Here is a 115,343-nt window from a genome sequence, read left to right as displayed (position 1 = left end):
TAGATGGTTCTTCAAATATCGATGTAAACGTTTCCGTTGGTACAATTTTCTCAATTTACCATCGTATTACACCAATCGGGCAATCGGTTACTGAGGCTGATTTCCTACAGCCAGGTCATCGTCAAGTTGCTGCAGGTTATGTCGTTTACGGTTCTTCTACAATGCTGGTTTATACGACCGGTTGTGGCGTTCATGCATTCACCTATGACCCATCATTAGGTGTTTTCTGCCTTTCTCACGAAAAAGTAATGTATCCGGCAGAAGGCAAAATGTACTCGATTAACGAAGGTAACTACATCAAGTTCCCAATGGGCGTTAAAAAGTATATTAAATACTGCCAGGAACAAGATGAAGCGACAGGTCGTCCTTATACCACACGCTATATTGGCTCTTTAGTGGCTGATTTCCATCGTAACTTACTCAAAGGTGGAATTTATATCTACCCGAGTACCGCAAGCCATCCTAATGGAAAACTGCGTTTACTGTATGAGTGCAACCCAATTGCATTCTTAGCTGAACAAGCACATGGTAAAGCAAGTGACGGCGTGAATCGTATCCTGGACATAATCCCTACTGAATTACACCAACGTGCACCTTTCTTTGTCGGTACGAAGTCGATGGTTGAAAAAGCAGAATCATTTATGCGTGAATTTCCAGATTCTGAGTAATATCTCTTAGCACTCGATATATGAATATCAAGGCGGGCTCACCCCGCCTTCTTTATTCACTTTTTTCAATGAATTCGTCCCTCTTTACAGCTATAATATTTGCCACATTATCTACTCTAGGGAATTCAAGTTGTATAACGGCCATAAACTAAGCCCGTACAAATGCAATTTGAGCAATAATAGATAGATTGGTTTATAACATTAAAGGATACTTTTCATGGGCCTGAACAATGTACCGGCAGGTAAAGATCTGCCTGATGATATCTACGTTATCATTGAAATCCCTGCTAACGCAGATCCAATCAAATATGAAGTGGATAAAGAATCTGGCGCTCTATTTGTAGACCGCTTTATGTCTACTGCGATGTTCTATCCATGCAACTATGGTTACATCAACAACACGCTGTCATTAGATGGCGATCCTGTCGATGTATTAGTACCAACACCTTACCCATTACAACCAGGTTCAGTGATCCGTTGCCGTCCAGTTGGCGTGCTGAAAATGACGGATGAATCAGGTGAAGATGCGAAACTAGTTGCTGTTCCACACACAAAACTGAGCAAAGAATACGATCACATCAAAGATGTGAACGACCTGCCAGAATTACTGCGTGCACAAATCACTCACTTCTTTGAACACTATAAAGATCTTGAAAAAGGTAAGTGGGTAAAAGTTGACGGATGGGATGATATCAATGCTGCTAAAGCAGAGATCATCGCTTCTTTCGAACGCGCTGCAAAAAAATAGTTTATTCTCTTTAAGAAAATCAAAGTTCTGGCCAAGGTCAGAACTTTTTTTTTGTTCTTTCTATTTTTAGGCTACCGTTTTTTCGACTCAAAACTTAAAAAAACGCCGGCACATCCGCCAGCGTTCTATAACTTTCATCACTTCTATGATTTTAATTAACGGACTATAACTCTTATTGGCCCGCTTCTTCATCTCGCTTGAGCCAATCACCGCTCTTAATGTGGCGCAAACCATCAACAGAGTACCTATACAGATAAATCCAAGCATTACCGTATGGCGTCGGAATTAACTCTCTGACGTAGTCCTGTGAGTTTTTTTTCAGCTCATCTAACTCAGTTAAAATAGACGGATTGATACGATAAACTTCACATTCAATCGAACCATTTCCTTTAACGACCGCAGGATAATACCCTAGATCATAGAGCTCATAGCCTTCTAGTGTATGCTCTCCTAACAGTTGAGCATAGGTCATCCAGTGATGATTTCCCTGCTGGCGCCTTAAACTACCATAAACAATCACTCGCATAATTTAAAACTCAAATTGATAAAGGAGATCCAAGGCCTGGTTTACACCAGACACCGCTTCCAAATAAAGTTTTGGCATTAAACGATAGCGCAGAGTCAATGTTGCCAATGAGTCAAATATCCCAACGCCGTATTTGACTTGTAAGTCATTGGTAATTTTGCCACTCACCACAACTTGGGAACCGTCTCCCACACCTTGCGTATCAACAGCCAAATCAGATACACCAAATGTTTCACCAATTTTACCCACTAACTGCCCGCTCTGTGCAACACCAAGGCCAATTAGCATAGATGTCATTTGGGAGCCATTTGCATCACCGCTATCCAAACCTTCCCCTCTTAACAAATAGGATAGTGCTTCTTGCTGTGATTTAGTGGGTTCTGAAAATATCTCTACTTTCGGTTTGTCTGCAAGCCCTGTGACTCTAACACCCGCAACGACATCATCTGCCGTATTATCTGGATTACGAATCGCTTCCAGATTTAAAAATGGCTGATCAGCGGGGCCTGAGAACTGAATTAAACCTTTACGTACGAGCAAATCTTGCCCATAGGCACGGAAACGACCTGTAGGAATATCGATTTGTCCGTTTAGGCTAAGTCCCTGTTTACTCTGCGTAACTTTTAATAAACCTGTTAATCGGGCTTTTAACCCAAATGCATCCAACCTAACGTCATTACCAATTTTAATATCCAAATTTGTTTGGATAGGAATCGAAGGTGCTTTTTCCTCAATTGGCTGCAAGTTACTATCAAGCATAACGACATCAGAGGAGGCACTAACCGCTGACTCAGGCAGTTCTTGCACTGTAATACGAGCCCATGGGATTGTCACGCTCCCATTTAAAACCAGTAACGTAGGTGATGCTTCAAAAACTAAATCAGGTTGCACATCAATTTTAATCATCGGTGGCAAGGAAACACGTAAATTGTTACCTCGAGCCATGATTTTTGCACGCCACGCATCTACGTTACGCCAATCCGCCTCACCATCGATATTCAGATAACCTTCTGGCGTATTGATTTGCCCACTCATCACCGAACTTGCCCCATTAAACGTCACACCTAAACGACCACTTTTAATGTCAAATGGGATCATGGCTGATTTAATTTCTAAGTTTGATAAAGATAAATTACCATTCATCAATGGGTTATTAGCAGATCCCCCTAAACGCAAGTTCGCATTCAAGCTACCGTTCGCGACTTCTTTATGCCCTAACATGGGCTTGATTAAATCCAATGTAATTGAATTTATTTCAATGTTGCCTGCTAGCAAACGGCGCTTTTCTAAATCAGAAATTTGAACGTTGCCTTTAAGCTGCCCGTTATTCGCTATCTTAAATAACCAATTAAGGTCAGCTTTACCATTTTTCAAGGCCGCGCTTAGTGTGAGAGTTTGAAATTCAAATGGTAACCGTGTGCCATCCACGAATTGTGTAGCTTTAATACCATCACCTTGAAGATCAAGTTTCACTTGCGGTAGACTGCCACCTTCTTTCCAAACCGCATTTGCTTTACCACTAAAGACGCCATTTACCCGCGTATCTTTTGGCATAAATGGTTTAATCATCGCTAAATCAAAGCGTTCTAATACAATATCGGCACTACCACTCTTACCAGCTTTGATAGGCTTAGGTACACACAAACGTGCATTTGGGTTTACCCAGCAATGTGTTCCAATCACCACTTCCTGTGTTTGATTCGTATAATTTAGCGACATGGCTTTATTTAATCGCCATTCGCCCACGACAGTATCAAACAAGGTATTGTTAAGATTACCTTTCCAAATCTCAGTGTTTCTATCAAAACTGCCCGCTAGGGCAAGTTGCCCTGAAACTGGCTCACCTTTCATATTTAATTTTAAGGTATGTTGTTTCTCGCTGCCTTTCGCATCTAAGGTCAAGTTACTGATAACGATATCTGCTTGCCTTAACTGACGCAATACAACAGATAACTCCCCCTTAATTTGCTCGCCCGTCGCAACATCCCCTTTGATAACCACATTCTCGATTGATAGGCTGTCTTGCCACCTTACATTACGTCCCGTGATATTGGCGACGGCTTGAGGCGTTTGTAAATTACCGCGTAATTTAATATCACCGGCAATTACCCCCCCTAATCCTGGCAATAGGCCATTTAGTGCGGGCGCATTAATTTTTGCATCTAAATTCCATTTATCCGCCAGCGATCCTTTAATATCAACGTTATTTTTACCTAACGCTAAATTGAAATTAGGAATATCCCATTGGCCTGCGGCATTACCTTTAGCTTGTCCACGTGCTTTTAAGAGATTATTTTTAACATTACCGTCGAGGGCAATTTCAGGGATTTCAAGCTGCCAACTACCACCATATAAACTGCCGCGAGTCGCCACTTTACCATCGACTTTTGCCGGCCATTCAGGCCATTGTTTAGCTGTATTAATTCCCGATAATGTCAATACTGCATTCCAGCTAATAGCTTTGCTCCAATCCGCAACGCCTGTAATATCAGCATTCCCTTGTAATGCAGCTAAACGCAAACGCGTTAAATTGATTTGTTCTTCATTACCTTTGGCATCTAACATTAAGGTTGATGGTGGTAAATCTTGCCCTGTAATTGCAGAGCGTAGAGATAAATCGTAAGCTGATGGGCGGCCATTTAGGCGTAAACGTGTTCCATCAAGCTGATATTGCGATTCTCCGACTAGCGGCCAAGTCAACTTATCACTTTCGAGCGTGAGCAATATTGGGAAATCAGCCTGACTCAAATCTGTTTCTGCCTCTAATGTGGCATTAATCGGACCGTTTAAATTCAGTGCTAATTTGAGCTCATCTAACAAGCTACCTTTTAGCGATAAATCAACTTTCTGCCCATTGAGATCCTCTAAACGGCTTTCCCCCACCACAGAAATAGATACTGGCCACTTATCTTTTAATGTTGCAGTTCCTGATAAAGCTAAATTACCTTCAGGCGCATCTACTTCAAGCTGTTTTAATAATACATTTTGCCCATCATTTGATAGGCTCAAATAAAGGCGATTAATAGTAAGGTCAGTACTGCCTTTCAATTGAAAATTAGAGGCGTTAATACCTTCAACATTGAGATCTACTGGTAAAATTATCTCAGGTAATTGCGCTAGCAATGGCTTAGCAAATAAGGCTTTTAGTTCATCACCTATCGATTCCTGTTCATTGATAGGTATTTCTGTAACCGGTGCCTCAGCTTGTTCTTTCGCCGCCTCTTCCATTACCGGTAAATTAATTGCTAAATCAATAATATCGGTTGGAATAATAGTCATGGCCTTTTTCTGCCACGTTATCCCTGTCGAGAATTTCGCTAAATCAATCGTCATGCCATCCACATTGACATGAGTTGAAACCAACGATAACTGATTCAAGCGAATAGTCAGTGGTGCATTTAAGGCTGTTAATGGCTCCGATGGCGGTGTTTCTTCTGAAGGAGGGAATGCGGTTGTATCGATATTAACGGTAACATTATCAGTAGAAAGTGTATCGATGCATACTTCACGGCGAGTTAAACAACCTAAACGTAAGGCCAAATGAAGTTTTTGCGCATTAACATCAACACCAGGCATTTGATATTGCACACCCGATAACGTTAAATTACTAATATCCCCTTCAATTGATTGGATCTTTAGTTCAGGCACCCAACGTGTGGCCGAATTTAAGGCAAAATGTAAACCTGATTGTGTTCCCAATACCCAGCTTAGAGCAGCAATAATAAGAACTAGAATTAATAAAATGGAAATACTGATCCATTTAAACCACTTCATCCATTTCATAGTTCTGTCCCCAAACCGATGTAAAACTGAATTTTGTTATTATCAGGATCGCCAATCGGTGTTGCGAGGTCAAATTTGATAGGTCCAACAGGAGATACCCAACGCAGTCCGATACCGGCACCCGTTTTAAAATCACTGGTTTTAATATCATTCACGGCTTCACCGGAATCAATAAAGGTCGCCCCCCACCAATTACCCGTAAAATTGTATTGATATTCCATCGAACCGACAGCTAATTTAGAAGCGCCCGTCAATTTACCCTTGCTATCTTCAGGTGAGATTTTTTGATAACCATAACCGCGAACACTACCATCACCACCCGCAAAGAAACGTAGGTCTGGTGGTACTTTGTCAAAAGCATTGGTTTCTATCCACCCTAAATTACCACGCAAGATAAAGCGGTGGCCTTCCCATGGTGTTCTGATCCACACATGCTTAGTTTGTAATACAAGAAAATCAATATCTGAACCCCAAATTTTATTTGAGTAATCAATTGAATAACGTTGGCTATCACCCCATGTTGGCATGACGCCACCACGCTGGCGAATACGGCTCACATTGGCGCCAGGATAAAGCAACATGGTAGTATTTGTGATATCTGCTTGGGTAAAGCTACTGAGCATCCAACGCATATTCACGCCATATTGCCAACCCGTTGAATAGTCCCAGTTACGTGAAACGTTTAATGTCGTGGTATTCGATTGAGTATCGTTTAAATCGGTACGTTTAAACCCGCCTTGAACGGCATAGTATTGTTCGAGTGGATTCGCTTTTAACGGAATTTTATAGCTTGCATCAATAAGTTGCTCTGGCTGAGACAAGCTAATACTGGAAGATAAACTTTGCCCGCGAGAGTTAACCCACGGCTTATTCCACGTTGTTTTTACACGAGGCCCCACATCAGTACCATAACCGCCCCCGAGCTCAATGAAGTTTTGTGCCCGAGGCGTCATCACACCGTCCATCGGTAATTCGTCTGTATTCTCTTCTCTCGCTTTAGCAATATTGGGTGTCACAATCGCAGAATTAAACCAACCAGTTTCAGCCAACCTACGGTTAAATTCAGCCAATTGCTCAGAAGTGTAATATTCACCCGGTTTAAATGGAGAAAGGTTATTTAGATAGTCTTCACGGATTTGTGAACCTTGATAAGAGATTGATCCAAAACGATAGCGTTTACCACTATTAAAATCAAAATCCCAATAGGCCGCATGATTTTCAAGAGAAATACCTAGCTGGCTTTTCTCCATGACGGCATCAAAATAACCTTTACGAACAGCAAGACTACTAAACTTACCTTTAAAATCCTCATACTCGCCATCATTCTGGATAGTACCGTCCTTAGGCGTATTACTTTTGATCATCTTTTCATAATCTGAATCTGTCTTCGCCACACCTTCTAATTCCACTTTCACGCCTTGAACTAAAATAGGTTCTCCTGGCGTAACTTTTGCTGTCAATATTGAACGCGCGGGCGGTGTTTTTTCCTGATAACTAAATTCAACCGTAGGTTCATAATAGCCAAGAGGCTTTAAACCTTCTTTAATAGCTTTTTCTACCCTTGCACGAAAACGTCCATTTGGTACGACTTCATCTTGTGAAATATTAGAAAGTTGCACTCGTACATTTTGATTTAGTTGGCCTTCAAGTCCTTCAATATTAAGACGAAGATTCGCAGCGTACACCACAGGCACAGCCACAGTTAAACACAGAAAACAGATGATAGGGTATTTCGACACGCCTACTCCTAAGGTGATTGATAGATTGACTAAAGGCTTCAGATTAATTTATTTTGAGTAAAATTGATCATAGACACAAGTTTTTATCCCATTTTTTAACTTATTTGTGCGCTCACAATATTTATCTCAACGCAAATGTATAGGAATTATTATGTCTTCTAATAAATTTCACGCAGTTAATAACTCGCAAGCTCTACCGGGTAGACAAGTTGCTATAGCGCCCTCACCATACCATGCGGTGAACCATCATTCGATTGAGATTATTCCTAAGAATGCGGAAACTGCGTACTTTGCTATGGGCTGTTTTTGGGGAGTAGAGCGCTTATTTTGGCAGCAAACAGGCGTTTACTCTACATCTACAGGCTATTGCGGTGGGATCACGCCAAATCCAACCTATGAAGAAGTATGTTCTGGACTCACTGGACACGCGGAAGCCGTACGTATTGTATTTGATCCACAAGTCATTAGTTACGCTCAGCTATTAACTTTATTTTGGGAAAATCACGATCCCGCTCAAGGTATGCGCCAAGGTGGTGATATTGGTACGCAATATCGCTCAGCGATTTATACTGTATCGGATGAACAATCTGCATTAGCAGAAAAAACGCTACAGGATTATCAACAAGCAATGATTAAACAGAATGATAATCGCCCAATTACCACTGAAATTGCGCCCCTTGATATATTTTATTTTGCTGAAGATTATCATCAGCAATATTTATACAAAAACCCAAATGGTTACTGCGCATTAGGTGGGATCGGTGTTTGTTTACCACAATAGCTATTCCTTTGATTTTATTTTCAATAAATGAATTTCTATTAATATTCTAAATAATTCAAATTGTAGCTAGTCGACAAATGAAAGCGTCTTGGGGAGCATACATAAGTATGTAACCTAAGCGATTGAATGTAGCCAACAACGCTACAGCTTGAATTGGAATTTAAATATTCTAAATAATTCAAATTGTAGCTAGGCGGCAAATGAAAGCGTCTTGGGGAGCATACATAAGCATGTGACCTAAGCGATTAAATGTAGCCAACAACGCTACAGCTTGAATTGGAATTTAAATATTCTAAATAATTCAAATTGTAGCTAGGCGGCAAATGAAAGTGTCTTGGGGAGCATACATAAGTATGTGACCTAAGCGATTAAATGTAGCCAACAACGCTACAGCTTGAATTATGACGAATATATAGCCAGACAATTTAACCTAATGCTATACTGGCGCGACTACTCATATACTTCGCGCATATTGCGCTACAATATATTTACGTACTTAATATATTTATATATTCGAAACGATACCTTCAGGGCTTTGTTGAATGCAATAAATTCCTGAAGGTGTGTCTGGATAACTTATGCTTAACAGTTTGCTGTTTGTTCTTTTATTATGTGCAATAAGCGCATTTTTTTCTTTGTCAGAAATATCTCTGGCCGCCTCTCGCCGCATTAAACTCAAACTTATGGCTGATGAAGGCAATATTAATGCCGCTCGAGTCCTAAAGTTACAAGAAATGCCGGGAATGTTTTTTACTGTTGTTCAAATTGGTCTCAATGCCGTGGCTATCTTAGCTGGTATTGTCGGGGAATCCGCATTTTCCCCCGCATTACAAGGGTTCTTTATTCAGTTTTTATCTCCTGCATTGGCACAACAAATCGGTTCCATTCTCTCTTTTGCCATTGTGACAAGTTTATTTATTTTAGTTGCTGATTTAATTCCTAAACGTATTGGCATGGTAAAACCTGAAGCGATCGCTATGCGTATTGTTAATCCGATGCGCTTTTGCCTGCTGCTACTGAGCCCATTAGTCTGGTTTTTTAATGGATTAGCAAACCTGATCCTCAAATTATTTAAATTACCTATCGCTCGTAATGAAGATATTACTTCTGATGATATTTTTGCGGTGGTTGAAGCGGGTGCTGTGGCTGGTGTTTTACGTAAACAAGAGCATGAATTAATTGAGAATGTATTTGAACTTGAATCACGGACCGTTCCATCTGCGATGACGCCACGTGAAAGTATTATTTACTTTGATAAACATGAATCAGAAGACAGCATTAAACATAAAATTTCGACACAGCCCCATTCAAAATTCCTTGTCTGCTCAGATGATATTGACCATGTCATTGGTTATGTCGATTCAAAAGAATTACTTAATCGCGTTCTAAATGGTCAAAGCCTAGGCTTGCAAGATGGTGTACATATTAGAAGTGCCCTGATGATCCCTGATACACTTTCACTATCGGATACATTAGAAGCATTTAAAGCCAATGCCGTCGATTTTGCCGTTATTCTAAATGAATATGCACTCGTGATGGGTATCATTACTATTAATGATGTGATGATCACTTTAATGGGCGATTTAATTGGGCCAAACCCGGGGCAAGAAGAACAGATTATTGCTAGAGATGAAAATTCTTGGCTAGTCGAAGGTGGAACACCTATCGAAGATGTGCAAAGAACATTAGATATTGATGATTTCCCTGACTTTAGCAATTACGAAACAATTGCGGGTTTCATGATGTATCGACTCAGAAAGATGCCTAAACGCACTGACTATGTGAAATATGCAGGTTACAAGTTTGAAGTCGTTGATATTGATAATTACAAAATCGACCAGCTATTAGTGACACGTATTACAAATGCTCCAGCACCTGTCATTGTTCAACCTGGAAAAAACAGTACAGAAACGGCTAACACCAAAAAGCAAACCAAAGATAGCGATAATAAACCAGCCTGATAGCAAAGCCATTTCTTTCAATGCGCCACTTTTGTGGCGCTATTATTAATCAAACTAACTATTTTGTTACTTTAGCTATTTGACTAATAATTCAACTATTAATCTAATCCTAACGCCCTATCCAAGCTCTGTGCGCAGTAAAAGCACCTGCTTGTTAACTTCACTCATGACATTATAGTGGCGCTTATCACTAACCTTGGGTGGTAAAATCTTCCCATAATTAAACTCAAAAGCTCCGAAATCCTTTATATAGAGTCTGCCACTGAAGAGGGTTTTGACATAAAGAGCAATCTTAAATGGGTTGTAGCGGTTAAAAATTTTCATTAGAACTTTTCTCCCCTATGTTCTTTTGCGGTCGTTCTCTTACGGTATCCGTTAATTCATACTGCTACTAATCATAGACCAGTAATTCAGCTTTTGGTTCTAAAATTGCAATTTTATTCAATTCGCTGACAGAAAATGACACTATAAAATATCTAAAAATACCCCGACAAACCTTGTGTTTATGCTGAATTTTAAAAAAATGTTAATTTCCCTCTTGCAGCTCATCCGATGAGCTATGCTATAAGTATGAGTACAAAAAGCATGATTTTTATTCACAAAAATCAACAATCAAAACGATAACTAAAGGTACCCCTATGATAAGAAAATTTTTACTTTTGATCTGTTTGTTTGGGCTATCCTCGGCGGTATTAGCAAGTAATATACTGACAAATCAATCAGTTCCTTCAGTTTCTGTCACCGATAAAGGTGAGCTAATATTAAATAATGAAGATAAACTAGATTACCAACCGTGGAAAAGCCAACAACTCATCGGGAAAGTTCTTACTATTCAACACATTGCAGGTCGCTCATCTGCGAAAGAGCTTAATAACCCATTAATTGAAGCAATTAAACAAGCCAAACTGCCTCATGATACCTATCAAACAACCACTATCATCAATACTGATGATGCTATCTTTGGCACCGGTGTGTTTGTTAAAAATAGCGTTGAGGACAGTAAAAAAGAGTTCCCTTACTCACAATTTATTGTTGATAGCGATGGTGTGGTAAAAAGTGCATGGGAGTTATCACCTGAGAATTCGGCGATTATCATCTTGAATAAACAAGGAAAAGTATTATTTTTCAAAGAAGGCGCTCTCAGCCAACAAGAAGTTGATAAAGTACTTGGATTATTAGTCTCTGAACTTGCTAAATAGGCAATAATTAACATCACAAGAGCATACCCTATTATTTTTAGCCGATGACTTCTTTAGGTTTAAGTTTACCTCAAGGAAGTCATCTCAATTTTTACAGTCAGTTATGCTAAAATACCCTTATATTAAATATGCATAATTATTTCTATTTTGTTAATAATCAAGCAAAGTAATAATATCAATGTGATTGTATTTAACATCACCCCCAGTATATTTTCACGCAAAAGCCTCCCGCTTCAACATTTGAAAATAACAGCCGCATGTGATGTAGCTGTGCAATACGTTTTGCAATCGACAATCCTAAACCGCTACCCGTTTTTTCTTGTCCCGGTGGTCGATAGAATCGCTCTCCAAGCCGACTGAGCACCTCTGGTGGGACTGTATCGCCATCATTTTTAATCTCAAGATGGTCACGAAAAAGTATCAACTCAATTTTGCCTTTTTCTTTACCATAACGAATTGCGTTATGGAGTAAATTTCTTAATAAAACAGACAATAAAAGTTGCTGACCTTGAAATACGGGGGGTTCCTTAATAATGACTGTTTCAAATGTTACTTGGTTAGCGCGTGCTTCTGCCGCTATGTCGCTAACTGACGACTCAATCAGATTTATCCATGATAATTGCGCAACATCTTCCAACTGAGTCGATGATTCCAATCGTGACAGCATCAATAATTGGTCGACTAACCGACTTGCTCTATCAATCCCTTCCGATAAATTAGCTACCGCATGTTCTCGAATAGCGCGATCATTTCCGGCAATTTGCACAACTTCAGCCTGAACTTTAAGCGCGGCAAGTGGACTACGTAACTCATGGGCTGCATCAGAAGTGAATTGACGTTCACGTACAAACATGTGATTAATGCGTTCAAATAAACCATTGAGTGCATCTAATATGGGCTTTGCTTCACTGGGGATCTTTGGCACTTTAATTGCGGTTAATTCATCAGGTTTACGGTCAACTAACTGAGTTGCAACATCACGCAATGGCTTTAATGCACGAGTCAATAGCCCTAAAAATAAAACCAACATGATAGGCAATGCCACTAACCAAGGAATAAACTGAGCAATCATGATATCTGCTGCCATTTCTTGCCGATATTCCCATTCTTGTCCTACCACAATGATATATTGATCATCGAGTGATTTTAACCAGACAAAACGCCACGGATCTTTACTGTCTTTAATGAAACCTTCAGTGAATCCTTCTCGCTTAAATTGAAATGGTATTTTTTTACCATTATCATCATCATTGAGTACCATTTCGCCGCTTGGTGTAAAAATAGCAAATGCTAAGGCATCATCATCCTGATCGCCTCGATTTTTACGCAATAATTTTTTAGTTTTCACGAGTGAAGGCTGGCTAAGTTCAAGATCTGAGGGTAATACAGATAACCGCTTGGCAAAAACCATTTGCTGAGTATCAAATAATTCATTAATCGTTTTATAGGTTTGATACCATGCGAGAGAGCTCGCAATTCCCCAAGTCATTAAAGCCAGTAAAAGTAGCGTTAAGGTTAATTTTAGTCTCAAACTAAATGTTTTCATTGCTCATCACCTAATCGATAACCAACGCCATGAATAGTTCGAATAAATTTATTACCTAACTTGCGTCTTAAATGGTGTATATGCACTTCAACCGCATTGCTGGAAACTTCTTCGTCCCAGTTATAAAGTTTTTCTTCGATCAGTGCCCGCGAAAGTACTTTATTAGGGTTATGTAAAAAAAGTGATAACAATGCGAACTCTTTAGCCTTAAGTTGAATGGATTCACCCTTCATCGTGACGGTCATTGCAACGGGATCCAGCTCAACATCACCGTGAGTCAGTTTAGGAGAAAGCTGGCCACTACGGCGTCGATTTAGCGCTTGTAAGCGTGCAGCAACCTCAACTAAAGCAAAAGGTTTGCAAAGATAATCATCAGCGCCTTGCTGCAACCCTTGGACACGCTGATCCAACGCATCTCTAGCCGTTAAGATTAAAACGGGTTCATCACGACCTTCTTTTCGCCAATACTTTAAAATATCCATACCATCTATTGCGGGAAGTGAGAGATCAAGTACAACCGCATCATAAGGAGCATCAAATAAAGCTACCTGTCCTTGTTTTCCATCCATAAACCAATCAACGGTAAAACCTAACTGCGTTAACCCCACCTTTAAACCATCCCCAATTAACCTGTCATCTTCGACCAAAAGAATTCGCATTTTTTCCTCCATCTCGGAATATTGGTATATTTATATTATAATATTAAGGATGACTAGCTATTATTAGCCAAATTAAAAATATATTTTTTTAATTTGAGTTCTTAAGATCCTGTTAAGATTTACCTGCTTTAATACACTCCATAAAGCAAGTTTACGTTATTAACGGAGATAATACTGATGAAAAAATTACCTTTAATTGCCTTAATCGCTGCACTCGCTGCTGCCCCTGTTCTTGCTGCTACTAGTAATGCGAATAATGTTGCTAATGGTGGATTTAATGGTCCTGGCACGGTGACAAGTACACCGAATCAATCAACTCAAACGGGTGGATTCTCAGGACCAAACAATAGCGAAACTACTGTCGCTAAAGCACTGGATATGTCAGATGACAGCTGGGTTATTTTACGTGGTAATATTATTAAACAGTTAGATAATAAACATTATGAATTCACTGATGGTACTGGCTCCATTACACTAGAAATCAGTCCAAAACGCTGGAACGGAGTGAATGTCACCCCGACAGATAAAATTGAAGTTCGCGGTAAAATCGATAAAGATTGGAATTCAAGAGAAGTTGAAGTTAAACAAATTCAGATAATTAAGTAAATGATTAAAATCTAGTTATCTTTAACTATAGCAAGGTGGCGATATAAATAGTCACCTTGCCTTAATCATACCGCCTATAAGATCTCACCTCTCACCTATTCCCCCTTTCTAACAACAGTGCTAGATTATTTATTATTAATAGGTCAGTTAAGGTAGCAAGATGTCTATAAAGCAGCCTCAAATCCGTAATATCACTGAAAAATTACTTTCTGATAACTGGTATATTCTCAAAAAATTCACTTATGAACTTCAGCGAAGTGATGGAAGTTGGCAAAAACAAGAACGTGAAGTTTATGATAGAGGCAATGGCGCTGTCATACTGCTATACAATAAAATAAAAAATAGCATTATTCTTATTCGCCAATTTAGGATGCCAATGTACCTCAATGGCTACCCTCATTTATTAATCGAAGCTCCCGCAGGGTTGCTTGATAACGCTTCTCCAGAAGAAAGAATTATCGCTGAAGCGGAAGAAGAAACTGGTTTTAAAATCAATAAAATCGAAAAAATTTTTGAAGCCTTTATGAGCCCCGGATCGGTAACTGAAAAACTCTATTTTTATATTGCTGAATACAATGATATTGATCGTCAAAGTTGTGGCGGTGGGCTCGCAGAAGAAGGTGAAGATATTGAAGTTTTAGAATGGCCTTTTCCCAAAGCTTTAGAGGCGATTAAAAATGGTGAAATTGTCGATGGCAAGACCATTATGTTAATACAACATTTAGCGCTCAACACAATTTTAAAAAAATAAATTATCTGCGCTTCATTAAAAGACAATTTCATTATATTTAACTTATTTCCCTTCTCAATAATGAAAAGGGAAATTGCCGACATATTTTATTATCACTTGTATATTCGCAACAATCCATTAAAGACGGTCTTTATTGGACTATTAATTTATCCATATAATTAACACAGTTAAAAAAAACCACAACTAACTGATATTAATCATTTAAATGAAAATTTAAATTTAAAATTCAACTATTTTTATCACGCATGTAAAAAAAACTAAAATATAGATTATTTTCATTGCGATACAGAGAAATAAAATCAATAATGCTTTTAAGCTAGTCTTGAAAATATCTTACATTTTTAATTTCTAACCAAAACATCAATATAGTCTTTTTATGAATTGCTTTTTATTTATAATCTATGAATGCTGATTTAGTGTTAATTATTAAGCAATATTATTCTTAATTGAGGAGCTAAATAAGATGATACGTTGTATTCGTATGTGGACAGGTGAAGATGGTAATTCCTTATTTGAAGAAGGTAGTCTAGAACTCAATAAAGTCGCAAATGCAGAGGGAGATAGCCAAACTCCAAATATCGCTGCTAGCGCGCTCTCTTTTCGTGAAACTGTATCCGGTGGATCATTTGACTGGCACAAAGATCCCGTCCCTCGTTATGTCATCACCCTTACAGGTACTTTAGAATTTGAAACCAAAGATGGTTCCACCTTTATTATAAAGCCAGGTGATATTTTACTGGCGCAAGATAATACAGGTACAGGACATAAATGGCGGCTCATTGGTGATGAACCATGGCGTCGTGCTTATGTTATGTATCAAGAAGGGACAGACTTGTGTTTCACACCTGCTAAGTAATAGGAATTTTTCATGACAAAACCTATCTCAGAAAATGTTGATATCGCCCTCGTTGGCGCGGGTATTATGAGCGCCACACTCGGCACTTTTCTTAAAGAATTAGAACCTTCATTAAATATCGCCGTATTTGAAAGACTGAATGACTGTGCGCAAGAAAGTTCTCACCCGTGGAATAATGCGGGAACAGGTCACGCGGCTAACTGCGAAATGAATTATACGCCACCGAATCCCGATGGTACTGTTGATATCAGTAAAGCTCTTGAAGTTAATACTGAATTCGATCTATCTCGCCAATTATGGTCATACCTTGTCTCTAAAGGAAAAATCAAAAACCCGCGCGATTTTATACACCCCTGCCCACACATGAGTTTTGTTTGGGGTGAAGATAACGTGAAATTTTTACAACAGCGTTATCGTCAAATGTCAGCGCACCATTGCTACCACAACATGGAATACAGTGACGACCCTAAACAAATAAATGAATGGGCGCCACTTATTATGGAAGGGCGTGATCCAGAAGAAAAAATTGCGGTCACTCGTGTCACCACTGGCGCAGATGTTGACTATGGCGCACTCACCCACTTATTGATGGCTCAACTTAGTGAACAAGAAGGTTTTGCACTGCATTACAAACAAGAAGTCATCGATATAAAGCAAACCGCAGATGGTAGATGGAGAGTTGAAGTCAAAAACTTGCTCACCCATGAAAAATCAGTGACTTCTGCAAAATTTGTGTTTGTTGGAGCCGGTGGTCGCGCCATTGAACTGCTACAAAAATCAGGTATCCCAGAAGGAAAAGGGTACGGAGGCTTCCCAGTTAGCGGGATTTGGCTACGCTGCGATAATGAAGAAATTGCAGCTCGCCATCATGCTAAAGTCTATGGTAAAGCGGATAAAGGCTCACCACCAATGTCTGTCCCACACTTAGATACTCGTATCATTGATGGAAAGCGTTCTCTACTCTTTGGCCCTTATGCTGGATTTTCCAGTAAATTCCTCAAACATGGCTCCTACTTGGATTTATTCGAGTCAGTAAGACCGAATAATATCGAACCGATGTTAGCAGTTGCCAAGGATAACTGGCCGCTAGCCGAATATTTAGTCGGTCAAGTATTACAAACATCAGCACATCAGTTCGCCATGCTCAAACAATTCTACCCAGAAGCACAGCATGAAGATTGGAAAGAAGTTGTCGCAGGTCAGCGTGTGCAAATCATCAAACCTGATCACGATAAGAAAGGTGTTTTAGAGTTTGGTACGGAGCTAATTACCAGTGCAGATAAGTCATTTACTGTATTAATGGGCGCATCGCCAGGTGCCTCTACTGCGGCATTTATTTCACTGAATATATTAAAAGAATGTTTTAAAAATGAATTAGATACCAATGGATGGGAAGCTCGCTTAAAAGAGATTATTCCAACTTATGGAATCGATTTAAAACAGGATGCGAAAGCTTGTTTGGATATCCGAACAGCAACCGCAAAAGTGCTTCAATTAGATAATTAATCTTTGTTAATAGGTTGGGTAGCTACTTACCCAACCTAAAAATCAGTTAATTAAAATAATATCACGCGAAAACCCGGATTTAAAAAAGACTCACGAGGTGTATAATCGAGTGTTTTTCCAGTCCAATCAATGACTTTAGCACCCGCACCAATTGCTACTGCATGTCCTGCGGCCGTATCCCAGATATTGGTTGGCCCAAAACGTGGATAAAGCTGAGCTTTACCCTCTGCGACTAAACAAAACTTAAGTGATGAGCCAATTTCTACCGTCGTATGCTCACCCATTTGAGTCAAATAGTCCATCAACTCACTATCTTGATGAGAACGACTGATCACTATTACGGGTGGTTTGGCATCATAGACATGAATAGGTAGCTTCTTTCCACCTTCTTCTTTCCATGCTTGATCATCTTGCGCATAGTACAGCAGCTCTTTAGCTGGCGCATAAACAACTCCCATCACAGGTACACCATTTTCTATCAAAGCAATGTTTACCGTAAAATCACCATTACGGTTAATAAACTCTTTTGTTCCATCGAGAGGATCAATCAGCCAATAGCGCTGCCAATTTTGTCTTACTGACCATTCAGGTGGATCTTCTTCAGACAATTGAGGAATATCCGGCGCGATACGTGCTAAACCTGCCTCAATAATTTTATGAGCTGCAATATCCGCATCTGTCACAGGAGAATCATCACTTTTACGCTCAACCTGTAGCGGTTCAGGTGCATTGTAGATTTTCATAATGGCATTGCCGGCATCGATCGCCAATTCACAAATTTGTTTTAGCATTTTATCCACCTCTTTCTCTCATTCTGTCTATCAAGACTAGCAGCCCAACCAATCAAGTGCACGAAATTTAGACTATAAAAAAATCCCTCACCATTGGTTAAAATGATGAAGGATTTTATAAAAATAGCTAAAGTTGAAGATTACTCGCTGAAAATTACAGGATTTCCAACAGCTCTACTTCAAAAACAAGCGTACTAAATGGTGGAATTGATGCACCAGCACCACGCTCACCGTAAGCAAGCTCATGAGGGATATACAGCTCCCATTTAGAACCCACTGGCATCAGTGTCAATGCTTCAATCCAACCAGGGATAACACCACTGACAGGGAACTCAGCAGGTTCTCCACGTTGAACAGAGCTATCAAATACAGTGCCATTCACTAAACGACCCGTATAATGAACACGAACGCGATCAGTACGTGCAGGAATTGCACCGTCACCTTGGTTAATCACAGAAAATTGTAAACCAGATTCAGTGGTTGATACACCTTCACGCTTTTGGTTTTCATCAAGGAATTGTTGACCTTCTGTTGCCATCGCTTCTTGACGAGAAACACGAATTGCATCAGCACGTTCGTGGATTTCACGCAATGCATTATGCAATACGTCAACTGGAACTGATGGCATATTGCCTTCTAAAGCATCCGTTAAACCTGCCAAAATCGCATTTGGGACTAAACCTTCAAGTCCTGATTCCAATAATTGCTGCCCAACTTGTAGACCAATACCGTAGCTCGCTTGAGCTTCTACTGAATCAAAATTTTGGTTTGCCATGAAAATACCTGTATGTTTTTGAGAAAAAACCAAGAATAACAGCCCCTAACCTATGGGTAAACCTAAACTATAGCTATAAAGAATAAAACTCTCTATTTATGTCAGAATTTTGTATCACGGACTCAGTGTTCTCTGAAAAATAGTGTTAGGTTATTAAATTGCTAAAAAAGGGTGCTAGTATGCGTATAAATACTCTATATTTTGCTGATTAGCAGGCTATTTCCTCAATAATAAGGGAGGAGTGATGTTTAAACTTTCAACATTCCATCGCTATGGTATTGCGATTTTGGCGCTGATTATTATCGTTGCCCTATTTTGGCCCGCGGATGATAAATCAATCGTTCAAAATCAACCTATTGTGATCCCACCGCCGACAACACCTGAAGTTGTCCCCGAGCCAATTCCTGAACCAGTAGCGACGCCACAAACTCAAGAGCCAGAGTCGCCAACAGGTAACCAAGGTGTGTTGCCCCTTGAACCAGAAGTGATACCTGACCCCATAGAGCCGCCTGTAACAGAGCAGCCTACGGTAACACAACAGCCATCAACAACACAGCCAACTAGGCCAACAGAGCCTCAATCGACTCGACCAACGACAAATGAATGGCAAAATTATCGAGTACAAAAAGGCAAAACGCTTGCCCAACTGTTTCGTGATAACCGTTTACAAGCGAATGATGCTTTTGTCATGGCACGGGTTGAAGGCGCTGAAAAACCCTTAAGTAATTTACAACAAGGTCAAAAGATCCGATTGAAGGCTAATGCAAAAGGTGAGGTTCAATTATTAGAAATCACCACACCGGATGGAAAAACGTATAGTTTTGCCAGACTCAGTGATGGTAGCTACTACCGGACACCATAGTCGTCTTTGCAGGTGGCGATAACTGATACTCCATTGTCAGTTGTAAGCCATCTGCTACCTAATAGATATTAACGACCTACGCGGTTAATACATCGTTTATTGATTATATTTCATGCTGAATGAGTCATGATATCGACGAATAAAATTATCAGTAGATAAGAAGTAAGGTAGAAATAGAATTGAGGAAGGTGTGAATTTAAATGCAAAAAACACCGGACAGGCCGGTGTTTTTCATAGCACTACTGATCACTCAATAGTACCTACCATCGTAACTAATTACTCAGAAACGATGATAACGTTAAGCTCAGCGAAAACATCACTGTGTAACTGGAAGTGAACTACGTGGTCACCAGTTGTACGCAGAACGCCATTTGGCAGGCGAACTTCGCTTTTCGCGATAGCAACGCCAGCTGCAGTAACTGCATCAGCGATATCACGAGTACCGATTGAACCAAATAATTTACCTTCGTCACCAGCTTTAGAAGCTAGAGTAACAGAACCCAGCGCAGTAACTGCTGCTGCACGAGCCTGTGCTGCTGCGAGAACGTCAGCTAATTTAGCTTCCAATTCAGCGCGGCGAGCTTCGAAGAATTCGATGTTTTTCTTAGTCGCAGGAACAGCTTTACCCTGTGGTACTAAGAAGTTACGAGCATAGCCCGATTTAACGTTAACCTGATCACCCAGGCTACCTAGGTTAGCTACTTTATCAAGCAGAATAACTTGCATTACCTTATCCTCTTAAAGTCGTTAATGGACAGTACCAATTACTGATGACGATCAGTGTATGGTAACAGAGACAGGTAGCGAGCGCGCTTGATAGCACGAGCGAGCTGACGCTGATATTTTGCACGAGTACCGGTGATACGGCTTGGTACAATTTTACCACTTTCAGTGATGTAGTTTTTCAGCGTTGCGATATCTTTATAGTCTATCTCTTGAACGCCTTCCGCTGTGAAACGGCAGAACTTGCGACGACGGAAATAACGTGCCATATGGCTAGTCTCCAGAATCTATCAATTCAATCTGCTCGGCATGGAGAACTAATTTACTGATTCCATTACGACCCTGATGGGTACTAATGAAACCGGTAACGGTAATCCAACTGCCGACCGTTATACTCTGAGTATGGGATTGCAAGGCTTGTCCACTGACAATTATGGGCATTCTGCACCATGCTTGCCTAGACATTCCGGCTTCCAGTTGTTGTGAACGATGTTCTAAAACAAACTGGCAGTGAGGAATGCCCGATGGACTCACTTTTCGAATCAATGCTTTACAGACTGTGCCTGTTAGCACCAAACGATTAGTGGTCACCTGTCAATTACTCTTCAGAATCCCCAGCTTCTTCAGTTTCTTCATCCTGATAATCATCAGATTGGTCACGGCCGCGACGTTCGTCTTTAGCTTTAACCATAGAAGAAGCTTCTGTCACCGCGTGTTTAACGCGCATAACCATGCTGCGGATAACGGCATCGTTGAAGCGGAAGTTAGTTTCCAGCTCATCAATCGCTTCCTGTGGAGCTTCTACGTTCAGAAGAACATAGTGTGCTTTGTGCAGTTTATTGATTGGATAAGCCAGTTGACGGCGGCCCCAGTCTTCCAGACGGTGAATTTGACCTTGCGCGTTAGTGATTGTAGCACTGTAACGCTCGATCATGCCCGGAACCTGTTCGCTTTGGTCAGGATGGACCATAAAAACGATTTCGTAATGACGCATGAGTAGTTGCTCCTTACGGATTATTAGCCTCCTGTCAGGGTTAACCGCGGCCCGCGGAGGCAAGGAACTTATTGAGTGCGGCTAAAAAATTGACGCGTAACTATACCCATCCCTGAAGAAAAACTCAAGGGATGGAAGCTAAATTAAACTAATATTTTAATATTCGCTTATTTAGCTAAGTTATATTGATAACTTATTTTGCCAAACGCTGACGAACAGCTTCAAACAAACACACACCTGTTGCAACAGAGACGTTCAGTGATGAGACTGAACCTGCCATTGGAATGCTAATAAGCTCATCGCAGTGCTCACGAGTCAGGCGGCGCATACCTTCACCTTCTGCACCCATTACAAGCGCAAGAGGGCCATCCAGTTTGCTCTGATATAGATTATGATCAGCTTCACCCGCTGTACCGACAATCCAAACATTATATTCTTGCAGCAAACGTAATGTCCTCGCCAGATTTGTGACACGAATAAGTGGAACGTTTTCAGCTGCACCACTTGCCACTTTTTTAGCTGTCGCATTCAATTGAGCTGACTTATCTTTCGGAACGATAACAGCATGAACGCCCGCAGCATCGGCACTACGTAAGCAAGCACCAAGATTATGTGGATCAGTCACGCCATCAAGGATCAGTAAAAAAGGAGACTCGATTTTTTCGAGTAAATCGGGTAAATCCCCCTCTTGATACTGTTTACCCGGCAGGACATTGGCAATAATACCTTGATGTACTCCACCTTCAGTCTGAGAATCCATCCACTGTTTATTTGCCACTTGCACAACAATACCTAGCGCTTCAACTTCACGAGCCACAGATAGCAAACGACGATCTTCACGACCTTTTAAAATAAACACTTCTTTAATGCGCTGAGGAGAACTCTCAAGCAAGGCTTTCACTGCGTGAACGCCATAAATAATTTCGCTCATAAATATCTTTTGTGTTGAGGGAGTTAAAGGTGGCCTCGGCCACCTTACTTAATGAACAAACCGGTCAAAACTCAATTATCCGCTTTTTTGGAGGATTTTTTCGCGACACGTTTTGCTTGTAATTTTGCACTAATTTTTTTGGTTTTATCCGACGGTTTTTTACTTTTAGCCTGATCTTTCACTTCAGATTTTTGGTCACTACCTTTACCTTTTTTCTCTGAACGACGAAAAGCAGCGTCTGGCTCGAAGTTTTTCTCTTTACTTGCCGCCCCTTTTCTACGAGGAGGACGCGTCGCACCTTTCACTTCTTTTTTAGCTCTATCTCGACCCGTTTTACCCGGATTTTTTGCTTTACGCGTTGTCGAAATTAATGCGAAATCAATTGTGCGTTCTTCCATATGAACAGCTTCGACACGGATCTCAACTTCATCACCTAATCGATAAGTTGTGCTCGATGATTCACCAATCAAGCGCTGCCCAACAGCATCATAGCGATAATAATCGTTATCAAGCGTTGAAATATGCACCAGCCCATCGATAAATAGGTCGTTTAAACGGACAAAGAAACCAAAGCCTGTCACACTCGTGATAAGCCCAGTGAATACCTCACCAACATGATCTTGCATAAAATCACATTTCAGCCAATCAGCTACATCACGAGTGGCTTCATCGGCACGACGTTCAGTCAGTGAACAATGTTCACCCAACTGCAACATGCTTTCCATGTCATAGTGCCAACCGCCAGTTTCCGTCCAATGTTTACCTGAGTTGCCATGCTCTTTTTCTAACAGGTATTTAATACCACGATGCAATGATAAGTCAGGATAACGACGAATTGGTGATGTAAAATGACCATATGATTTCAGTGCTAGTCCAAAGTGACCGCGATTTTCTGGATCATAAATAGCCTGTTTCATAGAGCGCAAAATCATCGTTTGCAATAATTCGTGATCAGGACGTTCTGCAACATCTTTCATCACCTGCGCATAATCTTTCGGCTCAGGTTTCATTCCACCCGGTAAAGTCAGTCCTAATTCACTAAAGACGGAGCGCAAGTTCATCACGCTTTCTTCTTTTGGACGATCATGCACGCGGTATAGCGCCGGTTCTTCGTTTTTCTCAACATATCGTGCAGCAGCAATATTCGCTAAAATCATGCACTCTTCAATCAATTTGTGCGCATCGTTTCTTTCAACAGGCTCAATACGTTCAATACGGCGCTCTGCATTAAAGATAAACTTAGCTTCTTCTGATTCAAAAGAAATTGCCCCGCGTTCAATACGCGCACTATCTAATGTTTTATACAATTGATGCAAATGCTCAATATGTGGCACTAATGCTTTATAGTGCTCACGTAACTCTTCATCGCCCTGTAAGATTTTCCACACTTTAGTGTAAGTCAATCGAGCATGAGAGCTCATCACCGCTTCATAAAATTTATACGATGACAAACGACCCGACTCTGAAACGGTCATTTCACAAACCATACAGAGACGATCAACCCCTGGGTTCAATGAACATAGGCCATTTGACAATACTTCCGGCAACATAGGTACAACTTGTGACGGAAAATAAACCGAGTTACCACGACTACGCGCTTCCGTATCTAATGCAGTTTGCGGACGCACATAATAACTCACATCCGCGATAGCAACCCATAAACGCCAGCCGCCACCTTTTTTCGGTTCACAATAAACCGCATCATCAAAGTCACGCGCGTCTTCGCCATCAATAGTTACTAATGGCAATTTACGTAAATCAACTCGACCTTTTTTAGCAGATTCAGGTACATTTTCATTCAAATCAGCAACTTGTTTTTCTACCTGTGCTGGCCATGAATGTGGAATTTCGTGGGTGCGTAATGCGATTTCAACCGCAATACCCGTTCCCATGGCTTCACCCAGAATTTCAATGATGTTGCCGACCGCTTGAGAGCGACGTTGTGGCCTTGTGACTAACTCGACAACAACAACATTACCCATTCTTGCGCCACAATTTTGCTCTTTAGGGATCAAAATATCAAAGCTAAGACGGCTGTCATCAGGGACAACAAAGCCCATACCGGCTTCGATAAAATAGCGACCAACAATTTGATTATTTCTTGGTTCAAGCACTCGAACTACACGGACTTCGGTACGACCTTTACGGTCTTGTCCATGAGGTTGAGCCAAAATAACATCGCCGTGCAACGCACGTTTCATCTCTTCTTGAGATAAATAGTAATCTTCTTTTTTACCTTCTACGCGTAAAAAGCCATATCCGTCTCGGTGGCCAATAACTTTACCTTTCAGTAAATCTAAGCGTTCAGGTAATGCATAGCATTTACGACGTGTAAAAACTAATTGTCCATCGCGTTCCATCGCTCTTAAACGACGACGTAAAGCTTCTAACTCATCTTCAGTCGATAAGTTTAATATTTCAGCGATTTCTTCGCGACTAGCTGGTGTACTACGTTTAGAGAGAAGATCGAGAATAAATTCTCGGCTAGGAATCGGGGATTCATATTTTTCTGCTTCTCTTTCCTGGAAAGGATCTTGTGACATCGTTACCTCCGTGTCATCAGAATTCATAACTACTGCGATATTAATCAAGCAGTAATTGATAGAGCGGACTGTTATCTTTCACCATATCCGCCAGCGTATATTGATCAAGTTCTTGTAAAAACTGTTGTATTGCCTGCTGAAGTACGCTTTTTAAACGACACGCAGGCGTAATATGACAAAACTCGCCACTACAATTAACAAGGGTTAGGGGTTCAAGTGCTCTGACGACATCCCCTATACGAATTGATTCTGCTGGCTGGCCAAGAGTGATGCCGCCATTTTTGCCACGAGTGGCTTTAATATAACCGAGATGACTGAGTTGATTAATAATTTTAACCATATGGTTACGAGAGACACCATATACATCAGTGACTTGTGTAATGCTAGTCATTTTTCCTTCAGGGAGCGATGCAAGATAAATAAGCGCTCGTAACCCATAATCTGTAAAACTAGTAAGCTGCACAATCACCTCAAAATTTTTGGCTGTTTACTTTCAGGTCGCCGATTTATCGACTCTCATCAAAATAATTTATTTAAAAGCGCAAACAACCTATTTAAAATATCCAACTCTCAACGATATCTTAAAGTTAGATATAACCTGAGCTCGATATTACAAGGTTGACATCAAAAAGATGTCAACAATAACAATACTACACAACCGCATAAGCATACATAACATATTATAAGCTAAATCATTCAAGTTGCTGTGACTTGAAGTATAACGGTATTGACAGTTTAGCTTATTACCAAGGGCAAATATGTATCCAATTACACAGAACATTCACTTTTATTCGTCATTATGTTGAATTTCTGATGTTTTATCAAAGGGGATTTATAACGGAGGAAGGGAAATTAAGATGATGACAATGAAATAAAAAAACAGCGCCCATTAAGAGCGCTGTCAGTTTTATTACTCAACATCAAACGGGTCACGCAGGATCATCGTTTCAGAACGATCTGGACCTGTTGAGATAATATCAACTGGAATACCGGTTAAATCTTCAACACGCTTAATGAAGTTAAGAGCAGCTTGTGGTAACAGAGCTCTTTCTTTCACGCCAAACGTAGTTTCATTCCAACCTGGCATTGATTCGTAAACTGGCTCCAAACCAACCCACTCATCAGCTGCTAATGGCGTAGTTTCTAACACTTTGCCATCTGGACGACGGTAACCCACACAGATTTTAACTTCGTCTAAACCATCTAAAACATCAAGTTTAGTCATGCAGAAGCCTGATAGTGAGTTAATTTGTACCGCGCGATTAATTGCAACGATATCTAACCAACCAGTACGACGCTTACGGCCTGTTGTAGCACCAAACTCTTGACCTTTTTCACGTAGGAATTCACCTATCTCATCGAAAAGCTCAGTTGGGAATGGACCAGCACCAACACGAGTAGAGTAAGCTTTAATAATACCTAATACATAGTTTACATAACGTGGGCCTAAGCCTGAACCTGTTGCAACGCCACCCGCGGTAGTGTTTGAAGAGGTCACATATGGATATGTACCGTGGTCAATATCCAGTAAAGTGCCTTGTGCACCTTCGAACATGACAAATTCATTTTTCAGATGTGCTTTATACAGCAGATCAGAAACATCAACGACCATACCAGTTAGAATATCGGCAACTGCCATAATATCGTCGAGTGTTTTTTGATAATCAACCGCTGGCTCTTTGTAGTAATTAACCAGTTGGAAATTATGATATTCAACAATTTCTTTCAGTTTTTCAGCAAATGTTGCTTTATCGAATAAATCACCAACGCGCAGACCGCGACGAGCAACTTTATCTTCATAAGCAGGACCGATACCACGACCTGTTGTGCCGATAGCTTTAGCGCCACGCGCTTTTTCACGCGCATTATCTAATGCAACATGATAAGGCAGGATCAGTGGGCAGGCTTCAGAAATATGTAAGCGTTCACGAACAGGAACACCGCGGTCTTCCAATTCTTTCATCTCTTTCATCAGTGCATCAGGCGCAAGAACGACACCATTAGCAATAATACTGATGACGTTTTCACGAAGAATACCGGATGGAATTAAGTGGAGAACGGTTTTTTCACCGTTTACAACAAGAGTATGGCCAGCATTATGGCCGCCCTGATAGCGAACTACGTATTTAGCACGCTCTGTCAGCAAGTCAACTATCTTGCCCTTTCCTTCGTCACCCCATTGGGTGCCCAGTACGACAACGTTCTTACCCATTTCGAAATTCACTCGGTTGCTTAAAAATGAATTCTACCATCAAAAATAAACTGTTCCAGTGATAATTTAAGCATTGCAAAAATTTTTTTCTGGAAAGCAAGTAAAATGGTATTTATTTCTGCCGTAAACTCAAAATGCGTATTTACATACTGAGCCGCTAAAATTTTCCCTGAAAAATCTTAGACTTAAAACGACAGGCGAAAAAAAGCCCACCGAAGCGGGCTTTTCTTTAATAGCTTAACAGTTATTTTAGTCCGTTGCACGCAACTTAATCTGTTTACTTTTTAGTACAAAGATTATTCACTCGCCGCACGTAACTTAGTTGGCGCTTTCATAAAGCGGAAGAAGTCTGTGTCCGGACTTAGGACCATAATGTCTTCACCACTTTTGAAGCTTTGCTCATAAGCACGTAGGCTACGAATAAAGGCATAAAACTCTGGATCTTGATTAAATGCATCAGCAAACAGTTTAGTTGCCATTGCATCACCTTCACCTCGGTAAGTCAGCGCAGTACGCTCAGATTTAGCCAGAGTTTCCGTCACGGTCTTATCAGCTACCGCACGAATTTTCGTTGCTTCTTCCTGACCTTGTGAACGATGCTGACGAGCAACTGCTTCACGCTCTGCACGCATACGTGCATAAATTGCTTCAGAAACTTCATTAGGCAGTTCAATACGTTTAATACGTACGTCAACAACTTCAATACCTAATGCAGCCATACTATTCGCGTTAACAACCAGCGGCTTTAAGTTAGTTTCTTGTTCAACACGTGCAGCCGCAGAAGCAATAGCAGCATCTGCATCTTTCGTTGCTTCGTCTGTCGCTGTTCCTTTATTCAGTGCATCACGAACATCTACAGTTAAACGACCACGTGAATCTGTAATAATGTCTTTGACACTCAAACGACCAAACTCAGAACGTAAACGGTCACTAAATTTACGTTTTAACAGTGTCTCTGCTTGGAATGGATTACCGCCGCCCGTCGCCACATAGTAACGACTGAAGTCAGTCACACGCCATTTCAAGTATGAATCCACCATTAAGTCTTTGTTTTCACTTGTTAAATAACGGTCAGCTTGAATTTCTAGTGTCTGAATACGCGCATCTAACATTTTCACAGTTTCAAGGAAAGGTACTTTGAAATGTAAACCCGGCTCATAAATGATCGGTTTGTTTTCAGAATCACGTAGAACCTTACCAAAACGTAACACAATGCCACGATCCGTTTGAGGAACAATAAAAATAGATGCGTATGCGACTGCCAAAATGGCAATAACGATAAAAATAAATGATTTACGCATGATTATTGTCTCCCTACTCTAGCCGCACCGCCACGAATATCGCTGCTTGATTGCGTTGATACCGCACTATTCGATGATGAGCTATTATTGCTTTGGGTTTCCATTCTTGCGGACGAAGCTCCTTTAGCAGCTGAAGCTTTGCTTTCACGCAGTAATTGATCAAGAGGCAGAACTAACATGCTGTTGCTCTTATCATTAGCAATAACTTTACGTGTGTTACTTAAAACACGCTCCATCGTATCGATGTATAGACGCTCACGCGTAATTTCTGGTGCAGCACGATATTCAGGTAGCATTTTAGCAAAGCTTGCCACCTCACCCTCTGCTTTAAAGACCACACTGGCTTTATAAGCTTCGGCTTCTTCAATCATTTTTTGTGCATTACCTTTTGCAAGTGGCAGAACTTCATTTCGGTAAGCATGCGCTTCACGAATTGTTTTTTGTTCTTCTTCTCTTGCTGAAATCACATCATCAAATGCCGCTTTAACATCTTCAGGTGGACGCGCTGCTTGGAAGTTGACGTCAAGCAATGTGATACCCATTTTATATGGTGCAATTGTTGACTCTAATTCTTTTTGCGTCTCGTCACGAATAAATGCACGATTTGCTGTTAGCACTTGTTCCATTTCGGATTGACCGATAACACCACGTACAGCACTGTCTAGCGCTTGACGTAAACTATTATCTGGATTGGTCACGCTAAACAGATATTCCGCAGGATCAGTGACACGATATTGCACGTTCATTTCAACGCGAATAACGTTTTCATCTGATGTTAGCATCATACCGTTTGTAGCTTGTTCACGAACAGTTTCTACGTTAACAGGCTCAACTCTATCAATAAAAGTTGGTTTCCAGTTCAAACCAGGTCCAACAACACCACTATATTCACCAAAACGTAAAACTACGCCACGGTCACTTTCTTTAATGGTATAGAAACCCGATCCTGCCCATACAACGACGATAACAGCAATTGCCAACATACCCAGTCGACCGCTGATACGTAATGGCTGTTTATTTTCGCCATCACCACCGCCGCCGCTACCTTTGTTGCCGCCAAGTTTGCTACCTAGATTACGAAAGAAATCGTCGAGATCAAAAGCCCCACGTTTCCGACCGCCTTTATTCCCGCCAGAGTTGCCGCCTTTATTGCCGCTTCCCCACGGATCGCGGTCTTGTCCGTCATTACCGGGCTGATTCCACGCCATGTTTTAGCTCCATTCTTATGATTGATTTTCAGGGCTAAGAGCGATACTCATTATAATTTAAGCTGCCTCAGGCATTTTTCATTATTTTGGGTATATTAGGCTCTTAATATCAATTCCATTGCCTAGTTTTGCTAATTTAAATTTAATTCAATTTAAATAACATAACTAGGTAACTGCTGCTCTTGCTTACATAAACGTCGCCAATCCACCATTGGCATACGCACCTCAAGGCCAATTGAGCCGTCTTCCTCCAGCCATTCACGTTCAATAGATTGAAGGTGATAAAAACGACTACGCAAACGACCTTCGTTTGGTGGTAAACGCAATTCAAAATGTGCGATTTCACCTGAAAGGCGTTCCGTTAATGCTTGTAGCAGCAAGGGGATACCTTCACCTGTTTGTGCTGAAACCCAAACACGAACTGGCTTGTTATCCTCGTTTCTGTCAATACGCGGGACAAAATCTTCCAGCATATCAACTTTGTTCATGACTAATAGTACAGGGATTTCATCCGCTTCGATTTCTTCCAACACACTTTCAACCGCCCGGATATTTTCATCTAAGCGATTATCGACTGCATCGATAACGTGTAGCAATAGTGTTGCTTCACGAGTTTCTTGCAATGTTGCTTTGAAAGCAGCGACTAAATCGTGCGGTAATTGGCGAATAAAACCCACAGTATCTGCAAGTACGACGACACCCACATCTTCTACATTAATACGACGAAGTGTTGGATCGAGTGTTGCAAATAGTTGGTCTGCAGCATAAACATCAGAAGCGGTCATCCGGTTAAATAAACTTGATTTACCGGCGTTGGTATAACCAACAAGAGAAATAGTCGGAATATCCGCTTTATTTCTCGCCTGACGCCCTTGTTCACGCTGTCGTTCTACTCGGCTAAGGCGAGACAAGATTTGTTTAATCTTATCTTTCAGTAACCGACGGTCTGTCTCAAGTTGGGTTTCGCCTGGACCACGTAAGCCTATCCCCCCTTTTTGACGTTCAAGGTGCGTCCATCCTCTCACTAAGCGAGTGGATAAATGCCGTAATTGAGCTAACTCAACTTGAAGTTTACCTTCGTGTGTACGCGCTCGTTGAGCAAAAATATCTAAAATCACCCCTGTACGGTCAATAACCCTACATTGGCAAATCCTTTCGAGATTACGTTCTTGAGCAGGGCTTAGCGTATGATTAAACAACACCACATCCGCACCGCTTGCTTCAACCGCTTCGGCGATTTCTTCGGCTTTGCCTTCACCCACAAAAAACTTAGCATGGGGAGCCTTACGACTGCCTGTGACTATTTGTACTGGTTTTACTCCCGCAGAAGTCACTAGTGACTCAAATTCTGCCAGATTTTCAGTGTCTTTTTCTTGAGCAAAAAAGACATGTACTAATACAGCTAGTTCACCGCCTTCATACCTATCAAACAAGATATAACCTCTTAGGCTAAACAATAATTGCAAAGGAAAAACACAGGTATAGTCTCCCTACCTATGTTTTCCTTATATTTTAGCGTGCAAACTTACTCAGTAACTTCGCCATCCTGCGCTGCAGGAGTACCACCTGAATGGTAATTGCTATTGCCTGCGCCACCAGCAGTAGGAGTGCCACTATGGTGAGAAACAGGACGAGCAGGGACAACGGTAGAGATAGCATGTTTATAAACCATCTGACTAACCGTATTTTTCAGTAAAATGACAAATTGATCAAAAGATTCAATTTGTCCCTGCAATTTGATGCCATTAACGAGATAAATAGATACCGGAACCCTTTCACGACGTAATGCGTTCAGGAACGGATCTTGCAAAGATTGCCCCTTAGCCATTCTATGTTTTCCTTATTTTGTTGTTTTTAAATGAGAACCTTACGATTCCAAAAATTAACTACTCAAAAATTGCGCTTAACGTTCTAATTGTACACACAAACAATAGCCCTATGCACGTATATACTCGTCATGCTTCAAGTTGCTTAAGTGTTAGACTTCTCAGCGCTCCTAGTCATAGCCTTTGTTCTGTTTCTAGAAGAAGCTTCACTTACCGCCTACACACAACACGAATTATCTACGCTAATACCTGCATAACCGCTTTAAGCGCATGCTGGGATTGTTCACTATCTAACCTGTGAATGTTCTCCCAACCTCTCAACCAGGTAATTTGGCGTTTTGCCAATTGGCGTGTTGCACAAATTCCCCGATAAACCATTTCATCATAATCTATTTCGCCATCGAGATATGACCACATTTGCCGATATCCGACACAACGGATCGAAGGTAAATCGGCATGGAGATCACCTCGATTATAAAGAGCACGAACTTCCTCTTCGAAACCAGCGTCTAACATCAAATGATAACGCTGCTCAATACGCTCATGTAAAATTTTACGATCTTGGGGCGCAATAGCAAACTGAAACACATTATAAGGTAATTCTTCACCCGCTGTTTGTGTCATTTCAGTCAAAGTTTGTCCCGAAATGAGATATACCTCTAAAGCCCGGGATAATCTTTGCGGATCATTAGGATGAATCCTAGCCGCAGCCACAGGATCTACCTCAGCTAAACGGCGATGCACTTCGGACCATCCTTGTTCGCGTGCTATATTTTCAATTTCTTCACGTATAGCCTGATCAGCAGAAGGCAATGGAGAAAGGCCTTCAAGCAATGCTTTAAAATAAAGCATTGTACCGCCCACCAATAATGGAATATTACCTCTCGCCGTAATTTCTCCCATTACATTCAATGCATCACGCCGAAAATCAGCGGCGGAATAAGGCAATGATGGGTCAAGAATATCAATCAAATGATGTGGCGCTTGACTAAGTTCATCTTGATTTGGCTTTGCCGTACCGATATCCATGCCACGATAAATTAATGCCGAATCGACACTAATAACCTCGACAGGCAATCTCTGACAAAGCTCAATCGCTAAAGCTGTTTTACCTGAAGCCGTAGGGCCCATCAGGAATATTGCATCAGGCCTTTTTTGAGTTACTAAATCACTCATTTGTTAGTGTCGCTACCACGGATTGTAAATTAATTAATTGTAATAATGTTGATGGTGGATTTTGAACCCACTGCGGACAAATCCGCTCAACATCTGCGAGTAACTGAACAGCCTGCGCTAAATTCCAACTTTCTTCGGTTTTTGTCTGCGAAATCGCTTTAGCTAACCATTGTGCGATATCTTCGTGCGTTACACTTTCTTTTGTAGACAAAAAAATAATTAAATCAGAAAAAAGCTGTGATAAATTTTGTGTTCTTAATGGTAACGATACCGTATGAATTGTTACTTTTCCATGAAATATCGTGGCTTCGATACCAAATAGTGTCAATTGTTCCTTGTATCGCTGTAAAATCTCAATTTCATCACGATTAAGTGACAATTTTAAGGGTATTAACAGTGGTTGAGGTTTTAATGCCTCACCATTAGGCGACAACTGAGATAATCTCAACAAGAAATTAGCTTCAGTTAAGGATAACAGCATTAGGCCCAATGAAGACTCAATTAATGCAAAGTTTTTTGCGTAAATTGTCAAGACTTTACCAAATTGGTAGTTATCCGCATTTTTTGCAACCTGTTCAGAAGCAACTGCAATACCAGCGAGAGGTTGTCGTGCTGGAAACAGAGGCTTTTTATCCTCTTTTGCCACTGGGATTGACATCAAACTTTGATAAAGTTGCCCTGCTTTACGGTCATAAGTGGGTGTTATATTCCCTACACTCATTTTTTCTTGCGCATAATTCGATTGTTTGGCCTGAGAAACGGCCGGAGTGGCATCAGAAGTGGCGCAAGATTCTGTCACATCAGTATAGGCAACTTTAGGCTCTTTAGCTGATATATCATGACGCGTATTTTGATGAGAAACCTTTGGCTGCGTAACTTTATGCGTTGATGAAAAATAATTATCACCAGCAGAAGAACGATTTGCTATTTCCGTCGATGCAGATTCAATACCGGGGAGTTCATCAACCGCTAATGTGCTCATCAATGCCGTACGAACCGCTTGATAAATAAAGTCATGAATTAATCTTGCCTGATGAAAACGCACCTCATGCTTTGCTGGATGTACGTTAACATCAACTTGTTTCGGATCGATAGTTAAATATAGTACATAGGCAGGTTGTTGATTCTCATCTAAATGGCCTTCATAAGCTTGGCGGATCGCGTGATTAATTAACCTATCTCGCATCATTCGCCCATTCACATAACAATACTGAATTTCACTAACTGGTGTGCTCGATGGCGAAACCACCCAACCTTTAATTCCTAAGTCGCTATGTTCCCATGAAAGTGCAAGCGCCCCTTGCATAAAGCCAGTACCACAAATTGTTGCTAAGCGTTTTTCTTGTTGTTTATCATCATTAGCCGCACGATATTGCTTAACCAACTTTCCATTATGACTAAGGTTAATGGCAACATCTGGGCGTGATAACGCAATACGGCGAACAATTTCGTCAATATGGCCAAATTCTGTTTTTTCTGTACGCATAAACTTGCGCCGAGCTGGCGTATTGTAGAATAAATCTAACACTTCTACCGTTGTGCCATTAGGATGAGCCGCTGGTTTTACAGAGACTTGCATATCACGGCCTTCCGCATAGGATTGCCATGCTTCGGTTTGTTCCGCAGGTTTTGAGGTCAAGGTCAGCCGTGAAACCGAACTAATACTCGCCAGTGCTTCACCACGAAATCCCATACTCATAATGGCTTCAAGATCATCTAATGTGGCAATTTTACTCGTTGCATGACGCGCTAGAGCAAGTATTAACTCATCTTTACTAATACCGCAGCCATTGTCCCGGATACGAATAAGCTTCTCTCCACCACGCTCAATATCGATATCAATACGTGTCGCCTTAGCATCAAGGCTATTTTCAACTAGCTCTTTAACGACAGATGCAGGCCTTTCGACCACTTCACCTGCCGCAATTTGATTCGCTAATTGAGGGGAGAGAATATGAATTGCCATTGCTCAAACCTCTTACTTAGGCGCTGCTTGTATCGGATTAGCTAAAAAATATTGGCGTAATCCTTGATGAATAGCCTCAGCGACTTTTTCTTGATAATCATTTGATTTAAGTAGCTGCTCTTCTGCGGCATTACTAATAAATCCAGTTTCGACTAAGATCGATGGAATATCCGGTGAACGTAATACCCCAAGACTTGCATGTTCTGGCGTTTTCTTATGAATATTACCCACTTTTCTGAGTTGCTGGATAACTTGAACCGCAACGTCATAGCCGACTCGTTGTGAATGACCAAACTGCAAATCTAAAACGGCTTGACTCAAATATGGGTCAGCACCACTAAGCGCATCCCCTGCACCACCTAATAATTCAGATTGTTTTTCACGTTGTTCAAGCCAGCTACCCAACTCACTGTTCGCTCGACGGTTTGATAATACCCAAACCGAAGCACCGCGAGCGCTGCTATTGGGTGCTGAGTCCGCATGAATGGATACCAACATGTTGGCATTCTTTTTACGAGCAACATCAGAGCGACCACTGACAGAAATAAAATAATCACTGTCTCGTGTCATTACAGGTGTAAACATCGGATCTGCGGCTAGTTTTTGATACAACTTACGCGAAACACTTAGCGTAACGTCTTTTTCCTTATAACCATTTTTACCAATTGCACCGGGGTCTTTCCCCCCATGCCCTGCATCAATAGCGATAACTACTTGTTTCGAGCCTTTAGGCATCGTTTTATTTTTAACCGCAGCAGGCGCAGGCTCCATCGCCGGCGTATTCATTTTAAGTGGCTTATCTTGCAAAACTGGTAGGTTATTATTCACAGATTGGCGAGGTACAGCAGTATTATTAAAGACAGTCGATGAGTTAGCTTTCCCCGTCGAAACGGTCAACTCCAATTGATACTGACCTGAAACTTGTTTCAGCACAGCTTTAGTTTTTGCCGCTTGTGATAATTCTAAAACAATACGTTTATGTTGGCTATCGGCGGGTTGGCTAGCACGCACTAACTTAACCAAATCACCTGATGGTAACGTCAAAGGCAATCCAACAATTTCTCCACCTTGTTTAACATCAATGACAAGACGCTCAGGTGAATGCAAAGGAAAATATGAGTAATCAGGCTTACCATCAATAAATGTTAGCGTCACAAGAGACTGTGAAGGGCTATTGTTTACTTGAATATTTGATAATGCGGCGGCCTGTGCTTGTGATGTAAACCCCCACAAAATGGATACCATAAACAGTAGCAGAAAAGAAAAAAGACTTTTCTTTGTTATTCTAATCATAAATGCATTCAACATGAGCGATAAATTCCTTAGAGTACCTGCAATGCTTCTAACAACGACTCCCCATATACTGAAAGAGCGACAAAGTGAGCCTGACGCCCCTCACCTTGATATGTCAGATGGAGCTCAAGATCTGCTTGAGGTAAAAAACCTTTACCTTGCTGTGGCCATTCAACCAGACAGATCGAATTTTCAGAAAAATAGTCGCGAATTCCCATAAATTCAAGTTCTTCAGGATCCGCTAAACGATATAGATCAAAGTGAAATACTTGTCTATCGGCTAATTCATAAGGCTCAACTAATGTATAAGTTGGACTTTTTACATGTCCTTCATGGCCTAGTGCCTGTAAGAAACCACGACTAAATGTTGTTTTCCCCGCGCCAAGATCCCCATAAAGGTTAATGATCGTAGCTTGGTGGCAAGCCTTCGCAACAGCGCGTCCCAACGCAACAGTTTGCTCTTCATTCGCCAATTGTAGAGTGCGTTCTTTCATCGATGTCATAGCCAACTTATTTTGAATATAGATATTACAGTCTATAATAACCTATACCTGTGTATTTTTCTTAATTTACATTGTGCTAATCATGAGATCAGAAATATCCTATAATTGATCCTAACTTCTTTAGGCATTTTAGTTTCATTCATTTTGCTAAACATCATGAAAATGATAGAGTGCCAACCGCATCCACCCTGACCTTGATAAAATTTGATGGCAAAACTCCTCGATCTCAACACGTTAGTTCAAAATATTAAACAATGGGGAATCGAAGCAGGCTTCCAGCAAGTGGGTATCTGCGATACCGATTTATCCCTTGAAGAACCCAAACTGCAAGCATGGCTAGATAAACAATATCATGGGGATATGGAATGGATGAAGCGCCATGGTATGATGCGAGCTCGGCCTCATGAGCTACATCCAGGAACTTTACGCGTAATCAGCGTCCGTATGAATTACCTTCCTGCAAAAGCCGCTTTCGCCAGTACTCTCAATAATCCAGATCTGGGTTATGTCAGCCGTTATGCTCTCGGTCGAGATTATCATAAGCTATTAAAAAAACGCTTAAAAATACTAGCGGATAAGATTTTAGCCTATTGTCTTGAATTCGATTATCCAGATGCGTTGAACTTTCGCCCTTTTGTTGACTCTGCACCTATTTTAGAACGTCCTCTGGCCGTTAAGGCCGGTTTAGGCTGGACAGGTAAACATTCTTTAGTTTTAAATCAAGAAGCCGGATCTTGGTTTTTCTTAGGAGAATTGTTGGTCAATCTCCCCTTACCCGTTGATCAACCCGTTGAAGAACAATGTGGCCGCTGCGTTGCCTGCATGACAACTTGTCCAACAGGTGCAATTGTCGAGCCTTATACCATTGATGCTAGGCGCTGTATTTCATACCTAACTATTGAGCTCGATACTGCTATTCCTGAAGAATTCCGCTCATTGATGGGTAATCGAATCTATGGCTGTGATGACTGCCAACTGATTTGCCCATGGAATCGTTTTTCTCAATTAACAGATGAAGAAGATTTTAGTCCAAGGCAAGCATTACATACACCTGAGCTACTTGATCTTTTTTCTTGGAATGAAGAGAAATTTTTACGGGTCACGGAAGGTTCAGCCATACGTCGTATCGGTTACATAAAATGGCTAAGAAATATTAGTGTCGCGTTAGGTAATGCCGCCTATCAAGATCGTATCGTATTAGCATTACAAGAAAAACTAGGTATCAATGAAATGTTGGATGAGCACTTTCATTGGGCCATTTTACAACAGCTTAATCGTCGGGAAGAGAATCAAGTTACTATTCAGACTTCACAACAAAAACGACTTGTACGCGTTATTACCAAAGGTTTACCGAGAGATGCTTAAAAAAAATGCGGCTATATATCTCAATTCAGAATTTGTCAAATAAGTGTGAATAAAATAAAAATTGCTTAGTAGACAATAGGTAAAGAATTTACAAGCTATGCTTAGCACATTTTGAATAAATAAATTAATATATTTAAATCAACTTGTTACATAATCCTCAATGCTGATATCTTCAAGACAATACTTAAATTGTTAACATTCAAACCTGTGGATAACTCTGTGTAATAACTTATTTCAAATAGCGATAACGACAACCTTAATATCATTGTCCTGTGGATAACTATTCGATAATAAAAAACTAATGATAAGGCTGATTTTAGGTTAACAAATCATACTAATGATGTAAAAAAATCAGGTTGTAAAGAAAATTTAACTGAATCGATGAAAAAATCACTTTTTATGCGATGTTCAAACTCATATAAGCAAAACGTGAGTTTGTCTTGATAGCCCTATTGCTAAGGGGTGGCTATTCTATGGTGACGAGTTAATGAATGCAAGTAAAAACCCCCAACAAGATCTAAAAAAGATCCCAATATGGATATTGATCCTTATTTTCAGTGAATTAAGAGATCAAAAAATTGCATATTATAGAATTAATTACAGTTTGAATGATCTTACTGACTAAGTCATAAGGAATGAGATAAAAGCATATAAATAAGAAGAATAAGGACACTGATTGGAATTTTAAAAATAAGAGTTTCAATATACTAAATTGAATTTTTGGAGCGGGAAACGAGACTCGAACTCGCGACCCCGACCTTGGCAAGGTCGTGCTCTACCAACTGAGCTATTCCCGCATTTGGTGGGTACTATTTACAACAAGACTAAAACACTAAGAAGTTTGGAGCGGGAAACGAGACTCGAACTCGCGACCCCGACCTTGGCAAGGTCGTGCTCTACCAACTGAGCTATTCCCGCATACCGAAAATAGTGTTCTAGCTAAAACTTAACTCAAAAACAACCACAAAAATTTGGAGCGGGAAACGAGACTCGAACTCGCGACCCCGACCTTGGCAAGGTCGTGCTCTACCAACTGAGCTATTCCCGCAAACAATTTTTTGTTTTATCGCCCCAACAAAGTAATAAAAACTTCATTGGTACGGGGTGCGCATTATACGAAATATTAAGATACTAGCAAGCCCCACAGCGCAAATTTTTCATTTTTTTGTTTGTTTGCTGACAAATTAAACATAATGATGATTTTATCATCGCTGATTGTAATCTTTTGATTTCAATCAATTAACATTGTTTACTTTTATGAACTCAATAAAAATTAGGGCCTAAAAATACACTTAAAGTAAATAATCGCTATTTTTCTTGAACCCAATCTTCAATTCTTAACCCCTCAACACGTTCAAACTCTCGAGTATTATTAGTCACAACAATAAGTCCTTTACTCCTTGCATGAGCTGCAATGTGTAAATCATTTTCCCCAATTCTTTTCCCTTGTTTCTCGAGGCTTGCTCTTATGTCACCATAATGGAAAGCAGTCAGCTCATCGTAAGGCAAGACCGTCAATCTAGAAACAAAATCATTAACAGTGGCAAGATTCTTCGTTGGATTCATGCTTTTCTCTGCCCCAAAAACTAATTCTGCAAGTGTAATAGCTGAAATAGCTAATTGACTAGCATGCTGATTAAATTTAGGGAGCAGTGACAAAGGACGACGTTTTATTGTAAAAGTAATGATGTTTGTATCAAGTAAATACTTAATCATCAAAAGATTCTCTGTGAGTTGGAACCTGCTCAACCCGTGATGATAAAAAATCATCAGTTATATCGGATTCAAATAAAAAGAAACTATCCCAAGTATTTTGAACTGGAGTAATAATTCGCTCTTTGCCTTTAGCTCTCACAATGACCTCTTTCACATCGTCAGGAAAGCGTAATTCCGCAGGCAAGCGAACATTTTGAGTACGATTATTCATAAAAACTTTACTATGTTGAATCATCATATCCCTCTTAAACCAATGCTATATAGCATCTATTTCATTGTTTCAATATCATACAAATAGATTGATTTTGCATCATACTAATAACCAAGTTTATCCAAACAAAATTGGCTACCCGACGGCAGCCAATATTATTGTCATTCTGTGATTTGATGATGACTTAATACCCTAATAACTAGACATTTTAAGTGAAAAACAGACCACTTATTTGATGAAGGTCTCACGGTAATAAGCCAACTCCGCAACCGACTCACGAATATCATCCAGCGCTTGATGCGTATTCTTTTTGGAAAATCCCGCTAAGATTTCGGGCTTCCAGCGACGTGCTAGCTCTTTCAATGTACTGACATCAAGGTATCGATAGTGGAAATAACTTTCTAACTCCGGCATGTAGTTGAACAGGAAACGACGATCTTGCCCTACACTGTTACCACAAATCGGTGATGCACCTTTAGGTACCCATTTTTCGAGAAATTCAATCGTCGCCAGTTCTGCTTCACGGTCGTGGATAATACTCTTACGAACACGCTCAACTAAGCCGCTCCCCGTATGGGTATTCACGTTCCATTCATCCATTAAAGCTAGCTGTTCATCGGTTTGATGAACAGCAATCACAGGGCCTTCAGCTAAGATATTAAGTTGGCTATCGGTGACTATAGTGGCAATTTCAATAATACGATCGCGGATAGGATCAAGGCCGGTCATTTCTAAATCGATCCAAATTAAATTATTCTCATTCTTTTGCATGATATACCCTAACTGCATTCTATGAAGTTAAGGTATGATACCACCGTTCACACTTCGAGTTACAGATGTGTTGCCTTCTCGTTATTCACCGAATTTTAGCGGGCAACCTATTAATATGTGCTGAATTACAAGTGTGTTACCTTAGTTTAAGGCGCCAGATTTAATTTAACGCGTCAAATTATTTACCCGATATATTCAAATCAGCGAACCACAGCCAAGAGTACAAGAGAGGTCAGGTGGCTAAACAAAAACTTTCGAAAGGCCAGCAACGCCGCGTTCAAGAAAATCATCAAAAAAGACTCAGAAAACCAAAAACGATTGAAATTGATGATAACCAACTCGGTGAAGCTCAAGAAGGCTTAGTGATTAGCCGTTTTGGGCAACATGCGGACATCGAAGCCAGTGATGGCACAATTCAACGCTGTAACTTGCGTAGAACTATTTCATCGCTAGTGACTGGTGATAAAGTCGTTTGGCGCCCAGCGCTAAACACACAAAGTGATATTAAAGTTAATGGTGTTGTGGAAGCTGTTCACGAGCGGCATTCTGTACTAACTCGCCCTGATTATTATGATGGTTTGAAACCTATTGCAGCAAATATTGACCATATTGTCGTTGTTTCGGCGATTTTACCTGAACTTTCACTAAACATTATCGACCGTTATCTTGTCGCCTGTGAAACCACCGGTATCAAAGCCATTATTGTGCTCAATAAAATAGACTTGTTAGATGAAGAGAATCGCGGATGGGTGAGTGATCTCATGACGATTTATAGCGATATTGGCTATCAAGTTATCGAGGTATCCAGTCACACCAATGAAGGAATGGAAGTACTTACTAACGCCTTAGAAGGCAAAGTTTCAGTATTTGTGGGTCAATCCGGGGTAGGTAAATCCAGTTTACTCAATACATTGTTGCCTCATAATGAAACCATACTCGTCAATGATGTTTCCGGCAATTCAGGGCTGGGGCAGCATACAACAACCGCCTCGAGACTGTATCACTTCCCACAAGGTGGCGATGTAATTGACTCACCCGGCGTACGTGAATTCGGTCTTTGGCACCTAACAACGGAACAAGTGACCAAAGGATTTGTCGAATTTAAAGACTATCTGGGTGGCTGTAAATTCCGTGACTGTAAACATTTAGATGACCCAGGCTGCTTATTACGCCAAGCCACCGATGAAGGCAAAATTGCTGAATCACGCTTTGAGAACTACCATCGCATATTAGAAAGTATGGAACAGGTTAAGCCACGTGGCAATTTCACGGGTAAAGAGAAATAACCCAAGTCAGCCTTACTTTAAGTTAGTGTGCACTTACATTCATTTATCAATTGATAAATAAAAAAACACTCTAAATCATCTGAGTGATTAAAATAAACAGCTCTTAATAGTTTGAATTATAAATAAGTAAGCAAATGTCCTAAATAATTCGAAGTATGACGGACATGATGTATGTGACTCAGGGAGCTGAGCATAGCCAACACCCCTATAATTTGAAGTATGACGGACATGAAAAAAGTAAAGATTCTTCAGGTTATTGAAACAAACTACATCAAAGGTACAATAGCCGCTTTTCGCTAACTTGCCTTTAAAAATCAGAGGTTAACGTGCTAGATAATATTAAAATCCGTTTGCAATATATACTTCCTAAACAAGGACTTACTAAATTCGCAGGCTGGTTTGCTGATAAAAATGCCGGTTTTGTTACTCAGTGGGCAATCAAACTGTTTGCTAAAGCCTATAAAGTTAACATGAACGAAGCACAAAAAAGTGAGTTAACCGCTTATGCCACTTTTAATGATTTTTTTGTACGCGCTTTAAGAGATGATGCTCGTCCTATTGTGGCGCTAGACAATCAACTCGCACAGCCTGCTGATGGTGCTGTTAGCCAATTAGGTCCAATTAATGATGACCTAATTTTTCAAGCAAAAGGCCATAATTACACTATTGAAGCTTTACTAGCAGGTCAGTATCAATTAGCGGAAAAATTCCGTGGTGGCGACTTTATCACAACTTATCTTTCACCGAGTGACTATCACCGCGTACATATGCCTTGTGATGGTTTATTAACAGAGATGATTTATGTGCCTGGGGATTTATTTTCAGTTAACCCATTAACTGCCGCCAATGTTCCTAACTTATTTGCCCGTAACGAACGCCTCATCTGTGTGTTTGAAACACCAATAGGTTCAATGATTCAAATATTAGTCGGTGCAACTATTGTAGGCAGTATTGAGACTGTTTGGAGCGGCTGTGTTAATACGCAACGCGAAGGCGTAATCAAACGTTGGACATATCCAACCGCGCATTCAGAAGGTGCAGTTTTTCTGAAAAAAGGTGACGAAATGGGACGCTTTAAATTAGGCTCAACCGTTATTAACTTATTTGAACCTAATACCATCAGTTTCAATTCATCACTGATCCCAGGCTATGCAACCCGAATGGGTGAGTTACTTGCAGTGTCTGTGAATGATGAAAAACAAACTGACGAGTCCACCGGGTCATAATCATTTATTCTGTTACTTGAAGGAGCTCCTCACTGTGCGTTTGATTTTCAGTTTTTTTCTTAGTCTGTTAATCGTATTCTCATCCGTTGCGGCGCCAATTGCCTCGCAGGATGAGACACAGATAAAGCAGGAGCTCAAACAGCTTGAATCAAGTAAAAATCCAAAAGATGCAGAAATTGCACAAGCATTACAAGGTGCGCTAAATTGGATTGGTGAAGCTAATGAGGCTGATGCTAAAGCTAAATCCTATCAGGATGCGATTGATAATTTCCCTAAAATTATTAAAACGCTCAGACAAAATTTGCTCAACGAAAGTGATGTACCCGCCTCTATTCCTGCCGGTATTACGCTAAGTGAGCTCGAACAACGTATTATACAGCTTAGTAGCCAGCTTCTTGACCAAGGACGCCTCACTCAACAAGAGCAGGATAAAGGGCGAGAAATCAGTGAATCACTCAATTTGTTGCCACAGCAGCTTTCAGAGTCGAGGCGCCAATTAACAGATGCAACAACGCGTTTTCAATCCCTCAATACTCCCTCGACTCCGTTAGCAGAGGCACAGTATACTTTAGCTCAAGCCGAAGTAAGTGCTCGCAAATCCATCGTCAATGAATTAGAAATGGCGCAGTTATCAGCCAATAATCGTCAAGAAATTTCACGAATGACGTTGGAGCTGTATAAAAAGCGTTATCAGCGACTTGAGCTTGAATTACAAAATTTACGTGACTATCAGAATTCACAGCGTCAACAAAAAGCGGTATTAGCCTTAGAACATACCGAAATGCTCGCTGAGCAAGGCGAATTAACGCCGTATTTAAAAGAACAAATCGACATTAACCGTAAAATGTCGCAAGAATTGACTGATCAAGCGCAGCGCATGAGCGCCATCACCACCAGCCAATCTGAAATATCCAATAGCATCCGAGATGCACGCCAAGCACTCACCACTATCCGAGAACAAGCTCAGTGGATAAGTAGCTCAAGTACCTTGGGTGAAGCCTTGCGCTCACAGCTTTCCCGTTTACCTGATATGCCAAAAAGTCAGCAACTTGACCGTGAGATGGCGGATTTACGGGTGCAGCGTTTAAATTATGAAGATATGCTTGAGCGCTTAACTAAGTTGGATGTCTCTGCGCTAGAAAGTGAAAACGCGCTTAGTCAGGCACAGATTCAAGTCTTTAAATCACTCATAAAAACACGCAAAGAATTATTGTCATCACTTATCTCAGGCTTTGATACTGAGATGCTTGAACTGACTAAACTCAATGTCGCAACGGGTCAATTAACCGATGCATTAAAAGAAGTTAAAGATGCGTCAAATCGCTATCTTTTCTGGGTAGCTGATGTCCCACCGGTTAGTATTCAATACCCTGTATTATTAGTAACAGATATTACCCAACTACTCTCATTAGACACTTTGTCTCAGTTAGTTGGTGCACTTAAAGTCATGGTAACAACCCAAGATTCGTTTCTATATCTGTTAGGGTCGATTATTTTAGTGATTTTTAGTGTCAGTACCCGTAAACATTATCAAGCGTTTCTAGACCGTTCTAGCCTACGTATTGGTAAAGTCACGCAAGATCGTTTTTATCTCACAATCCGCACCATTTTTTGGTCAATCATAGTTGCATTGCCGTTACCGATGATGTGGTCTGCCATCGGTTATGGGCTACAAAGTGCTTGGCAATTCCCTATGGCAGCCGCGATTGGTTATGGTGTTAGTGCCACCACTCCAGTATTGTGGCTATTTATGATCAGTGAGACTTTCTCTCGCCCGACAGGTTTATTTATTGCTCACTTTGGTTGGGACAAAGACGCGGTCAAACGCGCTATGCGTCACTACCGTTTAGCTATTTTTGTTATCGTCCCACTAGTAATGGCACTGATTACCTTTGAACACTATAGCGAAAGAGAGTTTGCAGCAACAATTGGCCGCTTCTGCTTTTTACTACTGTGTGTCGCGTTAAGCTTAATCACCAACAATCTACGACGTTCACAAATACCGCTTTACCTTGATAGGCACGGATCAGGGGAAAATATCGTTAATAAAGCGCTATGGTTAATGATATTTCTTGCGCCAGTCGTAGCTGCATTTTTCTCAGTATTGGGCTATTTCTCAACCTCTCAAGCCCTGCTTGCTCGACTAGAAACCTCTGTCGCTATCTGGTTTGTAATACTGATTATTTATCATACTATTCGTCGCTGGATGTCAATGCAGCGCCGTAAACTTGCTTTCGAGCGTGCAAAACAGCGTCGTGCTGAAATGTTAGCGCAACGAGCAAAAGGGGAAGATGACAGCCAACACCCTAATGCTAGCAACGAAAGTAATATTGATATCGAAGAACAACTCATTGACCTTGATGCGATTAGCACTCAGTCAGTAGGTCTAGTTCGCTCAATTTTGACAATGATTGCATTGGTTTCGCTGATTTGGCTGTGGTCTGAACTGCATACCGCATTCTCATTCCTTGAAAACATTCGTCTGTGGGATGTAACCTCCACAATCAATGGTGTAGACACCATCCAAGCTATCACCATGGGATCAATTTTCATTGCCATATTGGCGATTATCGTAACGGCTCAACTGGTACGAAATCTCCCTGCGCTACTTGAACTCGCGGTGTTACAACATTTAGATTTAACGCCAGGTACGGGCTACGCCATCAGTACCTTGACCAAATATACTATTACCATCATTGGTACTATTGTTGGCTTTTCAATGCTCGGGATTGATTGGTCAAAATTACAATGGTTAGTCGCCGCAATGGGGGTTGGGTTAGGTTTCGGGTTACAAGAAATCTTTGCCAATATTATCTCAGGTTTAATGATTTTGTTTGAAAAGCCTATTCGTATTGGCGACACCGTTACCATTCGTAATTTAACCGGTAATATCACTAAGATTAATACTCGTGCGACAACGCTAACAGACTGGGATAGAAAAGAAATTATTGTTCCGAATAAAGCGTTTATTACCGAGCAGTTTATTAACTGGTCACTATCAGACACTATCACTCGTATCGTCATGACAATTCCAGCACCTGCCGACACCAATAGTGAGCTCGTCACCAATACTATATTAAGAGCCGCAGAGCGCTCGACAATGATTTTAGAAACACCAAACCCCGAGGTTTATCTTGTTGATTTACAACAAGGTATTCAGATTTTCGAATTACGTATCTATGCCGCTGAAATGGGACATCGTATGCCCGCACGTCATGAAGTGCACCAAAATATCTTGGCAGCCTTCGCAGAACAAGGCATTCCGTTACCATTCCCACCGTTCCAAGCTCGAGTGGATGTCCGCGATAATACGCTACAAAGTGCGACTGGACGTAACCCAGCACGTAAATCTGGAGAACTCTAATACTTGTAGGGACTAAGTACCTTTAGTCCCTCGTTTTTCTTTCAAGGCCATGGCATGACCCAAACTTCAAGTTCGCAAGATGAGTCAATTAAGCTTAAAGTAGCGCAAATAGAGCGCATTGGCTCTATTCTCTTTTTTTTGATCCCATTAGTTATCTTATTAATTGTTGGAAAAACATTTGCGTTTAATACCTTGTATCTATGGCAAGGTTTTAGCTTATTGTATCTTGTCGTGTATCGCTTATTGTTGAGAAAGCTTTCGTCTAAAGAAATGCAGTTAAAGGTACGCCGAGGATGGGGATATAATCGTTTCTACCGATTTTGCTGGGGCTATTTGGTGTTATCAATCATTATTATGGTGGGATACCAAGCGATATCCCACTAACGAGTTACTTAGCTTTGTGTGAAACCATAGGTTTTAATATAATTATCCGCTAATTGCTTCGCTTGCTGTAATTCTTCTTCATCGAGCTGTGCGGCGATTTTGTCTTGCAGCTTATGACTTTCTTTATTACCACTATAAACCGCCGTCGCGAGCCATGCATACGCCTGGCGAAGGCTTTTACTCACACCTTTACCTTCTGAATACATAACACCAAGCCTGTCTTGTGATTTAGCATCACGCTGCTTAGCGGCTTTTCTAAACCAAAATACCGCTTTTTCGTGGTCAACATCCACGCCGCTACCCACAGAATACATTTGTCCAATGTTAAACTGGGCGATAACATTTCCACCTTGAGCCGCTTTTCTGAACCAAAAAGCCGCTTTTTTTACATCTTGAGCCACACCCAGACCTTGGGCATACATCATCGCCATATTAGTTTCTGCGCGAGTATCCCCCTTTTGGGCAGCTTGTTCATACCACAGCATGGCTTTATCATAATCACGGCGCACACCGAAACCATTCACATACATTGTACCTAACCTGAACTGAGCATCTGAATTCCCCTGATCCCCAGCTTTAATAAACCATTGTGCTGCCATACTTGAGTCTTGAGAAACACCACTACCTTTAAAATAAAGTTCACCAAGCAAGAATTGCGCTGCAGAATCACCATTTTCGGCTGACTGCTTAATTTGTTCTATTGTCGGTTGTTTCGCTGATCCAGAGGTTGCTGGTATTGCGGCAGGTGTAGCAAGTAATACAGAACTAAAACAAACAGATCCCAACAAAAGCGCTAACGCAATTTTCTTCATCCTAAAAAACCCTCAACAGTACAATATACCCACGAACAACTCCCTAATATTCAGTATTATCGGCCAATCCTGAATATCATCTAGCTTAAACTTGCTTTGCAATATAAAGAATAGGAAAAATGACTTTATTACTGTTAATTGCACTTTATTTGCATAAACTGAATTTTATTTTCATTAACCAGACTTTCATTGCCGACATTGATTTGTTGAACCAATAAAAAAGCCAGATAGTTATTTAAATCCTATCTGGCTCTAATCAGAAAAGCATTCAAATAACGACTATGACTTGATCAAATATTCATTTCTTAAATAACGAGCTACCGCATCATCCTCATTTGAACCAATAATTTCCATCTGAGGTAACGAATCTTTTAGTAATTGATGCGCATTTTGCATAATGCAGCCTTTACCCGCCATTGCTAGCATCTCTTTATCATTCATGCCATCACCAAAAGCGATGCAATCATCGGTCATATAGCCATGAAGCTCAGCGACTTGTTTTAAGGCTTCACCTTTAGAAACCGCACCCGCCATCACTTCAAGACAATTACGTAAAGAGAAAGTCACATTAACTTTATCTTGCCAACGTTTCTGGATACGTTGCTGCAAATCAACCAGCATCTCATGATCTTCACTGGTGTAGTAAACTTTGCACACTTCAGCGGTTGGAAAGTTATGTCTATCAAATAACTGATAATTAAACACTGACTCTTTAAAAAACTCTTTTTGTTCAGGGCTTTCTCGATTGATAAACCAAACATCCCCATGATAGTAATTGGTAATAAGCTCAGGATTATCAAACTCCATCAAGCAAAGTTCATGGGCAATTTGTGGCTCAACATTATGTTCAAAAACTAAATTTCCGTTGGCATCATGAATTCGAGCACCATTCGAGGTGATCATGTAAGCATCTATGCCTAATCCGTCTCGGATCTGGCCAACATCAATATGATGACGTCCAGTCGCAAACACAAAACGGACACCTTGAGTTGTCACTAATTGTTTTAGCGTTTCTTTCGTATAAGGCGTTAAATCGTGATTGGGGGATAAAAGGGTACCGTCCAAATCGGAAGCAACAACAGGATATTTCATACTTTTTCCTAGCTAATACTGTTCAAAAAAATCACAAATTGCATTCAAAGCCATCGCTCTCAATGCATCGACTTCAAACAGGATTTCATGGTGAGCCCCTTCAATTATGAGGGGTAATTTTTCTTCTCTTCCTGTTTGCGCTTTTTGCCGACTTTGACAAAAAGCCTGTAGCTCTCGATTACTAACCACTTTTTCTTCACTTGCTTCTAACACCATCAGTGGTACATCTATCTCTCCCGCTTTCGCAATAAGCTCATCGCTAATCACAAAACTTTCTCGTAACCAGTGGTATGTAGGGCCACCGAGACGTAATTCAGGGTAATCTGCATAATAACGCAGGTAACGACGATAACGCTCTTGACTATGTGTAAGCACGTTAATCAAATAGGGTAAAGGCTGCCATTTACCTGTCGAAGCCGCATAGTCATTGCGTACACTTTGACGAGACTCTGCTCTATCAACGATAAAACTCGCTAACCAACGTGGCATTGGTAAATTAATGCCGATCATCGGCGCACACAGTGCTGCCGCATCAAAAGTCACGCTATCACGCAATAAATATCCAGCGAGGATCGCGCTCCCCATCGAATGGCCAAGGGCATAACATTTAGGATAATGCCTACATTTTACTTCTAATTCAATAAACTGAGCAAAGTCATCAATATAATCGGTAAATTTTTCAACATGACCTTTTTGAGGATCTGAAAGCATACGCCCTGAGCGCCCTTGACCACGGTGGTCGAGGATAAAAACATCGAAACCCAAATGGTAAAAATCATAGGCTATTTCAGGATATTTAACATAACTTTCACTACGGCCGGGAGAAATTACAATGGCTTTATTGTGTTTAGAACGAATAAAACGAACATAGTGAATAGGGATATCATCAACACCGAGGAATGTCGCTTCTTCACGAAGCTGCCAAAAATCTAAAAGCGGGCCGTTGGTAAAGGCTGAAAATTGAGATTCTCGGTTTAACCAACTTGCTTTTAGGCTTTTTGGGGTCATCAAGTCTATCCTTTATTTATTCATCATAGCCTTCAAGATGATCTCGGATAAGAGCCATAAAAGCCTCACCGAAACGCTCTAATTTTCGTTCACCCACCCCATTAATTAGTAACAATTCAACGGATGTTGTTGGGCAATGCTCAGACATCTCAATTAATGTTGCATCATTAAAAACAACAAATGGCGGCATATTACTTTCATCAGCAATCGATTTACGCAATTTACGTAGCTTAGCAAAAAGTTTCTTATCATAATTGCCACGGTAAACTTTGCTCTGCTGATTACGACTTTTCGTCACAAGCACACGAGGAACAGCAAGTTGCAACGGTAGCTCGCCTCGTAATATTGGCCTTGCGGCTTCAGTAAGCTGTAAGGCAGAAAAATGGGTAATATTTTGGGAAATCATTCCCATATGGATAAGCTGGCGGATCACACTCACCCAATGCTCATTACTTTGCTCTTTCCCAATACCATAGACAGGAAGCTTATCGTGAGCGAAATCACGGATACGCTGATTATTTGCGCCTCGTAAGATTTCGACAATATAACCAATACCAAAGCGCTGGCCGACACGATAAATACAAGAAAGTGCCTTTTGAGCATCAACTAACCCATCATACTGTTTCGGTGGGTCTAAACAAATATCGCAGTTACCACATGGTTGCTGTCGATTTTCACCAAAATAATTCAGTAATACCAGACGGCGGCAAGTTTGTGCTTCCGCAAATGCGGCGATAGCATTGAGTTTATGACGTTCAATATCTTGCTGCATTCCAGCAGGTTTTTCTTCTAAACAGCGACGAAGCCATGCCATATCCGCAGGGTCATAGAACAAAATAGCTTCTGCTTCCACACCATCACGCCCTGCTCGCCCCGTTTCTTGATAATACGCTTCGATATTACGAGGAATATCAAAATGCGCCACAAAACGTACATTAGACTTGTTAATGCCCATACCAAAGGCAACAGTTGCGACGACAATTTGCAGATTATCTTTTAAAAAAGCATCTTGTACCCACTCGCGCTGCTGACTATCTAATCCTGCATGATAAGCCCCAACACTTAAACCGCGTTTTTGTAGTCGCTCTGCGGTTTCTTCAACCTTGCTCCGGCTATTGCAATAAACAATACCAGATTTACCTTTCTGGGCTTTAATAAAAAACCACAATTGGTCTAATGGCTTATATTTCTCAACGAGAGTGTAACGAATATTTGGCCGATCAAAACTACTGACGTGCACTAACGGGTCTTGCAATGCTAATAGACGAATAATATCGGCACGAGTGGTTTCATCTGCTGTCGCAGTAAGCGCCATCACAGGTACGTTAGGTAAAGATTGTCGCAATTGACCTAATGAACGATATTCAGGACGAAAATCATGTCCCCACTGAGAGATGCAGTGCGCCTCATCAACCGCCAATAAAGTGATATTCCAATTAGCTAACTGACTTAAAAAATAGTCCGTCAATAATCGTTCAGGAGCAACATACAGAAGCTTTATCTCCCCTTGCCCACACAACTCCATAATTTGGCGCTGTTCTTGTGAAGTTTGCGAGGAATTCAAACACGCAGCATTCACACCATGCAATCGTAATTGATCGACTTGGTCTTTCATTAATGAAATAAGTGGCGAAACAACTAAAGTTACACCATCTTTGACCAACGCAGGCACTTGGTAACAGAGGGATTTTCCTCCACCGGTTGGCATTAAAACCAAGCAATCACGGTTATCAATAATCGCTCCAATGACAGCATCTTGTCCTGGACGAAACGACTGGTAGCCGAAAGTACTATTAAGCACATTTTCAGCCAATGATAATTGGTCAATGATACAAGCGGTGGACACAAGCTTCCTTAATATCTAAAGCAAATAGCTGCCTATTTAGAGCAGCTAAGTCTTGGCTAGCAAACCTTACAACCTATCAAGATACTATCTTGAAACGCAGGAGATGTCTGCTAGCAAATAAAATTTGCGGTGGGTTAAAGCATGTCGTTTAACATGACTCCAATACCGAAACGTGTCTGACGGTAGTTATAGTCTATCATCGACTCGCCATATCCACTAAATAGCTGAGTATATAATCTGACGTGTTGACTAATTGGATAGCTCCAGCCTAATTCAGCGCCACCATAACCACTATTCCAATTATAACGTCCGGTAGCAGTTACCACACTGTCACCCAGTGCATAACCCACTTTTAAACGGTAATACCCCATATACTTGGTGATATCGCGATTATCATCACTACCTTCACTTTCATGAATCCGATACCAAGGTTTAAGGTCGACTTGCCAATTACCATTTTGCGCCATAGCGCGTGCATACACACGGTTCCAACTGCGTGACGTTGGATCAGAGCGTCCGTTCGATTCATGGTTGAAACCTGTTTCAAATTCACGCACTGTCCAGCCACCTAACTGATAGTCGGTTAGCCAGCCAACAAAAACCTGTGGCTCATAGTTGGTTTCACGAAAAGGTGAAGACTCTTTCTTATTACTGAGTTGCCACCAAGAGCGTTGAGTATAAGATACGGCTAAAATAGAATCATCCCCTGCAATCCCAGCCCAAAGCGGGAAAGCAAGACTCAATTGAAATTTCACTTCATCATTTAGCGCATCATGAGCCCAGTCATAGCTTGAGATAGCCTTTTTATTCATTGAAGAAGTGTAGGTATAAATAATGTAATTTGACTCATAAGGATATAGCACAAAAGGATTATCATAATTTTGAAGTAGCCCAGAAATGATACTACCTCGAATCGGCGAATTATCCGTTACATCCTGTTTTGGTTGCACATCCGTATTTTCAGTAGCAAACAGTGATACAGACCAAAAACTGAGCACAGCACTCAATAACATCGGTAAAGCACGCATCAGTCATTCCTATATTTAACAATGTCAAAAAAACTTTGTCTTATTTTACACACAAAACTCAATAGCTGTTGAAAGATTATTCATTTGTTTGTTAGAGACACCGATCAAACATAATGATAACTTATAATTCACATATTTTTAAAAGGATGAAGATGATGAATGATCGTACTTACACTTTTGAAGAAGCCAGTGAGCTCATGAGTAATGCTTTTATCTATAAAATGCCTTTCAATCAATTATTGGGGATAAAACTGGCTAATATGAGTGACGATTTTGTGCAATTAACCGTTGAAAATCGCCCTGAATTAATCGGTAATTTTACTCAAAATATTCTTCATGGTGGTGTCATTGCCTCAATACTTGATGTCGCCGGTGGCATGGTATGCATCAACCGTATGCTTCAACGTATTAACCCATTAGTTCATCAAGAAATTGTCGATAAAATGTCTCGTATGGGCACCATTGACCTACGTGTTGATTACTTACGCCCCGGGCGCGGTGAAATATTTACCGCCAGTGCCAGCCTTTTGCGTGATGGCAATAAAATCGCCGTAACCCGATGTGAATTACATAACGAGCGCAACCAACACATTGCAACTGCGACCGCGACCTACCTTATTGGATAATATATTTCTGTAAAAATTAGTTACCTAGTAAACTAATAACTTGTAAAAAAACCTGAGCAATGTCACATTAGAGCAAGTCCAGATCGAGCCAATAAATGAGTCGGCTCGATATCTAAAATTCGATTTTCCTTAGTCATTAATTCAATTTCAGAGCCAACAATGAGCCAGCAAAATACTACCAAAGGCGTATTATGTGCCTTGGGCGCCTATTTTATTTGGGGTGTCGCGCCTATTTATTTTAAAACGATTAAAGAAGTCCCCGCAGAAGAGATACTGACTCACCGTATTATCTGGTCATTTTTCTTTATGCTCATTCTATTAACTGCAACTCGGCATTGGAGCTATATGCGCCAAGTGCTAAAACACCCTAAAAAAATATTAATATTAGGCGTAACGGCGGTCACGATTGCATCAAATTGGCTCATTTATATTTGGGCCGTTAATAACGGCCATATGCTACAAGCCAGTCTTGGTTATTTTATTAACCCGCTCATTAACGTGTTATTCGGTATGCTATTTTTGCAAGAACGCTTTCGCCGAATGCAATGGATAGCGGTTGGACTTGCATTGACAGGCGTTTTAATCCAATTATGGCAGTTTGGCTCAGTGCCTGTCATTGGTTTAAGCCTTGCGGTTACCTTCGCAACTTATGGTCTCTTACGTAAAAAATTAGGTGTTGATGCACAAATAGGGATGACATTTGAAACCCTATGGTTGTTGCCTGTTGGTGTTATTTTCTTACTCTTTTTTGCTGATAGCCCGACAAGTAATATGGCCATGAATGATTGGCATCTAAATGTACTCCTTATTGCGGCAGGTGTTATCACCACCATTCCTTTATTACTATTTACTGAAGCTGCAAACCATTTACGCTTATCCACACTTGGCTTTTTCCAGTATATGGGCCCCAGTATTATGTTTTTACTTGCGGTCTTTATGTATGATGAAGTCATGACACCAGAACTACTTATCACCTTTGGTTTTATTTGGGTTGCATTAATTTTATTTACATTAGATGCATTATATACTCAACAAAAACTTAGAAAAAAAACAAATACTATCGCTTAATATCAGAATTAACACCTGATTAAGTGGCTTTAACCAAAACACTGATTATTATTGCCAATTGACAATATAGTCAGTGTTCCATTTTATGAGACCAAATTAATAAATTTATTTTATATAAATAATATAAATGACTTAATATTTAATTTCTGTTTAGTTTTATTTAAACAAAACTCATCAAGAAAATAGCTTAATTAAATTGAATATTTCTTACTATATTCACTAACAACTTATTTCACCATTCACCTCAAACAAAAAAATTACTTAAAACACAATAAAATCAATATATTATATTAAATTAAAATACTTGATTTTCTTTGTAAAATCATTATGATTAAACTTATCTTAAATCCTCATCAATTATCTCACACCTGTATAAATCAACTCTTTGAAATAAAAGAGGATATTTATTTTCTTCAATTAATGATTGCTTAATCGGGAGTTGATAACTATATTGTACGCCGCTTGTATTCACCCCAGCGGATAGTGATGGTCCGATTCATTACTGACGTTTCATTAAAGTGCGCACGATGACATTTTTATTATGTCCTGGTGCGAGGTTTTCTGAAATTGAATACAGCCGGTTCTAAAATTTAATACAATCATGTAGCGTTAAGACTCAAATAATTCGAAAATACAACTAGGCGGCGAGCAAGAGAGTCGCTAGGAGCATACAAAAGTATGTGACTAGTGCGAGCGAGCAAAGCCAACAACGTTGTAGTTCGAAGTATGACGAGTATGGCTGCATTTTAGGTTCATTTTTTCTGTATCTTCAGAAAGAGTGACGTTGTGAAGGGCTTTTGGGAAGGGCTTCAAAATGCAACAGAATACCGTTCATATGAAACGTGTACTGACCACACCTGCGTTAGTATTTTTCGGGCTCGCTTATATGGTGCCGCTCGGAATTTTTACCACCTATGGCCAAGTCACAGTATTAAGTGAAGGGCACCTGCCTATCGCTTATTTAATTACACTTGCTGCCGTCTTTTTTACTGCCATGAGCTATTGCCGCATGACCAGCGCACTCCCTCTTTCAGGGTCTGCTTACTCATATGTGCAAAAAACATTTGGCGGCACACTCGGATTTTTAGTGGGTTGGGCACAACTGCTCGATTATTTATTCCTGCCTATTATCAACTACATCGCTATCGGAATCTTCGTTCACGAAGCCTTTCCAGATATTCCTATGTATGTGATTATTTGCAGCACCATTACACTTGTCAGCATTATGAATATTTTGGGTATTAAATTAGTATCCTCAATGAATATGTTGATCATAATGATGCAATTTGTGTTTATTGCTGTCTTTTTATATCTGAGCTTTAAAACCTCATTTGTATTAGACACCGAGGCGCTACTCGCCCCAGTTACCGTGATGGCAGACCAAGTACCCGGCTTATTTGCTGGTGCTGCTGTATTATGTTTAGCTTTCTTAGGCTTTGATGCCATTTCAACCATGGCAGAAGAAACTAAAGATGCACGCCGTGCTCTGCCAAAAGCAATTTTATATACTGTCTTTATTGCTGGAACTTTGTTTGTGACCATTTCTTATGGCGCACACCTCATTTATCCTGTGTGGCAAGATTTCATTCCAAATACAGATGTAGCCAGCCTTGCCGTAATGAAGCAAGTTGGTGGCGCGATGATGGCATCTAGCTTTATTACCGCCTATGTAATTGGTGTATTTGCCTCTGCCATGACATCACAAGCTAGTATTGTACGTATTTTCTATGCAATGGGCCGCGAAGGTGTATTACCACGTTCAGTGTTTGCATATTTGCATCCGAAATTAAATACCCCAGTGTATTCAATCATTTTTGTAGCAATTGCTTCACTGCTTTCGCTCGTTTTATCCCTGAGCATGGTGGCATCAATGATAAGTTTCGGGGCGCTCATTGCGTTCACCTTTGTGAACTTATCAGTAATTAAACATTTTTATATTGATCGTAAAGCACCTCTCGATAATACAAAAATTTTCACCTGTCTTATCATGCCATCCATTGGTGTTATTTTAACCCTTTGGCTGTGGACAAGCCTTGATGCAGAAGCCTTCAAAGTTGGATTATGGTGGCTAGCAGCAGGTGCAGTTTATCTCACACTGTTAACCCATGGCTTTACTCGTCGTCCTCCTGCTATTTCTGACGATGAGACCGATATGATTATTAATTAATCATACTTGAGACAAAATATAATAGACAATAACGGGGGAGCTTAGCCTTCCCCGTTGTTTTTTTAGAACAGGCTCCTCCCAAAGAGCCCCCTGATACAGACGGTTTACCATGAATAACAAAATTGCTGATGTCATTTATTTCAACGGTTATATCTATACCGCAGACAATCAAAATAGCGTTGTTGACGCAATCGCCTTGCAAGATGGCTATATCCTTGCAACAGGGACTTCTGGTGAATTACACCAATATGTAGGACCAGAAACAGAAAGTATCGATTTAGATGGCAAAATGATGATGCCTGGCATTATTGATGGCCACATGCACCCATTTTGGGGCGGCGTTCAACTATTCGGTTGTCATCTAAATTATGAGTCATTATCGATTGAACAAATCCTACAACGTGTGCAAGATCACCTAGATAAAGACCCTCGTACCAGCGAAAATGATTGGTTAAAAGTTACCGCATGGTTACGTCAAGGCATGTTACCTGCGGGTATTGATATGTATCGTGAAGACATGGATACCTTGAAAACCGATCGCCCTGTGGTCCTCTTTTCAAATGACTGCCACACTTTATTAGCTAATAGCCGCGCATTAGCACTTTTAGGCATCACTAAAGAAACACCTGAACCGCCCGATGGTAAAATAGGTAAATACGAAAATGGCGAACTTAACGGTATTTTAGAAGATGCACCTGCGATGCGTGCTGCTGATAGTATTGCAACTATTCGTGATGATCAAACTGTTGAAGTCGCAGAGTTAGTTCAAAAGGTATTAAACCAACAAGGTGTCACTATGGTGATGGATGCTCGAGTTTCTGAGCAGCAACTTGATGCGTTTGCACAGCTACAGCAGCGTGGAGACCTCACTATCCGTTTCCAAGCTGCCCGTGAAATTACCCCCGATGAAACACCCGATGTCGCCTCAGTTGCAGCAGCTGTCGATAACGCCGTTGCTTTCGCTAAAAAATGGCATCAAGCAGACTGGACACCGGAACCTGGCATTGGCTTGCGTAATATCAAAATGTTTGTCGATGGCGTGATGCAATATCCAACAATGACAGCCTCTTTATTACAGCCTTATCGCATTAATAAAGGCACGGATATTGCGCCTAATTGGGTCGAAACAGAGAATTACGGCGACTTATATTTCACGGCTGAAATTCTTGATGAACTGATGGAAAAAATTGCAGCCGCAGGCTACGACCCACATTTACATACCGTCGGTGAAGGTGCTGTGTCTATTGTTTTAGATGCGATTGAAAAAATGCGTATCGCACATCCCGAAAAAGATATCCGCCCAGGACTCGCTCATAACGAACTGGTTGATGCTAAAGATTATGCGCGATTTGCACGCCTAAAAACGATTGCATGCCTTTCTTTCCAATGGGCTGCGCCAACACCAGAACTTGCCGCTTTTGAGCGCAATATGTTAGGTGAAGAACGCTTTGAACAGTTAGAGCCTATCGCAAAATTTATCGATGCTGGCGCTGTTGTCGCTTTTGGTAGTGACTGGCCAATTGATGACTTTGATGAATGGTACGACTTAAAAGTCGCAGCAACACGTCGTGGTCGTGACATTGATGGTCAAAAAGCACCAAGATTAGATAACGATCGTGACTTAACAGTAACGGAAGTTTTACGCTCAGCAACTATTGATTCGGCTTTTGCACAGCATCGTGAAGAAGTTCTTGGATCATTAGAAGTGGGTAAATTTGCCGACATGATCGTACTTGATCGCAATGTATTTGAAATTCCTGCTGACGACATCGAAAATGTAAAAGTCTTGCGCACTATTATTGGTGGAAAAACGGTTCATATCGCATAATTTTATATAATTACTATTTAATTTGATGAAGGCATAGCCAAAATGCCTTCATCATTCATTATCAGCTACATCCTTATTCTAGCTAACTCCCCACCTGTATTTCCAATCCCTATCAACAAAAACTGAAATAAAGTCCCCATAAGTTTCTGATAACGATTTACTGTTATTCATGACAATATCCATATTGATTTAAATAATTATTTTTTGAATTAACAGACCATAAAATAATATTATAATTACCCTCTTATAACTAATTTAATTTTAATATGTTAGTGTCATTATTATTCATACTAAAATAATATTTTTTAAACTAACTTAATTGCATTCATAAAGTCACTAAAATACCATCTAGCATTTTTTATTTAAAATACCGCTTGCAAAGCAAAAAACATCTCGCTATCATCCGCTGCGTTTTCAATTCAAACATTAACTGCAAGGAGGTACATCATGACAACAACTAATCAAACTCTTTGCGGGCACACCCAGAAATAGTCACTCTCGTTAGTTATACTATCTCCCAATTTTTGCCCGCTCTACCCTCAATAGTTTAATTTGCTATCAATGGCAAGCTCTAGCATCTCTATCAACATAGATTGACTATGTGACTCGAGGCTATTGCGTAACCAATCTCTGTGCAATTTAAAATATGGCGAGGTATTCATCTTATTTTTTAATTAGATATGAGCAAATTAATATGGGCAATAGCCTTCATTATGTGAGCGAACACATCAGTTATATCGCCACAGAATCAACATGGATTGAAAGTAAAGCAATCCAACAATTACAAACAACCGCAAATCTACCCGATATGGTTTCAGTGGTTGGAATGCCAGATCTTCACCCAGGACGTGGCTACCCAATCGGGGCAGCATTTTTCTCTAGCTCGCGCTTTTATCCCGCGTTAGTCGGTAATGACATTGGCTGTGGCATGAGTTTATTTCAGACGGATATTAAAAAATCTAAATTAAATTTAGATAAATTAGAGAAGCAACTCACTGAAATGGCTGACCATGCGCCATTGTCTTGGCTAAATGAATATGTTCCTGAGCACATGAAATCTCACGATTTTATGGCATCACTCAGCTCTATCGGTGGAGGGAATCATTTTGCAGAATTTCAGGTTATTGATGAAATAGTCGACTCTGAATTATTTGCACAAAGTGGTTTAAATAAGCAGCAGCTATTACTGTTGGTGCACAGTGGCTCCCGAGGTTTGGGGCAATCAATTTTGCGTCAACATGTTGAGCAACATAACCATAGTGGCCTTGATGATCAATCTAATGAGGCAAAACACTATCTTCAAGCGCATCAAGATGCGTTATGTTTTGCAGAATTAAACAGACAGCTAATTGGTTTACGTATGTTACAACAAGTAAAAGCAACAGGTGAACTAAGTTTAGATATCAATCATAACTCGGTAGAATCTTGCTGCATTAATGGTATCAATGGCTGGCTTCATCGCAAAGGCGCAACACCATCAGATCGTGGATTTGTCATTATCCCAGGTTCTCGAGGTGACTACAGTTACCTAGTCTCGCCAAAAACCAGTGAAGTTAGTCTCAATTCATTGGCTCATGGTGCAGGACGCAAGTGGATGCGAACCGAATGTAAAGGCCGACTTTCTCATCGTTATACGCCTTTACAATTGTCACGAACTACACTAGGTAGCCGTGTTATTTGTGCCAACAAGCAATTAATCTATGAAGAAGCCCCTCAATCTTATAAATCAATAGAAACAGTGATTGATAGCATGATTGATATTGGTATTATTCAAGTAATTGCACGCCTCAAGCCTATTGTAACCTATAAAACCAGTGGAGATTGCTAATGATATTATTACAATTTTCATCCGCGCAAGGGCCTGAAGAATGCTGTATTGCGGTAGAAAAAGCACTTGCTTACTTTTTGCATGATGCAAAGCTTAGCCAAGTAAATGTAGATATCCTTGAATCATTTCCATCAAAGCACGGTTTAAAATCCGCTTTGGTTTCATTAGATGGCTCTCAAGCCGAAGCACTAACACAATTATGGTGCGGTACAGTTCAATGGCAATGCCAAAGCCCATTGCGCCCGCGCCATAAACGTAAAAATTGGTTCATGACAGTCATGCGCTTTTCGCCAGTTATAGGCATTGAGGAAAGTGAAATTGAATTTGAGTTTATTAAGGCGCAAGGCCCCGGAGGACAGCATGTGAATAAAACCTGTTCAGCCGTAAGAGCAAAACATATCGCAACAGGTGTTAGCGTCAAAGTACAATCCGAACGCAGTCAACATGCCAATAAAAAATTAGCTCGCCAGCTGATTCAGTGGAAATTAAATGAGCATCAATCTCAACAGCTGAGTACATTAGATAAAGAACGTCACTGTTCTCATTATCAGATTGAAAGAGGAAATGCAGTGATTGTGTTTTCAGGTAGTCAATTTAAGCGGCTAATCTAATCATAACGCCACCTTCGCTAAGAGGGTGGCCTATTTATATTTAGAGGTTGATATATTTAAAGATTAATATGATTTAAATGATGTCATATAAGCTGCTGGCGAATAGTTTGATATTGGCGTTTTTAAACTATAATCAACGTCCATAACTGAATTATTTCTATCTAATAAAAATGCATTCATATTTTGTATTAAGTTAGCATCATTAGAACCTATTGATACGCTTTCACCAACTTCCTTCTTACTCAACTTATTAAGTGCATCCATAATTTCATTACTACGTTCAGTAACATTAACATAATTCTGCATTGGGTCACGTCTAATAAAATCAAATCCCTTCACTGTATAACTCCTTTTATTCAAAAATTACATGCAGATAAAAATAAACATTAAAATAAATATATTAAAATATCAATTTCAAATAGATAAATTAACTTTAATTTAAGATTGACTACATTTTATAATAAACTGTAGTTATATAGAAAATATAATTGATATATAAATATTAAAACTTTCATCTTGGCCTGCCTCTTTACAGAGGCGGCTTACATTGATAAGCGTTAGAGCAAACTTTCAGTTAAAAACCAACCAGCTATACTTTCACGCTTTTTTTGGGTAGGTAAGACTTCATGAGGAAAATCTTCTGACATGAAAAAAATCATTCGTCCACAAAATGGCTCAAGTTTTAGTAACTCATTATCGGCAGAATCATACATCACCAATTCGCCACCATCTCCGGTCTGCCATGACTCATTCATATACAGCACGGTTGTGATTTTACGTCGTCCTTTTCCTTTATAATTATCAATATGCTTTTTATAAAATGCACCATTAGGATAACAACAAAAATGCGTTTCAAAATCACGTAACCCTAAATAAAGCTCACAATTTAGTGCCTGTCTAATGCTATCCATTTGAGCCATATAACTTGTGATAGGATCGCCCATCTCAGGCTCTAACCAAACAGTTAAGTCACCTCGAATACTTTTATTGTCCTGTAGTGAATCAAGATGACCAATACGGGCATCCTGTAATTTATTTGGAATACAATTTTTGATAACTTGAATTTGTGAAGGGTTCAAGAAATCATCCCACACATACCAACCAGATGTGGAAAGTGAATCAATGAGACTATTAATTGACATGATAAATACAAGGAAGGTGGTTCGGTATAATTTTATACTTTAAAATAGCAAAAAGTTAAAATTAAAAACTTGAATCTTGATGATTAAAGCAATAAATCAAAGTTTAGTATAATAAAAAAGAAACGCATTCAATACAGTTACGACCATTAATTTCTTTAGTACCCATGTGAATTGGCTCAACAGTGGTAATTTGCTTCTATCATCTAGGCACTCATAAAAATAAGCACCTAGAACAATATATGATATGTATGGACTTATAACTCGATGGTTAATGATTTACCCTACAAATTCCAGGTGGTAGTGAACAACCATTATGAGATAAAGCAACAACAGATATATTAGAATTAGCACCCGCTACTGCTTCAGTGAGTGACACCATTTCTTGAGCCGGATTAAAAATAGTGATTTGTTCGCTAATCAATTGCGTAATTTCTTTAGCTCTTAATTGCATTTTTATCATCTCACCTCTCGCTTCTAGATAATCATTAATTATCTCTTGTTGTAACCCATTGAGATCAATTAATGCTTTATTAATATGCTTAGATTCACTATTTATTTTAATAATATTTTTTCCATATTCTTTTGATAACTTAGAAATAGATTTATGTGATATTATATAATTAAGTGATTGAGTTGTTAGTTCATCATTAATAATAGTGTGTTCCTCTTTATCTACCCAATCATTAAATTCGGAATCGATAGGGTTAAAACCATTATCAGAAAATACCTCTTCATCGTTAGCAATCAATTTTTTTGTTTCTAAAGTTAAATCAGAAATTTGATCAAAGCTGTTTTTCAAGTGGTGAATTTTTCCTTTTATTTGTTCATTTTTATTATTTAGAAAATTATTAAATTGCATTTTCACTTTACTGCTCATAGAAGAATACGCTTTTTTTAAGTCAGAAAAATCAGTTTCGGTAATTTTCTTTAGTTCTTCTATCTTATTTAGTCTTCTTTGTATAGACGCCTTCAACTCATCAATTTTTTCATATTTGCTATCATTAATGTAAAATTTAGTTACCATATTGACACTCCTTATTAAAGTTAAATTTTAAAATTCCATTACCAATAACACTGGCGAGTTAAAATATTAACTCATCAATAAGGAATTAACCAATTTAGTATTAATATAAAAGAAGATAAAAATATAATTAAATAAATATAATTAAGATAATAATATAAATAAAATCCATGTATTTAATTTATATTTATATAGAAAATCAATACCAACTTAATATATAAGAAGGTATTGATATTAATATAAAAAATTATAAATTTTCTAATCTCGCATATGAAGCCACCAGCCACTTAATACCTTGCCCTTGAAAAGCAATTTGTAGACGGCAATGCTCTCCACTACCTTCAAGGTTCACAATGGTACCTTCACCAAATTTAGGGTGCATAACACGCTGACCTAATGCATAGCCTGAATCATTCTGGCTTATTGCGGTGCCAAGACGCTGATGATTCACCGGACGCGAAACCGTTGCTCGTAAACGAACCTCTTCGACACACTCAACAGGCAATTCACCAATAAAACGTGATGGACGGTGATAAACCTCTTTGCCATATAGACGACGGCTTTCTGCATAGGTAATGGTTAATTTTACCATAGCACGAGTAATACCCACGTAAGCTAAGCGGCGCTCTTCTTCAAGTCGTCCACTTTCATCCATCGACATTTGACTTGGAAACATACCCTCTTCCATGCCCACAATGAACACAACCGGAAACTCCAAACCTTTTGCTGAGTGCAACGTCATCAATTGTACTGCATCTTGGTTAACATCTGCCTGGCTTTCACCAGACTCTAAAGCTGCATGAGATAAAAAGGCCTGCAATGGCATTAAATCTAAGTCTTCATCTTGATAGCTAAAGTCACGAGTTGCGTTAACGAGTTCTTCCAAGTTTTCAATACGCGCCTGCGCTTTTTCACCTTTTTCTTGTTCGTACATCGCACGCAGACCTGAGTCGTTAATCACTCTATCGGCTTGCACATGCAACGGCATATCTTGAGTTTCCTTGGCTAATGCATCGATAAGCTCTAAAAAACGCTCAATGGCAGCGGCGGCACGCCCACCAAAGACTTGTTCCCGTAGTAAGTACTCACAACTTTCCCATAAAGTCAGTTGCTGGCTACGGGCGGTTTGGCGAACAGTATCTAATGTACGATCGCCAATACCCCGGGTCGGAGTATTAACCACTCGTTCAAAAGAGGCATCATCATTGCGATTTGCAATAAGCCGTAAATAAGAGAGCGCATCTTTAATTTCTTGTCGTTCAAAGAACCGTTGACCACCATAAATACGATAAGGCATCGCACTTTGTATTAAGGCTTCTTCTAATACACGAGATTGAGCATTACTACGATACAACATGGCGCAATCTTTTAAGGCGCCACCATTTTCATGCCATTGTTTGATGCGACCCACGACATAGCGGGCTTCATCTAATTCATTAAATGCACAATAAAGAGAGATTGGCTCGCCATCACTGCCGTCGGTCCATAAGTTTTTACCCAAGCGGTCGCTGTTATTAGCAATCAACGCATTGGCAGCTTTGAGGATATTATTAGTTGAGCGATAATTTTGCTCAAGGCGAATAGTTTCAGCCCCCGGAAAATCATTTAAAAAGCGCTGAATATTTTCTACCTGAGCCCCGCGCCAACCATAAATTGACTGATCATCATCACCAACAATAATCACTTTGCCGGTATCACCCGCAAGTACACGGATCCACGCATATTGAATACTGTTAGTATCTTGAAACTCATCCACTAAGATATTGGTAAAGCGTTCGCGATAATGCTGCAAAACATGAGGTTTATTTAGCCATAATTCATGGGCTCGCAATAATAACTCGGCGAAATCCACCAGCCCAGCGCGGTCACAAGCTTCTTGATAGGCTTGATAAACTTTCTGCCAAGTCGCCTCTATAGGATTACCGTAACTTTCAATATGTTGAGGACGTAATCCTTCATCTTTTTTACCGTTGATGTACCACATACCTTGACGTGGCGGCCATTGTTTCTCATCGAGATTTAGCGCTTTTAATAAACGGCGAATTAAACGGTATTGGTCATCACTGTCTAAAATTTGGAAATCTTGTGGCAGGCCGGCATCCATATAATGTTGACGCAATAAACGGTGCGCCAAGCCATGGAATGTACCAATCCACATACCGCCTTCACTGGTACCAATCAATTGCGTTATACGATGGCGCATTTCTGCCGCCGCTTTATTGGTAAAGGTCACTGCCATAATGGAATATGGAGACGCATTCTCAACCGACATCAGCCAAGCAATTCGATGTACCAGCACGCGCGTTTTACCGCTACCCGCCCCTGCGAGTACCAGTAAATTGGTGCGCGGTGCGGCAACCGCTTCGCGCTGTTTGTCATTAAGACCTTCGAGCAAATAAGAGACGTCCATAGTTACCATCAGAGCTGAAATACAAGAAATAAAACAGTGGCAATTACCACTGTGTTTTTATACAGAGAATTGATTATACCAGTGACAAGAGAGAAGCCAACTGCGAAATTTCAATATGGGGTAATAAACGAACATCTTTCTCTTTCATCAGTGTTTTATTACCGGTATTAATCCAACAAGCCTGCATCCCACTATTAATCGCGCCTTCAACATCCGTTATCAAGTTGTCACCCACATGCAAGATAGCCTGCGGTTCGATATCGAGGCGTTGAGCTGCAAGTCGATACATATCACAAAAAGGTTTTGAACGACCATCAGGACCCGCTTTTAGTACGAATTGGAAGTAATCGCCAAGTCCGCACGCTTCTGGCTGTGCATTACCGTTAGTTATTGCCACTAAAGGCACTTTTTGTGCCAGTAATGCCAAGGTTTCATGGGTAGATTCAGAGATTGTGATTTGGTTACGCCAGTAAGTGAAATGCGCCATGATGTCATCGGCACCTTTTAGCGCCTCATCTTTGTTATAACCATAATGGCAAAACATCATTTTGGCTGATAACCAACGCCAGCGAGTGATATCGTGACACACTTCAGGATCTTGCTCTGCAACAATATGACGAAATGTATACAAGTCGCTGTTATCAAAATGATTAAACCGAGCGTCGTATTCACGAACAAAACGTAATACTTCCTCTTCCGTTTTATCGATAACAGGATGGTTGTCGTAAAGCGTGTCATCCAAATCAAACGTAATCGCCTTAATTGGCGACAGTGGTCGGTAAAAATGCATTAAGATTTCTCCCTTTTTGCTCTTGGATGAGCCACATCATAAACGCTTGCTAGGTGCTGAAAATCAAGATGCGTATAGATTTGCGTTGTTGAAAGGTTTGCATGGCCTAAAAGCTCTTGCACCCCACGCAAATTACCACTTGATTCAAGGATATGTGTCGCAAAAGAGTGGCGTAATTTATGTGGGTTAATATGGCTGTTGATGCCTTGCTTGATCCCCCACTGCTCAAAACGTTTTTGTACATTTCGATTTGAAATTCGTTTACCACTTTGTGTTGAAATAAAAACAGCCCCATCTTCAGGTTCATACAGCTCACGCATTTCTAGCCAACGCTTAAGCCAACTAACAGCTGTTTTTCCAACTGGAATTTTTCGCTCTTTACTGCCTTTTCCCATCACCCATATCTCACCTAAATCAAGGTCAAGGTGACGAACATCAAGGCCAACAAGTTCAGATAAACGTAAACCTGCGCCATACATCACTTCCAACATCGTTCTATCACGCACAACTAGCGGATCGCCACTGTCTATATTAAGTAGTTGAGAAACCTCATCAACATCTAAGTTTTTAGGCAGTCGTTTTTTACCTTTCGGTGCTTGAATACTTTTAATTGGATTCGCGGGCAATTCACCTTGCTGCACCATCCAATCACAAAAACTTCTCAATGCAGATAAGCGTAAAGCCATACTCGCCGCTTGCAATCCCATTCGGCGGCTTTTTACCACGATATTACGCCCAATCGCCGTATCCAATTGCTGCCACTGGGTAATTTTTAATTCTGTCAGGATCTGCTCAACGACACTGAGCTGGCGACGATAATTAGTTATCGTCACGGGACTGAGTCTACGCTCAACTCGTAAATAACGAAGGAATGCGTCAACATGAAGAGTCAGCCCTTCTGGCTGAGGAGCTAGAGGCGTTCTATCCATCGGCATAATAACCTCGGTAGAATTTGGGCAACTTTTTCCAGCATAACCGTTCCCATACCATGCTGATAATGTTCACGATCACGGCTCGTAAAGATCACCATGCCAGATTCGCCATGATGACCAAATAAAGAAATGGCGACTGAGCCAATGTTGAGACCATCAGGGAGAAGTAATCGAAGTTCAGACCCATTTAAGCCACCAAGATAATTCATCCGATCGCCAAATCGTTGAATTCGAACAGGCTCAAAGGCACGACGAGCAATCACTAATTGATGTGCATCTAAAGGAGCAGATAAACGCCAGCAGTCACTAAACAACCGAACAGATGCACCTGAAAGGCCTAATTTCTTTGCCCAGCGATTTAAAGATAATAACATCCCTTGCAGGCTATTAGCGGATGATAGCTCAATCACTAAAAACAACAATTCATCAAAGAGCTGTACGTTCTCATGAGCCTGCTCAACCATAAAGCGGATATCTTGTTCAAGTGCTTTGATTTTCAAACGCTGACGACTCATGACTAGCTCAGGAAGCGAAATCGCATCTTGTACTACATGTGGAACCTTGATGTGCTCAACAATTTGAGCATTACGGATAAAAAAATACGGATTTTCCTTTAAATATTGCACCACATCATGCTCATCTAGTTGATGAACACTCTCAGGTACTATCTCAGTCTTATCCATTATTACCCTCTTTCTTTCACCAAGATTAAATTTGGATCACTCCATCATAAACATGTGTTGCAGGCCCCGTCATATATAACGGAGTTCCTGGGCCATCCCAACTAATATTCAAGGAGCCACCGGGTAAATCGACGCGAACACGGCTTGATAACAGACCTTGGGTTATTCCGACAGCAACAGCTGCACAGGCACCACTACCACAGGCTTGAGTTTCAGCAGCGCCACGTTCATAAACACGCAAGCGAATATGTTCAGCGCTAACAATTTCCATAAAACCAATATTGGCACGCTCAGGAAACCGTTCATGACTTTCTAATGCAGGACCTAAAATATCAACTTCTGCAGTGTGAATACTTTCAACTTGTATGACGCAGTGAGGATTACCCATCGAGACCACACCGCACAACACTGTACGTTCTTGGGCTCTAATAATATAGGTTTTTTCCGCTTTTACCGCGCGAAATGGGACTTTCTGTGGTTCAAAATCAGGCTCTCCCATATTCACACAGACATCATCATTTTCATTAACCGTTAACGTCATTCGGCCTGATTGAGTACTGACTTTAATTTTTTGCTTATTAGTCAGTCCTTTTAGGCGAACAAAACGCGCAAAACAGCGCGCACCATTTCCACATTGAGAAACTTCACTCCCATCGGAATTAAAAATACGATAATGAAAGTCTAAGTCTGGATCATAAGGAGCTTCCACCAACAGTAGTTGATCGAATCCGATCCCGGTATGTCTATTTGCAAGACGGCAGATGAGCTCAGGAGAAAAGTATACGTTTTGAGTAACGCCATCCACCACCATGAAGTCATTACCTAGACCATGCATTTTAGAAAACTGCATTTCGCGTTCCATAATCGTAACTTATGGTTTAGTTGCAGCTTGAGCAGGCTCATCAATTGAGCTGCTTTTGGCTTTAGGTTGTACGTCTGGGGTCTGCGCAGGAGCAGCTTGTTCTTCCGGAGGAAAATAAAGAGGCCCTTTTAGGCCACAACCAGAAAGCGTGAACAAAATAATAAACGCACCGAGCCCAAATAAACTTTTTTTCATTATATTTCGCCTGTCATACTGACTTTTAATAACTCATATTTTTACACATTAGCAGGTGTGACGGTTCAAATCACGCCCGTTTATCAAACATATCCAAATTATATACGCATCACACACTAAATTGCATAAAAGTCATCAATAAGCGGCCCTAGAAATCAGAGTAAAGACGCCATTTAAGTCATTTATTCCTATCAATATACATATTGCTTAAAGTATGATCCATTTTATACGTTAACTCATTCAAGTTAGAAGTATTTTTCGCTTCATTAGGCTAAATTTAATCTGACAATAGTGATTAATTACTCTAAATTAACCCCATGGCGTATTCGACTCTATAATTTCTAATACTAGAGTTTTAACCAAAATTGGCGAGCAAATAGGAATTTAACCGTGAATGACAGTGAATTTCATCAACGAGCAGAACAACTGCTAAGCACTATAGAAGAACACTTAGATAATTATGATGGCGACGCTGATATTGACTGCGAGCTTAATGGTGGAGTGATGACCCTGAGCTTTGAAGATGGCACTAAAATCATCATCAACAAACAAGAAGCTTTTCATCAAATTTGGCTTGCGACGAAACAAGGCGGTTATCATTATAGTTATCAAGATGGGGAATGGCTTTGTGACCGTTCAGGCAAGAAATTTACCGAGATGCTAGCCGATGCGATTGCATTTCAAAGTAAAGAACCGTTTTCGTTCTAGCAAACAAGACAGCGGTTATTAGCCTTCATCGCTGTCTCTCTTTTTTAAATTAATAATAATTAGCTTGAGGATGTCTGGGTTGGTCTACATAAGGCTCACGGTTTAACACATCATCTTCAGCCGAAAATGGCCAAGTTACCCCAGTAAAAGCAACAACTTGATTTTTACCATCCTGCTGCACAATTTGGTAAAACTGAGGCAAGTTAAAATTAATAAAGTTTGCACCGTAAGTAAAGCGGTCATGAGATGAGGAATAGAACTTACTGACATCACGAACTAAATCTTCTTTAGACCCTTCACAATGTGAATAGATCTCAACGCGATTGGCTTCATCTAATACATAGATATTAAAACCACTGTTATCTGCGGTATTTTCAAAGAAAAACTGCACAATTCCTTCGCTCGCATAGCCATCGACTACCGCAGGTAAATGATTTTCACTTTTAGCTTTAAGCTTCACAGGCCAACCATGCAGCTTGTTATGGGAAATCGCGCCATAAAACTCAACCGCATTTTCTAGTTTCTGAACGGATACATTGAGGCGCTCAAAAAATAATCCCCACGTTTGACCTGCAATACGTAAAGCTTTAAAACGGCCGGGATCATGACTATTACTCGATAAACGTAACTCAACACACTCTGAGATAAGCTGTTGAACCCGTGTACGGATCAATCCGCGTAAGTGTTCACTATAACAAAAAACCTCAACCGCTTCAGGAGGCGACGCATCTTGGTGCATCTTACCTAAAATAGTTTTTAATGCCTCTAACATACACTGCTCGCCACTAAAATGCAGTGTTCTTACCTCATTCCACGAGTTGCGATAAAGTAAGTCGATACTACCAATAAGGCACTGTTGAGATTCTCCAAAACTAAAAATATCTAACTTTCTAAAGTCAACATGAACCACTTGTTCTGAATATACTTGAGTGGGATCTTTTTCTAAGTTAACAATAATCGCTAAATGGCGAATTTCACATGGGCTATATAATGCTTTAGGCGTCGGAGCTGGCAGCCTGATAGGAAAGTGGCTAGAAACATCATGCATAAGCTCAAGCAATTTAAGCTCATCACACTGAGATTGACCATTATGCATATAAACATGAGTTGTTTCAGTTAGTAAGCCATTAAAATATGCCCATGCCACTAATTTATTCAAATAACGGTTATATTCAAGCGGTTGATGACCAATAATAGTGTCAATATTTGGCGCTTGATTATAAAGGTACCAACCACTGCGATTTGCACGACCTGCTGGCACATAAATAAATGTCAGATGACTTTCACTCAGATCAGGCGAAATTTGTGGATTCACCAAAGTGACTTTACCCGGCAGAGCTTCAAAGGCAGCATATAACTTACGAGTTAATACGCCAATATCTTGAGGGCTCGCACTAACACTTAAATTATTACGACGAGCAAAGCGAATTAAATTTCGGTAACTCTGCATCATCGTATCAAGTAATTCATTGTGGGCTTCGCGAACTCGCTCAATTTTCCATTGATTTCGCTCATCGAGTACCGCCAAACGTTCTGCTCCCCAGCCCCATGAACCCACGAGTTGAGAAAGCACATCACGGCGCCAACCAGAACATTGGTTGTCATCATCTTCAGAGAGTTTTTCACAGACTTTCAGGTAAAAACAGCGGCGTATCAAGTCAAGGCGGGTAAGATCATTGATTTCAGTGAGGTAACGAGTCACACGTTCAAGCATTAAACAGTAAGAATCTAATCCGTAACAGACAATTTCGCCAGCATGGAGATGACGTTTAAATTCCATCGCTAATAATTTACCGTGCGGATAATCCCACGAATAAGACTCAAGTAAGATACTTTTCAAAACTGCTTTATAGGGTGAATCAACGCTTTTATACAGTTGCCACAAACTTGCACCAAAGTATTCGGCCGCAGACAACTCACCCAAACCACCTAAATCTAACCACTCATTTGGTGTTAATACACCTTGAGCGTAAAGCCCCATCACGTATTCATCGTAATGTGGCTCTTCTTCAACAGGCACCATGGTCCATAATAGTCTTTTACCAGCCATACGCACGGCAGTACGGTAAAATTCATCTAACAAGAGAATATGCTGTGTTGAACCGCAATTTTCACCACCAATATGCCCACTAGCATTATGGCGAAATCGATTTTCATCGATTAAAAAGACGGTAACATCGATGCCTAAAGAAGCTGCCCATTGTTCTATCAGCACACATTTCTTTTGCAGAAAACGTTTTTCTTCGTTATCTAACCATGATGGATGGCAAACCCAAACGTCAATATCCGAACACTGGCTCTGGCCAATAGAAGATGTACTGCCCATAGAATAGATGCCAGTAATCGGCAACTCACCATTAGCAGGTACTTCTAGCGGGAGGAATCTTTCAAACTGTTCTAACCATTTATTTTGTTCTACATCAGGTGAAAAAAAACATACCCCGTGGGGAACATTACCTTCAATAAAACCAGGCATCATTGGGTGATGATAATGAAATAAAATCGGCAGCAGGCTATATACCTTCGAGAAGGCTTCATTCATAGACGACGTTGCACGCTCCAACCTCAGTTGGTTTATTGCATCGAGTCTTTGCTTTAAGGTTTCAATATAGAGATACAAATGATTGCGCCTGGCTGAATGAGATAACAAATCTGGGATTTCCCAGCACCCAACAGATAGAGATAAATTTAAAGTAATTTTCAAATGGATTGTCGGAAACGTGATCAATTTAACACCTTGCATCAAAAGGGTAAAGTAGATCACATAATTTTATTCGTTTATTTTTGATACAAAATGCTTTTCAACATATTGTATAAAAAGACTTTTTATTTTTTAACACCTCAAAATATCCCTTGTTTTTCAATGGAATAATATCATTGAACTCTATTGTTGAATAAAACAACAATACAAAAAAACATATGAACAATACGCATGGCGCCTATGCTTGAACGCTTCAACATAAATTAATGCAAAATAGGGCTTTCTTCACGAAAAAAAAGCACAATTAGCTAAAGAAAATAATAATTAAATACTTTTTATTATCCTCAGGAGTAAAACCATGCCTCTCAATATTAATCGCTGTTTTGCACCCAACTGGAAAAAGTATCGCTAACATGTTAAAACTAATGCCAAATGTATGGTTAATCTGCGGCAATATTCGTCTGAGAAAACAGTAAAATGACATCAATAAATATCGTGCGTATTGCGACACGTAAAAGCCCTCTAGCCCTGTGGCAGGCGCATTTTGTGAAACAAAAATTAGAACAACTTTATCCTGATTTGCAGGTTGAACTGGTTCCAATGGTGACAAAAGGTGACATTATTCTTGATACCCCATTAGCCAAAGTTGGTGGTAAAGGGTTATTCGTTAAAGAATTAGAGCTCGCTTTATTAGAAGGACGCGCTGATATTGCCGTTCATTCTATGAAGGATGTACCTGTTGAGTTTCCTGAAGGCTTAGGGTTAGTCACCATTTGTGAACGTGAAGACCCTCGTGATGCATTTGTCTCCAATCATTACGCCAATATTGATGCCTTACCTATCGGTAGTATTGTGGGTACATCAAGTTTACGTCGCCAATGCCAATTAAGAGAGCAACGCCCAGACCTCATTATTCGCGATCTACGCGGAAATGTAGGCACTCGCTTATCTAAACTAGATAATGGTGAGTACGATGCAATTATTTTAGCTGTAGCAGGCCTCAAGCGCTTAGGCCTTGGCGATCGGGTACGTGCTGCGATGGAACCAGAGCAATCATTACCCGCTGTAGGACAAGGTGCTGTCGGTATCGAATGTCGCTTAAATGATACAAATACCCGAGCACTTTTGGCGAAGCTTAATGATGATACAACGTCAATATGTGTCCTCGCAGAGCGCGCAATGAATATGCGATTAGAAGGCGGATGCCAAGTTCCTATCGGTAGCTATGCCATTTGGCAAGATGATAAAATTTGGCTTCGAGCCCTTGTAGGTGCTCCCGATGGCAGTATTATTATTCGAGGCGAATGTGTTTCGACGCCAGAACAAGCAAATCAAGCAGGTATTGCGCTCGCGGAAGATCTTCTTGCTCGTGGCGCGAGAGAAATTCTTGCAGAAGTCTATAAAGGAAACCCGCCCGCATGAGAGTCCTTGTCACTCGCCCTGAACCAACAGGCTCAGAGCTGATAGCGGCAATAAACTCAACTGGCAGCCAGGCATATGCCTCCGCCCTTATCAGTATTGGTGCGGGCGCAGAGCTAGATAAGCTCACCGGCTATCTCGACCATTTAAATAATAATGACTTAGTATTTCTTTTGTCCAAAAATGCAGTCTGGTATGCAAATTTAACCCTTGAACAAGCAGGACGAAGCTGGTCAGATAAGTTATCCTATTATGGTATCGGCCGCTCAACAGGACAGTATTTCCAACAAATAACAGGCCTTCCTGTTCAATGGGCCGAGCACGGGGAAACCAGCGAAATACTACTGACACTCCCTGAGCTCCAGTTTTTAGAGGGTAAGAGCACACTTTTATTGCGTGGTAATGGCGGCAGAGAACTCCTTGCATCGACATTAAAATCGAGAGGAGCACTGGTCGAATACTGTGAATGTTACGCAAGACACCCTGTTCCTTATAATAGAACAGCGTTTAACCAGAAATGGTTAGAGACCAATATTACTGACATTGTCATTACCAGTGGTCAAATGTTAGCTTTATTAAATGAATTAATCGCTGAAGACATCAAGCCATGGTGGTTTACTCGCCGCCTAATTGTCGTCAGTGAACGGATTGCAGATCAAGCTCGCCAAAGCGGCTGGCAGAAGGTCTGTGTAGCTAATAGCGCAGATAATAATGCTTTATTAAAAGCACTATATTCAACCGATATGGGATGTTAATTTATGACGGAACACAATAAAACTACCGAGACGGTTAATGAACAAACAGTAACGGAGCAGCCCAAAAGCCGCCAAACAAAACCAACTTCGGAACAAAAACGTTCTGGTCTGGTCGGTAGCGTCATTGCTATTGCTATTATTATTGCTATTGGTGGGGGGCTTTACTACTTCACTCAACAAAGTAACGCGCTACTAGTCAATGAAAATAATGAACTTAAACAACAATTAAGTGATCTAGCAGAACAACAAAATACCGATAGGCAGCGTCTAGATGCCCTTATTGCAGCTAACGTAGAGATAAAAAATCAATCTCGTGAATACGAAGAACAATTAAACCGCCGCATGCAAGAATTGCAAGCCCATGTTACCGCCCTTTCTAGTGCAGACGTAAAAAATTGGTTAGTTGCTCAAGCTGATTTTATGGTAAAAATGGCTGGCAGAAAATTGTGGAATGACCACGACCCTGTCACCGCGGCTGTACTTTTAAAAAGCGCAGATACTAGTCTAGCGGAAATGAATGACCCTAGCCTGATTGATATTCGTAAATCCATCAATAATGACATTGCTCGCCTAGCGGCAATTAACCAAGTTGACTACGATGGTATTATTTTACGCCTGAATCAATTGAGTAATGAAGTGGATAATTTGCGTTTAGCAGACCTCAATAGTGGTGATGCAAAACAAGATGATAACAACGGCGAAGTCAGTGAAGATATATCTGACTGGAAACAAAACTTATCGCGTAGCTGGAAAAGTTTCACCAGTGACTTTATTACAGTGCGCGCCCGCGATGGTTCAGAAGCCCCATTACTTGCTCCAAACCAAGATATCTATTTACGCGAAAACATTCGCTCTCAGCTTCTTATTGCCGCCCAAGCAGTGCCTCGTTATCAAGAAGCGACTTACAAACAGTCACTTGAACAAGCCTCTACATGGGTAAGAGCCTATTTTGATGTGGATGCACCGGCAACAAAAGCATTTTTGACTGAAATAGATGACTTAATCAATCAACCGATTGCAACTGAAATGCCTGATGCACTTGAAAGCCAAGCGAAACTCGAAAAAGTCATGCAAACTCGAGTGCGTAACCTACTTTCTCAACCAAATGACAGTGCGATAAACGAAAGCGCGATAGAAACAACACAGCCTGCTGATGCCGCAAAAGAGGCTACCGATGCAGCCATCCCTCAAGATGCACAATCTCAAGCTACGGAGCCGCAACAGGAAGCTGAAATACCCGCTTTCGAAGCACCAAAGCCGACTGAGAATAAGGGGTAACTATGATTAAGGTATTAATCCTCTTTATTGTTCTTATTGCTGGCGTGATATTGGGACCGCTACTTGCCGGCCACCAAGGCTACGTATTTATCCGTACCGATGATTACGATATCACTACTAGTGTCACCAGCTTGGTACTGTGCTTTATTTTACTGCAATTCATTTTGTTATTCCTCGGTTGGTGCTATCGCCGTTTTATCAGCACCACCTCGCGAACTAAAGGTTGGGTAAGTGGACGTAAGTATCATAAAGCCCACACTCAAACTCAAAAAGCCTTACTGAAATTAGCTGAAGGTGACTTTGAGCAAGTTGAAAAATTGATGAGTAAACATGCTGATTTCTCTCAGCAGCCTGTCATCAATTATCTACTTGCAGCAGAAGCTGCCCAGCAAAGAGGTGATGAGCATCGTACTCACCAATATTTAGACAGAGCTGCGGAAGCCGCGGGAAATGATCAACTCCCTGTTGATATAAGCCGTGTACGTATCCAATTAGCAGAAGGTGAAGTTCACGCTGCGCGTAATGGTATTGATAAACTTATCGATCAAGCGCCAAGACATCCTGAAATTCTGCGTCTTGCGGAACAGGCTTACTTACGTTCCGGTGCTTATCAAGCTTTGATAGAACTATTACCCATTATGGCTAAGGTACAATTACATAATGAAGATGAACTCGATGCGCTAAAATTACAAGCATACAAAGGCTTAATGAATCAGTGCATGGCAGAAGGTGGCAGTGATGGATTAAAATCCTGGTGGAAAGCTCAGGCACGTAAAGTTCGCAATGAATCCGCTTTACAGGCTTTCTTAGCAGAACATTTAATTGAATGTGGTGACACCGTCAGCGCAGAAAAAATTATTGTTGATGGATTAAAACAACAATATGACGAGCGTTTACTCTTACTCATCCCTAAACTCAACAGTGAACAGCCTGAAGTTATTGAGAAAATATTACTCAATTTACTTAAACAAACGGGCGCGACTCCATTACTTAACAGTATATTAGGGGTACTTTCACTACAAAATGCGCGATGGGAAAAAGCTGAAACCTACTTTAAAGCCGCTCTCGCACAACGCTTTGATGCGCAAGACGCAGCTTGGTTAGCGGATGCATTTGATAAACTTCATAAGCCCCATGAAGCCGCAAAAATTCGTCAAGAAGCCTTAATGCACTCTTTAAAACAAGAGCGTTGATCATATTTAGTTTAGTAGCTTAAATATGACAATAATGTAATCTCGACCCAAAGCGCTATCGAATAGGTAGCGCTTTTTATTTACCTTATTTTCCATTCTATTTACATTCAGACTGAATATTTAGCTTTATAACGAATAGAAAATCATTCTATTTAAAAAAGATATATTAAATATTTTAAATATAAGTGAACAATATTTACTTCTTTCTTATCGAGCACCTTTTTAAATCATCATAAAACGATAAACCTTCATTTGTTTTTATACATAATTAGATGAAAAATAAGATTTTTTGTATAGTTAAAAACAAAATCGACTTGGCTATGTTATAAACCATTCACATAGTGTATAAATAATTGTATGCAATTTTGCTTTAAATGAACTCAGGATATCAACATGAATGTAATTAAAACTATCTGGCGCTGGACTATTGCTACCCCAAATCGTTTACAGATCTTTTTTGATCTTCTTCTATTGATTCTATCCCCATTTATTTTTATCACCATAATTGGTTTTAATACTGAAGACCTAAATAAAGACATCTTTCTCATTACATTCTTTATTCTTTGCTATACCTATATTACCCGTTGGTTTAGCAAATGGTTTAGTAAAAGAAAAATTTAGTCTCCAATGATAGTTCTTTTCCATGGTTAATCTTTATCGATTGCCACTGGAAGAGATCTCGATTTTTAAGCAAAAAAAAACACCTGCAAAAGCAGGTGTATAAATATAATCAGGTCTACAGACTGATGGTGCCTCACTCAACGTTTCGCCCGTTAGTTGATGGTAAGAGGATTAGCTCTTGGTCATCTAAAGTGGACAATAGGCACCGATAATGGCTTGCGTCATCCCTGGGTTTATGAAGCATCGCTATCATAATAAGTGGGATGAGCATCTACATAATAAATAATGCACAATGCGTGCCAACTTTTTATATTTCTCGACCATTCTCTTGTTCACCCCATATTCCAAGGTGTTAGCTAAATTTTAACGCCGTCACATTTTCTGCATTTAACAGTCAGCAAATTTTTCCAATGGCCATCAGTAATTACCACCGATTTATTGTCTCTGATCAGAGACATGATAACCACATTATAAATTTTCTCATATAAATCATGATGTAATATGTCTCTTTTTGGAGACATAGAAATAGGCGTTTGTATCTGATTTACGACAACTTAATTTTAGTATAAAAAACAACTCGTTATACTCATTAAAAGCAAAGTGTGATTACGCTCTAAATCTTAATTTAAAATGAATTATGGCAAGTAATAAAAAATTTTTAAAATCGATAAAATAGATAAGTAGAAAATAAATCTTCGGAAAAAAATCTGAAAAAAATACTGACAAAGAGAGATGGCGGAGTACTAATACTGAATAAGTAAATGTGGGATGCTATTAATAATAACAAACTATAAATGCAAAAACCCCGCTTAATTAAGCGGGGTTCTTTAAATTGGTCGGCGAGAGAGGATTCGAACCTCCGACCCACTGGTCCCAAACCAGTTGCGCTACCAAGCTGCGCTACTCGCCGAAATACTACTTATTTCTTACATTTACTTCTTGTTCACATACTTTTTTCGTGGTGCGAAAGGGGGGACTTGAACCCCCACGTCCATAGGACACTAACACCTGAAGCTAGCGCGTCTACCAATTCCGCCACCCTCGCAAAGGCACAAAAAAAATGGGGTGGCTAATGGGGCTCGAACCCACGACAACTGGAATCACAATCCAGGGCTCTACCAACTGAGCTATAGCCACCATAACTATACTTTTTTCAAAGTGTTGTTATATTACTACATACAACTTTATTTTGCCACCGTAGCATGTCACCAAAAGATGGTGCGCCCGACAGGATTTGAACCTGAGACCTCTGCCTCCGGAGGGCAGCGCTCTATCCAGCTGAGCTACGGGCGCTTAACGCCGTTGCGGAACAGGATAGTACGGATTTAATCACTCTGTGTCTAGTCCTTTTTTAAATAAAAATATCGATTGCTTGCCTTTTATTCGTTTCGTCGATAAAGAGAGCATTTTTGCCCTCTTTATCCCCTTTTTTTCAAACCACGAATACCCTTAACGACATTATTACGCTTTTTGCTTTTGGCGATTGATAGCTTTTACTAGAAAATAAAATGCCGAAACAGCCAATAAAAATATTATCCCAACAATTAGCGATAACCGCGTATCCGGGTTAATTGCCATTCCTACCAATACGCAGCCTAAAAAAATCAAAGTCGCATAGTTGACCCAAGGAAATAAAATAGATTTGAAAGGATGACCAACTAATTTTTCTTTATTTTGTTGACGAAAACGTATCTGACTCGTCAGTAGCACCAACCAAGGCACCATTCCTGGTAATACGCTCGCGCTATAAACATACACAAATACTTTTTCAGGATTAGGCACAAGATAATTCAAGCTCGACCCAGCAATTAAACATAAAATAGTAAAACCAACACAGCGAGCAGGCACGCCATTGCGCGTAAGCTTTAATAACGAGCGAGGCAACTGCTTATTTTGCGCCAAGGTATATAACATTCGTCCACCGCTATACATACCACTGTTACAACCAGATAACGCCGCAGTCAGTACCACAAAATTAATTACCGCTGCTGCGGAAATAATACCAACTTTAGCGAAAGTCATAACAAACGGACTACCTTGATGTCCTACATCTGTCCATGGGAACAGCGTCACCACTATAAAAATAGCACCCACATAAAAAATTAAGATGCGCCATAATATATTGTTAATCGCTTTTCTTAATGTGACCTGTGGATTTTTAGCTTCTCCAGCAGTAATACCAACTAGCTCAACCCCTTGATAAGAAGCAACAACAATACACAGCGCAAACAAAAAGCCTTTCCAGCCCCCAGCAAAAAATCCACCGTGTTGCGTCAAATTGCCTAAGCCAATAGGTTCAAAATTGTTACCAATTCCAAAAAATATCAAGCCAATGCCTATCAAAATCATCACGACAATTGTGGTCACTTTAATCATCGCAAACCAAAACTCTAACTCACCATACAACCTAACTGCGGCAAGGTTAGCTAGCGCGACAAGTGCTATAGCAATGGATGCAAATATCCATTGAGGAACCCCAGGGAACCAATACTCCGCATAAGCGCCGATTGCCGTAATTTCTGAAATACCCACCGCCACCCACATAAACCAGTAGCCCCAAGCAGTTAAACATCCCCAAAATGGGCTTAGATATTTATAACCAAAAGAAGCAAAAGATCCGGTTACCGGCTCAAGAAACAGCATTTCCCCCATTGAGCGCATAATGAAGAAAACAAAAATACCCGCAATAATATAAGCCAATAGAACAGAGGGGCCAGCCCATTTTAACGTGCTGGCTGACCCCATAAATAGACCAACACCTATCGTTCCACCTAATGCAATCAGCTCAATATGACGAGCCTCAAGCCCTCGCTGAAGTCCCTGTTGTGGATTTTCCATAAATACCCCTGTCATGAATTGTGATAATAAGTTACAGCTTTAATTGAAACTAAGTGAGTAATAATCGCTGTAAAATAAGAGAAATAGCCATTCAAGCAATAGAAAAAAGCAAAAAAACTTCAAGATATAGTTGAATATCTAAAGTTTGCGCTTATTTTTGAGGGATTATAAAAATATTTGAGGAAAGAGACCAGCAGTTACACCAGTCTCTGTAAATCAATCTAACTTTAGAGCTTACCACCGTAGTAGTAACCTAAGAATTTAAGTAACTTAAATTGTCTTTTCACGCGAGTTGGTTGAGCCAATAAGCGATATAGCCACTCTAGCCCTAAGTTTTGCCACACTTTCGGGGCACGTTTCACATGACCCGTGAATACGTCATAAGTCCCGCCAACACCCATATACAGCGCATCAGGATGCACTTCACGGCAATCACGCATAAAAAGCTCTTGCTTAGGTGACCCCATTGCAACAGTGACAATTTTAGCGCCACTGGCACGAATACGTTCAAATAAAGCGCTTCTATCTTCAGGTGTAAAATATCCATTTTGTGAGCCAACAATATTCACATTCCATGCAGAGCGGAGCTTCGCTTCTGTTTGCTCTAGGATTTCAGGTTTACCACCAATCAAAAATACTGGAGTACCTTCTTTGCCCGCCCTTTCCATCAAACCTTCCCACAAATCAGCACCTGCAACACGAGAGACCTCAGCTTGTGGATATTTACGGCGAATGGCGCGCACAATACTAATACCATCAGCATAGAGGTATTCAGCTTGTCCAAGTAAAGTATTTAATGCCACATCTTTTTCAGCAATCATCACTTTCTCAGCATTGATAGCAACCAATGTTCCGGTTTTCGTTTCGCCGCCATCAAATAAATAATCTAAAAAATGAGCCATATTTTTGAAGCCCCAAATGTTGTGGCCTCGAATACTATACTGCGGTACTGATGGTTGCGAAATTGGTGACTGTTCCATAATACTCCTTTAGCGGCTTTCACGCTGTTGGCTTCTTAAGTAAGAAGTCGTTTTAGCCCGAATAAGACCCGCACTCTCAAATAACCAGTACAATAATTTTGCTAAAATCAGACACAGTCCGAAAATTAAGCAGAAAAAGACCACCCGCGAGACAAATGAATCGACGCCTTCGCGCGCTAATACAATGATATTAAAAATGGCACCAAAACAGAATGCTTGCATAATTGCTGCTTTATAGCGGTTCGGCTCTTTTAAGCTCATGCCATAAATCCAATCAAACCACTTAATAATCAGCCCAACCACGATTGCACCTAAAGGAATAAATATAACGCCACCCATAACCACCAGTGAACCGATTAACGTTGGCGATATCGCTAACCCAGAATGGTTATTTAGCACTTCCCACGTAAAATAGTTAGCGGAGTTAAGCACAGTATCCGGTCGTTCTGGCCATACCCAAGATGGGATAAACACATAGAAATCGCGAATAATAGGCGCTAGCCCTTGAAAATCCATTTCATCATAATGGCTAAGTAGTAAGGCTAAATTTTCCCACGGTGAAAATGTATCGCGGGTTAAATATAAAAATGTGTAATAGGCCTCTGAACCACTCACATCCAAACCATAACGTTTTAATGCAAGCCAGAACATACCCACAATACTCGCAACACCTGCTGCTCCTAGCATCCACAGAGTAATCCAACCTCTAACGATACCAATAAACAAAAAGAGTGCGAAGGCAATAATGATATTGGCGCGCGTACCACCCACAATCACATAAGTTAAAAAACCAAATGCGACGGTGCTAATCAAAAAGAAAATCCACCGTTGCTGGGTTGGGCGCAAGAAGTAGACGATCAACATCGCAGGGATGAAGAAGTAAAAAAAGCGTTTTAACGCAACGCCAGTCACCTGACTAGAAAAAATTTGGCTGTATGATTTTAATTTGAAAAGTAAAAACCCATTTTCCAAAAAGAAAATGCCTACCGTCACCACGGCAATCGCAATCAGCAATAGACAGGTCAGATTGGTTTCCACTTTATTCATGCTAAACAACGGACGTCTTTGTTTATCGACATTTTTTGATAACCGCGTTTTATATGCAACATAGTAAATAGCATAAAAACTGGTCGCCGCAAGTTGTGCATATAATAAGTAATCCGCCGATACCACAGCGACGTCAAACTGAAACACTAATGCACAAGTGAGCGGAAATCCAAAATAAAACGTCAATAAATACAACATAGAAAAAAAGATATTGAAATTAAAACGCACACGTAAAAACTCTTTATAGAGCAATGTGCCGATAAAAATAATCGATATTAAATAGACCAGCGCCAAGCCACCTAACTCCGAAAGAGTCATGCTCACTCCTTTGCGATAGTTAGAATTTCTTTCCAACCATCAGTAAAATTAGGGGCAAAAAAATCGATATTATGTCTATCAAGTATCGACATTTGACGTTGAGCTTCATCAACCAGTGGAAGTGTCAGTTTATCCCCATAAAAAAAGACGGGCACATTTTGCGCAGTTAAATCCTGCCAGAATGTATTTTGACGACTTATCACAAAAGGAATGCAAAATTGAATAAGTAAACAAATCGTTCCCACCCCTTGCTGACGATTAAAAATGAAATAGCCAAGATCGCAAGATTTAAGCAAATTAAGATATTCCGCAAACTCCATTCGCTCTTTCAGAATTTCAACTTGCCCTTTCGCAAAGTGATTGTTTGCCGCTTGCTCAACTTGTTGGATGTAGGTTTGATTGTTTGCCGGATATCCCATTGGTACAACTATCTTAACATTGTCACCAAACTCTTGTTTAATCGCCCCCAAAGCCTCTACATGACGATTTGAGCGGTCACCTGAATTACCGAGTAAGATGGTGAGCTGATCGCCTTTACGAGGCTCACGTTCAATGATAGTTAACGCAGGGTCCATACGGGTCGGAAAATATAAAACTGACGCCGGCACCCTTGGATTAGATTGGTGAAAATAGCAAAGATCACCCCGAGTAGCACACACATGCCCCACTCGTTTTTGCGCCAAACGGCGTAAAATATAAAATAATTTAAACTTGAGCGATGCTGACTCTTCATATAAATCAGCACCCCAAATATGCCACCAAAACTGATGCGGTTTTATTTGACCAAACAGCAAAGCCAGCCATATAGGCGCATTAAACTGCCCATGAAAGAAAAATCGCGTATGTCGCTCCGCTTTAGCACGACGGATAACACTATCTGCAATTGCTTTTTTACTGTCAAAAATTTCGATTTTCAACTCAGGATAAGCGTCAGAAAGCTGCGCATCATGGCTTACGACCATAAAATGCGGTTTTTGCGACGGCGCCATTTCTTGGCTGATAACGTTATTAAAAAACGTCAATACCGTCTGATTATGGTGAGGAAGTAAAGATCCCAGTACATGTATTAAGGTTGTCATGCTCGCCTACGGTAGATCAAAAATACGCAACAACAAACAATAAAGTATACGATATAAGTGGCCATATAAGCCTGTGTAGCACCTACTGCACCGTGTTCAGGAATGAACCAATGAGCAAAGCTCATTAACAAAACAAATTGGCTCACTTCAGTGAGGATATAAAAACGTAATGCGGCTTTAGCAATCACTAGATAACCAAAGACATACGACCCCACTTTCAACACATCACCGACCAGTTGCCACGCAAACAGGTCTCTCATACCTGTAAATTGTTCGGAAAATAGTAACCAAATCGCAAAATCACGCAATAGCCAAACCATAAAGCTCGCCACTGCTACTGCGGGTAACACAAATTTAAGTGCTTTAATTATTTCAGCTGATATTTCGCTTTTTAGCTGCAACCGAGAAAGCGTGGGTAATAAATAAACGGAAAAAGAGGCGGTAATAAACTGCAAGTAAGCATCTGATATCGTGCTCACCCCTGCCCACAATCCAACATCATCCCAGCTATATCGTTCAGCTAATAAGTTACGCATCATGATATAAGCAACAGGCAACGTCACTGACGTCAAAATTGCCATCACCGTAAACTTACCCAAACTTGTTGCAATCGCCTTATCCCACGCAGGTTTAAGCATAGAAAATGCAAATTGCTTACGTCTAACGATCATCAAACCAGCGGGTAATACAACTAATGCAGGAACAAGTGCCAACCCGGCTAATGCACCTTCATAGCCACCCAATATATAGCATAAATAATAAGCAACCACACCGAGTAAGCTACCTAATATGATAGCTTGAGCATTACCCGAGGCATCACGGTAGCCTTTAAGGATGGCTAAAAAATAATTCGAATACGCAATCCCCATTTGGACAAAAGCAACGGCTTTAATCACTGATTCATAGTCTGCGTTATCAAACAAAGCAGCGCTAATGGGGCCACTAAAGAGCAAAAAAATAGCCGCAAGTAGTGTTGATGATCCTAATATTAATGTTGAGGAGGTGCCAAGAACGGCGCGTAATTTTACGGGGTCTTGATGGTGCTCCGCCACATATTTTGTGACACCATTAAAAATCCCTGCACCGGATAACACCCCTAACACAGTGATTAATTGGCGAAAATTCCCCGCTAACCCAACACCACTAGGACCAAAAGAGACTGCTAATAATTTAACGATTAATAGGCCTGCCCCGATTTTAATCAGGGTAGACCCGGCAGTCCAAATCGATGCTCTCGCTAACGACATTAAGCAAAAAACGCGTTAATGCGCTCAATGACAGTTTGCTGTTCAGCATCCGTCATATTGTAGAACATCGGTAAACGTACTAAACGATCGCTTTCAACTGTTGTAAAACGGTCTTCTCCATGGAAGCGCCCGAACTCAATACCTGCTGGGCTTGTATGTAACGCAACATAATGGAATACCGTCAAAATACCATGAGATTTCATGTAGTCATTAAACGCGGTGCGCTCTTCTACATCCTTCAATTTAATGTAGAACATATGAGCATTGTGCTGTAGACCTTCAGGAACAGTCGCTAAAACGAGATGTCCTGCATCAACTAAAGGTAATAATGCATCATGATAACGCTGCCACAATAGTAAGCGGCGATCATTAATTTTTTTCGCTTCTTCTAGCTGTGCCCATAAATAAGCGGCTTGTAAATCAGACATTAAATAACTTGAACCAATATCACGCCAAGTGTATTTGTCTACTTGTCCACGGAAAAATTGGCTACGATTAGTCCCTTTTTCACGAATGACTTCTGCTCGGCTAATCAATGCTTTATCATTAATTAGTGTCGCGCCACCTTCACCACCAGAAGAGTAGTTTTTAGTTTCATGGAAGCTATAGCAACCAATGTGACCGATAGTCCCAAGCGCTTTGCCTTTATAAGTCGACATCACACCTTGAGCAGCATCTTCAATCACAAATAAATTGTGTTTTTTAGCAATTGCCATAATGACATCCATTTCACAGGCAACCCCTGCGTAATGAACAGGCACTATCGCACGCGTACGCGCTGTAATTGCATTTTCAATTTTAGTTTCATCAATATTCATTGTGTCTGGACGAATATCAACAAAGACAATTTTAGCACCACGTAATACGAAAGCATTGGAAGTGGATACAAAGGTAAAACTCGGCATGATAACTTCATCACCCGGTTTAATATCAATCAGGATTGCCGCCATTTCTAACGAAGCAGTACAAGATGGCGTTAATTGAACTTTCGGGCAATCAAAGTGTTTTTCCATCCACTCTTCACAACGTTTTGTGAAGCCACCATCACCACACAGCTTGCCGCTTTCCATGGCCTGTCTCATATACTCTAATTCAGTACCTACAACGGGTGGTTTATTAAATGGAATCATGTTGTCCCCTGTATAGCCAATATGCAGTGCTTGCAATTGAAGCACCACTATGTGAATAAAGATTTAATGCCGCAACATTACTAATTTGAGTGGCAACATTTAACTGTCTTTTTTGGTGTTGCACACACCAATTGAATGCCGCTAACATCAACTGACGACCAATGCCCTGACCTTTGGCTTTAGGCATTTTCGCTAATAACCCTATCCGTGCTGTATCAGCATCTAGATTGCGTAGACTTACAAAACCTAAAATCTCACCTGACGCATCTTTCACTAACAAACACGTATGATCAAAAGTGCCGATAACCGCTTTTTCTATCCATAATGCATAAAACCGTCCGCTATCACCTTCTTGATACCAAGGGGCTCTAAAACGGCTATTACTAAAAACAGCCTCTGCGGCATTACGTAATGGCACTATGTCATCTATTTGTGCCACTTCTACACGATTTGTTGCAGAAGCACCTGCGGTTAAGTAAGCATTTTCTGTGCCAATAGTTAATGCAAAATCGATTTCACCTTCAACCAAAGAAAACCCCATACTAGCCAAATCATCGATCATTGTACTCTCAGATGCTGAGACTTTAGCTTGTACGATATCGTACTTATCCATTTGATAAGCAAGGATGATTTCAGACCCGGCATCTGCAAAGTTTAATTTAGCTGTTGAGCGCCCAAAAAAATCAGACTCCCATTGCAGAAACTCAATACTGGCGCGGACGGACACGGAGAAGATCCTCTAAATATTGCCCATAACCGGTTTTTTTCAATTGCACAGCAGATGCGTGAACTTGCTCATCAGTGAGCCAACCATTACGCCACGCAATCTCTTCTAAACATGCAACTTTGAAACCTTGGCGTTTTTCAACAGTTTGTACAAATGTACCCGCTTCAATCAAACTGTCATGTGTTCCCGTATCTAACCACGCAAAACCACGACCTAATAGCTCAACGCTCAATTCACCGCGTTCCAAATACATTTGATTGATCGACGTAATTTCTAATTCACCACGCTCAGAAGGCTTCACTTGCTTAGCAAATTCAACTACTTGAGAGTCATAGAAATATAACCCTGTTACCGCCCAATTCGATTTCGGCTTTAGTGGTTTTTCTTCAATGGATAACGCTTTAAAATCATCATCAAATTCAACAACACCGAAACGTTCAGGGTCCATCACTTGATAACCAAATACGGTTGCCCCTTTGGTGCGAGCAGCAACAGAGGTCAATTTTGGACTGAATGAGTGACCAAAGAAGATATTATCCCCAAGCACTAAGCAGCAAGAATCACCATTGATGAATTCTTCACCAATAATAAAGGCTTGTGCAAGCCCATCAGGAGAAGGTTGCTCCGCATAACTAAGCTCAATACCAAATTCATGACCATCACCTAATAACCGCTTAAACATCGGTAAATCTTCAGGTGTAGAAATAATCAAAATTTCACGAATACCCGCTAACATCAATACAGAAAGCGGGTAATAAATCATTGGCTTATCATAGATAGGCAATAGTTGTTTAGAGATACCTCGAGTGATGGGATGCAAACGCGTGCCCGAACCACCAGCAAGTATAATGCCTTTCATATATCCTCCTAACTACCTAAACCTAGGCGTTCACCCGCGTAGGAGCCATCTTGTACTCGACGCCACCAAGTTTCATTATTCAAGTACCATTGCACCGTTTTACGAATACCTGACTCGAAAGTTTCTTGTGGTGTCCAGCCCAATTCACGTTCAATCTTAGCCGCATCAATGGCATATCGCATATCATGACCCGGCCGATCTTTCACATAAGTGATCAAATCACGATAATGAACCACGCCTTGTGGCTTCTGCGGACAAAACTCTTCTAGCAGCGCACAAATAGTTTCCACGACATCAATATTGCGGCGCTCATTGTGCCCACCGATATTATAGGTCGTACCCGGCTCAGCCTTAGTTGCCACTAGATGTAGAGCACGCGCATGGTCCTCTACGAATAGCCAATCGCGAATTTGCTCCCCCTTACCATAAACGGGTAACGGTTTACCCGATAAGGCATTAAGAATAATCAATGGGATCAATTTCTCAGGGAAATGATAAGGACCATAATTATTCGAGCAATTGGTGATCATCGTTGGTAAACCATAAGTTCGCTGCCAAGCACGGACTAAATGATCGCTTGATGCTTTGGATGCTGAATATGGACTACTTGGTGCATAAGGTGTTGTTTCAGTAAAGAACCCATCTGGGCCATCCAAATCGCCATACACTTCATCCGTTGAAATATGATGAAAACGAAATGCATTTTTTCTGCTTTCGTCCAGCGACGACCAATAATGACGCGCCGCTTCCAATAACGTATAAGTACCGACAATATTGGTTTCTATAAACTCTGCCGGACCATCAATTGAGCGGTCAACATGGCTCTCTGCCGCTAAATGCATGACAGCATCAGGCTGATATTGAACGAAAACTTTATCCAATGCCGCGCGGTCACAAATATTCACTTGCTCAAAAGCATAACGTTCGTTGCTCGCGACATCAGCGAGTGATTCCAAATTACCCGCGTAGGTCAAACAATCGACAACAATAGCGCTATCGCGAGTGTTCTCAATAATATGACGTACAACTGCGGAGCCGATAAAACCAGCTCCACCTGTGATTAGAATGCGTTTCAACGCCATACTCCTTTGGTATCAACAACCCATTTTTGCTTGATTGATGAGCCTTGGATAGCTTTAAATACATTGTGATCAACTAACATCAAAATCACATCAGCGTCAGCCACAGCCTGTTCCACTGAAACTAGCTCAGCCACACCTTTAAGCGAAGTTGGTAATTCATGAATATGTGGTTCAACGGCAAAGGTTTTACCTGGATTCCAATTAGCAATCATCTTAGTGATGTGCATCGCTGGGCTTTCACGTAAGTCATCAATGTTCGGTTTGAAAGACAAACCAAAACAAGCAATGGTGATTTCGCTTGCTTTTTTACCCGTTTCAACCAAACAATCCGCAACTGCGGCTTTAACTTGATCAACAACCCAAATTGGCTTGCCATCGTTAACTAAACGCGCAGTATGGATAAGGCGTGATTGCTGTGGGTTTTGAGCCACGATAAACCAAGGGTCAACGGCAATACAGTGTCCACCGACACCTGGACCTGGTTGTAAAATATTAACGCGTGGATGACGGTTAGCTAAGCTAATCAATTCCCATACATTGATATTTTGCTGTGCGCAGATGAGTGATAATTCGTTAGCAAATGCAATATTCACGTCACGGAAGCTATTTTCCGTTAATTTACACATTTCTGCGGTTCTTGAATTGGTGATAACACATTCACCTTCAAGGAAAATATTATATAACTCGCTTGCACGTTGTGATGATTTTGGTGTCATTCCGCCAATAACACGGTCATTTTTAATCAATTCAACCATCACTTGGCCTGGCAATACACGCTCAGGACAATATGCCACATCGATATCGGCATCTTCACCAGCTTGTTGTGGGAATGTTAAGTCAGGACGCGCTTGCGCCATCCACTCAGCCATTTGCTCTGTGGTACCCACTGGTGAAGTCGATTCCAGAATAACTAAGTCACCTTTTTTCAATACAGGTGCAATAGATTCCGCCGCAGCTTTTACATAAACCAAGTCTGGTTCATGTTCACCTTTGAACGGTGTTGGTACGGCAATTAAATAAGCATCAGCTGGCTGAGGTTTAGTAAAGGCTTTCAAATAACCCGCTTCAACGGCAGTTTTCACCACCACATCGAGTTCGGGTTCTACGATATGGATTTTACCCTGATTAATGGTATCCACCGCATGTTGGTTGACATCTACGCCAACAACCTGTTTTTTGCGAGAAGCGAAGGCTGCTGCTGTTGGTAAACCAATATAACCAAGGCCGATAACAGAAATAGTTTCAAAACTCATAATTTCACCTGATTGCTTTTTAATGCGTCAAGAATACGCTGACAAGAATGACCATCCCCATAAGGGTTATGGGCGCGGCTCATTTCATGATATTCCGCTTCATCTGTCAGTAACCGATTAACTTCTTCCACAATTTTTTGTGTATTTGTACCAACAAGGCGAACTGTGCCTGCATCTACTGCTTCTGGACGCTCTGTTGTATCTCTCATAACCAAAACAGGTTTACCCAGAGATGGGGCTTCCTCTTGAATACCGCCCGAATCTGTTAGGATCAAATAAGCATGATTCATCAGATAAACAAAAGGCAGATACTCTTGCGGACTAATTAATATAATATTATCAATGTCATGCAGTATTCTTTTAACCGGTTCACCAACATTTGGATTTAAATGTACCGGATAAACAATTTGAACATCCGGATGGGCTTGTGCTATTTCAGCTAGCGCATGACAGATACGCTCAAAACCGCCACCAAAGCTTTCACGACGATGCCCAGTGACTAAAATCATTTTCTTATTTGGGTCAATAAATGGATAATTAGCCCCTAATTTTTCCATCATGTGCTGGTCGCTCATGACCTTATCACGCACCCATAACAATGCATCAATGACAGTGTTACCTGTGACAAAGATATGACTATCAGGTATCGACTCTTTTAATAAATTCTGGCGTGAATTTTCTGTTGGTGCAAAATGATACATTGCAAGATGGCCTGCAATTTTACGATTAGCTTCTTCAGGCCATGGAGAATAAAGATCGCCTGTTCGCAATCCTGCTTCAACGTGACCGACAGGAATACGATGATAGAACGCTGCAAGACTAGTTGCCATGGTTGTTGCTGTGTCACCATGAACTAATACGACGTCCGGTTGAAAATCTGCAAATACCGCTTTTAATCCTTCAAGGATACGGCATGTGATATCGGTTAAATCTTGCCCTGGTTTCATAATATTGAGATCGTAATCTGGAGTGATCTCGAACAGTTTCAGTACTTGATCTAGCATTTCACGATGCTGGGCTGTTACACAAACTTTTGCTTCAAAGTCTGCATCATCAGCGAGTGCATGAACCAACGGTGCCATTTTAATGGCCTCCGGTCGTGTGCCGAATACAGTCAATACTTTCACAGTGACTCTCTTATATTTATCGTTCGCAGTTTGCTGCTTTTTAAATTTTAATGACTTCATGAAGCCACTGACTCAAAGAGCCAGTAGCTTATTTAAAATCATGATGGGCGACGGCGAGACAGTACCACTCCGGCACCAACTAACATACCGATTGCTCCCCACAGAATCATCATAAAGGCTCTGCGTGGGCTATCGCGTTTGACTGGATCTTCAGGGGTACGTAGATAACGGTATGCCTGAAAATTATCTTGGAGAGTCGGCCCTACACTCAATGTTGATAACATTGCAATGTTCTGATCATAGTCAGAGTCATGATCAGGGCCTGTAGCTTTTAATGTTTCAATCTGCGCCTGTAATAATGGCACACCTAACATAAACATCTTAGAGTCAGGAATTTCATCAACGGGCGTTGAACTTTGGTTACGTACAATCCCTTGTTTTTCAGCTACTTTCAGTGCCTGTTCAAGTGAATTTAAACGTCTTTCATATGCAGCCTGAGCAACCATATCTTCACGTTTTACTAACGCTTTCATCGATTGCATTTTTGTCGCCCAAGTGCCTTTTATTTCATCATTCAGATTCGTAGTTGCACGCTGATTTGCAAATTGCGTGTACTCACGTAAAAGCTGATTTGCATCAGTTGATGTTTCAGCAACGAGCTTAATGCTATCAGTTAGATTTTTAACTTCATCAGCTGGCGTAAACTCAATGTCATTAATCAATTCATCTAATAATGCAGCATCAGCTTTAGGATCATTTTCCAAACGTTGCTTATAGTAATCGGTACTCAACCAAAATTGACGGCGAGTATCGTAAGCTCCCAATTGTTTAGTAAACTCTTGGTAAGCTTCTTTCGCTATCGTTGGTAATTGTCCTTCTTGCCCAACATTATTAATACGTGAATCAAGGTTACGCAGGAATTGTTGCTGAGAATAATAGCTTCCCAGATTATTAACTGTTGGTAGGTCCGTGATTGCAGTTGAGCTCCATTTTTGCTGCATGAAATAGGAAGCGCCCAATGCAATTGCAGCAAACACCACTGCAAATGCAACGATCCAGATTTTGCCTTGCCATAATGAGCGGCATAAACCACGGATATCCAATTCCGGTTCTACAGGAGCTTGATACTGACTAGGTTGCGTTTCTGAGTTATTCACTGCACAGAACCTCTATTTACGTTTTTCGTTACCGTATTGCACCTCGACGTGCTCTACGCCTAACTCGCTTAATAAAACGAGCGACTTTCCAAGCGCGTTTAATGCAATAACCATACATCATAAATACAAGCAAGAATAATGCCAACATTAACCATTCAGGTACAAAAGATAAACGTTCGCCAAGAATACCAATACATGCCAATACCGCTGCTGACAATGTAATAAGTACAAATGCGCCTTTCGGTGTAAAGCCTGAACGCATAATCAAATGATGAATATGCTGACGGTCAGGTGAAAAAGGACTCATTCCCTTGCGAATACGACGATACATAATGGCAACCATATCCATTAAAGGAATAGCAATAATCCACAATGCAGTCACCGGATTTATCGGATGAACTTGCTCTTGTGTCGAAGCAACAAGGATCCAAATAATCGTAAAGCCAATTAATGTACTTCCCGCATCTCCCATAAAGACTTTAAATCGGCGACCTAGGATGCCTAAATTAAGAAGGATATAAGGAAGGATAGCGGCTATAAACGCAAAACACCAAAATGCTAACGCATAATTACCACTTTGATACAATAAAAAGCCCAAAGCACCAAAGGAAACGGAAGATAATCCCCCTAAAAGCCCATCGATACCATCAACCATATTAAATGCATTAATCGCAGCCCATACTGCAAATAAGGTTACAATATAGCCAAATGGACCGAGAATAAGCTCCCATGGACCAAATGCATGCCCTAAAGATTCAAGTTTTAACCCTGCAGCCGTCATCATCACTACGGCAACAATCGCTTGAACACCTGCTCTTAATTTCACACTGATATCAAACCTGTCATCTAGTGCGCCAATAAAAACAAGTAATCCTGCACAGGCGATATATAACCATTTATGAGGTATATATTCCTCTGTAATGATAAATGCAAAACAGATCCCAAAAAAAACCGATATTCCCCCAACAAGGGGAACTAATCCTACGTGTTTTTTCCTGAAGTTAGGTTTATCTACCAAGCCGATTTTTGTTGCAACAACTCGGGCGATAAAAATAAAGACCAACGAAAACAAGAAAACGTAGAAGAGGCTGGTTATAAAGTGTGTGATATCCACAGTTCGACTCTCTCATCATTCTATTTAACTAAAAAAACTAAATTTTTTTGGACTAATGCCGATACACAAACAATAGCTACAGCATTATCATCTCAACAAAAAAATCTACTATAAGACGAATCTTTATTAGTTATGCTATTTATCCAGTATAACTAATAAATGAAACCTCACTTCCATACTTTATTTCGACAAGGTTACCTCGCCGATTTTATACTTAATAGCTGCAAGATGCATGCCATAAAAACAATACACCTTAATGGAGTTAAATATATTTCTTACCTTATTAGTCAATATATTTATATTGACTCACAAAATGTATAAATAAAATTCATATAAAATACAGCAAGTTGACAGAGTTTATTTCGTTCTGTTTACGAAAAAAATAAACCTATGATACCCAACTACATTTTATAAAATATCATTTTTTGATATCTAATAAATATAAACTGTCCTATTTATTGATTAAAAACCAAGCGCTAGATCTATTTTTAGAAAAATAATAAATCAAGAATAATTCCAACAGCTCCTAGCATAAAAATATATTAAGCAATCAATACAGAGACCAGATAGATAAAAAATAAAAAAAAAGGCGCTCCCCTGAGGTTGCGCCTATTTTTATCAGTCGACTAATAAACCTTAACCGTTAAGCTCTCTTCATAAAATCAAAGAACTCTTCGTTAGTTTTGGTCATTGCAAGTTTACTGATGAGGAATTCCATCGCATCAATTTCACCCATTGGATGAATAATTTTACGTAAGATCCACATTTTTTGTAATTCATCTTGCGTCGTCAGAAGTTCTTCTTTACGTGTGCCTGAACGATTATAATCAATTGCAGGGAAAACACGCTTTTCAGCTATCTTACGGGACAGGTGTAATTCCATATTACCTGTACCTTTAAATTCTTCGTAGATAACTTCATCCATTTTAGAACCAGTATCAACTAGCGCAGTTGCTATAATTGTTAAGCTACCGCCTTCTTCGACGTTACGAGCAGCACCGAAGAAGCGTTTTGGACGATGTAATGCATTCGCATCCACACCACCTGTCAATACTTTACCGGAAGAAGGTACAACTGTGTTATATGCACGAGCAAGACGTGTAATTGAATCAAGTAAAATAATAACGTCTTTTTTGTGCTCGACGAGACGTTTAGCTTTTTCAATAACCATCTCTGCAACTTGAACGTGACGTGCTGCTGGTTCATCAAAGGTCGAAGCAATAACTTCACCTTTAACTAAACGCTGCATTTCAGTTACTTCTTCAGGACGCTCATCAATAAGCAATACCATCAATACACAATCAGGATGGTTTTGGGCAATGTTAGTTGCAATATTTTGCAGTAACATTGTTTTACCCGCTTTTGGTGGTGCAACAATTAAACCACGTTGGCCACGGCCAATTGGTGCAGCTAAATCAAGTACTCGTGCAGTTAAATCTTCAGTTGAACCATTACCACGTTCCATACGAAGACGACGATTTGCATGTAATGGGGTTAAGTTTTCAAAAAGGATTTTACTGCGGGCGTTTTCAGGTTTGTCGTAGTTAACTTCGTTAACTTTCAAGAGGGCAAAATAACGTTCGCCTTCTTTAGGTGGACGAATTTTTCCTGAAATAGTATCGCCGGTGCGTAGGTTAAAACGACGAATTTGACTAGGGGAAACATAGATATCATCAGGGCCTGCAAGGTAGGAACTATCAGCTGAACGGAGGAAACCAAATCCGTCTTGCAATATTTCCAATACTCCATCGCCGAAAATATCTTCTCCACTTTTAGCGTGCTGCTTCAAGATTGAGAAGATAATATCTTGTTTTCTCATACGGGCTAAATTCTCTAGCCCCATGTTTTCGCCTAACGTAATCAGATCTGATACTGGCGTATTCTTTAATTCGGTAAGATTCATAATGGTGGGTTCTTTAACTCGGGGTAATTCTCGAACTATGAACGTAAATTGAAAGCAACTTATAATATAAGGCCATAATATAAGTGCCAGTTTAACTTTATAGCGCCCTGTTGATAGTGACTCATAAGAAACCAACAACAATGCGTAAAATTTTGTGTTTGCTGCTACCGTTGCATTAACATGATAGTGCACATTCAGCTATTACTCATCTGGATGATGTTTGTATATTATTAGAAACGTACACAATATTAGCAATAGTTTTTTGTACATTTAAGACAACATTTATTCCAATATCACAAATTTAAGTTCAATCAACGCACTAAAACATAAATGATCAATATTAAATTTTACTCAATTCACTACTTGTATCCTATGGCTCAGTCGACTGAAGTTGATAGCTGACAGGCAACAGATTACCTTTAATCTATACGTTCTAAAATTGCATAACCACAGAGATGGAATATAGCAACAATATCACTAAGTTATTACTACACTGATAAACTAGATATATAAGGTAAGAGCAATGGAATACAAGATAATTCTTACGAGTGATACACGAGGAATGTAGTTAACTTATCATGCTTGAAAGAGGACGTCTAGCGGCTCTCTACATAAAATAGATTTACCGCTAAACGTTTTAACTTACATATAACTATAACTTACAGATTTTCGTCTAGAAATTCCTTCAGTTGCGTTTTAGATAGTGCGCCAACTTTTGTTGCTGCTACACTACCATTCTTAAATAATAGAAGCGTAGGGATGCCACGAATACCATATTTGGGAGCGGTAGCCGGATTTTCATCAATATTCAGTTTTGCGATGGTCAGTTTGCCTGTATATTCTTGAGCTACTTCATCAAGAATAGGCGCGATCATTTTACAAGGACCGCACCATGCTGCCCAGAAATCGACGAGAACAGGTGAACTTGCTTGTAGAACTGCAGTTTCAAAACTTGCATCAGTTATATGTATAATTTTGTCGCTCATGTTGTACTCCAAAGGATCATCTTTTACAGATTTAGTGTAACATTATTGGCAGCAGGATGCTTTATTTCAAAAGATACGCTTTCGTAAATCAACCGTTAACTGATATTCTAACACACTATGAGTAAAGCACACTTGACAGAAAAGAAGTTTTCCGACTTCGCATTGCACCCTAAAGTCATTGAAGCCCTTAGTAAAAAAGGCTTCGACTATTGCACGCCAATACAGGCGTTCACGTTGCCTTTCACTGTCAAAGGCAAAGATGTTGCGGGGCAAGCGCAAACAGGTACGGGCAAAACGTTAGCATTTTTAACGTCTACATTTCATTATCTATTAACTCACCCTGCTATTGAAGGGAAAAAAAATAATCAGCCACGCGCGCTTATCATGGCACCGACTCGTGAATTAGCAGTACAGATTTACTCTGATGCAAAAGAGCTTGCAGAGTATACTGGCCTGAAAATGGGTCTCGCCTATGGTGGTGATGGCTATGATGAGCAATTAAAAGTTCTACAAAATGGTGTTGATATTCTAATTGGCACCACAGGACGTCTAATCGATTACGCTAAACAAGGTTACGTTGACTTAAGTGCAATTCAGGTAATTGTACTTGATGAAGCAGACCGCATGTATGACCTTGGTTTTATTAAAGATATTCGTTGGCTATTTCGTCGCATTCCTGCGGCGTCAGAAAGACTTAACTTACTCTTCTCCGCAACACTATCTTACCGTGTTAGAGAGCTAGCGTTTGAGCAAATGAATAATCCTGAATACATTGAAATAGAACCTTTACAAAAAACAGGTCATCTCATCAAAGAAGAGTTATTTTACCCTTCTAATGAAGAAAAAATGCGCCTGCTACAAACTTTACTTGAAGAAGAGTGGCCTGAGCGTTGTATTATTTTTGCCAATACTAAACATCGCTGTGATGATATCTGGGCGCATCTTGCCGCTGATGGTCATCGAGTTGGCTTACTTACTGGTGATGTCGCACAGAAAAAACGTCTACGAATTTTAGAAGAGTTCACGCAAGGCCAAATTGATATTTTAGTCGCCACTGACGTTGCTGCTCGTGGTTTACATATTCCTTCAGTCACTCATGTTTTTAACTATGATTTGCCTGATGATTGTGAAGACTATGTACACCGTATCGGTCGAACGGGTCGTGCTGGTGAAAGTGGTAACTCAATTACGCTAGCTTGCGAAGAATACGCACTTAATTTACCGGCGATTGAAGAATATATTCAGCATTCAATCCCAGTCAGTAAATATAATAGTGATGCTCTGTTAAGCGATCTTCCGGCACCAAAACGCCGTCATCGCCCACGTCCTGGAGGCCCTCGTCGCAATTCAAATTCGCCACGTCGCCACAATGGTCCTCGTAATAACCAGAAACGTCCAGGCTAAGTAAAAATAATATGCTGAAATCTTCTTCTCTTTATGCTGCAATCGATTTAGGTTCAAACAGTTTTCATATGTTAGTTGTTCGCGAATCGGCAGGCAGTATTCAGATAATTTCCAGGGTCAAACGTAAAGTTCGCCTTGCTGCTGGGTTAGATAAAAATAACCAGCTATCAGAGCAAGCGATGGAGCGAGGCTGGCAATGTCTGCGTCTTTTTTCTGAGCTCTTACAGGATATTCCTCGTGCTCAAATCCGTGTTGTCGCCACTGCGACATTACGTTTAGCAAAGAATGCAGATATTTTTATCGAAAAAGCCAGCGAAATCCTTGCCAATCCCGTCAAAGTTATTCGGGGAGAAGAAGAAGCGCGCTTAATTTACCAAGGTGTTGCACACACCACTGGCGGTCCAGACCAACGCTTAGTTGTCGATATTGGTGGTGGCAGTACAGAGCTTGTTACGGGCTTAGGTGCAAAAGCACAGCAGCTTTATAGCCTTGAAATGGGCTGTGTAACATGGCTTGAACGTTATTTTAGTGATAGGACGCTAACAGAAGAAAACTTTGCACAGGCACAAGCCGCTGCATTGAATGTGATTGCGCCTATCGCTGATGCCTTAAAAACTCACGGGTGGAAAATTTGTGTAGGGGCATCAGGTACTGTTCAAGCGATTCAAGAGATCATGATTGCACAAGGCATGGATGAGCTTATTACACTCTCTAAACTGCAACATCTTAAGCGTAAAGCAATACAGTGTCATAAACTGGAAGAACTTGAAATTGAAGGGCTTACTTTTGAACGTGCACTTGTATTTCCAAGTGGCCTATCGATTTTAATCGCCATTTTTGAAGCACTCGATATTGATAATATGACACTTGCTGGCGGCGCTTTACGTGAAGGCTTAGTATATGGCATGCTTGAACTGCCTATCGAGCAAGATATTCGAGCTCGTACATTGCGTAATATCCAACGTCGCTTTCAAGTTGATATCGAACAAGCTGGTCGTGTTAGCCAACTCGCAGAACATTTTTATCTACAAGTTGCAAAAGATTGGAATTTAGAACCCCGCTGTCGAGATTTATTATTGAGCGCTTGTGCATTGCATGAAATTGGCCTGAGTGTTGATTTTCGCCAAGGGCCTGAACATGCGAGTTATTTAATCACGCATCTTGATTTACCCGGATTCACTCCCGCTCAAAAACGCTTACTTGCTGCTCTATTAAAAAATCAGCAAGGGCCTGTAGATCTCGCCTCTCTTAGCCAACAAAATGCACTGCCAATACAGCAAACCTATGATTTGTGTCGCTTACTCAGATTAGCGATTATTTTCGCGAGCCGTAGACGTGATGACACTTTGCCAGCATTGAGACTGAATGTGAACTCTCACATTCTCACCATTATGTTGCCTTACCGTTGGTTAACTGAGTACCCTTTACGTGCTGAAAATTTGCAACAAGAGGTTCAGTGGCAAAGCTATGTAAACTGGACGTTAGAGCTCGAAGAACGCAATAGTTCTAATAGTTAATCCCATTTCACGCTAAGGTTAACTTAGCGTGAAATCAATTTGACCTAATCACCGGCTTTTTTTAATCCTAATCGCGCCTTAATATCCGCTAACGCAGATTGTCCTTTTTGCATTCGCTCCTCCGCGCTCACGACTTTACGTTGCTGTTCCCATTCAAGATCATCTTGCGGTAATTCAAGCAAAAAACGGCTTAATTCAGGACGAATTAATTCACCATATTGACGACGTTCACGACAATGGGTAAAAAATAGCTCTCGCTGTGCACGAGTGATCCCGACATAAGCTAATCGCCGCTCTTCATCAATATTATTTTCATCGATACTACTTTGATGAGGAAGAAGCCCTTCTTCCATGCCAACCAAAAATACATACGGAAACTCTAATCCTTTAGAAGCATGTAATGTCATCAATTGAACTTGATCGGAATCCTCATCATCTTCCCCTCGCTCCATCATATCTCGCAATGTAAAACGGGTCACAATTTGAGTCAGGGACATTGGATCATTTAATTCGTCTCCTTCAATCATTTCACCCATCCACGAAAATAATTGATTGACGTTTTTCATTCGCATTTCAGCTGCTTTAGTGCTAGTTGACGTTTCATACAACCAGCTTTCATAATCCATTTCGCGCAATAAATCACGAACAGCAAATAAGGGTTCTCGTTCTGACATTTTAACAATGTCATCCATCCAATGGGTAAATTTCTGAAGAGACTCGAGACCTTTGCCTTTTAAAGTTTGCTCTAAACCTAGATCAAAACTGGCTTGATAGAGACTTTTACCTCGTTGATTTGCCCATTCACCTAATTTTTGAATTGTTTTAGGACCAATTTCACGGCGTGGTGTATTCACAATGCGCAAAAACGCACTATCATCTTCTGGGTTAGTCAGCACTCGCAAATAAGCAAGTAAGTCTTTAATTTCAGGCCGAGAGAAAAAAGAAGTTCCCCCAGAAATGCGATACGGTATCCGGTTTTGCATCAGCATTTTTTCAAAAATACGTGATTGATGATTACCTCGATACAAAATAGCGTAATCTTTATATTCAGTTTTATTAATAAAATGATGTGCAATTAATTCGCCAATTACCCTTTCCGCTTCATGATCTTCATTATTTGCGGTTAGGACTTTTAATGGTGCCCCATAACCTAGCTCAGAAAAAAGCTTCTTTTCAAAAACATGAGGATTATTAGCAATAAGAATATTTGCCGCTTTCAAAATACGCTCTGATGACCGGTAATTTTGTTCTAACTTAATCACATTAAGCTTAGGAAAGTCTTGGCTAAGCAAAACGAGATTTTGTGGTCGAGCACCTCGCCATGAATAGATTGATTGATCGTCATCACCCACAACCGTAAATCTTGCACGTTGACCAACCAATAATTTGACTAATTGATACTGACTAGTATTGGTATCTTGATATTCATCCACCAGCAAATAACGAATTTTTTGCTGCCAACGTTCACGAACCTCTTCGTTCTGATATAGCAATAATGTTGGTTTGCTAATCAGATCGTCAAAATCAAGAACATTACAGCTTTTTAAATGCAACTCATAACGACGATAACATTCAGCAAAATGTTGCTCTTTCTCACCTCGAGCTTGCCCAACCACTTGTTGCGGTGAAATCAGATCATTCTTCCAATTTGAAATAGCTGTTATTAGCTGTTTCAATAAATCTTTATCTTCTTCAAGTAAATCAAATGTTAGCTCTTTCAACAGCGCCATTTGGTCTTGATCATCAAATAGGGAAAAATTAGCTTTGATCCCCAGCGCTTTATATTCACGCTTAATAATTTCCAAGCCTAATGTATGAAAAGTCGAAATAATTAACCCACGCGCCTCTTTTTTACCCAATGTTTGTGCCACTCGCTCTTTCATTTCGCGAGCCGCTTTATTCGTAAAGGTCACAGCCGCAATTTGACGAGGCTGATAACCACATTGACGAATAAGATGCGCAATTTTATTGGTAATAACTCTAGTCTTACCTGAACCAGCCCCTGCTAACACAAGGCATGGGCCTTCCACAAATTCAACTGCCTGTTGTTGGCTTGGGTTTAATCGCATGGCTTCTCTACATCACTTAGTTAGTCAAAATGGAACTCGCTACAGATTGTAGCAGAAACCCAGCCAACTCTTGAGTAACGATCCCCTATAACGGCAAAAAACCACATCATTCATCAGAATCATGTGGTTTTGTTTTATTCTTTTATTACATCAATATATTTTTCTAAACTATTCTCATAAAAAATACGCTGATTATCCAAAGCATTTCGCGTTCTAGGTAGGAAGCAAATAAGATTATCCCAAGGAGCATACAAAAGTATGTGACTTGGGTAATCTTAAGAAGCTGACACCCCTAGAACGTGAAAGGAGAAGGATAATTAATTGCCGACAGAAATCTTCTTCATATCCATCATATACCCGCGTAAAGTCTTACCGATGGCCTCAATTGGGTGATTACGGATAGCTTCATTGATATCACGCAACTGCGCATTATCAGTTCCGTTATCTGCAACAGGCTTAGCTAAGTCACCCGCTTGTACTTTTGTCATAAATTCTTTTAACATCGGTACCGCTGCGAATGAGAACAAATAGTTACCATATTCTGCAGTATCTGAAATAACAACGTTCATTTCATATAAACGCTTACGAGCAATAGTGTTAGCAATCAATGGCAGCTCATGCAATGACTCATAATAAGCTGATTCTTCAAGGATACCGGCTTCTAACATAGTATCAAATGCTAATTCAACACCCGCTTTAACCATCGCAACTAACAGTACACCGTGGTCAAAATATTCTTGTTCAGGAATTTTACCGTCATAGTCTGGATAATTTTCAAATGCAGAATTACCTGTCTCTTCACGCCATGTCAGTAAGTTTTTATCATCATTAGCCCAGTCAGCCATCATTTTTGATGAAAACTCACCAGAAATGATGTCGTCCATATGTTTATGGAACAACGGTGCCAAAATAGTTTTTAATTGTTCAGATAATGCATATGCGCGTGCTTTTGCTGGATTAGATAAACGATCCATCATCAGCGTGATACCGCCTTGTTTCAGTGCTTCGGTAATTGTTTCCCAACCGAATTGAATCAATTTACCTGCATAACCTGGTTCTACACCGTCTGCAACCATTTTGTCATAGCTCAGTAAAGCGCCGGCTTGCAACATACCACACAGAATGGTTTGCTCGCCCATCAAGTCAGATTTAACTTCAGCAACAAATGACGATTCCAGAACACCAGCACGATGACCACCTGTCGCTGCGGCCCATGCTTTAGCGATAGCCATACCTTCACCTTGAGGGTCATTCTCTGGGTGAACTGCAATCAACGTTGGAACACCAAAGCCGCGTTTATACTCTTCACGAACTTCAGTACCTGGACATTTCGGTGCAACCATCACAACAGTAATATCTTTACGAATCTCTTCGCCAACTTCAACAATGTTAAAACCATGGGAGTAACCCAGTGCAGCACCTTGTTTCATCATAGGCTGAACAGCACGAACAACGGTAGAATGTTGTTTGTCTGGCGTTAAGTTAACCACTAAATCCGCTTCTGGGATCAGTTCTTCATAGGTGCCAACTTTAAAACCATTTTCTGTCGCTTTACGCCATGAAGCGCGTTTTTCGCTAATTGCTTCTGCGCGTAATGCATAAGCAATATCCAAACCTGAGTCGCGCATATTTAGACCTTGATTTAGGCCTTGAGCACCACAACCGACGATGACGATTTTTTTACCTTTCAGATAACCAGCTTCATCCGCAAATTCTTCGCGGCTCATGAAACGGCATTTACCTAATTGCGCTAACTGCTCGCGCAAATTCAATGTGTTGAAATAATTCGCCATTGTCGTACTCCATTGTTCAGTAGTGTTCTGTTGTATTTGTTATGTCAGATAATTTATTAATCTGTTGCTCATTATTGAGCTGCTATAAAGTTACTATATGCGAAGAATCACATTGCTTAAATTGATATATTAACAATACAATGTTGCATAAATCGCAATAACGATAATTACGGTCACTTGAGGTACAAATGGATATCCGAGATTTAAAGCTATTTTTGCATTTAGCCGAGAGCTGCCATTTTGGCCGTACATCGAAAGCCATGTATATCAGCCCTTCAACGCTATCACGGCAAATACAGCGGCTTGAGGAACAATTGGGGCATCCATTATTTATTCGCGATAACCGCTCAGTAAAATTAACGCAAGCAGGTGATCACCTTAAGCAATTTGCTCAGCAGACTTTATTACAGTATCAACAATTACAACATGTACTCAACCAACAAAGTCCCTCTTTGAGTGGTGAGTTACGACTTTTTTGCTCGGTTACAGCGGCTTATAGTCATTTACCCCAAGTGCTCGACAAATTTCGTGCTTTGCATCCTTTGGTTGAAATAAAACTGACCACTGGTGATGCCGCTGATGCAGTTGAAAAAATTGAAACGAAAGAGGCCGATCTGGGTATTGCGGGTAAACCAGAACGACTCCCTGATAATGTGAGTTTCACTAAAATTGGAGAAATTCCATTAGTGCTGATCGCACCATCGCTACCTTGCGCGGTACGTACCATGGTCATGGAAGAAAAACCTGATTGGTCAACTGTGCCTTTTATCCTGCCAGAGCATGGACCATCACGTAAACGTATCGAGCTATGGTTTCGCCGCCATAACATCAATAACCCGGTCATATACGCTACGGTATCCGGACACGAAGCCATTGTATCGATGGTAGCGCTTGGCTGTGGTATCGCATTAATACCCAGTGTTGTTGTCGATAATAGCCCAGAGCCTGTTCGTAGCCGGATCTGCCAATTAGAAAATATTTCGATGGTCGAACCATTTGAGCTTGGCGTCTGCCTACTAAGCAAACGCCTAAACGAACCACTGATAAAAGCATTTTGGGAATTACTCCCAGAACACCTAATCTAAGGCTTTGGGATCATCTTGCGGGGCTAAAAAGAAGCGGAATGACGGATTTCCCGTTTCATCATGATGCTCATAACCAAGAGCATCAAGATGTCTATCAAAACGTACCTCAGGGCCCGAAAGCTCAAATGCAGCCAATACGCGACCATAATCAGTACCATGACTGCGATAATGAAATAACGTAATATTCCAATGCGTTCCCAAGGTCTCTAAAAACTTCAATAACGCCCCTGGAGACTCTGGGAATTCAAAACTATATAATCTTTCTTCTAAAGGCTTCGACGGACGACCACCAATCATATAACGGACATGAAGCTTCGCCATTTCATCATCTGACAAATCAGCAACTTCATAGCCATTATTCTGTAATTCTTGAATAATCTCAAGCCGCTCATTTTCACCGCCATTCAAACGAACACCAACAAAAATACAAGCGCGATCCGGTGCTGCATCCGTGTAACGATAATTAAATTCTGTAATTAAGCGGTGACCTAAGAGCTGACAGAATCGTAAAAAACTGCCTTTTTTCTCAGGAATAGTGACGGCCAATAGAGCTTCTCTTTGCTCTCCAAGCTCACAACGCTCAGAAATATAACGCAACCCATGAAAATTCATATTTGCGCCAGAAAGAATATGCGCAAGACGTTCGCCTTTAATGTTGTGTTGCTGAACATATTTTTTTAATCCAGCGAGAGCAATTGCGCCTGATGGCTCTGCAATTGCCCGAACATCTTCAAAAATATCTTTCAATGCAGCACAAATAGAGTCACTATCAACCGTAATCACATCATCAACATACTGCTGACATATCCTAAAGGTTTCATCGCCAATGCGCTTTACCGCAACACCTTCGGCAAATAAACCGACTCTAGGTAAATCAACAGGATGCCCTGCCTCTAATGCTGCCTTTAAGCACGCAGAATCTTCGGCTTCAACACCAATGATTTTAATTTCAGGCATTAGATGTTTAATTAATACAGCCACACCTGCGATTAACCCACCGCCACCAACAGGAATAAAAATACGATCCAAATGTGCGTCTTGTTGTAATAATTCAAGGGCAATTGTCGCTTGCCCTGCAATGACTAAAGGATGATCAAAAGGTGGCACAAAGGTGTAACCTTCCTCCTCTGCCATGGCTATCGCTTTTGCTTTTGCTTCATCAAAATTAGCACCATACAAAATGGCTTCGCCACCAAAGCTACGAACGGCATCAACTTTAATGTCGGCTGTCGCCGTTGGCATCACAATTTTAGCATTAATACCAACACGCTGAGCTGATAGCGCAACACCTTGTGCATGATTACCGGCAGAGGCCGTCACCACGCCTTTTGCTTTTTGCTCTTCCGTTAAGCTAGCAATCATGGCATATGCACCACGTAGTTTAAAACTATGAACAGGCTGTCTATCTTCACGTTTGACTAAAACAGTGTTACCCAAACGCAAAGATAATTTTTCCATTTTTTGGAGTGGCGTAACCGTCGCCACTTCATAAACCGGCGCGCTTAGCGCCGCTTTCAAGTAATCCGCCCCTGAAGGAGCTACTGGTAACGGTTTTGCTGCTGCCACAATCAGCCTCCTAGCTTCGATTTATCGCGTACAGCGCCTTTATCCGCACTGGTCGCCAAAGAAGCATAAGCACGCAATGCAAAAGAAACTTCACGTTGACGATTACGAGGGGTATACGCTTTTTCACCACGAGCAAGTTCCGCATCACGACGTTTTGTTAGCTCATCTTCGCTAACTACTAGTGCCATTGTTCTTTTCGGAATATCGATATCAATAATGTCACCGTCTTGAACTAAAGCTAATAAGCCACCACTTGCCGCTTCTGGTGAAATATGTCCAATAGAAAGCCCTGAACTACCACCAGAGAAACGTCCATCAGTGATCAACGCACAACTCTTGCCGAGTCCCATAGATTTCAGGTAAGACGTTGGGTAAAGCATTTCCTGCATACCTGGGCCACCTTTTGGCCCTTCGTAGCGGATAACGACCACATCGCCTTCCACTATTTTGCCACCAAGAACAGCATCAACCGCATCATCTTGGCTTTCAAAAACTTTCGCTGGACCTCTGAATGTTAAACTGCCTTCATCAACACCCGCAGTTTTAACAATACAGCCATTTTCCGCAATATTACCCGACAAAATAGCCAAACCACCATCTAAACTATAAGCATGTTCAAGGTTGCGAATACACCCATTTTCACGGTCTGTATCCAGCGATGGCCAACGACAACTTTGAGAGAATGCTTTCGTCGTACGAATACCCGCTGGACCCGCAGAAAACATAGATTTCACTGCGTCATCTTTAGTCAACATGACATCATATTGGGCTAACATTTCTTGGAAAGTCAGTCCTAAAATATTAGTCACATCTTCTTGTAATAAACCAGCACGGCTGAGCTCACCCAAAATACCAATAACACCACCAGCGCGATGCACATCTTCCATGTGATATTTTTGCGTACTTGGTGCAACTTTGCACAAATGTGGAACTTTGCGAGATAGGCGATCGATATCATCCATCGTGAAATCAATTTCTGCTTCTTGTGCTGCCGCCAATAAGTGTAAAACGGTATTGGTTGAGCCACCCATCGCAATATCCAACGTCATTGCATTTTCAAACGCAGACTTATTAGCAATATTACGCGGTAATGCACTTTCATCATCTTTTTCGTAATAACGTTTTGTAAGTTCAACAATGCGTTTACCCGCGTTGATAAACAACATTTCACGATCAGAATGAGTCGCTAGCAATGAGCCATTCCCTGGTTGTGATAGCCCAAGCGCCTCAGTCAAACAGTTCATTGAGTTTGCAGTAAACATACCCGAGCAGGAGCCACACGTTGGACAAGCTGAACGCTCAATTTGGTCACTGACTTCATCGCTAACATTCGGGTTTGCCCCTTGGATCATTGCATCAACTAAATCCAACTTAATAATTTGATCTGAAAGCTTAGTTTTACCCGCTTCCATCGGGCCACCCGATACAAAGATAACAGGAATATTCAGGCGTAAAGCTGCCATCAACATACCTGGGGTAATTTTATCGCAGTTCGAAATACAGACCATCGCATCAGCACAATGCGCATTAACCATGTATTCAACGGAGTCAGCAATCAATTCACGGGAAGGTAAGGAGTACAGCATTCCGCCATGCCCCATCGCAATACCATCATCAACAGCGATAGTGTTGAACTCTTTTGCAACGCCACCTGAATTTTCAATATGTTCTGCGACTAGCCTACCTAAGTCACGTAAGTGAACATGCCCTGGAACGAACTGAGTGAATGAGTTAACAACTGCAATAATTGGTTTTCCAAAATCATCATCAGTCATACCTGTCGCACGCCATAATGCGCGAGCACCAGCCATGTTGCGACCATGAGTGGTTGTTGCTGAACGGTACTTAGGCATATCTTTACTCCCGAGTTTAAAACAGGCGGGGAACGACCGCCTGTAAATCAGTTTGTACCCAAAATAATTATAATTGCAGGTAATCAGCAAGTGACTATAACCAACACCCCTGCAATTTGAAGTATGACGGGTATGTATTATTCGTTATTGAGGGTTAATTGGATCTAACCAGCCCCATTTATCTTCTGTTGTACCGTCAAATAAACCAAAGAATGCTTGTTGGATTTTTTTCGTTACTGGACCACAGCGACCGATACCCACTTCGATACCATCGACACTGCGTACAGGCGTTATCTCAGCAGCAGTTCCGGTCATGAAAACTTCATCAGCAAGATAAAGAGACTCACGAGACAATGTTTGCTCACGAACTTCAATTCCCATATCTTTTGCTAGAGTCAAAATTGCATCACGAGTGATCCCAGGTAATGCGGATGACGTAAATGGCGGTGTAAATAAAATACCATCTTTGACTTCAAATATATTTTCACCCGCACCTTCAGATAAATAACCATGCACATCTAATGCAATACCTTCTTGATAACCATGGCGACGAGCTTCGCTACCAACAAGTAAAGATGACAAGTAATTACCACCCGCTTTTGCACCAGTAGGGATAGTATTTGGTGCCACACGATTCCAAGAAGAGACCATAGCATCAATACCTTGGTCTAATGCATCTTCACCTAAATATGCACCCCATGGGAATGCAGCCATGATCACATCAGTACTGTAACCATCTGGTGGATTAACACCCATACCAACATCACCTACAAAAACTAAAGGGCGAATATAAGCACTGACTAAGTTATTTTCACGCAATGTTTTACGACAAGCTTCCATTAATTCTTCAACACTATAGCTGACAGGCATGCGGTAAATTTTTGCAGAATCACGCAAACGTTGCATATGCTCACGATGACGAAAGACCACCGGACCTTTATGTGAGTCATAGCAACGTACGCCTTCAAATACTGATGTCCCATAATGCAGTGCGTGAGACATTACGTGAACTTTTGCATCAGCCCATGGCGTCATTTCACCGTTAAACCAAATAAAGTCAGCTTTCTTAGTCATTTTATTTATTTCCTTACATTGCACTTTGTGTGCGTAATAGTCGTGATTCTTGTTGTAGTATTTCAACTTCTGTAATGTCTGCCAGTTTAGTTAACTGTGCGCAAAGCTGTGTTAACGGTCTCTGGCTACTTACAGTAAGCTCTATATTCACATTATCGCCATCTGCCGATTGGCCCATATTCATAGCATTTATACGAAATCCACGATGGCGTGTAACACGTAATATACGCTCTAAAACCTCAGGACGGAAACGGGCTAATATTGAGAGTTGATGTTGCATCATAACGGTTTCTCCATCATTTTTTCATTACTCGCCCCTGGTGGAACCAATGGCCAGACGTTTTCTAATTCATTAATTGATACCTGTAATAAAAATGCGCCGTCGCTATTAAGCAATTCATCTAATGCCCCATCTACTTCTGATTTGCAGGTAATACGACGTCCTGGGATATCAAACGCACTTGCCAATGCCACAAAATCGGGGTTATCAGTCAAAATAGTTTCACTATAACGCTGTTCAAAAAATAACTCTTGCCATTGACGAACCATACCTAAACGTTGGTTATCTAACAATAGGATCTTAACAGGCAGTTTTTTACGCTTAATGGTGCCAAGCTCTTGAACATTCATCATAAAAGAACCATCACCAGAGACACAAACAACCGTATCTTGCGGTCTGGCAACTTGTGCGCCAATCGCAGCTGGAACACCAAATCCCATCGTTCCAAGGCCACTTGATGTTAAAAAATTTTCAGGGCCATCAACAGTAATATGTTGCGCTGACCACATTTGGTGTTGCCCTACGTCTGTCGTCACAACAGTATTCGGTTTCATTTTGTCGGCGAGTTGTTTTAATAACAAAGGCGCATAAATAAGCTCGCCGGGATGATCATAGCGCCAACCAAACTCTTTTTTCAGCTGCTGGACTTCCTGCTGCCAATGAGAAATGGACTTTCTTAACATTAATTCAGGTAGTAGTGCTTTCGCATCCCCTAACAAAGCCACATGTGTTTGACGTAATTTATCTAATTCAACGTGATCTATATCGATGTGAATAACTTTGGCATTTGGTGCAAAGGTATTTAGCTTACCGGTTACCCTATCATCAAAACGCGCGCCTACGGCTATCAACAAATCACAACGCTGCACCGAGATATTAGCGGCTTTAGTCCCGTGCATACCTAGCATGCCCAAGTAGTTATCATCCGAAGGTGTCACGGCACCTAACCCTTTGAGCGTAACAACTGAAGGAATGCCCGTATAATCAATAAAGGCTCTTAATTCTTTAATCGCTCCAGACATACCAACACCACCACCAATGTATAACATTGGTTTTTCTGATTGCTCTAACAGCATTCTTGCCTGCTGAATTTCATCAGTTGCTATTGCTATATCTTGTTCAACAGGCATCAGATAAGGAGATAGTTCTGCATGTTGTAGTTGAATATCTTTCGGAATATCAATCAGTACAGGTCCAGGACGCCCACTATTTGCGATTGCGAAAGCTTCAGCAAGGATGCGAGGTAAATCTTCTATCGAATCAACTAAAAAACTATGCTTAGTACAGGCAAGAGACAAACCTAAAACGTCCACTTCCTGAAAGGCGTCAGTTCCGATAAAGTCTGAAGCAACTTGCCCCGTAATAGCAACAACAGGCACAGAATCTAACAATGCATCGGCAAGGCCTGTAATAACATTGGTCGCTCCGGGTCCTGAAGTCGCGATACAAACGCCCGTTTTGCCTGTTGAACGTGCGTAGCCAATTGCAGCAATGACAGCGCCTTGCTCATGGCGACATAGTAAATGTTCAACACCACCATCGTACAATGCATCGTAAACAGGCATGATAGCCCCACCAGGATACCCAAAAACAGTATCAACCCCTTGCGTTCGTAATGCCTGAACTAACCACTGTGCTCCGTTCATGCTCTGCTCCTGTCTGTCGATTACTTTATTTGTTTGTATTTATTTTATTTTTTGTGAAATTTTTTATTTTGATAAACATTTATGTCAAAAAAAACCCCGCGCCTTTCGGTGCGGGGTTCTCGTAAGATTTAGCTATTATTTCAGCTTTCGTCGTCCAAGTGCAGCCCCGCACGGTGGGATAATAATCACCACCACGCTAATAATAATTAGGCTAACTGCTTGGATAAATGCGTTCATAAACGGTATCTTTTTCAACATTATTCGTTATCTTTATTAAAGAGTTATCATTTTAAAAATCATTTGACAACTTTTATTTATTTTATTTATTTTCTAAATGTTTATTTCAATAAAAATCAATTAATTACAAACAAAACAACATAATAAACCACCATTTTATGAAAAAACAAACAATCAGACCTGCCGATAATCACATGCTCAGCAATATAAACCAACTCAATATTTCGCGCTTTATCCAATAAAAACATTATTTAATCATTATTTTTTCTCTTTAGTTTCATCACGCATCCAATATTCCAATAAATAAAAAATCATATCAATGCTGATAAAAACGCATTACGAAGCGCTTCGCAAGAAATTAAATAGTTTTTAAATTTAACAATTAAATTGTCGAGTAGCTTCGCAAAAATAAAGTATACAGGATGAAAGTTAACTAATTTCTCACAGAATATTACTCTGTGTATTCAATGAGAAAATTTATGACACTTGCTATCGTTTATACCAGAGCTTCAATTGGAATGGATGCACCACTAGTTACCGTTGAAGCGCATATTAGCAACGGCCTCCCAGGGTTAACTTTAGTTGGCTTACCCGAAACTGCGGTAAAAGAAGCGAGAGATAGAGTTCGGAGCGCATTACTTAACAGCGGTTTTGAATACCCAGCTAAAAAAATGACCATTAATTTAGCCCCAGCCGATCTACCAAAAGAAAGCGGCCGCTACGACCTTGCGATTGCTATTGCAATCTTAGCATCATCAGGACAAATCCCACATGACGCATTGAATCAACATGAGTTTTTGGGTGAACTTGCATTATCTGGCTTTATTCGTCATGTAAATGGTTCTATTCCTGCTGCACAAGCCGCGCTCACTCAAAATAGGCTTCTAATTCTTTCCGTTGAAAATCAACATCAATTAAATTTATTGCCTGCTAACAGCGTAAAATTCTCATCAACTTTGCTTGAACTTTGTCATTTTTTACATAAAAAAACAGACTTAGTTAGTAATCAATACTTTTCAAAATCGCCCCATCCTCCTAACTATGAGCATGATATCAATGATATTATTGGTCAAGAACAAGGAAAAAGAGCATTAGAGATTTGTGCCTCTGGAGGTCATAATTTATTACTACTAGGCCCACCAGGTACAGGAAAAACAATGCTAGCTAGTAGATTAATGACTTTATTACCCTCATTAACACCGCAAGAAGCCTTAGAGGTCGCATCACTACATAGTTTAACTCATACTTTAACAGAAGACCCAAACTGGCCAGCAAGACCATTTAGAAGCCCGCATCACAGCGCATCTGTTGCTGCGCTTATCGGAGGAGGAAGCCTTCCGAAGCCTGGAGAGATATCTCTTGCCCATCATGGCATTTTATTTTTAGACGAATTACCTGAATTTAGCCGCTCAGTACTAGATGCATTACGTGAACCATTAGAATCAAGAAAAGTCATCATTTCCCGAGCAAAAGCGAAGGTTTGTTTCCCCTCTAACTTTCAACTTATCGCAGCATTAAATCCAAGTCCAACAGGGCATTACCAAGGTGAAATAAGCCGCTCTTCTCCAGCCAAGATTTTACGTTATCTTTCTCGTATTTCAGGACCTTTTCTAGATAGATTCGATCTTTCAATTGAACTACCTTTACTTCCTTTAGGTACATTAAGTCATCAAACAAATCAAGGCGAAACAAGTGAACAAATACGCATAAGAGTAATTGCTGCAAGAAATAAACAAATTGAAAGAATAGGAAAAATTAATAGTCAGCTAACATCAAGAGAAACGACAATATTTTGTAAGCTCAGTACAGAAGATGCATTGTTTTTAGAACATGCACTCAATAAACTAGGACTTTCTATACGTGCATGGCATAGGATACTAAGAGTTTCTAGAACTATTGCCGATCTTAATGCATCAAGACACATTGAACGGGCACATTTATTGGAAGCGCTAGGCTATAGGGCGATGGATAAGCTATTGCTTCATTTGCAAAAACAAGTAAGCTGAGCAAAATAAGCTGAAAAAGACGACGCATGAGCATCTGGAATAAATAAAGGGACCGAAGTCCCTCTTAATCATTCCGACGTTAAAACTAATCGTCAGAATCGGTATAGTCTTCCGATGGATCTATCTGTGGTTTACCACCAGATAACGTATGAAAGCGTTTTGGACGATTAATACGACTAGTATATTTTGCCCAAACTTTTTCTTCAGGGGTAGCAGGTTCACGTTCACCGCGACAAACAGCAACGAAAAGTTTCTCTTCATCTGTCTGTGCTGGACGTTTACCTAAATCAAGCTCATTAAAAGCTTGGCCGTGGCGCTCTAACAACTGAGCCTCTTTGATGGTGAAATCACCATGACGAGAAAAACCACGTGGATAATGTTTGTTATCGAAAAAACGATTAGTCGTGATGAAGCTATCTGCCATCTGACACACTCCTAACTTATTACAGTCAACTCTATATGGCGCGGAGTATTAGACAGCATAGACAATCTGTAAAACAAAACATTTAAATCATCACGACAAAAATAATTGGAGATACGCGTGGATAGTGAGTTATTGAAAACTTTTTTAGAAGTCAGTAGAACCAGACACTTCGGTAGAGCCGCAGAATCACTCTATTTGACACAGTCTGCTGTTAGCTTTCGTATCCGCCAATTAGAGACTCAACTTGGTACAAGCTTATTTACGCGACACCGTAATAATATTCGATTAACACCGGCGGGTGAGCGCCTAGTTCCTTATGCCGAATCTTTAATGAATACATGGCTACAAGCTAAAAAAGAAATATCTCACGCATCTCAGCACACTGAGCTCTCAATCGGTGCGACTGCCTCCCTATGGGAAGGTTACCTGACAGACTGGGTTGAAGAGCTTTATAATCAGCATGATGAATTACGATTGGAAGCAAGAGTTTCAACTCGTCAATCACTCGTAAAACAGCTGCACTCAAGAGAATTAGATTTATTAATAGCCACTGAGCCACCTAAAATGGATGAATTTGAAAGCACCATAATAGGTTCAATTGAATTACAATTAATGGCTTCACAAAAAAATATTGCGCTAACCAAATATAATTATATAAAACTTGAATGGGGTGCTGATTTTCATCCTAAAAATGAATCAGTATTAGCACAAGATGATACTCCAGTGATGATCACGACATCTGCTCATATAGCACGTCAATTACTTTCTGTATCGCTCTCAGCGACGTTTTTACCTGAACATTGGGTTGTCCAATATCCTGGCTTAAAAACGCTCTCAGAAACCGTAATTATTAAGCCGTTATATGCGGTTTGGCTGCAAAAAAATGATCAACAAGCACTCATTAATCAATTAATTAAAGTACCTATAAAAAATGCACAGTTACTAATCGAACCATCCAAAGATGAGTGATCTTTCACTCATTTTCTAGCGGATTGCATAACAATCAACTCAGCAGACACTAATTAACTTTTCACCATGACTTTTTCATACTCTACAGGTGATTATTGATTATCGGAACCATGCCTACATTTTATGTTGTAGAAGATCTCGATATATTCAAAGATATCCATACGCCCTTCTTCTTGAGAGGAATAAATCTTTCATTCTCTTTTTCATCAATTGAAAAAACGTTTTGCAACCACGTGTCACGATAATTTCCTCTACAGCTCATACTAACATCCAATCAGTCCTGCTTTAAAAAAGCATTCTAATCATGACTGGTATATTGACTGCCTTGGTCGGAATACACGAGTACATTCTTTAAAAATTTTTAATATCAGAAAATTATGACTAGTATTTTTTATTATTTCTTATAATACAATATATTACAGTTCATATTTTAATGTCTAAAACCATCAGTTCACATCCTAAACCAGTGCATTTTAAAAAATCTACCCCCTATATTTTGATGAATTATAATATTTATTTCAGTCTTAATAAGCTCGATCTCAGGGAGATTAATTCTGTCATGTCCATTCAAATATATAGATATAACGAGTAACTATTCAAATAAGCATTATTTAATAAATATATTTCATTAATACTCAGCACAAAGAGCAATAATCTAATAAGTAAGCTAACAATATGTTTTTTTATTGAAAAAGAAATGAAGTAAATGATAGAAGGGTTAATAGAATAAATAACGAGGAAGTAAATTGAATGAAATGAGTAAAATTTAGATAAAGAAAAACCCGATTAATATAATCGGGTTATCAATAGATACTTCTTTTATTATTACTTAATTGGTAACTGGCAGGGGCGGAGAGACTCGAACTCCCAACACCCGGTTTTGGAGACCGGTGCTCTACCAATTGAACTACGCCCCTAAATTAAGTGGCGGAACGGACGGGACTCGAACCCGCGACCCCCTGCGTGACAGGCAGGTATTCTAACCAACTGAACTACCGCTCCACTTATTCTTTCGCCTTTCGGCTGCTTATCATTGTCTCTAAAGAGATCATCAATAAGACTTTAATTAATGTCTGGCAGTTCCCTACTCTCACATGGGGAGACCCCACACTACCATCGGCGCTACGGCGTTTCACTACTGAGTTCGGCATGGGGTCAGGTGGGACCACCGCGCTATTGCCGCCAGACAAATT

The 115,343-nt window shown here is 40.4% G+C and carries 98 protein-coding genes, 9 tRNA genes, 1 rRNA gene and 1 pseudogene (1 of these 109 running past the window's edge); 32 read left to right on the top strand and 77 right to left on the bottom strand.

Features of this window, described 5'->3' with window-relative positions:
* Window positions 1-668: the 3' portion of a class 1 fructose-bisphosphatase gene (fbp, locus tag AAZR93_RS09700; protein ID WP_294104204.1), read on the top strand. Its footprint begins 340 nt before the window's first position; only the last 668 of its 1,008 coding nucleotides appear in the window; its start codon lies beyond the left edge, outside the window; the stop codon is at window positions 666-668.
* A 217-nt stretch (window positions 669-885) separates the two neighbouring features.
* Window positions 886-1,416: an inorganic diphosphatase gene (ppa, locus tag AAZR93_RS09695; RefSeq protein WP_294104206.1), complete on the top strand. Its 531-nt coding sequence runs from the start codon at window positions 886-888 to the stop codon at window positions 1,414-1,416.
* 172 nt (window positions 1,417-1,588) lie between these two features.
* On the opposite strand, the gene AAZR93_RS09690 is transcribed toward ppa, so the two are convergent.
* Genes AAZR93_RS09690 through tamA form a run of 3 tightly spaced genes read right to left on the bottom strand, consistent with a single transcriptional unit; the run spans window position 1,589 to window position 7,464 of the window.
* Window positions 1,589-1,942 carry a gamma-glutamylcyclotransferase family protein gene (locus tag AAZR93_RS09690; protein ID WP_434719702.1) on the bottom strand — a complete coding sequence of 118 codons (354 nt, stop codon included), beginning with the start codon at window positions 1,940-1,942 and terminating at the stop codon, window positions 1,589-1,591.
* A 3-nt stretch (window positions 1,943-1,945) separates the two neighbouring features.
* A complete protein-coding gene (tamB, locus tag AAZR93_RS09685; RefSeq protein ID WP_434719701.1) occupies window positions 1,946-5,725 on the bottom strand; it encodes an autotransporter assembly complex protein TamB in 3,780 nt (1,259 codons plus the stop codon).
* Window positions 5,722-7,464, bottom strand: coding sequence for an autotransporter assembly complex protein TamA (gene tamA / locus AAZR93_RS09680; protein ID WP_434719700.1), 1,743 nt, complete (start codon window positions 7,462-7,464; stop codon window positions 5,722-5,724). Before tamA ends, tamB begins: the two co-directional genes overlap by 4 nt.
* Before the next feature lie 151 nt (window positions 7,465-7,615).
* Between tamA and msrA the strand changes: the two genes are divergently transcribed.
* Together msrA and AAZR93_RS09670 are read left to right on the top strand one after the other, a co-directional pair.
* A complete protein-coding gene (msrA, locus tag AAZR93_RS09675; RefSeq protein ID WP_434719699.1) occupies window positions 7,616-8,245 on the top strand; it encodes a peptide-methionine (S)-S-oxide reductase MsrA in 630 nt (209 codons plus the stop codon).
* Window positions 8,246-8,823: 578 nt separating this feature from the next.
* Window positions 8,824-10,206 carry a hemolysin family protein gene (locus AAZR93_RS09670; RefSeq protein WP_336429357.1) on the top strand — a complete coding sequence of 461 codons (1,383 nt, stop codon included), beginning with the start codon at window positions 8,824-8,826 and terminating at the stop codon, window positions 10,204-10,206.
* Between the two features lie 117 nt (window positions 10,207-10,323).
* On the opposite strand, the gene AAZR93_RS09665 is transcribed toward AAZR93_RS09670, so the two are convergent.
* On the bottom strand, window positions 10,324-10,530 hold the full coding sequence (locus AAZR93_RS09665; RefSeq protein ID WP_294104215.1) for a DUF1107 domain-containing protein: 207 nt from the start codon (window positions 10,528-10,530) through the stop codon (window positions 10,324-10,326).
* A gap of 314 nt (window positions 10,531-10,844) precedes the next feature.
* On the opposite strand from AAZR93_RS09665, the gene AAZR93_RS09660 reads away from it, so the two are divergent.
* Entirely contained in the window at window positions 10,845-11,405 is a 561-nt protein-coding gene (locus AAZR93_RS09660) for a YtfJ family protein (protein WP_434719698.1), read from the top strand.
* Window positions 11,406-11,601: 196 nt separating this feature from the next.
* Here the strand turns inward: AAZR93_RS09660 and qseC are convergent, their stop codons facing one another.
* The gene (qseC, locus tag AAZR93_RS09655; protein ID WP_434719697.1) at window positions 11,602-12,951 is read right to left on the bottom strand and encodes a quorum sensing histidine kinase QseC; all 1,350 of its coding nucleotides are present in this window, start codon (window positions 12,949-12,951) and stop codon (window positions 11,602-11,604) included.
* Window positions 12,948-13,610: a quorum sensing response regulator transcription factor QseB gene (gene qseB / locus AAZR93_RS09650; RefSeq protein ID WP_434719696.1), complete on the bottom strand. Its 663-nt coding sequence runs from the start codon at window positions 13,608-13,610 to the stop codon at window positions 12,948-12,950. Before qseB ends, qseC begins: the two co-directional genes overlap by 4 nt.
* 177 nt (window positions 13,611-13,787) lie before the next feature.
* Between qseB and AAZR93_RS09645 the strand changes: the two genes are divergently transcribed.
* The 4 genes from AAZR93_RS09645 (at window position 13,788) to mqo (ending at window position 17,329) form a co-directional block, all read left to right on the top strand.
* The gene (locus AAZR93_RS09645; protein WP_434719695.1) at window positions 13,788-14,216 is read left to right on the top strand and encodes a YgiW/YdeI family stress tolerance OB fold protein; all 429 of its coding nucleotides are present in this window, start codon (window positions 13,788-13,790) and stop codon (window positions 14,214-14,216) included.
* Between the two features lie 160 nt (window positions 14,217-14,376).
* The gene (locus tag AAZR93_RS09640; RefSeq protein WP_294104227.1) at window positions 14,377-14,967 is read left to right on the top strand and encodes an NUDIX domain-containing protein; all 591 of its coding nucleotides are present in this window, start codon (window positions 14,377-14,379) and stop codon (window positions 14,965-14,967) included.
* 463 nt (window positions 14,968-15,430) lie between these two features.
* Entirely contained in the window at window positions 15,431-15,823 is a 393-nt protein-coding gene (locus AAZR93_RS09635) for a cupin domain-containing protein (RefSeq protein WP_294104229.1), read from the top strand.
* A 12-nt stretch (window positions 15,824-15,835) separates the two neighbouring features.
* Window positions 15,836-17,329, top strand: a complete 1,494-nt coding sequence (gene mqo / locus AAZR93_RS09630) for a malate dehydrogenase (quinone) (protein ID WP_294104232.1) — start codon at window positions 15,836-15,838, stop codon at window positions 17,327-17,329.
* 50 nt (window positions 17,330-17,379) lie between these two features.
* On the opposite strand, the gene cysQ is transcribed toward mqo, so the two are convergent.
* Window positions 17,380-18,120, bottom strand: a complete 741-nt coding sequence (cysQ, locus tag AAZR93_RS09625; RefSeq protein WP_294104233.1) for a 3'(2'),5'-bisphosphate nucleotidase CysQ — start codon at window positions 18,118-18,120, stop codon at window positions 17,380-17,382.
* Between the two features lie 154 nt (window positions 18,121-18,274).
* Window positions 18,275-18,895: an FKBP-type peptidyl-prolyl cis-trans isomerase gene (gene fklB / locus AAZR93_RS09620; protein ID WP_294104236.1), complete on the bottom strand. Its 621-nt coding sequence runs from the start codon at window positions 18,893-18,895 to the stop codon at window positions 18,275-18,277.
* Window positions 18,896-19,139: 244 nt separating this feature from the next.
* Between fklB and AAZR93_RS09615 the strand changes: the two genes are divergently transcribed.
* Window positions 19,140-19,757 (top strand): LysM-like peptidoglycan-binding domain-containing protein, encoded by a 618-nt coding sequence (locus tag AAZR93_RS09615; RefSeq protein ID WP_434719694.1) that lies wholly within the window; start codon window positions 19,140-19,142, stop codon window positions 19,755-19,757.
* A gap of 276 nt (window positions 19,758-20,033) precedes the next feature.
* Here the strand turns inward: AAZR93_RS09615 and rplI are convergent, their stop codons facing one another.
* From rplI to tsaE, 16 genes are all read right to left on the bottom strand, one after another.
* Window positions 20,034-20,483 carry a 50S ribosomal protein L9 gene (gene rplI / locus AAZR93_RS09610; RefSeq protein ID WP_294104240.1) on the bottom strand — a complete coding sequence of 150 codons (450 nt, stop codon included), beginning with the start codon at window positions 20,481-20,483 and terminating at the stop codon, window positions 20,034-20,036.
* A gap of 38 nt (window positions 20,484-20,521) precedes the next feature.
* On the bottom strand, window positions 20,522-20,749 hold the full coding sequence (rpsR, locus tag AAZR93_RS09605) for a 30S ribosomal protein S18 (protein WP_000135199.1): 228 nt from the start codon (window positions 20,747-20,749) through the stop codon (window positions 20,522-20,524).
* Window positions 20,750-20,753: 4 nt separating this feature from the next.
* Window positions 20,754-21,071: a primosomal replication protein N gene (priB, locus tag AAZR93_RS09600; protein ID WP_294104260.1), complete on the bottom strand. Its 318-nt coding sequence runs from the start codon at window positions 21,069-21,071 to the stop codon at window positions 20,754-20,756.
* 7 nt (window positions 21,072-21,078) lie between these two features.
* On the bottom strand, window positions 21,079-21,474 hold the full coding sequence (rpsF, locus tag AAZR93_RS09595; RefSeq protein ID WP_294104262.1) for a 30S ribosomal protein S6: 396 nt from the start codon (window positions 21,472-21,474) through the stop codon (window positions 21,079-21,081).
* Between the two features lie 193 nt (window positions 21,475-21,667).
* Window positions 21,668-22,405, bottom strand: a complete 738-nt coding sequence (rlmB, locus tag AAZR93_RS09590) for a 23S rRNA (guanosine(2251)-2'-O)-methyltransferase RlmB (protein ID WP_294104264.1) — start codon at window positions 22,403-22,405, stop codon at window positions 21,668-21,670.
* Between the two features lie 71 nt (window positions 22,406-22,476).
* Entirely contained in the window at window positions 22,477-24,948 is a 2,472-nt protein-coding gene (gene rnr / locus AAZR93_RS09585; protein ID WP_336429370.1) for a ribonuclease R, read from the bottom strand.
* A 40-nt stretch (window positions 24,949-24,988) separates the two neighbouring features.
* On the bottom strand, window positions 24,989-25,411 hold the full coding sequence (gene nsrR / locus AAZR93_RS09580; protein WP_294104267.1) for a nitric oxide-sensing transcriptional repressor NsrR: 423 nt from the start codon (window positions 25,409-25,411) through the stop codon (window positions 24,989-24,991).
* A 447-nt stretch (window positions 25,412-25,858) separates the two neighbouring features.
* On the bottom strand, window positions 25,859-27,160 hold the full coding sequence (locus AAZR93_RS09575; RefSeq protein WP_294104268.1) for an adenylosuccinate synthase: 1,302 nt from the start codon (window positions 27,158-27,160) through the stop codon (window positions 25,859-25,861).
* 296 nt (window positions 27,161-27,456) lie between these two features.
* A complete protein-coding gene (hflC, locus tag AAZR93_RS09570; protein ID WP_294104269.1) occupies window positions 27,457-28,461 on the bottom strand; it encodes a protease modulator HflC in 1,005 nt (334 codons plus the stop codon).
* Window positions 28,462-28,463: 2 nt separating this feature from the next.
* Window positions 28,464-29,669: an FtsH protease activity modulator HflK gene (gene hflK, locus AAZR93_RS09565; RefSeq protein ID WP_294104271.1), complete on the bottom strand. Its 1,206-nt coding sequence runs from the start codon at window positions 29,667-29,669 to the stop codon at window positions 28,464-28,466.
* 152 nt (window positions 29,670-29,821) lie between these two features.
* Entirely contained in the window at window positions 29,822-31,102 is a 1,281-nt protein-coding gene (hflX, locus tag AAZR93_RS09560) for a ribosome rescue GTPase HflX (protein ID WP_294350776.1), read from the bottom strand.
* A 92-nt stretch (window positions 31,103-31,194) separates the two neighbouring features.
* On the bottom strand, window positions 31,195-31,497 hold the full coding sequence (hfq, locus tag AAZR93_RS09555; RefSeq protein WP_294104277.1) for an RNA chaperone Hfq: 303 nt from the start codon (window positions 31,495-31,497) through the stop codon (window positions 31,195-31,197).
* Between the two features lie 235 nt (window positions 31,498-31,732).
* The gene (gene miaA, locus AAZR93_RS09550) at window positions 31,733-32,671 is read right to left on the bottom strand and encodes a tRNA (adenosine(37)-N6)-dimethylallyltransferase MiaA (RefSeq protein WP_294104279.1); all 939 of its coding nucleotides are present in this window, start codon (window positions 32,669-32,671) and stop codon (window positions 31,733-31,735) included.
* On the bottom strand, window positions 32,664-34,637 hold the full coding sequence (gene mutL / locus AAZR93_RS09545) for a DNA mismatch repair endonuclease MutL (protein ID WP_434719693.1): 1,974 nt from the start codon (window positions 34,635-34,637) through the stop codon (window positions 32,664-32,666). The genes miaA and mutL overlap by 8 nt, the downstream gene beginning before the upstream one ends.
* A gap of 12 nt (window positions 34,638-34,649) precedes the next feature.
* Entirely contained in the window at window positions 34,650-35,945 is a 1,296-nt protein-coding gene (gene amiB, locus AAZR93_RS09540; protein ID WP_434719692.1) for an N-acetylmuramoyl-L-alanine amidase AmiB, read from the bottom strand.
* A 14-nt stretch (window positions 35,946-35,959) separates the two neighbouring features.
* Window positions 35,960-36,424, bottom strand: coding sequence for a tRNA (adenosine(37)-N6)-threonylcarbamoyltransferase complex ATPase subunit type 1 TsaE (tsaE, locus tag AAZR93_RS09535; RefSeq protein ID WP_434719691.1), 465 nt, complete (start codon window positions 36,422-36,424; stop codon window positions 35,960-35,962).
* A gap of 216 nt (window positions 36,425-36,640) precedes the next feature.
* On the opposite strand from tsaE, the gene queG reads away from it, so the two are divergent.
* A complete protein-coding gene (gene queG / locus AAZR93_RS09530; protein WP_294104288.1) occupies window positions 36,641-37,798 on the top strand; it encodes a tRNA epoxyqueuosine(34) reductase QueG in 1,158 nt (385 codons plus the stop codon).
* Window positions 37,799-38,519: 721 nt separating this feature from the next.
* On the opposite strand, the gene AAZR93_RS09525 is transcribed toward queG, so the two are convergent.
* From AAZR93_RS09525 to orn, 6 genes are all read right to left on the bottom strand, one after another.
* Window positions 38,520-38,595: transfer RNA gene (locus AAZR93_RS09525), tRNA-Gly, on the bottom strand.
* Window positions 38,596-38,640: 45 nt separating this feature from the next.
* Window positions 38,641-38,716, bottom strand: a tRNA-Gly gene (locus AAZR93_RS09520).
* A gap of 54 nt (window positions 38,717-38,770) precedes the next feature.
* Window positions 38,771-38,846, bottom strand: a tRNA-Gly gene (locus tag AAZR93_RS09515).
* Window positions 38,847-39,106: 260 nt separating this feature from the next.
* Window positions 39,107-39,514: a type II toxin-antitoxin system tRNA(fMet)-specific endonuclease VapC gene (vapC, locus tag AAZR93_RS09510; protein WP_434719690.1), complete on the bottom strand. Its 408-nt coding sequence runs from the start codon at window positions 39,512-39,514 to the stop codon at window positions 39,107-39,109.
* The gene (gene vapB / locus AAZR93_RS09505; protein WP_434719982.1) at window positions 39,507-39,749 is read right to left on the bottom strand and encodes a type II toxin-antitoxin system VapB family antitoxin; all 243 of its coding nucleotides are present in this window, start codon (window positions 39,747-39,749) and stop codon (window positions 39,507-39,509) included. Before vapB ends, vapC begins: the two co-directional genes overlap by 8 nt.
* A gap of 204 nt (window positions 39,750-39,953) precedes the next feature.
* Window positions 39,954-40,496 (bottom strand): oligoribonuclease, encoded by a 543-nt coding sequence (gene orn / locus AAZR93_RS09500; protein WP_294104292.1) that lies wholly within the window; start codon window positions 40,494-40,496, stop codon window positions 39,954-39,956.
* 236 nt (window positions 40,497-40,732) lie between these two features.
* On the opposite strand from orn, the gene rsgA reads away from it, so the two are divergent.
* The 4 genes from rsgA (at window position 40,733) to AAZR93_RS09480 (ending at window position 46,756) form a co-directional block, all read left to right on the top strand.
* The gene (gene rsgA, locus AAZR93_RS09495) at window positions 40,733-41,782 is read left to right on the top strand and encodes a small ribosomal subunit biogenesis GTPase RsgA (RefSeq protein WP_294104294.1); all 1,050 of its coding nucleotides are present in this window, start codon (window positions 40,733-40,735) and stop codon (window positions 41,780-41,782) included.
* A 326-nt stretch (window positions 41,783-42,108) separates the two neighbouring features.
* Entirely contained in the window at window positions 42,109-43,008 is a 900-nt protein-coding gene (gene asd, locus AAZR93_RS09490; RefSeq protein WP_294104296.1) for an archaetidylserine decarboxylase, read from the top strand.
* A gap of 34 nt (window positions 43,009-43,042) precedes the next feature.
* Window positions 43,043-46,372 (top strand): miniconductance mechanosensitive channel MscM, encoded by a 3,330-nt coding sequence (gene mscM / locus AAZR93_RS09485; protein ID WP_294104298.1) that lies wholly within the window; start codon window positions 43,043-43,045, stop codon window positions 46,370-46,372.
* Between the two features lie 54 nt (window positions 46,373-46,426).
* Window positions 46,427-46,756 carry a hypothetical protein gene (locus AAZR93_RS09480; RefSeq protein WP_434719689.1) on the top strand — a complete coding sequence of 110 codons (330 nt, stop codon included), beginning with the start codon at window positions 46,427-46,429 and terminating at the stop codon, window positions 46,754-46,756.
* 8 nt (window positions 46,757-46,764) lie between these two features.
* Here AAZR93_RS09480 and AAZR93_RS09475 read toward each other — a convergent pair whose 3' ends face one another.
* The 5 genes from AAZR93_RS09475 to pldA form a co-directional block, all read right to left on the bottom strand.
* Entirely contained in the window at window positions 46,765-47,568 is an 804-nt protein-coding gene (locus tag AAZR93_RS09475) for a tetratricopeptide repeat protein (protein WP_294104302.1), read from the bottom strand.
* Window positions 47,569-47,847: 279 nt separating this feature from the next.
* A complete protein-coding gene (yigL, locus tag AAZR93_RS09470) occupies window positions 47,848-48,660 on the bottom strand; it encodes a sugar/pyridoxal phosphate phosphatase YigL (RefSeq protein ID WP_434719688.1) in 813 nt (270 codons plus the stop codon).
* Between the two features lie 12 nt (window positions 48,661-48,672).
* Complete coding sequence (gene pldB / locus AAZR93_RS09465; RefSeq protein ID WP_294104306.1) at window positions 48,673-49,668, bottom strand: lysophospholipase L2; 996 nt, start codon at window positions 49,666-49,668, stop codon at window positions 48,673-48,675.
* Between the two features lie 16 nt (window positions 49,669-49,684).
* Entirely contained in the window at window positions 49,685-51,514 is a 1,830-nt protein-coding gene (gene recQ / locus AAZR93_RS09460; RefSeq protein ID WP_434719687.1) for an ATP-dependent DNA helicase RecQ, read from the bottom strand.
* Window positions 51,515-51,648: 134 nt separating this feature from the next.
* A complete protein-coding gene (pldA, locus tag AAZR93_RS09455) occupies window positions 51,649-52,542 on the bottom strand; it encodes a phospholipase A (protein WP_434719686.1) in 894 nt (297 codons plus the stop codon).
* 155 nt (window positions 52,543-52,697) lie between these two features.
* Here pldA and AAZR93_RS09450 point away from each other — a divergent pair, with 155 nt between their 5' ends.
* The 6 genes from AAZR93_RS09450 (at window position 52,698) to prfH (ending at window position 60,670) form a co-directional block, all read left to right on the top strand.
* Complete coding sequence (locus AAZR93_RS09450) at window positions 52,698-53,168, top strand: thioesterase family protein (protein ID WP_294104310.1); 471 nt, start codon at window positions 52,698-52,700, stop codon at window positions 53,166-53,168.
* 159 nt (window positions 53,169-53,327) lie between these two features.
* A complete protein-coding gene (rarD, locus tag AAZR93_RS09445) occupies window positions 53,328-54,236 on the top strand; it encodes an EamA family transporter RarD (protein ID WP_294104311.1) in 909 nt (302 codons plus the stop codon).
* A gap of 814 nt (window positions 54,237-55,050) precedes the next feature.
* The gene (locus tag AAZR93_RS09440; RefSeq protein WP_434719685.1) at window positions 55,051-56,403 is read left to right on the top strand and encodes an APC family permease; all 1,353 of its coding nucleotides are present in this window, start codon (window positions 55,051-55,053) and stop codon (window positions 56,401-56,403) included.
* Between the two features lie 109 nt (window positions 56,404-56,512).
* Window positions 56,513-58,231: an amidohydrolase gene (locus AAZR93_RS09435; RefSeq protein ID WP_434719684.1), complete on the top strand. Its 1,719-nt coding sequence runs from the start codon at window positions 56,513-56,515 to the stop codon at window positions 58,229-58,231.
* Between the two features lie 694 nt (window positions 58,232-58,925).
* Window positions 58,926-60,059, top strand: coding sequence for an RNA ligase RtcB family protein (locus AAZR93_RS09430; RefSeq protein WP_434719683.1), 1,134 nt, complete (start codon window positions 58,926-58,928; stop codon window positions 60,057-60,059).
* Window positions 60,059-60,670, top strand: a complete 612-nt coding sequence (prfH, locus tag AAZR93_RS09425; protein ID WP_434719682.1) for a peptide chain release factor H — start codon at window positions 60,059-60,061, stop codon at window positions 60,668-60,670. Before AAZR93_RS09430 ends, prfH begins: the two co-directional genes overlap by 1 nt.
* A 63-nt stretch (window positions 60,671-60,733) precedes the next feature.
* On the opposite strand, the gene AAZR93_RS09420 is transcribed toward prfH, so the two are convergent.
* From AAZR93_RS09420 to lptM, 9 genes are all read right to left on the bottom strand, one after another.
* Window positions 60,734-61,009 (bottom strand): hypothetical protein, encoded by a 276-nt coding sequence (locus AAZR93_RS09420; RefSeq protein WP_434719681.1) that lies wholly within the window; start codon window positions 61,007-61,009, stop codon window positions 60,734-60,736.
* Between the two features lie 218 nt (window positions 61,010-61,227).
* A complete protein-coding gene (locus tag AAZR93_RS09415) occupies window positions 61,228-61,812 on the bottom strand; it encodes a 2OG-Fe(II) oxygenase (protein WP_434719680.1) in 585 nt (194 codons plus the stop codon).
* A 268-nt stretch (window positions 61,813-62,080) separates the two neighbouring features.
* Window positions 62,081-62,836: a hypothetical protein gene (locus AAZR93_RS09410; protein ID WP_434719679.1), complete on the bottom strand. Its 756-nt coding sequence runs from the start codon at window positions 62,834-62,836 to the stop codon at window positions 62,081-62,083.
* Between the two features lie 244 nt (window positions 62,837-63,080).
* Window positions 63,081-65,243 (bottom strand): DNA helicase II, encoded by a 2,163-nt coding sequence (uvrD, locus tag AAZR93_RS09405; RefSeq protein ID WP_434719678.1) that lies wholly within the window; start codon window positions 65,241-65,243, stop codon window positions 63,081-63,083.
* Window positions 65,244-65,316: 73 nt separating this feature from the next.
* Window positions 65,317-66,033, bottom strand: coding sequence for a 5-amino-6-(5-phospho-D-ribitylamino)uracil phosphatase YigB (gene yigB / locus AAZR93_RS09400; protein ID WP_434719677.1), 717 nt, complete (start codon window positions 66,031-66,033; stop codon window positions 65,317-65,319).
* On the bottom strand, window positions 66,033-66,962 hold the full coding sequence (gene xerC / locus AAZR93_RS09395) for a tyrosine recombinase XerC (RefSeq protein WP_294104339.1): 930 nt from the start codon (window positions 66,960-66,962) through the stop codon (window positions 66,033-66,035). The genes yigB and xerC overlap by 1 nt, the downstream gene beginning before the upstream one ends.
* On the bottom strand, window positions 66,944-67,648 hold the full coding sequence (locus AAZR93_RS09390; protein ID WP_294104341.1) for a DUF484 domain-containing protein: 705 nt from the start codon (window positions 67,646-67,648) through the stop codon (window positions 66,944-66,946). Before AAZR93_RS09390 ends, xerC begins: the two co-directional genes overlap by 19 nt.
* 25 nt (window positions 67,649-67,673) lie before the next feature.
* A complete protein-coding gene (dapF, locus tag AAZR93_RS09385; protein WP_294104343.1) occupies window positions 67,674-68,498 on the bottom strand; it encodes a diaminopimelate epimerase in 825 nt (274 codons plus the stop codon).
* 21 nt (window positions 68,499-68,519) lie between these two features.
* On the bottom strand, window positions 68,520-68,705 hold the full coding sequence (lptM, locus tag AAZR93_RS09380) for an LPS translocon maturation chaperone LptM (RefSeq protein ID WP_294104345.1): 186 nt from the start codon (window positions 68,703-68,705) through the stop codon (window positions 68,520-68,522).
* Between the two features lie 390 nt (window positions 68,706-69,095).
* Between lptM and cyaY the strand changes: the two genes are divergently transcribed.
* Complete coding sequence (gene cyaY, locus AAZR93_RS09375) at window positions 69,096-69,413, top strand: iron donor protein CyaY (RefSeq protein ID WP_294104347.1); 318 nt, start codon at window positions 69,096-69,098, stop codon at window positions 69,411-69,413.
* 49 nt (window positions 69,414-69,462) lie between these two features.
* On the opposite strand, the gene AAZR93_RS09370 is transcribed toward cyaY, so the two are convergent.
* The gene (locus AAZR93_RS09370) at window positions 69,463-72,033 is read right to left on the bottom strand and encodes a class I adenylate cyclase (protein WP_434719676.1); all 2,571 of its coding nucleotides are present in this window, start codon (window positions 72,031-72,033) and stop codon (window positions 69,463-69,465) included.
* 558 nt (window positions 72,034-72,591) lie between these two features.
* Between AAZR93_RS09370 and hemC the strand changes: the two genes are divergently transcribed.
* The 5 genes from hemC to AAZR93_RS09345 all read left to right on the top strand — a co-directional run bounded on the left by hemC (window position 72,592) and on the right by AAZR93_RS09345 (window position 77,380).
* A complete protein-coding gene (gene hemC, locus AAZR93_RS09365) occupies window positions 72,592-73,536 on the top strand; it encodes a hydroxymethylbilane synthase (protein ID WP_336429393.1) in 945 nt (314 codons plus the stop codon).
* Window positions 73,533-74,288 carry a uroporphyrinogen-III synthase gene (locus AAZR93_RS09360; protein ID WP_434719675.1) on the top strand — a complete coding sequence of 252 codons (756 nt, stop codon included), beginning with the start codon at window positions 73,533-73,535 and terminating at the stop codon, window positions 74,286-74,288. The genes hemC and AAZR93_RS09360 overlap by 4 nt, the downstream gene beginning before the upstream one ends.
* Window positions 74,289-74,291: 3 nt before the next feature.
* Window positions 74,292-75,566: a uroporphyrinogen-III C-methyltransferase gene (gene hemX / locus AAZR93_RS09355; RefSeq protein WP_434719674.1), complete on the top strand. Its 1,275-nt coding sequence runs from the start codon at window positions 74,292-74,294 to the stop codon at window positions 75,564-75,566.
* A 2-nt stretch (window positions 75,567-75,568) separates the two neighbouring features.
* Window positions 75,569-76,759 (top strand): protoheme IX biogenesis protein HemY, encoded by a 1,191-nt coding sequence (gene hemY, locus AAZR93_RS09350; RefSeq protein ID WP_336429396.1) that lies wholly within the window; start codon window positions 75,569-75,571, stop codon window positions 76,757-76,759.
* A 393-nt stretch (window positions 76,760-77,152) separates the two neighbouring features.
* Entirely contained in the window at window positions 77,153-77,380 is a 228-nt protein-coding gene (locus AAZR93_RS09345) for a hypothetical protein (RefSeq protein ID WP_294104360.1), read from the top strand.
* A gap of 833 nt (window positions 77,381-78,213) precedes the next feature.
* On the opposite strand, the gene AAZR93_RS09340 is transcribed toward AAZR93_RS09345, so the two are convergent.
* The 19 genes from AAZR93_RS09340 to trxA form a co-directional block, all read right to left on the bottom strand.
* Window positions 78,214-78,290 (bottom strand) — tRNA-Pro (locus tag AAZR93_RS09340).
* A 49-nt stretch (window positions 78,291-78,339) separates the two neighbouring features.
* A tRNA-Leu gene (locus tag AAZR93_RS09335) sits at window positions 78,340-78,425 on the bottom strand.
* Window positions 78,426-78,441: 16 nt separating this feature from the next.
* Window positions 78,442-78,517, bottom strand: a tRNA-His gene (locus AAZR93_RS09330).
* Window positions 78,518-78,596: 79 nt separating this feature from the next.
* Window positions 78,597-78,673, bottom strand: a tRNA-Arg gene (locus tag AAZR93_RS09325).
* A gap of 168 nt (window positions 78,674-78,841) precedes the next feature.
* The gene (thrP, locus tag AAZR93_RS09320) at window positions 78,842-80,218 is read right to left on the bottom strand and encodes a bifunctional threonine/serine APC transporter ThrP (RefSeq protein WP_434719673.1); all 1,377 of its coding nucleotides are present in this window, start codon (window positions 80,216-80,218) and stop codon (window positions 78,842-78,844) included.
* Window positions 80,219-80,445: 227 nt separating this feature from the next.
* Window positions 80,446-81,198 carry a lipopolysaccharide N-acetylmannosaminouronosyltransferase gene (wecG, locus tag AAZR93_RS09315; RefSeq protein ID WP_434719672.1) on the bottom strand — a complete coding sequence of 251 codons (753 nt, stop codon included), beginning with the start codon at window positions 81,196-81,198 and terminating at the stop codon, window positions 80,446-80,448.
* A gap of 9 nt (window positions 81,199-81,207) precedes the next feature.
* Window positions 81,208-82,563, bottom strand: a complete 1,356-nt coding sequence (gene wzyE, locus AAZR93_RS09310; RefSeq protein ID WP_434719671.1) for an ECA oligosaccharide polymerase — start codon at window positions 82,561-82,563, stop codon at window positions 81,208-81,210.
* 2 nt (window positions 82,564-82,565) lie between these two features.
* Window positions 82,566-83,642 (bottom strand): TDP-N-acetylfucosamine:lipid II N-acetylfucosaminyltransferase, encoded by a 1,077-nt coding sequence (locus tag AAZR93_RS09305; protein WP_336429400.1) that lies wholly within the window; start codon window positions 83,640-83,642, stop codon window positions 82,566-82,568.
* Entirely contained in the window at window positions 83,639-84,889 is a 1,251-nt protein-coding gene (wzxE, locus tag AAZR93_RS09300; protein WP_336429402.1) for a lipid III flippase WzxE, read from the bottom strand. Before wzxE ends, AAZR93_RS09305 begins: the two co-directional genes overlap by 4 nt.
* Entirely contained in the window at window positions 84,889-86,019 is a 1,131-nt protein-coding gene (gene rffA, locus AAZR93_RS09295; RefSeq protein WP_434719670.1) for a dTDP-4-amino-4,6-dideoxygalactose transaminase, read from the bottom strand. The genes wzxE and rffA overlap by 1 nt, the downstream gene beginning before the upstream one ends.
* A complete protein-coding gene (rffC, locus tag AAZR93_RS09290; protein WP_434719669.1) occupies window positions 86,006-86,746 on the bottom strand; it encodes a dTDP-4-amino-4,6-dideoxy-D-galactose acyltransferase in 741 nt (246 codons plus the stop codon). The genes rffA and rffC overlap by 14 nt, the downstream gene beginning before the upstream one ends.
* On the bottom strand, window positions 86,724-87,605 hold the full coding sequence (rfbA, locus tag AAZR93_RS09285; protein WP_336429404.1) for a glucose-1-phosphate thymidylyltransferase RfbA: 882 nt from the start codon (window positions 87,603-87,605) through the stop codon (window positions 86,724-86,726). The genes rffC and rfbA overlap by 23 nt, the downstream gene beginning before the upstream one ends.
* A gap of 8 nt (window positions 87,606-87,613) precedes the next feature.
* On the bottom strand, window positions 87,614-88,687 hold the full coding sequence (gene rffG, locus AAZR93_RS09280) for a dTDP-glucose 4,6-dehydratase (RefSeq protein ID WP_434719668.1): 1,074 nt from the start codon (window positions 88,685-88,687) through the stop codon (window positions 87,614-87,616).
* Window positions 88,678-89,940, bottom strand: coding sequence for a UDP-N-acetyl-D-mannosamine dehydrogenase (gene wecC / locus AAZR93_RS09275; RefSeq protein WP_336429407.1), 1,263 nt, complete (start codon window positions 89,938-89,940; stop codon window positions 88,678-88,680). The genes rffG and wecC overlap by 10 nt, the downstream gene beginning before the upstream one ends.
* On the bottom strand, window positions 89,937-91,067 hold the full coding sequence (gene wecB / locus AAZR93_RS09270) for a non-hydrolyzing UDP-N-acetylglucosamine 2-epimerase (protein ID WP_336429436.1): 1,131 nt from the start codon (window positions 91,065-91,067) through the stop codon (window positions 89,937-89,939). The genes wecC and wecB overlap by 4 nt, the downstream gene beginning before the upstream one ends.
* A 98-nt stretch (window positions 91,068-91,165) precedes the next feature.
* Window positions 91,166-92,224, bottom strand: a complete 1,059-nt coding sequence (wzzE, locus tag AAZR93_RS09265) for an ECA polysaccharide chain length modulation protein (protein ID WP_434719667.1) — start codon at window positions 92,222-92,224, stop codon at window positions 91,166-91,168.
* 28 nt (window positions 92,225-92,252) lie between these two features.
* The gene (gene wecA, locus AAZR93_RS09260) at window positions 92,253-93,338 is read right to left on the bottom strand and encodes a UDP-N-acetylglucosamine--undecaprenyl-phosphate N-acetylglucosaminephosphotransferase (RefSeq protein ID WP_294104383.1); all 1,086 of its coding nucleotides are present in this window, start codon (window positions 93,336-93,338) and stop codon (window positions 92,253-92,255) included.
* Between the two features lie 643 nt (window positions 93,339-93,981).
* Entirely contained in the window at window positions 93,982-95,241 is a 1,260-nt protein-coding gene (gene rho / locus AAZR93_RS09255) for a transcription termination factor Rho (protein WP_294104385.1), read from the bottom strand.
* 659 nt (window positions 95,242-95,900) lie between these two features.
* On the bottom strand, window positions 95,901-96,227 hold the full coding sequence (trxA, locus tag AAZR93_RS09250) for a thioredoxin TrxA (RefSeq protein WP_294104387.1): 327 nt from the start codon (window positions 96,225-96,227) through the stop codon (window positions 95,901-95,903).
* Between the two features lie 117 nt (window positions 96,228-96,344).
* On the opposite strand from trxA, the gene rhlB reads away from it, so the two are divergent.
* Together rhlB and gppA are read left to right on the top strand one after the other, a co-directional pair.
* Window positions 96,345-97,631 carry an ATP-dependent RNA helicase RhlB gene (rhlB, locus tag AAZR93_RS09245; RefSeq protein WP_294104389.1) on the top strand — a complete coding sequence of 429 codons (1,287 nt, stop codon included), beginning with the start codon at window positions 96,345-96,347 and terminating at the stop codon, window positions 97,629-97,631.
* 11 nt (window positions 97,632-97,642) lie between these two features.
* Window positions 97,643-99,148: a guanosine-5'-triphosphate,3'-diphosphate diphosphatase gene (gene gppA / locus AAZR93_RS09240; RefSeq protein ID WP_336429414.1), complete on the top strand. Its 1,506-nt coding sequence runs from the start codon at window positions 97,643-97,645 to the stop codon at window positions 99,146-99,148.
* A 44-nt stretch (window positions 99,149-99,192) separates the two neighbouring features.
* Here the strand turns inward: gppA and rep are convergent, their stop codons facing one another.
* Complete coding sequence (rep, locus tag AAZR93_RS09235; RefSeq protein WP_434719666.1) at window positions 99,193-101,217, bottom strand: DNA helicase Rep; 2,025 nt, start codon at window positions 101,215-101,217, stop codon at window positions 99,193-99,195.
* Window positions 101,218-101,534: 317 nt separating this feature from the next.
* On the bottom strand, window positions 101,535-103,010 hold the full coding sequence (gene ilvC / locus AAZR93_RS09230) for a ketol-acid reductoisomerase (protein ID WP_434719665.1): 1,476 nt from the start codon (window positions 103,008-103,010) through the stop codon (window positions 101,535-101,537).
* A gap of 188 nt (window positions 103,011-103,198) precedes the next feature.
* On the opposite strand from ilvC, the gene ilvY reads away from it, so the two are divergent.
* Window positions 103,199-104,095, top strand: a complete 897-nt coding sequence (gene ilvY / locus AAZR93_RS09225; RefSeq protein WP_434719664.1) for an HTH-type transcriptional activator IlvY — start codon at window positions 103,199-103,201, stop codon at window positions 104,093-104,095.
* Here the strand turns inward: ilvY and ilvA are convergent.
* From ilvA to ilvL, 6 genes are all read right to left on the bottom strand, one after another.
* Window positions 104,087-105,661: a threonine ammonia-lyase, biosynthetic gene (gene ilvA / locus AAZR93_RS09220; protein ID WP_434719663.1), complete on the bottom strand. Its 1,575-nt coding sequence runs from the start codon at window positions 105,659-105,661 to the stop codon at window positions 104,087-104,089. The two genes, ilvY and ilvA, sit on opposite strands and share 9 nt — an antisense overlap.
* A gap of 2 nt (window positions 105,662-105,663) precedes the next feature.
* Window positions 105,664-107,514 carry a dihydroxy-acid dehydratase gene (gene ilvD, locus AAZR93_RS09215; RefSeq protein ID WP_336429418.1) on the bottom strand — a complete coding sequence of 617 codons (1,851 nt, stop codon included), beginning with the start codon at window positions 107,512-107,514 and terminating at the stop codon, window positions 105,664-105,666.
* Window positions 107,515-107,658: 144 nt separating this feature from the next.
* Window positions 107,659-108,588: a branched-chain amino acid transaminase gene (locus AAZR93_RS09210; RefSeq protein WP_294104405.1), complete on the bottom strand. Its 930-nt coding sequence runs from the start codon at window positions 108,586-108,588 to the stop codon at window positions 107,659-107,661.
* 13 nt (window positions 108,589-108,601) lie between these two features.
* Window positions 108,602-108,871, bottom strand: a complete 270-nt coding sequence (ilvM, locus tag AAZR93_RS09205; RefSeq protein WP_294104407.1) for an acetolactate synthase 2 small subunit — start codon at window positions 108,869-108,871, stop codon at window positions 108,602-108,604.
* The gene (ilvG, locus tag AAZR93_RS09200; protein WP_434719662.1) at window positions 108,868-110,514 is read right to left on the bottom strand and encodes an acetolactate synthase 2 catalytic subunit; all 1,647 of its coding nucleotides are present in this window, start codon (window positions 110,512-110,514) and stop codon (window positions 108,868-108,870) included. The genes ilvM and ilvG overlap by 4 nt, the downstream gene beginning before the upstream one ends.
* A gap of 135 nt (window positions 110,515-110,649) precedes the next feature.
* On the bottom strand, window positions 110,650-110,751 hold the full coding sequence (ilvL, locus tag AAZR93_RS09195; protein ID WP_073890001.1) for an ilv operon leader peptide: 102 nt from the start codon (window positions 110,749-110,751) through the stop codon (window positions 110,650-110,652).
* A 479-nt stretch (window positions 110,752-111,230) separates the two neighbouring features.
* Here ilvL and AAZR93_RS09190 point away from each other — a divergent pair, with 479 nt between their 5' ends.
* Window positions 111,231-112,757: a YifB family Mg chelatase-like AAA ATPase gene (locus tag AAZR93_RS09190; protein WP_434719661.1), complete on the top strand. Its 1,527-nt coding sequence runs from the start codon at window positions 111,231-111,233 to the stop codon at window positions 112,755-112,757.
* 85 nt (window positions 112,758-112,842) lie between these two features.
* Here the strand turns inward: AAZR93_RS09190 and AAZR93_RS09185 are convergent, their stop codons facing one another.
* A complete protein-coding gene (locus AAZR93_RS09185; protein WP_294104418.1) occupies window positions 112,843-113,181 on the bottom strand; it encodes a DUF413 domain-containing protein in 339 nt (112 codons plus the stop codon).
* Window positions 113,182-113,292: 111 nt separating this feature from the next.
* Between AAZR93_RS09185 and hdfR the strand changes: the two genes are divergently transcribed.
* Window positions 113,293-114,150, top strand: coding sequence for an HTH-type transcriptional regulator HdfR (gene hdfR, locus AAZR93_RS09180; protein WP_434719981.1), 858 nt, complete (start codon window positions 113,293-113,295; stop codon window positions 114,148-114,150).
* 92 nt (window positions 114,151-114,242) lie between these two features.
* On the opposite strand, the pseudogene AAZR93_RS09175 reads toward hdfR, so the two are convergent.
* The 4 genes and pseudogenes from AAZR93_RS09175 to rrf form a co-directional block, all read right to left on the bottom strand.
* Window positions 114,243-114,505, bottom strand: a pseudogene (locus AAZR93_RS09175) (IS3 family transposase); the annotation flags it as partial.
* 486 nt (window positions 114,506-114,991) lie between these two features.
* A tRNA-Trp gene (locus tag AAZR93_RS09170) sits at window positions 114,992-115,067 on the bottom strand.
* An 8-nt stretch (window positions 115,068-115,075) separates the two neighbouring features.
* Window positions 115,076-115,152, bottom strand: a tRNA-Asp gene (locus AAZR93_RS09165).
* A gap of 69 nt (window positions 115,153-115,221) precedes the next feature.
* Window positions 115,222-115,337, bottom strand: a 5S ribosomal RNA gene (gene rrf, locus AAZR93_RS09160).
* Between the last annotated feature and the right edge of the window lie 6 nt (window positions 115,338-115,343).

This window comes from Providencia sp. Je.9.19, from assembly GCF_051129765.1.
Taxonomy (GTDB): Bacteria; Pseudomonadota; Gammaproteobacteria; order Enterobacterales; family Enterobacteriaceae; genus Providencia.
Note: the sequence above shows the minus strand (reverse complement) of the source record. Positions and strands in the feature narration are given on the sequence as shown.

What these genes read in the sequence shown, in the direction of transcription:
- mqo (WP_294104232.1), top strand. Translation starts at nt 15,836, where the DNA reads ATGACAAAACCTATCTCAGAAAATGTTGATATCGCCCTCGTTGGCGCG.
- rarD (WP_294104311.1), top strand. Translation starts at nt 53,328, where the DNA reads ATGAGCCAGCAAAATACTACCAAAGGCGTATTATGTGCCTTGGGCGCC.
- AAZR93_RS09635 (WP_294104229.1), top strand. Translation starts at nt 15,431, where the DNA reads ATGATACGTTGTATTCGTATGTGGACAGGTGAAGATGGTAATTCCTTA.
- mutL (WP_434719693.1), bottom strand. Translation starts at nt 34,637, where the DNA reads ATGGCAATTCATATTCTCTCCCCTCAATTAGCGAATCAAATTGCGGCA.
- AAZR93_RS09345 (WP_294104360.1), top strand. Translation starts at nt 77,153, where the DNA reads ATGAATGTAATTAAAACTATCTGGCGCTGGACTATTGCTACCCCAAAT.
- AAZR93_RS09210 (WP_294104405.1), bottom strand. Translation starts at nt 108,588, where the DNA reads ATGACTAAGAAAGCTGACTTTATTTGGTTTAACGGTGAAATGACGCCA.
- xerC (WP_294104339.1), bottom strand. Translation starts at nt 66,962, where the DNA reads ATGGATAGAACGCCTCTAGCTCCTCAGCCAGAAGGGCTGACTCTTCAT.
- trxA (WP_294104387.1), bottom strand. Translation starts at nt 96,227, where the DNA reads ATGAGCGACAAAATTATACATATAACTGATGCAAGTTTTGAAACTGCA.
- rplI (WP_294104240.1), bottom strand. Translation starts at nt 20,483, where the DNA reads ATGCAAGTTATTCTGCTTGATAAAGTAGCTAACCTAGGTAGCCTGGGT.
- vapB (WP_434719982.1), bottom strand. Translation starts at nt 39,749, where the DNA reads ATGATTCAACATAGTAAAGTTTTTATGAATAATCGTACTCAAAATGTT.
- ilvG (WP_434719662.1), bottom strand. Translation starts at nt 110,514, where the DNA reads ATGAACGGAGCACAGTGGTTAGTTCAGGCATTACGAACGCAAGGGGTT.
- qseC (WP_434719697.1), bottom strand. Translation starts at nt 12,951, where the DNA reads ATGAAAACATTTAGTTTGAGACTAAAATTAACCTTAACGCTACTTTTA.
- rpsR (WP_000135199.1), bottom strand. Translation starts at nt 20,749, where the DNA reads ATGGCACGTTATTTCCGTCGTCGCAAGTTCTGCCGTTTCACAGCGGAA.
- uvrD (WP_434719678.1), bottom strand. Translation starts at nt 65,243, where the DNA reads ATGGACGTCTCTTATTTGCTCGAAGGTCTTAATGACAAACAGCGCGAA.
- queG (WP_294104288.1), top strand. Translation starts at nt 36,641, where the DNA reads ATGGCAAAACTCCTCGATCTCAACACGTTAGTTCAAAATATTAAACAA.
- AAZR93_RS09390 (WP_294104341.1), bottom strand. Translation starts at nt 67,648, where the DNA reads ATGGATAAGACTGAGATAGTACCTGAGAGTGTTCATCAACTAGATGAG.
- AAZR93_RS09415 (WP_434719680.1), bottom strand. Translation starts at nt 61,812, where the DNA reads ATGTCAATTAATAGTCTCATTGATTCACTTTCCACATCTGGTTGGTAT.
- rffG (WP_434719668.1), bottom strand. Translation starts at nt 88,687, where the DNA reads ATGGCGTTGAAACGCATTCTAATCACAGGTGGAGCTGGTTTTATCGGC.
- wecG (WP_434719672.1), bottom strand. Translation starts at nt 81,198, where the DNA reads ATGGAACAGTCACCAATTTCGCAACCATCAGTACCGCAGTATAGTATT.
- ilvC (WP_434719665.1), bottom strand. Translation starts at nt 103,010, where the DNA reads ATGGCGAATTATTTCAACACATTGAATTTGCGCGAGCAGTTAGCGCAA.
- rhlB (WP_294104389.1), top strand. Translation starts at nt 96,345, where the DNA reads ATGAGTAAAGCACACTTGACAGAAAAGAAGTTTTCCGACTTCGCATTG.
- amiB (WP_434719692.1), bottom strand. Translation starts at nt 35,945, where the DNA reads ATGTTGAATGCATTTATGATTAGAATAACAAAGAAAAGTCTTTTTTCT.
- ppa (WP_294104206.1), top strand. Translation starts at nt 886, where the DNA reads ATGGGCCTGAACAATGTACCGGCAGGTAAAGATCTGCCTGATGATATC.
- ilvY (WP_434719664.1), top strand. Translation starts at nt 103,199, where the DNA reads ATGGATATCCGAGATTTAAAGCTATTTTTGCATTTAGCCGAGAGCTGC.
- prfH (WP_434719682.1), top strand. Translation starts at nt 60,059, where the DNA reads ATGATATTATTACAATTTTCATCCGCGCAAGGGCCTGAAGAATGCTGT.
- AAZR93_RS09665 (WP_294104215.1), bottom strand. Translation starts at nt 10,530, where the DNA reads ATGAAAATTTTTAACCGCTACAACCCATTTAAGATTGCTCTTTATGTC.
- miaA (WP_294104279.1), bottom strand. Translation starts at nt 32,671, where the DNA reads ATGAGTGATTTAGTAACTCAAAAAAGGCCTGATGCAATATTCCTGATG.
- orn (WP_294104292.1), bottom strand. Translation starts at nt 40,496, where the DNA reads ATGCAAAAGAATGAGAATAATTTAATTTGGATCGATTTAGAAATGACC.
- AAZR93_RS09450 (WP_294104310.1), top strand. Translation starts at nt 52,698, where the DNA reads ATGAATGATCGTACTTACACTTTTGAAGAAGCCAGTGAGCTCATGAGT.
- hemC (WP_336429393.1), top strand. Translation starts at nt 72,592, where the DNA reads ATGACATCAATAAATATCGTGCGTATTGCGACACGTAAAAGCCCTCTA.
- AAZR93_RS09440 (WP_434719685.1), top strand. Translation starts at nt 55,051, where the DNA reads ATGCAACAGAATACCGTTCATATGAAACGTGTACTGACCACACCTGCG.
- dapF (WP_294104343.1), bottom strand. Translation starts at nt 68,498, where the DNA reads ATGCAGTTTTCTAAAATGCATGGTCTAGGTAATGACTTCATGGTGGTG.
- ilvM (WP_294104407.1), bottom strand. Translation starts at nt 108,871, where the DNA reads ATGATGCAACATCAACTCTCAATATTAGCCCGTTTCCGTCCTGAGGTT.
- rep (WP_434719666.1), bottom strand. Translation starts at nt 101,217, where the DNA reads ATGCGATTAAACCCAAGCCAACAACAGGCAGTTGAATTTGTGGAAGGC.
- cysQ (WP_294104233.1), bottom strand. Translation starts at nt 18,120, where the DNA reads ATGCTAAAACAAATTTGTGAATTGGCGATCGATGCCGGCAATGCCATT.
- hflC (WP_294104269.1), bottom strand. Translation starts at nt 28,461, where the DNA reads ATGCGTAAATCATTTATTTTTATCGTTATTGCCATTTTGGCAGTCGCA.
- AAZR93_RS09640 (WP_294104227.1), top strand. Translation starts at nt 14,377, where the DNA reads ATGTCTATAAAGCAGCCTCAAATCCGTAATATCACTGAAAAATTACTT.
- AAZR93_RS09660 (WP_434719698.1), top strand. Translation starts at nt 10,845, where the DNA reads ATGATAAGAAAATTTTTACTTTTGATCTGTTTGTTTGGGCTATCCTCG.
- AAZR93_RS09410 (WP_434719679.1), bottom strand. Translation starts at nt 62,836, where the DNA reads ATGGTAACTAAATTTTACATTAATGATAGCAAATATGAAAAAATTGAT.
- hemY (WP_336429396.1), top strand. Translation starts at nt 75,569, where the DNA reads ATGATTAAGGTATTAATCCTCTTTATTGTTCTTATTGCTGGCGTGATA.
- AAZR93_RS09575 (WP_294104268.1), bottom strand. Translation starts at nt 27,160, where the DNA reads ATGGGTAAGAACGTTGTCGTACTGGGCACCCAATGGGGTGACGAAGGA.
- gppA (WP_336429414.1), top strand. Translation starts at nt 97,643, where the DNA reads ATGCTGAAATCTTCTTCTCTTTATGCTGCAATCGATTTAGGTTCAAAC.
- AAZR93_RS09360 (WP_434719675.1), top strand. Translation starts at nt 73,533, where the DNA reads ATGAGAGTCCTTGTCACTCGCCCTGAACCAACAGGCTCAGAGCTGATA.
- AAZR93_RS09305 (WP_336429400.1), bottom strand. Translation starts at nt 83,642, where the DNA reads ATGACAACCTTAATACATGTACTGGGATCTTTACTTCCTCACCATAAT.
- rpsF (WP_294104262.1), bottom strand. Translation starts at nt 21,474, where the DNA reads ATGCGTCATTACGAAATCGTTTTTATGGTCCATCCTGACCAAAGCGAA.
- qseB (WP_434719696.1), bottom strand. Translation starts at nt 13,610, where the DNA reads ATGCGAATTCTTTTGGTCGAAGATGACAGGTTAATTGGGGATGGTTTA.
- wecC (WP_336429407.1), bottom strand. Translation starts at nt 89,940, where the DNA reads ATGAGTTTTGAAACTATTTCTGTTATCGGCCTTGGTTATATTGGTTTA.
- AAZR93_RS09670 (WP_336429357.1), top strand. Translation starts at nt 8,824, where the DNA reads ATGCTTAACAGTTTGCTGTTTGTTCTTTTATTATGTGCAATAAGCGCA.
- ilvD (WP_336429418.1), bottom strand. Translation starts at nt 107,514, where the DNA reads ATGCCTAAGTACCGTTCAGCAACAACCACTCATGGTCGCAACATGGCT.
- yigB (WP_434719677.1), bottom strand. Translation starts at nt 66,033, where the DNA reads ATGCATTTTTACCGACCACTGTCGCCAATTAAGGCGATTACGTTTGAT.
- AAZR93_RS09690 (WP_434719702.1), bottom strand. Translation starts at nt 1,942, where the DNA reads ATGCGAGTGATTGTTTATGGTAGTTTAAGGCGCCAGCAGGGAAATCAT.
- AAZR93_RS09645 (WP_434719695.1), top strand. Translation starts at nt 13,788, where the DNA reads ATGAAAAAATTACCTTTAATTGCCTTAATCGCTGCACTCGCTGCTGCC.
- vapC (WP_434719690.1), bottom strand. Translation starts at nt 39,514, where the DNA reads ATGATTAAGTATTTACTTGATACAAACATCATTACTTTTACAATAAAA.
- msrA (WP_434719699.1), top strand. Translation starts at nt 7,616, where the DNA reads ATGTCTTCTAATAAATTTCACGCAGTTAATAACTCGCAAGCTCTACCG.
- thrP (WP_434719673.1), bottom strand. Translation starts at nt 80,218, where the DNA reads ATGGAAAATCCACAACAGGGACTTCAGCGAGGGCTTGAGGCTCGTCAT.
- wzxE (WP_336429402.1), bottom strand. Translation starts at nt 84,889, where the DNA reads ATGTCGTTAGCGAGAGCATCGATTTGGACTGCCGGGTCTACCCTGATT.
- fklB (WP_294104236.1), bottom strand. Translation starts at nt 18,895, where the DNA reads ATGGCAAACCAAAATTTTGATTCAGTAGAAGCTCAAGCGAGCTACGGT.
- wzyE (WP_434719671.1), bottom strand. Translation starts at nt 82,563, where the DNA reads ATGACTCTTTCGGAGTTAGGTGGCTTGGCGCTGGTCTATTTAATATCG.
- AAZR93_RS09480 (WP_434719689.1), top strand. Translation starts at nt 46,427, where the DNA reads ATGACCCAAACTTCAAGTTCGCAAGATGAGTCAATTAAGCTTAAAGTA.
- ilvL (WP_073890001.1), bottom strand. Translation starts at nt 110,751, where the DNA reads ATGAACGCATTTATCCAAGCAGTTAGCCTAATTATTATTAGCGTGGTG.
- AAZR93_RS09435 (WP_434719684.1), top strand. Translation starts at nt 56,513, where the DNA reads ATGAATAACAAAATTGCTGATGTCATTTATTTCAACGGTTATATCTAT.
- yigL (WP_434719688.1), bottom strand. Translation starts at nt 48,660, where the DNA reads ATGAAATATCCTGTTGTTGCTTCCGATTTGGACGGTACCCTTTTATCC.
- tamB (WP_434719701.1), bottom strand. Translation starts at nt 5,725, where the DNA reads ATGAAATGGATGAAGTGGTTTAAATGGATCAGTATTTCCATTTTATTA.
- hemX (WP_434719674.1), top strand. Translation starts at nt 74,292, where the DNA reads ATGACGGAACACAATAAAACTACCGAGACGGTTAATGAACAAACAGTA.
- lptM (WP_294104345.1), bottom strand. Translation starts at nt 68,705, where the DNA reads ATGAAAAAAAGTTTATTTGGGCTCGGTGCGTTTATTATTTTGTTCACG.
- AAZR93_RS09475 (WP_294104302.1), bottom strand. Translation starts at nt 47,568, where the DNA reads ATGAAGAAAATTGCGTTAGCGCTTTTGTTGGGATCTGTTTGTTTTAGT.
- AAZR93_RS09185 (WP_294104418.1), bottom strand. Translation starts at nt 113,181, where the DNA reads ATGGCAGATAGCTTCATCACGACTAATCGTTTTTTCGATAACAAACAT.
- pldB (WP_294104306.1), bottom strand. Translation starts at nt 49,668, where the DNA reads ATGACCCCAAAAAGCCTAAAAGCAAGTTGGTTAAACCGAGAATCTCAA.
- hflK (WP_294104271.1), bottom strand. Translation starts at nt 29,669, where the DNA reads ATGGCGTGGAATCAGCCCGGTAATGACGGACAAGACCGCGATCCGTGG.
- tsaE (WP_434719691.1), bottom strand. Translation starts at nt 36,424, where the DNA reads ATGAAAGAACGCACTCTACAATTGGCGAATGAAGAGCAAACTGTTGCG.
- AAZR93_RS09615 (WP_434719694.1), top strand. Translation starts at nt 19,140, where the DNA reads ATGTTTAAACTTTCAACATTCCATCGCTATGGTATTGCGATTTTGGCG.
- rfbA (WP_336429404.1), bottom strand. Translation starts at nt 87,605, where the DNA reads ATGAAAGGCATTATACTTGCTGGTGGTTCGGGCACGCGTTTGCATCCC.
- rho (WP_294104385.1), bottom strand. Translation starts at nt 95,241, where the DNA reads ATGAATCTTACCGAATTAAAGAATACGCCAGTATCAGATCTGATTACG.
- rffA (WP_434719670.1), bottom strand. Translation starts at nt 86,019, where the DNA reads ATGATTCCATTTAATAAACCACCCGTTGTAGGTACTGAATTAGAGTAT.
- pldA (WP_434719686.1), bottom strand. Translation starts at nt 52,542, where the DNA reads ATGCGTGCTTTACCGATGTTATTGAGTGCTGTGCTCAGTTTTTGGTCT.
- hfq (WP_294104277.1), bottom strand. Translation starts at nt 31,497, where the DNA reads ATGGCTAAGGGGCAATCTTTGCAAGATCCGTTCCTGAACGCATTACGT.
- AAZR93_RS09430 (WP_434719683.1), top strand. Translation starts at nt 58,926, where the DNA reads ATGGGCAATAGCCTTCATTATGTGAGCGAACACATCAGTTATATCGCC.
- rlmB (WP_294104264.1), bottom strand. Translation starts at nt 22,405, where the DNA reads ATGAGCGAAATTATTTATGGCGTTCACGCAGTGAAAGCCTTGCTTGAG.
- rnr (WP_336429370.1), bottom strand. Translation starts at nt 24,948, where the DNA reads ATGTCACAAGATCCTTTCCAGGAAAGAGAAGCAGAAAAATATGAATCC.
- AAZR93_RS09190 (WP_434719661.1), top strand. Translation starts at nt 111,231, where the DNA reads ATGACACTTGCTATCGTTTATACCAGAGCTTCAATTGGAATGGATGCA.